The organism is Nostoc sp. DSM 114167, from assembly GCF_052692655.1.
This window is the reverse complement of the sequence record NZ_CP195116.1, coordinates 1667056-1782398: the sequence shown is the minus strand read 5'-3', so window position 1 is coordinate 1782398 and position 115343 is coordinate 1667056. Positions and strand designations below refer to the sequence as shown.

Here is a 115343-nt window from a genome sequence, read left to right as displayed (position 1 = left end):
TCTGGGATAACCAGTGCCACTGCTTTTGCTGCACCAGTAGAAGTAGGTACTATGTTTATCGCTGCGGCCCTTGCCCGTCGCAAATCCCGGTGAGAAGCGTCTAGCAAGCGCTGATCGCCTGTATAGCTGTGGGTGGTGGTCATCGTACCTTTGATGATGCCGAACTTATCGTTCAACACCTTGGCGATTGGTGCCAAGCAGTTGGTAGTACAGCTAGCGTTACTGATAATGTGGTGTTTGTTGTGGTCATAGTCATGATGATTCACACCAACCACAAAAGTACCATCCTCGTTTTTACCAGGAGCGGTAATCAGAACTTTCTTGGCTCCAGCATTTACGTGCTTGAGCGCTCCTTCTTTGCTAGTAAATACCCCGGTTGCTTCGATAATTAGGTCAATTCCCCAATCTTTCCAGGGCAAGTTTTCTGGGTTGCGATCGGATACGCATTTGATGGTCTTACCGTTGACGATGATAGAGTTATCGTCAGCACTAATCTCAGCATCTTTGATCTTGCCTAGCATTGAGTCATACTTTAGCAGGTGAGCATTGGTTCTAGGGTCTGAAGTGTCATTAATAGCGACAAGATCGATCCGACTATTCTCTCTACCCACCCAGCAACGCGCAAAGTTACGTCCAATCCGCCCGAAACCGTTGATTGCAACTCTAATCACAGTGTCTTGCCCTCTGTATTTATGCTTATTATGTTGATATCGTTGACCCCAATCATATCGCAAAGGGGGGGGGCACTTTTAACCATAAAGTGTTAGATCAATAAAAAAACACATAATTTATTCAGATTTGTAAGAGTAGAGATTGTTGTTAATGATATATGATCTGACCGATTCTGGGACTAAATAACGAATTGACTGGCGTTCGCGGCAAAATTCGCGAATTAGACTTGACGAAACTCCGACTATTGGTATATTCAAGAGTTGCCAGTGAATGAGCAAAGACTTCTTTTTGAGTTGTTGCTCCACTTGCTTGCAGATTAATTTGCTTTGAGTTATAGTCTCACCACCTAGCTGTCGGGGTGCGATTAACCAATCACACATTTGTGCTAATTCGTGTCCCCGGTACCAACTGGGTAAGCTTTGGAAAGTATCCAAGCCCACAATCCAGTACCAATGAGTATTGGAGTAACAAGCAGATAAGTCAATCAGGGTGTTAATGGCATAAGAAGTGCCAGAGCGATTAGTCTCCACTAGTGAGACAGTAAATGCTGGGTTATCTTTGATGGCTAATTGCAGCATTTGCACGCGATGCTCAAACAATGCTGCTTCTTTGTGAGGAGGGTTTAAGGATGGCACCCAAATTACTTTTTCAAGGGATACTTGATGCAAAGCTGTCTCGGCTACGAGCAGGTGTCCCCAATGAATTGGATCGAATGTGCCACCAAAAATTGCTAGTTGCTGCATCCAGATAAGCCTGGGTTATATGCAATTGAAAAATAGTTTCATTACCAATGTACTATTGTACTCAATTCACGCCTAAACTTGATGCAATTTCAAATTAGTTTCACTAAACAATGTATTATGTAGCCAATTCCAGTAAGGTAGCCAAAAATATGTATTTGACATTACAAGAATTTCTTTCCCGATGCAGCCAAAATTTTCAGAATAATCTTAAGAACAGTTCAGAAATAGCAAAAACCTCCAACCAAGGTAAAATCATTCTCAACCAGGAAAGCCAGAGCAGAAACATCATTTGGGCATCAAACATGAACATGATACAGGAGTAGTTACGGTAAAAATCAAATTCCTGTTATGATACGCGTGTCATTTGTGATTATGGTGTGGTGTGGTGTAAAAGGAGCAATAAATGACTAATTCTGTAGATTTTAGTGGTAGACCATTTCATTTCATTGGTATCGGTGGCATAGGTATGTCTGCTCTGGCATACGTTCTTGCAAAGCGTCAATTTCCAGTATCAGGTTCGGATCTTCGTCCTAACCACATTACGCACAAGTTGGAATCTATCGGTGCTCATATTTTTAGTAAACAAGAGGCAAGCAATCTCGAATTCTTTCATCCTCAGGTATTAGCTAATCCAGTAGTATTAAATTCACCAGAAGAATTACTTACTGCTACTAAGTCAAAATTGCCTCAAGTCATTTGTTCAACAGCAATTAACACTAATAATTTAGAATACAAAGCAGCGCTGGAATTAGGTTGTCCAGTTTTTCATCGTTCAGATGTCCTAGCAGCTTTAATTGCGGATTACTACAGTATTGCAGTGGCAGGAACACACGGCAAAACTACAACTAGTAGTATGATTGGCTATATGCTTCTGGAAGCAGGCCTAGATCCAACAATTTTAGTCGGTGGCGAAGTCAATGCATGGTCCGGTAATGCTCGATTGGGACACAGCCAATATTTGGTAGCCGAAGCAGATGAATCGGATGGTTCTTTAGTAAAACACGCTCCCGAAATTGGTATCATCACCAATATTGAACTCGATCATCCTGACCACTACGATACATTAGAAGAAGTTATTGACACCTTCCAGACATTTGCTAAGGGTTGTAAAACTTTAATAGGTAGCATTGACTGTGCGACAGTGCGCGATCGCTTGCAACCCACAATTACCTACAGCTTACACTCAGATACCGACGCTGATTACACCGTCACCAATATTGATTATCGTGCTGATGGTACCACGGCTTTGGTTTGGGAAAAAGGCAAAGCTTTGGGCGTGTTGACATTGAGGTTGCTCAGTCGGCATAATCTCAGCAATGCTTTAGCCGCAGTGGCTGTTGGTCGCGCTTTGGGTTTAGAATTTGGAGCAATTGCCAAAGGTATCGCCACCTTTGAAGGAGCAAGACGACGCTTTGAGTTTCGAGGTGAAGTCAATGGCATTACCTTCATTGATGACTATGCTCATCATCCTAGCGAAATTCGCGTTACTCTCGCCGCAGCACGTTTACAGGCAAGACCAGGGCAAAGAGTGGTTGCCATCTTTCAACCCCATCGCTATAGTCGTACACTGACCTTTTTAGATGAATTTGCCGAGTCATTTACCCACGCTGATTTGGTGGTGTTGACTGATATTTACAGTGCAGGCGAACCTAATTTAGGGCAAATTAGTGGTGAACGTCTAACGGCGGAAATTGCTAAACAGCATTCTCCTGTAGTTTATCAACCAACTTTACCCGCAGTGTGTGAGTACTTACTACAAACACTACGCCCAGGAGACTTGGCACTGTTTTTAGGGGCTGGAAACTTGAACCAGGTGATTCCTGAAATAATTACGACACTTTGTGAGCCGGCTAAAGCCACATCTTAAGTCGAGACTTTGCGAAGTTTTATTTCTGAGCAAAGCGCTCCTCTGGCAACGGTTCATTTGTGAATTTTGTTACCGTATATTTACGGTAAATTAATGTAAAAATTTTACCAAAATAAAGTAAAGATGACCATTTCCCAGGCAGCTGGAAACGTCTGCACAGTTTCTGCTTTGAATACAAAGAAACCCCAAATAACAAATTCGGTGGAGAGTGAAGTAATCTACTTACCCAATACTGATTGTGCGATCAAGTCCCAGGCTTCTTTGTCAGCGTTTACTTCCTATAGAGTTGGAGGAGCCGCTGATTTATACGTTGCCCCCCGAAACTTAGAAGCACTGCAAGCAAGTCTTAAATACGCTAAAGAACGCGATCTAAAGGTGACAACACTGGGAGCAGGTTCTAACTTGCTGGTGAGTGATGGTGGTATATCAGGCTTAGTCATTGCTACTCGTCATCTCCGCTTCAGCAACTTTGACCCTCAAACCGGTCAATTAACCGTTGCTGCCGGAGAATCAATTCCTAGTTTGGCATGGGCCGCAGCAGAGTTAGGGTGGCAAGGATTGGAGTGGGCTGTTGGTATCCCTGGAACAGCCGGAGGTGCAGTGGTAATGAATGCAGGGGCACATAATAGCTGTATCGCAGATATGTTAGTTAGTGCCGAGGTACTTTCACCCGATGGTACGCTGGAAACCCTTACCCCGGAACAATTAGGTTATGGCTACCGAACTTCATTATTGCAAGGTGGCGATCGCATAGTCACCCAAGCCACCTTACAACTCGCGCCAGGTGCAGACCCAGCAAAAGTTGTGGCAATTACCAAAGAACACAAAAAGCATAGGTTAAGCACTCAACCATACAACTTCCCCAGTTGTGGCAGTGTGTTTCGCAATCCCAAACCTTACAGTGCTGGCTGGTTAATTGAACAAACTGGTCTCAAAGGCTACCAAATTGGTGGCGCACAAGTAGCACTACTACATGCTAATTTTATCGTTAATCGTGGTGGAGCAAAAGCTAGTGATATCTTTTGTCTCATTCGTCACATCCAACATCAAGTACAAGAACGTTGGTCTATTAATTTAGAGCCAGAAGTTAAAATGCTCGGAGAGTTTCAAGGTGCTTGTGGATAAAAAATGGGGAATGGGGAATGGGGAATGGGGAATTGGAAGATGAGGGAGAAGAATTAATAACCAATGTCCTACTCCCTACTCCCTATTCCATACTCCCCACTCAATGACGCATTAATTATTGGTAAAAAAAGAGTCAAATTACTTACCGCATCTATAATTGAATTTGATTTGTTATTCAACGCATACGCGTACAAATAATTATGACAGGAAAAGGACAGGGATTCGGCTTTGGCTTAGGAAAAATGAAAGAATTAGCCGAAGCTTTTAAGAAAGCGCAGCAAGTTCAAGAAGGCGCAAAGCGACTCCAAGAAGAATTGGAGCAAATGGAGATTCAAGGAGAATCTGGCGGTGGTCTTGTAAGGGTGATTGTCAGTGGGAACCAAGAACCCAAGCGGGTAGAAATTTCTCCAGATGCTTTAGCAGAAGGTGCAGAAGTACTTTCCGATCTTGTAACAGTAGCAATGAAAGAAGCCTACAACAAGTCCACAGCAACAATGCGAGAACGCATGGAAGAATTAACCAGTGGGTTGGAGTTACCTGGATTTTAATCATTGGTCATTAGTCATTAGTCATTGGACAAAGGACAAATGACTATTGACTATTGACAAATTATATCTATGCCTTACAAGTTGCTGTTTGTCTGCTTAGGTAACATCTGCCGATCGCCATCGGCAGAAAATATCATGAATCATCTAATTGAGCAGGCTGGCTTGAGCGAACATATCCTCTGTGACTCTGCTGGTACATCTAGCTATCACGTTGGTAGTCCACCTGACAGACGCATGAGTGCGGCGGCTGCTACTAAGTTGGGAATTAAACTGCGTGGTCGAGCACGCCAGTTTGAAAAGTCAGACTTTCAAGACTTTGATTTGATTTTGGCTATGGATCGAGAAAATTATGAGAACATCCTCACTCTCGATCGAACTAAGCAATATCAGCATAAAGTGCGTTTGATGTGCGAGTTTTGCTCTCGACACACTCTAAAGGAAGTTCCAGATCCCTATTATGGTGGTCAAGAGGGATTTAATCAGGTTATTGATTTACTGATCGATGCTTGTGAAGGTCTGCTGACAAAAGTTAAAAGGGAAGAGTTATGAGTTAGGAGTTTTATTCCTTGCTCCTGTACAGACGCGATTAATCGCGTCTCTTCTCCTAACTTTTATTCTACTAAACCATGCTTCATCGCATAACGCACTAATTCCGCGCGGTTGCTGGTTGAGGTTTTTCTTAATAAACTGCTAACGTACTTTTCCACAGTTCGAGGACTCAGGTGTAGCTGATGACCCATTTCGGCATTAGAAAGCCCATGAGTCAATAACTCTAAGACTTCCTGTTCTCTGTGAGTTAGGGATGAGTGCAGATGGGATTTCTGAATTTGAGTGGACAGAGAATTATGGGCATCTCCCGCTTTTGTCAAACCGGAAATGCCCAAACTATCTTTATGAGAAAAACGATATTCTGATTGGATAATTTGCGATCGCTCCAAAAGATTGCGGATTGCTGCTGCTAACTCTTCCAGTTCAAAAGGCTTGGGTAAATATAAATCGCACCCTGACTGGTAGCCTAGAATTCTTTCTTGGGTCTTAATGCGTGCCGTTAATAAAATTACAGGCAATAAACGAAACACTGGTTGTTGACGCACCCGGCGCACCAGTTCATAGCCATTCATCCGTGGCATAACAATATCCGTGACAATCAAATCAGGATGATACTCATCCACCATAAACAAAGCCTCTTGACCGTCATTAGCCACGATCACTGAGTAGCCAGACAGTTCAAGATAGTCGCTAACAGACAGACGAGTGCCCAAATCATCATCCACTACAAGGATCGTCAAGGGCATGGATAATACACCCCTAGCATTTTTTTACTCAGAAATTTGCTTTTATGTACTCCGTTAATGAACACAGACAATAATAGTGTTCTTATGTTTCATACTATGACAGGATTATCAGCTAATGACTGCTCTCAGGGTTTATTTATAAAGAAAATCTTAAATCATTAGGAAGGTTAACCAAGTGTAACCACCTTAGACTCCCTGTGCTAAGGAGGCATAGAGAGCTTTGTAATTTGTAACAACTCATCATCATTAGTGTCATACCAATTCTTTGTCAGGACTTATGCAAAAAGAAAGTGAAAATCTTGATTTTCTGTACGGAGTTTTTCCTAGAGAAGCGGCTTACCACAAGGTATTGCCTTTACTTGATGTGTAAGTCCTATTTGTGAAACTGCACAAAATCTGGCTTGGTGAGACAAGTTGCTCAAGCAACTTGTTTTATGAAATCTTAGAGGTAATCGGTATCAGCTAACTTAAAATTGTCAGAAAACCTTAATTGTGAACTTAGAAAAGCTAAATTAGTGATATACAGTTCACCATTTATAGCGGTTCTAAGATACACCGTATAATTCACAAGCCAATCCAAATAATTTTTTAGGTACATTTAAAGCACACAAAATTATCAATGAGCGACAAGAACGAAGGTTACAAAGTTATTTGCGACAACCGTCAAGCCCGTTATTTGTATGAAATTCTAGAAACTTACGAAGCTGGAATTGAGTTGACAGGAACAGAGGTGAAGTCGATTCGTGCGGGTAAAGTCAATCTCCAAGATGGCTATGCTTTGCTTCGCAATGGCGAAGCATGGTTGATCAATGTGCATATCTCGCCTTACAACGCTAGTGGACAATATTTTAATCATGAACCACGGCGTACACGTAAACTTCTATTGCATCGTCAAGAACTCCGTAAGCTAATTGGCAAAGTTGAACAGCAAGGTTTAACTTTAATCCCCTTGAAAATGTATCTCAAACGAGGCTGGTTAAAAGTCAGTATAGCTCTTGGCAAAGGTAAAAAGCTCCACGATAAACGAGAAGACCTGAAACGACGCCAAGACCAACGTGACATTCAACGGGCAATGAAAAGTTATTGAGGATTCAGTGTTGCTAAACTACCACAAAGAGTGAGAAACGTATTGCTGTAAAAGCTATGTCGTATGTCTACAGCGTGAGTTATGAAAATGTTTAGTTTATAGCCACAGATTGATTTTGTTAAAGTTGAGAATCGATACAGTGGTGAGTGACTTCGGATAGCATCAGGAACTTTTACAACTTATGAAAAGTAATTTCATTACCGCTGTTAGCGCTGGCATTCTCACCTTGAGTATGGGAGTTTTACCTTTAACTCTATCTGCACAAGCTCAAACAACTAATGACACTGGAACCACTACTGCTCCAACAACGACTACTAACAACCGCAACGATTTTGATTGGGGTTGGTTAGGATTGCTTGGTTTATTCGGTCTAGGCGGGTTGGCTGGTAAAAAGAACGATCGCGAATCTGTAGCTTATCGCGACCCTAATGCTCCAAGTGCCACTACCTACAGAGACTAGACAATTCAAAATTTATTTATGCAAAATTCAAAAGTTGTCAGTTGTTCGGTAAGAAAACAACTGACGACTTATTTATATTAGTTTGTTGCTGGATCTGAGTTAGTTGTATTTGTCTGGTTTTGAGCTAAAGGTGTCCAGTAGCTGGCAATTAAGGCAACGATCAGCCACCAGAGGGTATTGACTTCAGGACGATACCAGACAGTATCTACGGTGCCGTGAGCTAGCATACCCAACAAAGTAGCGATCGCTCCGATTAACCAAAATCCTTCTACACTTCTGATTTGTCGCAATCGTTGCACTTGTAAAAATGCGGTATTAAATGTGACAATTAGTAGCCAGAGAAAGCAGGCTAAACCAACAAAGCCAGTTTCTACAGTCACTTCAAACAATATCGAATAGGCGCTCAAAGCAGTGTAACGAGGGCGTTGGTAAAGGGGATAAACTTTATTAAAAGAGTTGTGACCAGGCCCAATACCGAAAATCGGGCGATCGCGAATCATTTCAAAAACAGCATCCCACACATTTCGGCGAAAATTATTACTGCTATCCTTACGGTCGGCAAAAATACTAAACACTCGCAGTCGCACTGGCTCTACAAATATCACTGCTAGCACCAATACGCCGATCAAACCTCCTAAAATAATCGGTATTGACCAAGTACGCCAAAAACGAGGCATTTCCACACTTTTCCAATAAACTAGCAATGTCATCACAGCTAAAACTGCCACCACTAGTCCAATCCAACCGCCACGACTAAAAGTCAGAATCAGGCAGGAACTATTGACAATTAGCATCGTTAATGCAAGAGCTTTTTTAGGCCAGCTTTGCCATGCAAAAATTGCCACTAAGCTAAAAATTACTGCTGGTAAGAGGTATCCAGCCAATAAGTTGGGATTGCCTAAATAACTGTAGACTCTTGTAGTCTTAGACATAGGAGATTCTGGATCGACCCAAGTCGCCAATGCTGTGGCTCCAAAAAACCATTGCCGCAACCCGTATACACTAACAATTAACGATACGTGCAGATAAAGGATGATAATCCAAGAACGGAGGCGAGGCGACCTTAATACCCTGGCACAAAGGACAAATAGTAGCAAATACAAGGTCAAGGTTCCCAAGTCGTTAAGTGCCGCCTTTTTCACTGGTGATAATGCTGTTGCGACTGCGGCAACTCCCCAATAGAGCAATACCAGTAAGTGAATGGGAGTGACTGACGAGACATTTGCTGGTGTTACTTCATCAGATATAGTCAACAACAGCCAAAATCCGACACAAGCCACCAGCAAAAAGCCTACCAATGTACTCGAAGCAAAAGGTGCCAGAGCATATATTAAGCTGAGTAAAGCCGCTGCGATCGCATCTCCCCATTGAAGCAAGACGCTAGTTTGCCGCCAAGAACTTAGCAATCCCACCAGAGAGCGGTGTACATAACTGGTAGCAAGATATTCTTTGAGCGGTAAAGTTGATAGAGTAAATCGTTGCCAGACTAAATTCATAAAAAACATTGCGATCGATTAGCCTGCCGACGCAGAACTTGGAATCGATCATAATGCCTATAGCTATAAAAAGGTAATAACAGAAATTGCCCATCGCGTGATGGCGCTCTTATTCCTAGCCATCAGCCAATAGGAAGTTAAGAATAGTTACTTCATATACTTAGTACAGCTTGATGTAAAATAGTGGCTAATTGAGGGTTGAAATTTAAAGGCATAGATAAGCGCAGAAGCACACAGAGAATTAATCAAATCTAGATAGAAAATACGTCTTTCCCAATCTCCATTACCCCTTATCCCCTTCTTGGGACCCCACCTTCCCCAATCCCCACAATTAGACATCGCTAATTGCTTGCGAGGAAGTCGCTAGTTGCAGTGGCAAAGAAAGCACATAACGATATCCTGATTCTGGTGAACCTTGAATCAAAATATGTCCACCATGTAATTCTGCCAGTTGACAGCTTAGTAATAGACCTAAGCTTTCACGAGAAAGACTTCCATGTGATTTAGCTAAATTTATACCTGAACTAGTAGCCAAGAAATTTGAGTGAGAATCACTCAAGTTTTTGGAATTTTCCACTGCTACTGATGAAGTATCTAGTTGTTCTTGTCTTTCTGTATGAGTATTGTAAGTTGCGACCTCACCTGTAAGCTCCAGCAGCGACAAAGAATTGAGACGGAAGTAAGGATCGACCTCTGTTATGCCATCCCCTAACCAGGGATGAGAAACCCAAATAGTAATGTTGAGCGTATCTTCTTTATAAGAAACATGAATGCGAACAATGCTACCTGTAGCCGAAAGTTGAATCACACTGAAAACCAGATGATAAAGCATTTGCCGCACCTTGTCTTTATCTAAAGGCCAAATGCGATTGCGTCCCGGTTCTATAGACAGGCGAATATCTTGCTCGCGGCGATTAGCTACTTCTTCTAGGGTATTGATAGCTTGTTGGCATAGCATTTCAATATCCACGGGAGCTAGATTTAGTACAGTTGAGTTTTCATCCATCGCTCCTAGTTCGGTAATTTCGTTTACTAGGGAAAGTAAGTACCGACCACTGTGTTGGATAATTTCTAAATATTCTCTCTGCTTAGTCGTCAAAGGCCCATAAATCTCACGTCCTAAAACACTAGCCATACCGAGTACAGATGTTAAGGGCGTGCGTAATTCCTGAGTTAGCTGACTCAAAAGTTCTAGCTTCAGTTGCTTAGTAGAAACAGAGTCGTTATCTTGAGTGGATGCAGTGATTTTAATCTCAGTGTTACGTTCCTCATTCAGTGAAAATATCGGAACGTTCTTGGCAGGGGTTGATTCGAGTTTGCCTTGCAGGAGTCTATTACGTTCAAATTCACTCATGCTCCAACGAGCGATGATTTGTAAAAACTCAATGTCTTGGGGTGTAAAATTGCGCGGGACTAAATCCATCACCGCCAATGCACCTAAACAATGTCCCTCAGCATCAATCAGTGGCGCTCCTAAGTAAGCACGAATACCATAATCTTGCACCAACTTACTGCTAACAAGTATTGGGTCGGTAAGTTTATGCATATCATTTATTTTAATGTATTGGAAAGTCTCTACTACTTGAGTACAAAATGATTCCCGGCGTGGTAGTTGGCGGCTTTGTGCTAAATGATTCATTAATCCCAGCCTAGATAAGCCCACCGCCGACTTGAACCAGTGGCGTTCTTGATCCACAAATCCCAATATGGAAATTGGCGCTTCCAAAAAGCGGGCAGCAGTCTGTGTGGCTTCTTCAAAAACCGGAATCGTTTCTGGTTGCCGCAAACCTAAATCGGACAAAGCTTTGAGGCGTTGCTGTTCTCTTGATTCATGAGAATCCCAACCATCCTTTAGGGCAAATAATTTGTTTTCAGGCTCTATCATTGCCACTGCTACCTTAATAATTTCTCTATCGTGTAATTGATCCAAGTCCTATTTCTAGGTTATCAATTGCTATTTTTAAGCATTCCCTAATTTTGCCTCTGACAAACAAATTTAGGGCAAAAATTTTTTCTCCCTTGCACTAAGCCAAGATGTGGTGTCTGCTAGTTACTAGTTACTGGTGCTGAATGTTCTTTATTTAGCACTGATGTAGTCTTTATTGCTTGGGATTTTGCAATCAGACTGCGTTAGATTTGAATTCAGCCAGGGTAAGCTAATGCTAAGGATACAATACAAAGGGGCTATCATTCTTTATGTATATAAGGGAAAATTTTGACTTGAACATTCAAAGTAGATTTACTTAATAAAATAGATGTTAGTGTAATTAAATATAGACATTTTACTGATAACAACTAGCACCCAGAGATGATAATCCTAGTGCAAGATGACCTAAATAGGCCAACCATATCTCTACGGATTAGCAAACTACCAAATTATTGAAAAGCCCAGTTTATGAACTTTTTGAATTTTGAGAGAAGTTGGAGTGCCGGCTTTAGAGAAGTCTGATGGCGACTTTGGGCACTCAAATTAAGAGGGCGTGATTTTGAAAACCATAATCGACGACTAAATAATTGCTCTAAGCCTTTATCTAATAGATTAAATCTATGACAATTTCATGTCGAAAATTGTACAAGGTTTTCTATTTTTTCCATGTGAGGAAACATTTTTTGAGGACGACTGGTAATGAATAAAATGACTATTAGAGTTCCTTTTGTAGACCTAAGTTTACAACATGAACCAATTCAAACGCAATTGCAAGATGCAATCCAATCTGTATTGGAACGGGGAGATTTTATTTTAGGGCAAGCACTCTCAGATTTTGAAGCAGCATTTGCAGCAGTATCTGGTACGGCTTATGGAGTTGGTGTAGCATCAGGAACAGATGCGATCGCTTTGGGATTACAAGCGTGTAATATTGGTGCTGGCGATGAAGTAATTTTACCCGCAAATACTTTTGTCGCCACCTTAATTGGGGTGCTACGTGCTGGCGCCAAGCCAATTTTGGTAGATTGCGATCGCCAAACTGCTTTAATTGATTTAAGAGAAGCCGCAAAGGCAATTACGCCTCAGACTAAAGCAATCATCCCCGTGCATCTCTATGGTCAGATGGTATCACCACGCGATCTAGTGAACTTTGCCGATACCTACAAACTCCTAATTTTTGAAGATGCCGCCCAAGCACATCTCGCCCAAAGAGACGGATATTACGCTGGTTCAGTAGGAATAGCAGCAGCTTTTAGTTTCTATCCCAGCAAAAATTTGGGAGCATTTGGGGATGGAGGAATCCTGCTGACACGAGATTCAGATGTAGCCCAGAAGATGGTGCGCTTGCGCAATTATGGTGCATCGCAAAAGTATTTTCATACTGAACCAGGTACGAATAGCCGCTTGGATACTTTGCAAGCAGCAATTTTGCACAAAAAACTTCCATATTTGCCGCAGTGGAATCGCGAGCGCTTGACTATTGCCAAACAGTATGATATTGAACTAGCACCCTTAGCAACTGCTGGAATTATCCCCATAGAAAATCAAAGCGATACAGGACACGTTTATCATCTTTATGTGATTAAAGTAGATGATTCTTGCCCAATAGAACGCCACCAACTCCAGGAAAAACTCACTGCGGCGGGAATTCAAACTGGTATTCACTACCCAATTCCTTGTCATCTCCAGCCAGCATTTACTAACTTAGGCTATCAACCAGGAGATTTTCCCCAAGCAGAGAAGTTGTCAAAGCAAATATTATCATTGCCGATGTATCCTGGTTTAAGTAGTAGCCAAGTTAAAGAAGTTGTAGCAGCGATCGCCAATGCAGTCTCAACAAGTTATCAGGTAGATAATCTATCTACTGCTGACCTGGGCAGCGTGGTAGCCTGAAGTTAATTCATACTTAATTTGTCATTTGTCCTTTGTCATTTATCCTTTGCAAATGACCAATGACCAATGACCAATGACCAATGACCAATGACCAATGACCAATGACCAATGACCAATGACTAATACCTAAAATCATGGCACTCCAGCAACAGGTTAAAAATATAAACGCATCAGGCTTGTTAAATCTAGCTATTTTAGGCGTTTTGCTGCTGCTTTATGCTCCAATATTGCTACACTGGTTGGATGGTTGGCTGCACAAAAATATCAGTACAGAACACGAATATTTCAGCCACGGGATTATTGGTCTACCATTTGCGGCTTATCTGGGCTGGATGAACCGGAAAAAGTGGAGACGTTTGCCAGATACTATCAATCCTTTGGGCGCTGTTTTATTGTTATTAGGGGCAGCTTTTTATCTTAGCGGTGTTACAGAGTGGGTTAACCTTTCCTTGCCCGTTATATTAATCGGATTATGCTTGTGGTTTAAGGGAATAGCAGGTTTGCAATTACAAGGATTTCCTCTACTACTAGTATTTTTAGCCACCCCAACAGCATTACCCTATCTCATTGCTCCCTATACCATGCCTCTGCAAAGCTTCATCGCTGGCACAGCAGGCTTCATACTGAATCAATTTGGGATGGAAGTAACCGTAGATGAGATCAATCTTTACGTGGGAGGACGGATTGTAGAAGTTGCTCCCTATTGTGCAGGGCTGAAAATGTTGTTTACGACTCTCTACGTGGGCTTAATGCTGCTTTATTGGACAGATGCTTTGTCTTCACGGCGGACAACTATATCGTTTTTATCTCTTGCTGCGATCGTTAGTATTACTGCCAATATCATTCGTAATACTTTACTGACTTTCTTTCACGGCACGGGTCAAGAAGCCGCTTTTAAATGGCTGCATGAGGGTTGGGGTGGCGATCTCTACTCTGCTTGTATGCTGGTGTCACTAGTGCCCTTACTGAATTGGATTAATAACTATTTTTCAGCATCTCTAGAAACTGAGCAAGAAGCAGAAAGTTAGCACCATTAGGCATTGGGCACAAGAGGCAGAGAGGAAGAGGGGAAAAATTTACTGCAACTTCTCCCCTCTTCTCCACTTTCCACTCCCTTAATTTTTGATCGCTTATACGTAAGTCCTAAATATTACTGAACTCACAATGTGATTTTATAAAGTAAGATTTTGCCTAAGTATTGCAAATTTTACTGATGATTTCCTTCTCTAAATTTTTCAAGGAAAACCAATTGACTCAGGTAGCAGCACTTTTGTTATTGCTACTGCTGCTAGCAATGGCGGGGGTTCCCGGATATCTGACAGGACACTGGCAATGGAAACAACCGCCCCCTGTTCCTACCCTCCACGAATTAAAACAGATTCGCAAGACTGGGTTAACCCTTCCTGGTTGGCAAACCATTGAACAAGCAGAACAGCAAATTGGCGAACATAATTGGTCTTTGCAAGTAATTAAAAAAGAAGGTTCCGAATCCCAAGCAATCCTGCTTTTGTTGCCGCAAAATGGGCCTATGGATCAACCAGAGGTAGAGTGGACAGATGTTAATGGCTGGGGAAGGTCACGCTGGGGAAAGTGGGATGTAGCTCAATCTCGTTCTGCCAAATTTACTGTGAAACCATCTGGAAAATTGGCTTCTAATGTCGAAACTAAAGTAGAAGCTAGGTTCTTTCGCGCCTCCACACCACAGCAAACCTTCGCTGTTTTGCAATGGTATGCGATGCCAGACGGTGGAAATCCATCACCTTTTCACTGGTTCTTGGCAGATCAACTGGCACAGTGGCGCAAGCAACGTACTCCTTGGGTTGGCGTGAGCATTCTGATTCCAATGGAACCTTTGGGGCAGGTAGAAACATCTTGGCCTTTAGCCCAGTCTATTGGGGAAACGGTACAAGCTGCATTAATGGCAGGCCCTTTGTAGAGTTTGTTATAGATGCACTTGTGCAGAGATTCTTCAAAAGTATCTCTATAAATTATGTTCAGGTTGAAATTCACCTAAAATGATGTTAATAACATGAAATTAGAAATTAAATTTAGCAAAGTTATTCTCTTTCTCTTGGTAAATACTTGTAGATAAAAGAGACATTGAAGGCATTTTTAGAGTAAAATAACCCCTCGGCGCTACTAATTTCTAATATAAATATTTTCTGCACCGATGTTCATAGATCCCAGTTATTATATGCGTGGATTCAGCGCCTTGTGTTTTGTCAGTCTTCAAGTAGGAGTTTTCTTAACAACACCTATCCAACTTGTTGTTGCCCAACCTTTTCCATCTCAAGGACAATCACCAAGCCTATTCCCTTCGCCTTTGCCAAGTACTGAAGTTATACCTCAAGGTACGAATGAAGAAATTTCTCCGCAACTCAGTCGCTACCTCTTGGGACCAGGAGATGCAATTGGTGTTGTGCTTCAGCGTCCTCCTGGCCCATACCGTTTAGGCATAGGGGATGGAATTAGCGTTTCGGTTCAGCGCTTTCCAGATTTAAGCTTTCAAGCTTTAATTAACCCAGAAGGTAATATTGCGGTGCCGTTATTGGGAACAGTTTCTTTACAAGGTTTAACTTTGGAAGAAGCTCAAGAAAAAATTCGCTTGGGTTTAAATCGTTATGTCGTCGATCCAATCATAGTTTTAGCCTTAGTAACGCAGCGTCCAGACCTTAGTTTTCAAGCTGTAATTAGTGCAGAAGGCAACATCATCGTGCCACAAGTGGGAACGGTGTCATTAAAAGGTTTAACTTTGGAAGAAGCTCAAGAAAAAATTCGCCTGGGCTTGAGTCGCTTTTTCCCAGATCCAATCGTGGTAGTATCCTTAGCAGGAACGCGACCAGTTCAAGTTACCATTAGCGGGGAAATATTTCGACCAGGAATTTATCCAATTAATTCACCAACACCCCGTGTTGCTGATGCTTTGCTAGTATCTGGTGGTTCAACGTTGAATGCAGACCTGCGACAGGTGCAAGTACGCCGAAAGCTAATCGATGGTTCTGTGATTTCACAAACGATTGACTTATACGCAGCACTGCAAAATGGCGGTTCAATCCCGAATTTACGCTTACAAGACGGAGATGCGATACTCGTGCCCCGTCGTGAAGTTGGTAATGAGGATGGTTATGACCGCAATTTAGTAGCACGTTCATCCTTAGCCACACCACAGATTAGAGTCCGAGTTTTAAACTACGCTGCGGGTGGTCTTTCCATTCAAGCACTGCCCAACGGCAGTACATTTGTAGATGCTTTGGGAGGTGTAAATCTAGACACTGCTAATTTGAGAGATATTGCTCTGGTTCGCTTTGATTCAGAACGAGGCAAAGCTGTTACTCAAAAACTTGATGCTAAAAAAGCTCTCGGCGGTGATGCGTCGCAAAATGTAGCACTTCAAGATAACGATGTTATTGTTGTTGGTCGGAACCTCATTGGTAGAATTACTAATTTCTTGACCACCATTACCCAACCTTTCTTCAATGTTCAATCCTTTCTCCGGTTTTTTGACAACATCGGAGGTGGATCGAGATAGTAACATAAAAAAAGGATACAACCTAGAAATAGTTTGGCGTGTAGGAAGCCACATGTCTAACTGATATTTGAATTTATTAATGGAAAAATATTAAAGATATCAACCGATATATACAGTAGGAAGTTGATAGCATACTTGTATCAAAGCCACTATCTTTAGTTTGGTGCTTCCTAAATTTTGAATTTTGAATATTTAAATTTTGAATTGGAGCGAAGCGACCATGACCCCACCAATTGTTAAACGCTATCTGATTGCTTTTGATAAATATAAGTGGATTGGACTAGCTAGTTTTGGTTTAGTTGTCGCCGGATCGACTGTGGTAGCTATGCAACCAGAGCCACCTACTAGCTATATAGCATCTGGGGCACTTACTTATAGTGGACCACCAGTTTCTTTCTCTGCAACTGGTAATGAAATCCAACAGCAAGGGAAGGAACTAAATGAGGAAGTTTTACTATCAAACCAGATAATTGCAGGTGTGGCGGAGAAAGTTGGTGTCAAACCGAAACAACTCGGTGCAAGTCTTGCTCTTGCTCTACCTAAAAAAAATGCTAAGAGTGGAGAATTAGAGTCTTCTACCTTTGAACTTAAATATGTAGATAGTGACGCCAAACGAGCCATACAGGTAGTGACGGAATTGATGCAAGCAATGATTAAGTTGAGTAGTGACATCAATACTGGGCGCTTACAAGCAATTATTCAAAAGATTAACGATCGCACACCACAAGCTAAACGGGAATTGCAAATTGCTGAAAAGAAGCTGGAACAATACGATCGCGTCGAGCGAACTGCAATATTAGCAGCAGAGAATGGCAGCTTGTTAAGCGCCATTACTGCCAGCCAAAATCTACAACGACAACTTCAATTAACTATTTCTGGGGTTGATGGTCAAGCTCGCAGTTTACAAAATAAGTTAGGCTTAACAGTCGGACAAGCTTATGTTTCTTCTGCTTTGAGTGCCGATCCAATTATTGGTAACTTACGAGCGCAAATTTATCAAAGTGAATCGCAAATCGCTGTACTCAGAAAAGATTTGCGGCCGGAACATCCAACGATGGTGCAGTTAATGCGTCAGAAACAAGCTGCTGAGGAATTACTACAACAACGTGCTGCTGAGGTTTTAGGTGGTGGTGGAACTGCGGCTCCGCTTCAGGGTAGCGTTGCAGGTATTCGGACTCAAAGCAGTTTAGATCCAACACGCCAGCAATTGGCAAACCAAATGGTGTCTTTACAAACCCAACGGGAGACACTGCAACAACAACTAGCTCAAGAAATCCAACTAGAAGCGCGACTCCGGCGAGAGTATGCTCTGATACCTAATAAGCAATTAGAGCGATCGCGTTTAGAACAGGAGGTTGGACTCAAAAAAGGCATCTATGACCAAATGCAGGCGAAGCTAACCGATGCCAAAACCGCAGAGGCAGAAACTACTAGCAGCCTTAGTATTGCCAGACGCCCGGCAGTTACTGTCGATCCTAAACCTCCGAAGAGTGTGCCTATTACCCTTGCTGTGGGTGGTTTCTTAGGTGTATTGATTGGTGGCGGGGTGATATTTTTGTTAGGAGCGCTGGAAGGGACTTTCAAAACCAGAGAGGATATTCGCGAGAGCCTCAAGCAACGAGAAGTGGCACTGTTGGGAGAATTGCCTTTAATGCCAGTTGATGATTTGGAGCCAGATGCAGTACCGGTAGTATTTTCCCAAGATTCTCCTTATTTAGAATTTTATGAGAAATTCCGTAGTAATATGCGCCGGATTGGTGGTAAAAACTTAAAGGTAGTATTGATTACTAGCACCAGTAGCCTAGAGGGGAAAACGGCAAGTGCTTATAATTTGGGTGTTGCTTCCGCCCGTGCTGGTAAAAGAACTCTAATTATTGAAACAGATTTGCGATCGCCTTCTCGTTGTACATCCTTGAAAGTAATCCCTGACCCTGAAGCTACTATTGAACCCCTGCGTTATTACGCTAATTTGAGTGAATGTATTCGTTTAGTTCCTGATGTTGAAAATTTATACATTCTTCCCAGCCCTGGCCCAGTACGGCAATCCGCTGCTATTCTTGAATCCAGCGAAATGCGGCGGCTGATCGAAGATGTCCGCGAACGATTTGATTTAGTTATTTTAGATACTAGCCCACTCAGCACATCCAATGACCCATTGTTAATTCAACCCTACAGCGATGGGATCGTATTGGTGGCGCGACCAAACTATACGCAAGAGAATATGCTAGGTGAAGCTATCGATCAATTGGTTGAATCTGAACTGGGGTTATTGGGAGCAATTATTAATGGTGCTGATATCATCGTTTCTGTACCTGAAGAAGTTGCAAAATCATCAACATTTACATCTCAAGTAGAACAGTCAGAAGAAGTTTCAGCGAGTGCCAACAAAAACTAATAGTTTTCAAATGTATAAATTTTAACGCAGAGTATGGCATTGGCATTCGCTTTAGCGTCTCAGAAAGAGAAGCGTTTCGTTGAGAAGATTAGGACAGAGAATTGAGAGGTAGCAATTTTTGTGCTACGAGTTTCAGAAAATGCTGTATTCAGTCGCGCCGAAACAAGCCAAATAAGGGAGCAAGAATTACCCCAAAGACAAAACCACCGATGTGCGCCCAATATGCGACTCCACCAGTTTCCACGCTCATGTTAGCGGCTGTTTGCAGGGTAGCAAGACCGGAAATTACATTTTGCACGATGAAAAGTCCAATTATTACTAGTGCTGGAACTCTGATTGTGGTGATGAAAAACCCCAAAAATATTAAAGTCATGACTTGAGCGTGGGGAAAGCGGATAATGTACGCACCTAAAATCCCAGAAATTGCACCACTTGCCCCCAAAGAAGGAATCTCAGAATTCATCCCAATAAACCATTGGCACAAGGCAGCTAAAGCACCACACGCCAAATAAAAAATCAGATATTTGGCATGACCCAATCGATCTTCAATATTGTTGCCAAAAACCCAGAGAAACACCATATTTGAGATTAAGTGCCACCAACCACCATGTAAAAATTGCGACGTAAATAACGTTATCCACTCTCCATTCAAATTAGTAGTTAACTCTTGAGGTACTACTGCATACTCACTTAAAAACTGACTCAATTGTGCATGTGACAGGCTCACCTCGTGAATAAAAACTAAAACATTCATGCCAATTAACCCATAGGTGAAATACGGGGTAATTCGCGTCGGATTTTCATCGTAGAGGGGAAACACAGATGTTTTTCCTAAATTATTGACTAACTGCAATATAGCTTGTCAGGCTAGCAGTTGCGAAGGTTAAACAATTTCACCTATTCAATCAATCAGCATAATTGAGGCTAAAAACGATACTATAGGAATCCGCTTTGATTCGGAGAAATTATTTGCGTAGGGAGGGAATAGGGAAGAATTAATGAATGTGTACTAAGTTTTTTTCACGCAATCAAATACGAGTCCTATATTAAAAATTACTTGTACCAAGATTCTTCCTGAGATTTATCGCTAAATAAACCCAACAGTGGGCCAAGAATTGCCCCAAAGATAAACCCGCCTGCATGGGCCCAGTAGGCAATACCACCGCTTTCCATACCGATGTTGGTACGTGCTTCCAGGCTGGTAAATCCGTAGAAGGCTTGTTCGAGAAACCAGAATCCTAAAAAGAAATATGCGGGGACACGGAAAGTTGGGAAGAAAAACCCTAAAGGTACAACGCCAAGGACTTCGGCGTTGGGAAAGCGAAGAATATATGCACCCATAACACCTGCGATCGCACCACTTGCACCCAAAGAAGGAATGCTAGAATCTTGAGCGAAGAACCACTGGGTCAAGGATGCCAAAACACCGCAAGATAAATAAAACAGTAAATATTTGGCATGACCTAACTTATCTTCAACGTTGTTGCCAAAAATCCAGAGAAACAACATATTCCCAGCTAAGTGCAAGAAACCACCGTGCAAAAATTGGGAAGTAATCAAAGTCGCCCACTCTGGAACTGGTTGATGTACAGAGATACCCGCAAAACTTAAAGTCAGTTCTCGTGGAACTACAGCCGCAAGATGTAAAAATCCATTTAATGCTTGTGGAGGAAGATTTGCTTCATAAAGAAAAGCGAGGACATTGGCAGCAATCAGCCCATAAGTTACATAAGGCGTGATTTTTGTCGGATTATTATCTCTAATGGGAACCACGAGCGTTTTTTCCTGATTTTAAGACAGCAATTCTACAATACGGATTTTTGTAAGTAGTTTCTTCTACCTCGTGGATAGATATCAGTTTAATATTTGAGATTTCTTATAGGACTTACCTCAATTCTAGGGTCTTCCAGACTGCAAAAGTATTTGAGGATAGTATCGTCGTAACTTAGTTTTTTCGGCAGGTATTGATTCACTCTAGAGATTTTGTGAGAAGCTGACCATCTAAAACCAGGCTAAGTTGCCCATTGGCAAGAATGCTAGTTCCTTGGATATAAGCAGCAACTGGGATTGCTTCCCCCAGAGGATGGATTGCAGAGGATTGCTTGCCGATGATGCAATCTACTTCTACAGCACATCGTTTGTCTAAGTAACGAAATACTAATAAAGGCTTATCCTGCTTGAAAGCATTTAGTGTATCTGTGCTGTAGGTAGTAACTGAAGTGGGAAGGTGGTTAAGACAAGTCAGCACATCAGTCAATAAGTAGATAGGGACGAGCATTTCTGTTGTCAGATGCTCGTCAGCATAACCAAGGAAGCCACTGGTGCCAGAAGACTGCAATAATAACATACGTCCCGCTTGAGTTTGGATAATTTGTTCGGACTGGGATAGACAAATTTGCTCTACGGAATCGGCAATAAATGCATATACTCTGGAGTTAGCTTGACAGACAATCAGTTGAGCAATTTTTTGCTCTAGGGGAATTTGCAGCGAGAAGGCTGTACCATGTCCAGCTTTAGACTTCAATACTATTCTTCCTTGAATAGCTGTTAATTGCTTGCAAACTTCGGTTAATTCTGCTCCTAACTCTAAGGCAGCCCGATCGCACAAAACAGATGAAACCTCTGGTTCAAGTACCAACTCAGTCACTTGTAAAATATCCCCTGGTTTTGTCAGGGCGAATCCTTGGGCTAAAGCCTGTTGATAAATTTGAGATAAGTTAAGTCCTGCGCCATCATCACAGCCATCAATAATTAATTGATTTCCCTGCTGGTAAATTTGAATTTCAATAATTCCGTTGCTATTTTTACCTAGCTGTTGGCGTGTTTGGGAAGATTCTATACTTTGCTCTAGTAAATAGCAACTTATATGCAACAGGAGGACACGGAGGCGATCGCTAAATGCGCGATCGACTTGGATATCGCTAATTTGTAAATGTAATCTAGCAGACTTATCTTGTAGAGCTTGTAACTGTGACCAAAGCCGATGCAACGGTTCTAAGGCTACTTTTAAAGAAATGTTTGTAACTTTTTTGACTAAATCGGCAGAACGATTAAGTAAATTTTCCTGCTGTATGAGTTCTTGTTTGAGTTGATGGCGATCGTTATTCAGGGAATGAACAGTTGATGTCACCTGAGACGCTTGGGCTAAAACAGATTGCAGAGTACTGTACAATTGCTGAGAGCGAGAAGCAGCTAGAGGAGAAAGAGTATCTGAAATTGCTGCTAAACGTCCTGACCATTCCTGTAAATTGTCCAACAGGCGTTGTAATCGCTTCAGTTGTCGTAGCAACTGCCCGATGGTATGTTGCTGTTGTTCTTCGTGACAAGCTTGCCGATCGTAGTTAGTTAGTAATGTTGCAATCAGCGCGTTTAGTTGTTCGAGATGTTGAATATTGATGGGTGTAGCGGCTGGAATACTGGTTGCAATAATGGTGGGAATGAATTCTTGCAAAGAGAGTGGATGGCGATCGCTCGAAGATTTAACTAAGGATGCTTCAGATATTTCAGCAGGCAGGAAAAAATCTCCCAACCAAGCCTGAAAATCTTCTTCCCCATACTCCTCCAAGTTTGCTAGTTCCCTTACCTTAACGGGAAGCTGCTCAGTATCTAAGTCACAAACGCCACTAACGGATTGTGTAATTTGGCTTATTAGTTCCTTGTCTTTAACCATAACTTGCTCTGGTAGAGATGCAGAAGATTCCACCTCGGCCAAGGAATCGCCAAACTGGATAACTGATTGATGTTCCTGCGATCGCTCTAACGATGTATCAAGGTGTGTATCCTGGGAATCCCTAAACTCTGCTTGCAGACGAGCAACAATGGCAGACATCCGCTCCAGAATTTCTACTTCCTCAATTTTCGAGGCTGTTAAAAATGCCATCAATAGCATTTGTAAGCAATCTAATCCTTCCGACAACAGAGAGGCAATTGTGCCGTCAATAGTTGCTCGATACTGATACAAAAGCTGAAAAATCTCTTCTAGGGCAGCCGCAACTATAGCAATCGTATCTAACTCGGCTGCGATAGCAATCGAATGTAGAGAGCCAGCAGCTTCCATGAGAGCCAAAGCTGTACCGGGGTTACTGTCTTTTGTATAGTTAGGCAACTCCTGCTCCAAGAACAGTAACAAATCGATCGCTTCTTCTAGAAAGCGATCGTCGTTCTGCGGTTGGGGGACAAAATCGGTACTCATCGAAACTCCTGGTTTGTGACAATTCTATAGACTTCTTGCAGAAGTCGGGAAAAGGGGAAGGGGGAAAGGGGAAAGCGGCTCAGAAAAACCCTTTTCCCTTTAACCTTTTCCCTTTCCCCATCTTGCAAAAGTTACTTTTGCAAGAGGTCTATTGATTTGAGGGTAGAAGCAGCAATCTGGGCGATCGCTCTAAATTGCTCTTGGATTTGCGCGATTGACTCTAGCCCCGCACTGATTTGGCGATCGCAGGGATCGATAGCAGAAGCAACGTCTTTTGTTGCTACCTGGAGTTCTTGGAACCATTCCTCTATATTTACAGTGCTTTCGCGGGCTTGACGGGCGAGAATTTCCACCTGTTCGGCAGCAGCTAACAAACTTAGTTCCTGGTCGTTAGCTTTTGTTGCTTCAATAGCTGTATTCAAAGACAAAACTTGAATTTTGCTACTTAAGCCTTCCACAAGGCCGACAAAGCCAGAAGCTTGCTGGCAAAATTCACCAAGGTATTGCAGCTGTTTATTTGTAAAAGCAACAGTATCTTGAATAGATATTAAATGCTCGCGCTCTTGCTCGGCGATTCTTACTCCTTGTTGTACGGCCTGGCTCACCTGCTGCAATGGTACTAATAACTGTGAGCGATCGAAAGATTCAGCCTTTTCGGGAGGCGGTGACAGTTGTTGAGCAGGTGGTACTATTTCAGCCGAGTGCAAGTTAATTGTCAACATCATTCCTACTTGTTGCAGCAAACTGCGCTCTGCTTCTTGCCATTTTCGGGGTGCAAGGCAATGCTGAATCACTAACAAACCCCAAGGCTGTTGTTTGACAATCAAGGGTAAGCACAGACTCGCTTGCACCTGAAAGCGTTGCCAAAATTGCTGTTGGCGCGGGGTTAGTTCTAATACTTCAGTTGGGTCACTAACATCGGGTTGAGTAACAAACAAATTTATCGGTAGGGATTGGTTGAGCAAGGATGTCCAAATCGGTTGTATAGCTTCAGCGATCGCTCGAGTGCGATTATCTTCCTCAAAACGATAAATCAGGACGCGATCGGCACTGAGAACATCTCGCAAGGCGGTGACTGTAGCTTCCAAAAGTGCGGTTTGGCCTTTTGCCTGCTGCATTTGCCGAGCAATTGCCGCCAGTTGTTCTCGTTGGGACTGAAAAGCCCTTTGCACATAGTCATCATTGTTACTGGGCGAATCCTGAGTCAAAGCTTGGATAAAAGCTTCGATTTGACTGACCTTGTGCTGCAATTGAGCGACCTTTGGCCCCTTAGCAGATTGAAAGACTGCTTTGAGTACAGCCACATTAGCCAAAATTTCTTCTATCTGGATTTGATTGTCAGGCTGGGTTTCAAAATTAGGGTCTAAAGTTGCGATCGTCACACAAAACTCCTTGGCAGCATCAAGTCAAATAAAAAAGCAGGGGAGCAGGGAGCAAGGGAGCAGGGGGAAAAATCACGCCACTTGTGGGTGTTAGCGGAGCGGAACGAAGTTTGGTTTGTACTTTTATGCCCCCTCCCTCTTATCAGTGGGTTTGCCATTGCAATGTCTGGGCGATGGCTTTGGTGTCTAAAATCCAGCGATCGCCTGGCAGAATACCTCGAACAAAATTTTGCAGTTTGTTTGGAGAAAAGTCGGTTGGTACCGATTGTGCTTGCTGTAAATCCTGCCACTCTACATCGTAGACATGAGCTACCAAAAACCCGATTATCTGATTTTGCAGCTCGATAACCAGAACCATTGGCTTTTCTGGTCGTGAGTGCCGCTTTAAAAGCGGCGCATAACCAAGCAAATGTTCTAAGTCAACCACCCGCAACATCTGTCCTTGCCAATTATAGAAACCTAAAATCCAACTTGGTAAGGCCGGGGCTGGGGAAATTTCTTGGCTAGCGAGATGAATAATGTCCTGTAATGAGTGGAATGGTAGCAATCCACTTCCTCGATCGCCCAAGGAAAAACAAAGAAATCTTTGCCGTTGTTCGCCTGATGTCAGCCCAGGAGTTAAGGTTGGGGTTGTTCCGGGCAACCCCAACTTATCAGCCAATATCTGGCTCATGCCTAGAAGAAGTACTTTGAGTGGTTCCTCGTTTGGTGCTACAGACAAAACAGCCATGTGGCTCACACAGCTTAACTCCGCCACTTGCCGATAAGACCACGGCACCGGACGCACAACTTCCAAAGGAATATCGATTAAAGCAGGAGGCTTGTCTACAGAAATGCCACAAATTTCCCCAGTCCGCGTTTGAGTCAGGAGTAGGAAGCGCCCTGAAGTGTCAACCGCAGAAACTTGATGCGCCTGTTGGGTTTGTAATTGCGGAATTAACTTTTGGCGCAAGTCCACAATCGTGATTGTTTGCGCTCCCAAATCGACCATCCCGATACCACTTTCAACCGTACTGCTAATAGGAGGACAAGCAATCACCTTGAGAACCGCACCAACTGGCAGGGCAAATAAATAGTCTGCGATCGCAAAAACAACGACTCGTAATGAGTCGGTTTCGCTCACAGCGCCAGATAATCGCTTAAACGGAAAGGGAGTGTTGAGCATAAATATTCATGAAGAAGGGGAAGGGGGAAAGGGTAAGGGGTAAAGGTTTGATTATTTTAATGACTGATTTATAGATTGAATTTGATTAGATAGCATACGGCTCAACTCTATAGCTTGATTAGAAAGTTGTGTATAAGTTGATTGGTCTAGATAGCCCACTTCTAACGCTACTCTTAAAAGACTGCGAACTTCACCAGCAGACCCTTTAGCAATATTTAGAAAGTTTAAGTATTCTTTGCGAGAATATCGTTCAAATCCTTCTGCAATATTTGTAGGTATTGATACGGATGCACGTCTTAACTGATCTCTTAAACCAAAGTCTTTACTCAGTTCACCTTTCTTAGTTATTAAGTATATTTGCTTAACTAAGTCAATACCTTTTTGCCATACTTTTAAATCCTCAAAAGTTTCAATTTTTTTCCTTTCCATTCCTTTCTCCTTTCCCCTTTACCCATTAACCAGTTCGCCGATGGTGGCTAGGAAGTTCTGTTCGGAATAGGGTTTGGTCAGATAAGCTTTCGCCCCTAGAGCTAAAGCTAATTGGCGGTGTTTCTGGCCGCTACGAGTAGTCAGCATCACTACAGGAATTCCGGACAAACGCTCGTCTTGGCGATGGTGTTCTAAAAACTCAAATCCATTCATCCGTGGCATTTCAATGTCACAAATCACTAGATTGACATTACCGTGTTGAAGCATTTGCGCGATTCCCTCTCGACCATCGCCTGCTTGCAACACTTGATAATCGGCTTTCTGGAGCGTCTGCACCAAACTTTGCCTTTGGACAACCGAATCTTCCACCACTAACACTGTTAGTCGGTTGGGTTGAGCAACGGCTGTATTAAGTTCTATTGGCTGTTGTTGCGGTTGTGCGATCGTTAGCTCGGATTGCTGCCCCTCTAGAGTAAGAACAGGCTCAGGCGCAGGCAAGAGTTTAGTTGTCAGACTTGATGCCTGGGAAGTCGGCATTATGTCTGTCTCCCAGGTTTGACGAACTAACTCCAACGGGTCAATCGTTAGGGTGAGACTACCATTTCCCAACACGCTGTAGCCTTGGATGTAACTAGGTAAAGTCAGGACTCTGCCGAGGGATTTAATTACTAATTCCTGCTCGACTAAAATCTGATCGACTTGCAAACACAGGTATTGCTGCTCTGTTTGCAACAGTAGCAGAGGTTCGACGGTGTTGCGTTGTTTGACTGGAAAAGGACTGAGGGTTAAATTGTGGTCTTGGGTGAATAAAGGATATTTGTAATCCAGCAAATTGGCAAGCGGGCGGATGGGAACTAGTTGCTGATTTTGCCCTTCTCCCCACTGCCAGAATTTTTGCATACCTTGACCGTGTAAAGATTGCTGGACTTGAATCTGGTCTGGCTGCGGTAATAAAACTTGGCTAATTCCTTCAGACAGCAAGGCATAAGTAATACCTTGAGATTGACAAACGAGCAAGCGTGCCGTTGTTAAGCTCAGGGGCAATTGCAGGGTGAAGGTGGTTCCCTGACCTGAAAGCGATCGCACCACAATCGAACCTTGTAAAGCTTGCAATTGCGTGCGGACGACATCTAAGCCGATACCGCGACCAGATAACTCACCAACCTGGTTAGCGGTAGAAAAGCCCGGTTCAAATAATAACTCTGCCAGTTGGTCTTCGGAGGCGTAGGCGGCTTGTTCCGGTGTTAATAGGTGTTTTTCTATACCTCGCTGACGAATGGATTCCCAGTTAAAGCCTCGACCATCATCCCGTACCTCAATAGTAGTGCGGTTGCCTTGATGATAGGCTTGAATTGTAATTGTTCCGGTTTCTGGTTTGCCCTGCTGTCTACGGGTTTCTACTGATTCAATGCCGTGATCGAAGGCATTGCGAATCATATGCAGCAAGGGATCGTACAGCTGCTCGGAAATGGCTTTATCCACCAGTACTTTCGTACCGCCAAGCTTGAGTTCAACAGGCTTATGATAAGTTGCTACCATCTGTTGCAAGAGGCGGGGAAAGCGATTCAACACTGTTCCCAGTGGCACCATTCTGGCTTGCAGCAAATCTTCCTGCGCTCCTGAGAGCAATTGCTTGCGCTTGCCGAGACTGAAGCGAGATTGCTGAACTAAAGTATTAAAAGTCTCAATCCGTTCTCCTAATTGCACCATGTCTTCTGTGAGATTTTGCAGGAGAATGTGCAACTCGCTATAGCTATCCATTTCTAAGGCATCAAAATTAGATTGTGCCTGGGTAGTTGGGGAAGCAGGGACAATTGAGCAGCGTGGGTATCGCTGCTTGGCGCGTTCGGGCAGCAGTTGTCGATCCGACCAAGTAGAAACTTTACTAAGTTGTTGTTGACAGTGCAAAAAGTGTAGTAGAGTCTCTTGAGCAGCTTTGTGAATGTGATTAGATTGGAGGTTTTGTTGGTTTTCGTTGATGAGCAATTCCCCAATCGTATGGCTGAGGCGATCGAGTTGTTCGATCGCAACTCGGATACTGGGAAGTGATGCCGATGACTGAGCCTGGAGGCTTGGCGTTGGTGGTGGAGAAGCTGGCCGTTCTGATTCTGAGTAGCGGCTGGATGTCTCTTGGTCTCCTATCCAGATTGACTGTAAAATCCGATCTATGGCAGAGGGGGCTACTACTGAATCCTGAGAAATTGGTTCCAGTACCTCCGGCGATTTCGCTACGGAATTATCAGTCCGCTTCGGGAAAAACGACCAAATTGATTCTGCTTCGCTGGCACTGAGGAGAGGAGATGGCTGATTCTCAGTTGTAGTCGTTGGTGTGGGTGGGGCAGCAATGGAAACTGGTTGGTTTTGCGGTTCTGAAATAGGAGTAGTTATTCCTGCCCATTCTCGCAATTGTGGAAATATCTCTCCGCCTTGAATGCGATCGCCTGCGAGTACTGTTGCTTGAGCCGCTTTAAAATTTTCTAAAGCCACCTGAGCGATTTGCAGTACTTTGTCTGGATGCGCTTTAAGCGCGTTTAGGGTCGCTTGGGCAATTTCTCCCAATCCAGATAAGCTATAAGATGCTGCTAGTTCGGCAAAAAATTCTGCTTGAGAGTTGAGTGTTGTTTGAATTTGTTGCGGATCTTGGCTTTGGATGTCAGCTTCTAGCTGTTGCAAATCCTGGGGTACACTCCCGGAAAAGATTGACTCTACCACATCAAAGCCAAGTTCTTCCGAACTAGGAAGCGGAGCTTCACGACCAAAAAAGTCGCCTAGTTTATGTTGGAGTTGAGCGAAGATTGAGGCAGTTTTATCGAGTATTTCTGCCTCATTGTAGGATAAGCCCATCAAGGTTGCACTCAATGGAGTTCGCAGGCATTCATAAGCATCTAGAAGCAAAGCACCCAATTCTGGATCGATTTCCAGTTCTTGAGGGTATAACGCCTGGAATACATCTTCCAAATGATGGGCAATTGTCTTAATCGTTTCGTGTCCAACACTGGCAGCACTCCCTTTGAGAGTATGGGCGCTTCGCATCAAGGCGTGAACTTTTTCTGTGGTTTTTTCATCAAGTAAACCGATGAGACTCTGTTCGATGGTTTGCAACAACTCTGCCGCTTCAGCCAGAAAAGCCTGCTCTAACTGCGCTTGATTACTGAGATCGAGGTTCATAACAGTTTTGCGAGATTAGTAGTCTGCCAACCCAAAATTGTTAGGTGAGGGCTGGGAAAAGGGGAAAGGTTAAAGGTTAAAGGAGTAAACATCTTTTCCCTTTCCCCCTTGCCCTTTACCCCACCAAGTTTCCTTGGCGAACTATTAGTCAACTTTGAACTGGCTAACGCTGGTTTCCAGTTGTTGTGAAGTCATCCGTAGTTCCTCAAAAGACTCGGAAATGTGAATGGCACTTTGCGAAGTCTTGCGGGCGATCGCCGATACATCCATCATCGCTTCTGTCAACATCTGAGATTGCTGACTTTGAGTGGAAACTGCTTGAGTAATTCCTTGCACCAGTCCGCCAATTTCGTTGGTAGCTGCCACGATCGCAATTAGGGAATGACGAGTCTCATCAATCAAGTTCGAGCCTTGGACGACTTGGGTAATCCCTACTTCCATTGCTTCGGTAACTTCGTTGGTTCCACTTTGAATTTCTTGCACGAGTCGCTCAATTTCTGTGGTGGCACTCGCTGACTGATAAGCCAGGGAACGAACTTCATCTGCAACCACCGCAAAGCCTTTACCGTACTCTCCGGCGCGGGTAGCCTCAATCGCCGCATTCAGAGCCAGCAAATTAGTTTGAGTAGCAAAGTTTTCAATCAAACTCACTACTTTCGAGATTTTCTGAGAAGCTTCACCGAGGCGTTTAATCTTCTTCGCTGTTTCGGAGACGGTTTCCCGAATCTCCAAAATGCCATCTACGGTTCTTTCCATCAGCGAATCGCCAGCTTGGACGGTTCTATTAGCTTCTTGCACCGCCTGTCCTACTCTTTGGGCATCAACAGCAACTACCTGGGTGGAAGCTACCATCATTTGTAATTGTTCCAAAGCGCGTTCGAGCCGTTGTGCCTGCTGTTGAGCTTGGTCAGATAGTTGTACTACTGAGGTAGTGTTATTGCTGGAATTTTCACTCACCTTGCTGGCAGCAATCTGCACTTGTCGCACTAAATCTCGCAAACTTTGGATCGTAGTGTTGTAACCATCAGCGATCGTCCCAATTTCATCTTCAGATAAGGGAGCGCGAACGGTGAGATCGCCTCTGAAGGATGGTTCCAAAGCCATGAGAACGCGTACTGCTCCTTGTTGCAGTTTTTCCCGTGCAGTGCGTTCGCGCTCTGCTGCTTCTGCTAGTTGCTGCTCTTGAGTACGCACCTGTTTTAAGTATTCTGCCAGATTCAGGGCAATACCAATCTGTACGCTGGCTTGGTTGAGAACATCTTCCTCTGATTGCTCCCACTGGCGCGGGGTGCTATTTTGATAAACTCCCATCAGCCCCCAGAGCCGATCTTCTTGAAAAATCGGCGCAATCATGTAGGCTTTAGTTCCCCAGGTTTCTAACAATTGAATGTGGCATTCGTCATGACCGACACTATATATATTGTCAACCCGCAAGCTTTCTTTGCGGGCATAACGCCCGCCTTTGTTGTATTGGAGAAAGGTATCTCTAACTCTGGCTAGGCTAGTTCCCACAAGCTTAGGCCAATCCCCGGTTACAGACTCAACTACAAATTCTCCAGACCAATCAGGCTCAAAACGGTAAACCCCAACTCGATCTACTTTCAGCAGTTGACGAAGTTCGTGGGTGGCAAACTGGACAAATTCCAGAACATCACCATGAGTTTGAGCCATCTCTGTTAACCGACTTGGCAGGCGATAGGAAAATCGGGCGTTTGCTACTTCCCGTTCTGCCAGTTTTGTCAGTTCCTCATTCTTGTTTAAGGTTTGTTGTAAGTATTGCGATTGCTGGACGGCAACCCCAAACTGCGTACCGATTTTCGCTACCAAGTTAATTTCATTATCTTGCCAATGCCGCGGTCCGTCATTCTGATATGCTCCTAACAAACCCCAGAGCTTGTTTCCAGCAATAATCGGGGTGATAATATAAGCTCTAATCTGGAATTGCTCTAGAATTTTTATGTGGCACTGGGCATGACCAGAAGTATAAATGTCATCGATCGTAAACGTCTCGTTGTGGCGATAGCGTCCACCTTGGGTTTGTTGTAGGTGTTCGTCTTCCCATATAGTCCTGATATCGGGGCCAACCAAAGCCACCCATTCACGACTTACGGATTCGGAAATAAATTCCCCACCCCAATCTGGATTGAAGCGATACACCGCCAGCCGATCGCATTCCAGGTGCGATCGCAATTCTGGTAAGGCATTGCGGAAAATCGTATCTAGCTCTTGAACTTGGCGGATTTTTTCTGCCAGCCTTGTTAAGGCTCGTTCGCCTTCTGCGGTTCGTGCTAACTCTGCATTCTTCTTCTTGAGCTGTTCGATATACTCAACTTGTTGCAAGCCTATACCCATTTGCACGGCTAGTTTTTTCAACAGTTGCACATCTTTGGGCTTCCAGTGTCGGGGGCCAGTATTTTGGTATGCTCCTAAAAAGCCCCAGAGTTTGCTGCCAGTAAAGATAGGCGCGATTGTGTAAGCTTTGGCCTGGATTTTTTCTAATATCTCTAGGTAGCACTGAACGTGACCGATAGCGTAAATATCATTGACCACAAAGGTTTCATGATTGCGATAGCGTCCGCCTTGAGTTTCTTGCAAGTGATCGTCCATCCAAATCGTTTTGATTTCAGAACCAGCTAAAGATAACCATTGATCTTTTACGGATTCGGCAACAAACTCTACACTCCAGTCGGGATGAAAACGAAATACTGCTAGGCGATCGCACTGTAGTTGTTTGCGTAAACTTGGCAGCAAATTCCGAAAAATTGTATCTGTATCCTGTGCCTGACGGATTTTTTCTACCATCCCTGTCAGCACTTGTTCTTCTTCTGCTGTTCTGGCCAACTCTGCATTCTTGGTTTTCAGTTGTTCGATATACTCGGCTTGCTGCACGCTTAAACCCAACTGAATGCCCAATTTGCTCAGTAATCGCACCTCGTCAGAATTCCACTGTCGCGGCCCGCTATTCTGATAGGCTCCTAACCAACCCCAAAGTTTGTTTCCAGTAAAAATCGGGGCGATGGTGTAAGCTTTAACCTGATACTGCTCCAGTAGGTCAATGTAGCACTGGGTATGACCAGAAGTGTAAATGTCATTGACGGCAAGGGTTTCATTGTTGCGATAGCGCCCGCCTTGGGTTTGCTGTAGGTATTCATCTTGCCAGATGGTCTTGACATCGGAGCCAATTAGAGGTATCCAATCACTTCCTACAGATTCGGCAATAAATTCACCACTCCAGTCAGAGTTGAAGCGATATATTGCCAGGCGATCGCATTTGAACAACTGCCGCAATTCTGCCAAGGTGGTGCGGTAGAGCGTTTCTAGCTGTTGGGACTGACGCATTCTCTCCGCCATCCGCGCGATCGCGTTTTCTACTTCAGCTACTTGGGTCATTTCTAGATTTTTTAGCCGTAGCTGTTCGATATATTCAGCTTGCTGAAGAGCAATGCTCAAGGATTCGCCGATCTGCAACAAAGCACCAGTCTCTTCTTCAGTCCATTTGCGAACATCAGAATTTTGATAGGCTGCTAACAAACCCCAAAGCTTACCAGCGCGGAAAATGGGAACAATGATGTACGCTTTGGCTTGGAATTTTTCTAATGCTTCTACATAGCAAGGTGAAAAACCAGCAGCATAAATATCATTGATTTTGCGGAAGCGCCTTTCTTTGGCGTAGATTCCACCCTGCGTTTCCTTAAGATATGTATCGGGATCGAGTTTCCCAGGGGAGCCATACTCCTTCACATGGCAACGCTCTGAAGTTACCATGCCTGTTTTTAAAATGCTTTCTTGTTCCTGAATATCCAACAGGGACGACCAACCAGCAGCCACAGATTCAGCGATAACTTCTCCACTCCAGTCTGGATAAAATTGATAAACGATCGCGCGATCGCATTTTAAAAATCGCCGCAATTCTTGGGTGGTAGTGCGGAAAAGGGTACGAAGTTCCGTTGCTTGTCCAATCTTTTCAATGATGCCGAAAACAGTACGTTCTCGTTCGACAAGTTTGGCTGACTCTTCAGAGCGTTGATAAAGTTGTTGCTGATATTGCAACTGTTGAATAGCAATGCTAGACAAAGATGCCACCTGCACCATCAGTCGCACTTCACTATCTCTCCACTGACGAGAGTGGGAATTTTGATAAGCAGCAAGCAAGCCCCACAATTGTTCGCCCTGGAAGATGGCAACAATAATGTATGCTTTGGCTTGATAGCTTTCTAAAATTTTGATATAGCAGTCAGAAAAACCAGCACTGTAGATATCATTAGTGACTCGATAAATCTGTCCGCGATGGAAAGTTTTGCCTTGGGTGTGCTGAATGTAGCTATCGTGCGATCGCCCTGTTGTCCCAACTAATCCCCCTTCGTCTGCAAAGTTCCTCACACTGCAATAGTTAACGTTTTTGACAATTGTCGGGTTGTTTCGCTGTTCTTGTAACAAAGAAACCCACTCAGATCCAACAGATTCAGCCACAAATTCCCCACTCCAATCTGGCTGGAAACGATAGATGGCCACGCGATCGCATTTTAATGACTGTCGCACTTCTTGGGTGGCAATGCGAAAGATGGTATCCACATCTTTGGACTGGAGAATTTTACTTGCTACATCGGTAAGGATTTGGTCTTTTTCTACTTCTTGTTGCAATGTAGCTTGAATCGCGGCAACTTGCAGTTGTGCTTCTAATTCCTGCGCGAGTAATTTTAGTGACTTAATTTCCGCATTCTGCCACTGGCGAGGTGCAGCGCATTGCTGCACTACCAATAAACCCCAAACCCCATCTTTCGCTAAGATTGGCAAGCTCAAACAAGCTCTGACCTGAAACCGATCTACAAGCTGCTTTTGGTAAGGAGACAAGCTTGCAGTATGAGTATCCGCGATCGCTACTAATTTGTCTTGTTGATAAAGTTTGGTAGAACCTAACCCAAAAGTAACGGCGGGCAGTTTTTCCTTCAGCATTGGCGTAAAGCCATCCCTCATCGCCTCCGCAGCAACTATCCCCAGCGTCGGATTCGTAAACTCATACACCACCACGCGATCGGCTTGCAGGGCGTTTTGTACCTCCATGACAGCAGTAGCAAGCAAGGTATCTAGATCGGAAAATTGGCGGATTTTGCTGGCGATCGCCTGTAATTGCTCTACCTCGAATCCATCTCCTCCGTTTCCTCCGTTTTGATATGGCAACACACTTACCAGTTCTTTTAACTTGCGGATTCTGTCTCGCAATGGCCCTGTTTCCACCCAATCAGCTTGATCCAGTTCAGTCCGCAATTCTTCTAGAGTGGAGGTGATTTGCTGTTTTGCTCTTAGATCGTCGGTATGCCCGTTATCGGTGTCCTTATAACCGTTGCCGGAATTTGAGTGTGGTTGGCTGGGTGTATGCATTACCATAATCTTTCTTGCTATGAAGGTTGTCGGAGTTAAAAAGTAGAATGCAGAGTAGACTTCTTGCAGGAGTCGGGAAAAGGGATAAGAAAGAGGGAAAAGGTTAAAGGGAAAAGGAATGAACAAGTCGCCCACGTTAGCGTAGAGGCCCGAAGTGCGGGGCGAGGTTTTTACCTTTTCCCCTTCCCCTTTCCCCCTTCCCCCAAGAGTGCAAAACTATTTTTGCAAGAGGTCTAGTGTTAAATAGGCTGAAGGGCTTGAATCACAATATGGGTGTCAATTAACATCAAAGGGCTACCTTGAGAATCCACAAAGTAACCCTGTAAGAACGAGCCTAGTCGAGCAGGTAACATCGATGTCGAAATCGCTAACCGCTCTTGGGGGTCATAAACTTCAATGGTATTGACTTGCTCCACCAACAGCCCGACGGTTTGATTCTGGACTTGAACGAGCATCGCCATGCCAGAGTTACGCACACTTTCTCGCCGACACCAATGTGTTGCTCCCAACAAACCTGCTAAATCAAGAATCCAGATAGCTTCTCCCCGCCAATTCATAATGCCTAACAAGAATTCTGCTACCTGGGGTACTGGCAAAATCTCGGTCAGCGCAACCTGAATTACTCCCCGCAAATCAGCTAGTGGGAGTAAACCATTCACCTTTCCATTCAAGGGAAATCTTAAAAACCTCTGGTTGTTTCCTTGGGAAGAGTTTTCAAGTCGAAATTGGCTATTAATGGGTAGCTCTTTAAAGCGATCGTTGCCCTGTACCATTGCCTCAGTTTCCTTTAGCGAATAAATTTACTAACAGTCTGGAGCAAGGTATTTTCATCTACAGGTTTGACTAAATAGGCATCGGCTCCACTCATAGTCCCCCAAGTTCTATCAACATCTGTGTTTTTAGTTGAGCAAATCACTACTGGGATTGCTTTTGTTGTCGGATCGGCTTTCAACTTGCGGCAGAACTCAAATCCACTTTGGCCTGGCAAAATCAAATCCAGTAGAATCAAGTCAGGTTTTTGTTGTTTCAAACGCAGTTGAGCCTCTTCACCACTGCGAACTTCATAAACTGAATATCCTCCTTGCTCGAGGTAACGCGTCATCTTTTCGGATTCTGTGAGGCTATCTTCAACTAAAAGAACTTTTTTCATTTTTATTCCTAACTATTTAATTCAGAATTTGAAAATAAGGCAGAGGGTAGGAGGCAGGAGACTTTTTTTGTCTCGCGCCCAGACGCTCCAGGCATAGAGAAAGAGATTGAAATTCGGATTTATCTAACCTAAACGCTTAAATACTTGTGCAGCATATTAAGTACTTTGTCTGCCTCTACGGGTTTACCCAAAAAGTCAGTCGCGCCTACTAATTTTGTTCGCATCCGATCTACTATTCCATCTTTCCCCGTTAAGATGACGACTGGCACATCTTTAAGACTTGGAGTTTTACGGATTTGAGAACAAATTTCATAGCCATTCACTTTTGGCATCAAAAGATCCAAAAAAATGAAGTCGGGCTTGCTTTTAATTAGCTTTAAAACTGCCGTCAAAGAGTCTTGAATGCCAACAAAGCGATAATTTTGATGGGTGAGAATTTCCTCCAAACTGCGACAGATCGTCGGACTATCATCCACACAGGCTACTAAAGGTCTTGAGACATCAATAATTGCTTTGTTAGCTGCTGGGGGAGCAACTTGTATAACAGTGTTCTCTTCTATCTTCCGGGAAGAATTGGGATGATTAACTGCACTAGACGGACTGACAATTTGTTTGCTAGTCGCTGGGAGAGCAACTTGTATAACAGTGTTCTCTTCTGTCTTCTGGGAAGAATTGGGATGATTAACTGTACTAGACGTGACAATTTGTTTGCTAGTAGCTGGGGGCGCAACTTGTATAACAGTGTTTTCTTCACTCTTGGGTGAAGAATTGGGATTATTAACTGCACTGGAGGGGTTGCCAGTTTCTTGAATTGCAACCTTTCTGGGGCTTGGAGTGGGTGAAAAAGCGATCGCTCCTGCTTTTACTAATGGCATCAAAAACCGGGTCAAAGCTAAGACATCCCGATTGGTTTTTTGCCCTAGACCTCGTAAAGTTTTTGTGCCATCAACTAGAGAAATAATCTGTTTAGCGGATGCTTGTCCTTGGAGTAGTTCAAGTTTGTCAATGACAGGATATAAATTAGACGAGTAACTTGCCAATCCTGCATCTCGCCATTCTTGCCAGGCTTGTGTAGCTTGTTTTAAGACTTCCTCTGTTGGTAGTACAGCTAGGAGAAACCCAGGAACTGCACCAACAACGGTAGTAGGTGACAGCTGCCCTGCTGGATTGTTGCCATTTCTTTTGGCTTCAACGTACTGGATTATATCAAACAGGACTTCAGCTATTAAGCTTGTAATCAGGCTAACAAGTTGTTGTTGTTCGATTAATTTTTGTTCTCGCAATTTACTCAGAATGCAATACTCGCGATAACTTTCTTGGGGAGAGACAAGCCCCTCCAACTTTGCCACATCCAGATTAGGACAGTATTGCGACAAGTGCCGTCGCCATCGCTCATCGGCATTAGAACCGCCACCCTGCCAAATTAATCGTCCTAAACGAAAATATAGCGTCCAAGTCGGCCCGCCCCTTGCTTCAAGATTCAGCCTACCTGTGAATAATTTAGTTTGAAGTTGCTCGATCAATTGATTCACAATGGATCGCACCTCCTTATATATCTTGAGTTTTGCATTTAGATTAGAATTTCTCAAACAATCAAGCTTACTAACCTCATCGTGCGATCGCCAATAGCACAGTTCAAAACTTTAATTGAGCTACCCCAGCTTGTTATATCCCTTTCCAATCCGGACATTTTGAAAGTTCAAAGCCGGAACCTCTAACAAAGATTTAAGCGCTTTTTTTAATTAGAAAAAAGTTATCTATATTACTTTTGCAATGTTACATATACTGAGACAATTGCTTGTCAATACAGACCTTAAAAAGATGGAAATGTTGAATATTACAAAGCATAGACCAGCTTTAATGCTTATCGATTGCGTACTATGCTGACTTCAGGCAAAAGCCACAAGCGATCGCAAGAGCAGCTAGTCTGCAATTACAAAAAATGAGCTTGAATCCAGTTTGTCAAGAAATTGCTTGTTGCCGAATAAAGTATTGGCGATCGCGTTGTTCTAGTATCCCTTGCTTGATTAAGGAGCGCAGGATATCTATCGTTTGCACCCTGGTTAAGCCGATCGCCTCTTCAATTTCTGTTAGAGTAGCTCCTTGGGCTTGCTGAATATATTGCTGCACTTTAGATTTAGTATCTGCATTCGATGTAGGCACTTTTCTAGTCATGGTATTGACGGAAGGACGAAAACCAGTAGCTTTAATTCCAGAACGGGAAATTGACCATTTTGGAACCGTTGGCACTAATTTCTCTGTTTTAGCAGGAGGCGGGGCAACTACTTGTTTGTGAGTGCTATCGCCCCAAACATTTTTATGTAAAATTGCCCGGAAATTTTGCAAATCTTGGAATAATGCCTGAGCCTTTGCTGCCCGCTGTTGGCGGTATTGTTGTTGGCGTTGGCAGACATCTGTTTTTATTTGCAATATTTCTAATTGGCGCTCTACAATCTCTTGCTGAAATTGCTGCTGTTGTAACTTTCTATTGTTGTGAAGGCTGGTAACAAAATTGCTCAATTCTTGATGAAGCAAATCTGCTTGCAGCTGCAATTCTTGTTGAGTTAACTGTTTCCACTGGTTAATTTTTTGACGGCGTTCAGCAGTTATTTGCAATCGCTCTTGTCGCTCTTGTTCCCATAAATTCTTGAGAGCCATCAGCTGAAATCTCCTATTTTGTTAACTAGAAAAATTAAATGGGAGCCATAAATTAAGACTCCCTTTTTCTAATGTGATATTAAGCAGCAGATGGAACAGCAGCCTGAGATGTTAAACCAACAGCTTCTGCATATCTTAAGTAAGTTTCAACTGAAGCAATTACAATGCGAGCTTCGACTGCTAGTAATTCAATACCAACTAAAGAAACACGTACCCAAGCATCAACTACAATTCCTTTGTCTAAAATGCGGTCAATAACTTCAGCCAGACTTGAAGATGAGTTAACTTTTTCAACAGCCATTTTCTTTCCCTCTCACAACTCTAATTATTTATTTCATCTTGCTCTGATTGAGCAATAGGTAAAACTTACACAATGTGTTTTATTCTTCCTGAGTTTAGTGTTCCCAAAAATCGGAGATAAATATAATAAAATAAAAAAATACTAAAAAGTTAACAATATTTTTTAGAAAAAAATTCAAGAAAAAATCAGCCCGTCTTTATTTTTTCTGGGAAAGTTATAATTATTATTTTTTATGAATTTATATGAGAGTATTTTTTAGAAAATGATAGGGTGGCAGAGGTTCGCTGAGTGCCAATTGCCAGTGCGAGCATTGTACTTGCCAGAGGGAAAACTGCTGTGTACTGAGCGTTGAATCGTTGCGCTGTGCCAAAAAGTGGATTTGCCGCACATCTTGCTGTCGAGTTTCACAGATAACATTCGTATATGTTTTGAGAATTAGCTGGTGCAAGAGTTCCCACTGTTGGCATTGTTGTGCTTGAAATGCTTGCTGTGTTTGGTAGCGTTGTTTTTTCGCTAATAAATAGGCTTTTCCCCTAGCATCAATAGTGTCAGAGTCGTCAAGCAAACAACTGGGTGTCAATTTTAAAGTGTACTCAACTTTGTCTCTTAGCTGAGTTAGGGTTTCTAGATATTGCTCTTGGTGCTGTTCTAGATGATTCAGCAGTTTTTCTTGCGAGGTAAAACCGCTGCCAAAGCGTAAGGGAAGAAGGGGAGTTTGTTGAAAAAGTTCTCGAATCACGCGATCGTGGGTTAATACAGATTGAAGTAAACGCTCATCGGTTGCTTGTAATGCTTCCAGCGAGATTTCCGGCTCTACGATCGCGGCTAAACCAGAAGAGTAAACGAGTTCGGTATTCCTTTCCATCCCTAAAGGTAGGATAAGCGGTGATGCGATCGGTACTAGAAGAGCATAGGCGTATATTGACATAAATTTTCGATGGGTTAGGGGTGTTCAGATCCCCGACTTCTTAAAGAAGTCGGGGATCTATAAGCCTTCAATGCGATGAATCACTATTCAGATTGATGCTGATTAGCAAGCATCTGATATGTAACTTGAAAATCATCATTTGTAATCTGAATCAAGCTGGAGTCGCTCAATCCTTGTGCGCGGTATCGACGAATTGCGCTTAAAGCAGCTTGATTGCTCAACAAAGCTAAGTCTGCGCCATTCCAACCCTCGGTAACTGTCGCCCATGTTTCTAAATCGACATCAACTAAGGGACGATCTAGATTGTGAACTTGTAAAATCGCTAATCGGCTGGCTCGATCTGGTAGATCGATTTTGATTTGTAAGTCTAGTCTTCCGGCTCTGAGCAAGGCAGGATCGAGGGTTTCTGGACGATTGGTTGCTCCTACTAAAAGGACTTTCGGGCATTCATGCAACCCATCCAATTCGGTGAGCAGTTGACCGACAACGCGATCGCTAACTCCAGAATCACCACTGAATTTGCCCCGTGCTGGTGCCAGAGTATCAATTTCATCTACAAACACAACGCAAGGTGCTGCTTGCCGAGCTTTACCAAAGAGTTCTCTAACTGCTTGTTCTGCGGCTCCTACCCATCGGCTGAGTAATTCCGGGCCATTCACAGCAATAAAGTTGGCTCTAGCTTGGGAAGCGATCGCTTTTGCCAGTAATGTTTTTCCGGTTCCCGGCGGTCCCCACAACAGAATCCCACGGGGAGGCTTGGCTCTGGTTTGCTCGTATAGTTCGGGATAGAGGAGTGCGCCCTCTACAGATTCTTGAAGTTTTTGTTTCACATCATCCAAACCACCAATGTCATCCCAACTGACATTCGGTGCTTCCACTGCTACAGACCTGAGAACTGAGGGTTTTATCTCCTTAATTGCTTCGAGAAAATCCTGCTGCATAACAGTCATGTTCTCAGGAATGGCACTGTTGAGCGAAGGGACTTGACGACGCAGGGCAATGTAGGCTGCTTTTTGACAAAGTGCTTTGATATCCGCACCGACAAAACCGACAGCTAAATCGGCGATCGCTCCTAAATCAACCGCAGTCTCCAAGGGCATGGCACTTGTTAAAATTGTGAGAATTTCCAATCGTCCATTGCGATCGGGAACGCGAAAATGAACTTCGCGATCGAAACGTCCCGGACGACGCAGCGCCGGATCGAGGTAATCGGGACGATTTGTTGCTGCTAGTACGAGTACGCCCTCGGTTTTGGCAAACCCATCCATTAACCCAAGCAACTGCGCCACTAGTCTTTTTTCAACTTCTCCTTCTACTTGGCTGCGATCTGGGGCGAGGCTGTCAATTTCATCAATAAATATCAGACAGGGAGCAGAACGAGTTGCTTTCTCAAAAATGCTTCGCAAACGAGCTTCTGCTTCCCCGTAATACTTGCTCATCACCTCTGGGCCATTGATGGCAATGTAGTTTAACTCTAACTCTTCTGCCAAAACGCGGGCTGTTAAAGTTTTTCCGGTTCCGGGGGGGCCAACTAGCAAAACTCCACGCGGAGGCTCTAACCCTAATTTCGCTAATAAATCTGGACGTTTCAGTGGGATTTCAACTAACTCTCTGATTTCTTTAAGAACATCACCTAAGCCGCCGACATCTTGCCAAGAAGTTTTTGAGTTTGTCCGAGGTGATGGGGGGGTGACTTCAGCATCATCCATTGGTGTCGCTGCATCGCTGGAATTGGATTGGACTCGGCTGGAACTAGTTTTTCTCGGAATATTGCCTTGTCGGGGAATACTACTGAGATTATGAGAGCGAATTTGAATAGAAGTTTTTAACTCGCCTTTCTCTGCTTTTTCTTCTAAAGCTTTGGCAATTTCTAGTAGTTGTTCAAATCCTTTAAATATGTCGTCCATTGATTTTACTTAAATAAAAGATAGAGAAAAATTTAATTTCAATAGGCTTCTTGCACGAATGTTGGAAAACAAGAATTTTTTATCTCACGCAGAGACGCAGAGGCGCAGAGAGTTCGAGAGAAATTAGCTGTTTAGTAGTCATAATCTGATTGGTGCAAGAGGTCTTTTGATTTTCAATTTTTATTGCTGTTTAGTTGGAACTGAATAATCGCAGACGAGCAAAGTTAAAGGGGGCAGTAAAGTTGTTGTAGCGAATTCGCAAACGTTCTTCAAATTGGCGATCGAGTGCTTCAACCTGTTCGCTAAATTGTGATTCTGCTTCCCAAGGAATTAGGTAGGCTGCGTTGTAAATCATTGTGTCCATTTGGGGATTATTTTCCACTACATCGATCGCAATGGAGTTGAGCGTGCCTTGAAATAAATTGATGATGCCTTGTTTGCGATCGCTCATTCCCTGTTCGATGGCTTGTCCTATTTGAATCACCTGCTCTATATTCAGAGGTTGACCCGCTAGCTTATCCCTTTCGGTTTTGATATCTGGATTTTCTGCTAATAATCCCTTAATTTCTGCCTCGGTATCCCAAAAAACTTTAACGCTAACTTCTCGGCGACCGGATAATTTTGCTAGCAACTGGGTCAATTCTTCTTGATGAGGACGAATTAATTGTTGTGAAAACGTTTCCCAACTTGCAACCAAAAGTCCAAATTGCACGGGCAGTAAATTGCGTTGGCGTAGCCCGTCGTAGACATCGCCTGCTTGCATGATTTCCTCAAGGACTTTTTCATGACTTAGCAGGTTACGACGGCTTGCTAAATAACGCTCTTGCTGTGCTTCCGAGTAGATTACTGCAAAACCATCCAAAATTTTAATTTGTACGGGTTGACGATCTAACCCTTCTAAATTTAAATCTTGCGGAGCAGGTAAGGTTAAAATTCCGTAAATGTAAAAGCCATAACTCATAAGAATGTATTACCAATAAGAATGTAGATAAAAAAGTTACAAAGGTTTAGAAGTGAGTACTAATCTTAACTTGGCATGAACTAAGTTTAATTGAGCTAGTCCTAAGTCCAAGTCACCTTCAACTACCACACCTGTATTTAATAGGCGATCGAGGAGTTCTAGAATAGAAGGTTGACTAGAGGTTTCGCCAGGGTAATATCCTCCAGATTGGGGAAGTAAAGTTCCTATTTCACCCAAGTTAATATTTAGCTCGGCTGGGTCAATATCAAATATCTCGCAAAGCTGAACAACCTGCTGTTCAAGCTTTTGCAGGCTTTCGGCAGCCCGATCTAACTCAGAGTCGTTGAGAGTGCCAGCATCCATGCGCCGAATCACCTGAGCTTCCATGAGTTGGCGTATCAGTTCCACAACCGTCAGTAATAACGGTGCTAAACCGGAATCGGAACCTTTTGATTTGCTAATCGCCTGCATTCTGATGATTAATAGGATTGAGTGCTTTGAGCGATCGCAGTTCTGTTTCTAGACTGGCAACACGCTCTTGAAGTTGTTGATTAGTTGTTAATAAGGAACGAGCTTGACTATTAAGATAGGGGTCGCTCTCCCACCAGTTAATTCCAATCTCTTTGGCTTTATCAACAGAAGAAATCAACAAACGAATTCGGATGTTGAGCAGTTCTGTGGAGCCGACGGAAACAGAAATATCTCCTGCGATCACAATGCCTTTATCTAAAACCCGTTCGAGAATATCTGCCAAGGTAGAACCTTGAGTTGCTGTAATAACTCCCCGGTTAGTATGAGTACTCATTTGTTTATTAAATGGCCTGAATCAAAAGCCACTTGTGATATGTTCGGCAGTTCAGTATTACCCTGCATTTGCAATAATACTCCTTGCTCTTTGAGAGACTTGAGTGCAGCTACAATTTGACTGCGATCGATCCCTAATTCTGCTGCCAAATCAGAGAAACGCTTTCCTGGAGACTTGCACAGGTAGTTATAGACTTCATGCTCGTAAGGTACTCGTTGTTCCAATACAATCTGATTTTGACTGTCTGATATTATCTCTTCTGCTGACTGAGATTGAGTATTTGTACCACGATACAATTCACGCAAAACCTCTTCCAGTAGCCGAGTTGCTTCCATACGAGGTTGATTTGTGCGAGAAAGCAGGATATCAGCACAAATATCTTGGAAGTTAGGCTCTTCAAAGTTTACAGAAATTTCGTGTTCGTGGCAGATTCTAGCAATCATCAGACAGGAACGTAAGCCGCCGCCTTGTCCAGAGCTAGAGCGACTCCAAAACATCCGCACTAAGCGCACGATTTTGTCTGCTTTCTCGGAATCTATGCCTGTTTTCTGAATTACAATCTCCTGCTGAGTTAGTTCATCAGGTGGAGGCATATCGATGGTAATAACACGATCCATCAAAGCATCCTGAGTTGCATGGACTCCACAATACTCTTGAGGATTTGATGTTAAGATTGCGCGAAACTGGGGATGAACCCGGATATACTCGGCTCGATGCTGGTTTGTTGGCAATACTAATAGCCTTTCCTCAAGTACGGAAAGTAAAACGTTATTTACCTCCGGGTGCGATCGATTAAATTCGTCGTAAACCAGCGTAAATCCTTCTTTACAAGCTAGGGTTAATCGTGCGTCAACCCAGTGTTGCCGCAGTTCATCCTCAACTTTAACAACGCTGTGGATGAAGTTATCAACAACCTTTTTGCGGGTGTAACCTAATTGATTGCCAATCAAGTCTGAGGTTTTAAACTCATCATCTCCAAATAAGAGGATGATAGGCTGATTGAGCAAATCAGCTAGATGCATTGCTAGAGTAGTTTTTCCGACTCCGGCCGGGCCACGTAAATGTACTGAAAAACCTGACTGTAGATAGCGCAAAGCACGTTGAGCGACGCGTTGAACAGCAGGGGTATTGACAAATCGCTGGGGAGATGCATTTAATACTGTTGTCAAGCTCTAAGTACCTCCTCAATAGTAATTTTATGTAAAAGTAATTTTTTGCACATCGGATATATAAAATACGGATGTCAATAAGCTTTAACTGGATTCAAATCCAAAGGATTTTGGCATCAACATAAGACTAGTAATGTTTAGTATTTATGTCATCAGCATGATTACGGTCTTGTGAGACAGCTTTAATAAAACCACACAAGTGTAAAGTGATATGGTTCTGCGCTTTTTACTATTACCGATTACCGGCCCATTAATGGGGGTAACGTGGCTTGGGGAAAAAATTTTAGAACAAGCAAGTACTGAAATTGATGATAAAGAAAATCTCAGCAAGCAGCTTCTAGCACTTCAACTTGCTTTTGATATGGGAGAAATTCCTGAAGAAGAGTTTGAAATTCAGGAAGAAGCCCTTTTATTAGCGATTCTGGAAGCAGAAAAGCAAGAACGCGATCGCACACAAGAGTGATGCAGGAGGACGACACTTTGCTCAAGTCGGAAAACCCGCCCACGCAAGTGTCTCCAGAGGAGGAACTACACCCCCGAAGGCGAGGCTTTTTTCATCGAATTTAATCCGTGATGTGTGGATGAGAGAAAATATAAGTATTGCGATTCCGAATATAATCAGCCATGACTGAAACCAAACCCACTCGTACCGCACGCAGGGGACGAATATTCCCTGAAATTCAGTGGAATGAAGAACAAAAAGCACGATATGAAGCCGAACGCGAGGCTTTTTACCAACGTTGTAAACCTATTTTTGAGCGAGTAAAATCAGAATTAATTGAAACTCACTACAACTGCTTTGTTGCAGTTGAACCAGATAGCGGAGAATATTTTGTTGATAAAGATTTAGAAGTAGTTTCATTACGATGCCGCGAACAGCATCCAGGCAAAATCCACTATACTTTTCGGATTAATGAGTCTGGGGCTTGCGGCACGATATGACGATTTCCGTTTCAAGTATCACCAATAGAACCATTTACACTAATGATGACTTTAAAAGATATTCGAGCAAGCATTGTAGATTAACTTACACTATTACTCCTTTTCTTCATTACCTACTTCTACAGACAAATTCTCCAATTCTGCTTCCAACTGCTCAATAGTTGGTAAATTTGTTTGTAACTCTTTGGGCAGTGATTTAGTAAGTTTAGTTTGCCATTCAGCAATACCAATTGGTTTATTGACATCACGCAGCGCATATTCAGCAATAATATTATCCTTACTTGCACACAAAATTAAACCAATTGAAGGACTATCTAGAGGAGATTTAAGTAAATCATCTACAGCCGAAAGATAAAAATTGATTTTTCCTGCGTACTCAGGTTTGAATTTACCTGTTTTTAGTTCAATTACTACAAAACAATGTAATTTTACATGATAAAAAAGCAGGTCTATATAAAAATCTTCATTTCCAACTTTTAAATTATATTGCTGTCCAACAAAGGCAAATCCTATACCTAATTCTAAAAGGAATTGGGTAATATGTTTAACAAGCTCTTTTTCTATTTCTCGTTCTTGTGCTGCTTCTCCTAAAGTTAAAAAATCAAAAATGTAAGGGTCTTTTAAAGTCTCTCTAGCAATGTCTGATTGAGGAGAGGGTAATATAGCATCAAAGTTATTGACAGCTTTTCCCTGACGCTCAAAAAGTCTATTGTCAATTTGTAGAGTTAAAATATTGCGACTCCAACCATTTTCTAAGGTTTTTTGTACATACCATAGCTTTGCTGAAGTATCTTTGATAGTATCCAAAATACGGACATTATGCCCCCAAGGAATTAGTGCAACAAGCTGTTGCACAATTTGTTCATCTGGGTAAGCTTCCGCGAAAGCCCGCATATACTTCAGGTTACGTGCTGAGAATCCTTTCATCTCCGGGAAGGCTTCTTTTAAATCCCTGGCAAGACGCTCAATAACTTTTGTTCCCCATCCCTGTTGTTGTTGTCGAAGAAGAATATCTCGTCCAATTTGCCAATAAAGCAATATCAATTCGCGGTTAATAGATAATGCCGCTCGTACCTGGGCGTTGCGTATGCGTTCTTTTAGCCCCCGCAAGAAATTGTCATAATTGTCCATTTCGGTTAATTCTTTCCCAGCTTACTGATAAATTACTGCCCCAACAGTGTACTTTCTACTTATTTATAATCTAACTTATCAAATTGTAAACATTTGAATTATATTGCACTTCCCTGTTTTGTAACAGAACATTAAACTCACATAACTATGACAAGGCTCGAATTAAAAAATCATCAAGTTTGGCAAGATTTAACTGAAATATTACAAAGTTTAGATGCTACTCTTATTGTTCAAGAACATCTTGATCGGTGTGATTATAAAGTGTGTGGCTATTGGGATGAACAAGATGAATATTATGAGAAAATTACGTTACCTCGTACCCTAGAAGCCGAATTAGTTAGCAGTTCAATAGGCGTTACTCACAAGGAACGTTTTTTACAACTAAAGTTTTTGCTCATAGCTGATGCTGTTGATCGTGTGAAAACTGCAAGTAGCAATGCTCAAAAAGTTGGTGAATTAGTTTTTGTTTATGATGAAAATCTAGAATTTATTGATGAGAATTGGCTTTTAGATGTCGATTCTCCATTCCTTGTGAAGCGATATGGCTAATTTTAGACAATTGAGTAGAAGTAAGAAATAACTAAGCAACGAATTTTCGTGCCTAGCGCAAAGCTGAATATATAAGGGTTTGAGATAAGCTTTATTGCTCACTTTGGGGTATCGCAACGATTGATGAAAAATTCCACCATTTGCTGTGAAATGCTTGATAAATGGTTTTTCTATCTGCTAACTTTGACAGCGCAATCAAGGTAGTCAGCATTGGTGGCTGAAATCCTTATCAATAAAGCTTTTGACTTTAGAAAAAATTATTTTCTTAATCTGTTTCTTAACTTCTACCCTTTTGATAAGCAAATTCTGATTATTATTCTTTAAGTATTGGTTTTTAATTTTGTTAAAAGCTTAACCAGCCCAAGGGTCACTGGCAACTTGTCCATCAGGCAAGACTGTATTACCACAACAGGACAGCAAAGTATCTATATTAATTCCTTTGATATTTGCGTCTATAAGATTTGCATAGGATAAATCAGTTTCTCCTATACAAGCTAATTCCAAATTAGCGTTTCTCAAGTTAGCATTGTACAAATTAGCCATTCTCAATTCTGCATTTCTCAAACTAGCCCCCTCTAAATTCGCTCCCATCAAACTTGCTTCGCTCAAATTAGACCCATCTAAGTTAGTTTGTCTTAAACTGGCATAGTCAAGGTTTGCCCCACTCAAGGAAGCTTTTACCAAAATTGCTCCATCCAAGTTAGCTTCAGACAACCAGGTATCTTTTAAATTAGCCCTGCTCAGGTTTGCCTGACTCAAATTGATTTTCTCTAAATGTGAGCCAAATATTTCAATATTACTTAAATCAACCCCATTAAAATCTCTCTCTCCAACAGCATATCGCTGCAATAACTCGTGAGCATTCATGATTTTCCTATTAAAATGGGTTATTTACAGGCTAATACAAACTGAATGCTCTATTCTAACCGCTTTTACCCCAATATCGCTTAACCCAAAAATTCCGACATCACACAAGGCGATCGCTGCATTAATGTTTTGTATTAGTATCGAAACAGGATAAACCGAACTACTCACAAGATAACGCTGGAAAGCCACGCCCTTCTAGCCAACTATAATTATTAACTAAATTTTTAATAGCTTGCCGAATTGAGTCAGAGTTAAAATTACGTACTACAATATCTGGCAAGATAGCTACTTGTTTATCTATCCAATCAAGATTATTAATCTGGTTGTAGAGGTAATTTTCACTCCAGATATTAAGAGTAATCCGTGAACCATCAGGATAGCATATTATTGCATTACAGAAGTCTTCATCTAAATTCTGCTTTTCCGTAGCATCATATTCATCAAGCTCAACCCATATATCAAATTCCTTAATTGAAGCACTCATTTTATTTTTAAGTATCATTACAAAATCTGATTTAAGCCCCGACCACCTAAGGAAGTTGTGAAGAATAGGCAGCTGAAATCTTAATACTTAGTATTCTAATGTTATGGTGTTGAATTTTGGTGTATTGTCCTCTAAGTCAGTATTTGCTTGCTGGTGAGTCTTATCTTCTTCAGCAATGATTTGACTGTTTAAAATAGCAAGACGCTGCTGAATCTGATGTCGGCGTGCTTCGAGTTTCTGTAGTTCCTGCTCTAAACGCTCTTTTTCCAACATCATTTTGTAAGCATTTAAGTAAACTCTTGCTTGTGAACGTTGAGGAGGCATTGAGCTAAGTTTGGCTTGAATTTGTCCGCGATTTGGAGTGCGATGCATAATAAATTTCTCTTTGGGTATGAAAGTATTTAGTCTAATTAGCACTTAAAATAAACAGCGGGCTGCTGCTTGAATGCGTTCTAAAGGCTGAACTGAGCGAGGAAGCACTGGTAAGCGAACCATTGTCAAACCTGGAAAATCGCAATTAACGATCGCTGTAGAAGTAAAGCGGTTTAGAACAAGGTAATTCTGGCTTACACCTATTTCTTGCAGAGATTTGAATAGGCGTTGTTGTTCGGCAAGTACGCTAGCCTGGTTAAGTGTAACGCCAATGAACTCTGCTTGTTGTGGGTCTTTTAGCACTTTTTGGGCTTTGACTACGCGCTGTCGCAAAGTTCGTAAACGCCCCATAAACTCTGTACGACCAAGGACATTCTGATACTTGATCCAGAGTTTGAAAATCCAAGCTAGCCAGTCTGCTAGTGCAGTTGGCATTTCTAGAAAACGCAGAAGATGTCCTGTAGGAGCTGTGTCTAAAATAATTAAGTCTTCTTCTTGTTGCTCTAGCAATTCCATTACTGTTAACAGGGAAAGCATTTCATCAATCCCCGGTAAAGCTTGCTCGACAATTTTGCGCCAAGCAACAGGAGAGTATGCCATTTCAATAGCTTCGCTTGTTTGGGTTTCGCCACTCATCATTTCGGCCAGTTCCCACAGGTAATCGGCTCTGAATTGCTCCAGAAGGCGATCGCTATCTACTTCCTGACCTCGAAGATTAGCAGTTATTTGATATGGTTCGTGCCCTAAACTCAGACCAAAGGCATCGCCCAAGGAGTGCGCTGGATCGATAGAAACCATGCGAATTTTGCGATCGCGATGTCGTTGAGCCATCGCCCAACCAATCGCAGCTGCTACTGTAGTCTTGCCTACTCCACCTTTACCGCCAATTAGTAACAGGCGGCGACCTTGGGTGAGAAAATCTCCAAAGCTAGGAGGAATTGTTTCAGGCCATTGAACTGGGAGTAGATTGATAGGAAATAGCGGTTCAAGCTCAGGAATATGGATTTGGTCGATCAGATGGCTGAGGGCTAGAATCCCTAAAGGCTCCTCATCTTGCTGTGGCACAATAAAAATCGGCTTTCCGTTAGCAAGATCCGTATACTGACCGATCAGCGGTTGTTGTTCTTGGTAACGATCTGGGTCAGTGGCACTGCTAAGAACTTGGTTGACAAACAATCCTCCGCAAGGCATCTGCATGGTTTGTAAGGCTTCTAGGAATCGTTTTGACTCCAACCAACTCATTGGTTCGGCGATCGCAACTAACAAACAAGCTGTATGGGTAGGATCTTGAAGGAGACGGCGACCTTGCGACAGTTCAGCTTTTAGGGTATGCAAAAAATCGTCAGCGCGATCGGGTGTGTAACTCCCAGCAAAGGTCTTGCTAATATACCGATGCTTTTCTTGAAACAGTTCCAGAGAGTGGAGGAAAGTGTCTAAAAAATCCATCAAGCCAAACAAGTTGAGAGTATGACCGCTAGGAGCCATATCCACTATGACTCGATCTACCTGCTGTTCGTTGAAAAGGCGTTGGATCTCTAACAAACCCATCAATTCGTCCAGTCCAGGCCAATTTAAATCCCAAACTGGAAGCAAGTCTTCTCCTTCAACAAAACTACCGCGCTCTACTAAAAGTTCTAAAACCTGACCATAACGTTCTTTAAAATCTTGTAGCAGACGTTTTGCATCCAACGCCCTTACCAGTAGATTGGGTAGTTCCGCTATGGGACGAGGAATGTCATCAACGCTAACTTGTAAGACATCTCCAAGAGAGTGAGCCGGATCGGTTGAGATTAAAAGAATTTGCTCGTTGACAAATTGCTGCGCCCAACGATATGCAAAGGTGCAGGAGATTGTTGTTTTTCCGACTCCACCTTTGCCGCTAAACATAGCAAGGTGTAGATGATCAAAAAGTTCCATCTCGTTTGTCATTTCCGGCGTTTTAGGATAAAGTTACTACAATTTTTTAAATTTGACTTAAGTAATTTCGCTGAATAAAGCTGGTTTTACCCCACCCTAACCCTCCCCTTGTAAAGGGAACTAGATTTTCCGGTTTCCCCCCTTTGCAAGGGGGGATTAAGGGGGGTAATTCGACTTGCGATCCTATAGGGTGGCGACAGGGAAAGCTTCACAAGAGAATGTGTAATTAATTTTGTTGAGTTACTTACAAAGATTAGCCGAGGAACTATAACTGAGGGAAAGATTTAGCCAGGGGTGTCCAAAGGTAAGGAGATAAGATGGTTAACAGTTCTGAAAGCGATATAAATATTGGATGTCATATCCAAGGTATTTCTGAATACAACTTTTTTTATGACAGTCAGTCTGAGGACATTCATCGTCGTCCACTCAAAATAGACTCTCCTTACTTAGGACTAAAAACTTTTGAAATTAAAGATAAAGACAAATTTTTTGGTCGGGGAAAGTGGATTGCTGAGATTAGCGATCGCCTAAAAAAAGATAATACACTCTTGCTTTTAGGAGCAGTATACAGTGGGAAATCATCATTAATTTTGGCAGGTTTAATTCCTGATTTAGGATATCATAAAAATTCATTATTTAATATAACTTTTCAACCAAATGAAAATCCTTTTAAATCTCTTTATAAGTGTCTTGCTTTTACTTATGGTAAAAAATCACAAATAGCAGATATTGCAGGAGAAATCAAAGAAAATACCTTAATTCAAATTGTCACAATACTCAAACAAGATTATGAGTGCGTTCTAATTTTTATTGACCGATTTGAAGAACTGTTTACGAAGACTCAAAAGCCAGAACGCGACAAATTTGTTGCTAGTCTCTTTCAATTGCTCCAGCAGCAGGATAGCTCTGTCAAAATTGTTTTAACAATGCGCTCTGATTTTTTGGATAGATTTAGCGAGTATCCGCAACTTGCGAAGATCCACGATCGCTATAGTTGTATACTCACTAGAATGAGCGATGAAGAATTAAAGTTAGCGATCGCTGAACCTGCTGCGAGACATGGCGTGACTTTTGAACAAGGACTAATCGAGCAAATTATTGATGATTTTCACCAACAAGGTGATTCTTTACCACTGCTGCAATACACTCTAGATGCACTGTGGAAAAGCGAAAATATTCAAAACTTGGTTCTGAAAACAAAGACTTATCAAGAACTAAAAGAGCAAATATTTGTTTATTTCAACGAACAAGCTAATCAATTTATTAATCCTACTGTTGAATGGCACGATCGCCATTTGAAAGAAAAGGAACAAGAGATTCAAAAGTTAAACCTTGCATTGACTGAATTAAAACTGCGCGAACAATCCGCCAGGGTTTTAAATTTACTTCCTGTTCAACCGTTAGAGGGCTTGGTGCTGGCAATTCAAACAATGGGTGAGAATTTAGAGAAATACCCAAATCAGCTTCTAGCTTCTGTTTTGGGAAGCTTAAAGGAAGCAACAAACACGCCCACAGAAGTAAATAGCTTGCGCGGACACGATCAAGAGGTTAATTGTCTAGCTTTTAGTCCTGATGGCAAGTTTATTGCCAGTGGCAGTAGCGATTCTACGGTATGCTTGTGGAATATCATCGGCAATCCTACTGCTGAATTTTTGTTGGGGCACGAGCAAGAGGTTAATTGTCTAGCCTTTAGTCCTGATGGCAAGTTTATTGTCAGTGGCAGTATTGACGGAATTTTATGTTTATGGGATCTACAAGGTAATTTCATTACTCAACTGTGGCAGGGACATGAGGAAGGAGTTATTGCCGTCGCTTTTAGCTCAAATGGCGATTCTATTGTCGGTGTTGGTTTTGACGGAACAGTGTGTTTGTGGGATTTACAAGGTAACGCCATTACTCAACCTTGGCGCGGACACAAGGAAGGAGTTATTTCTGTTACCTTTAGTCCAAATAGCGATTCCATTATCAGCGTTGGTTTTGACGGAACGGTGTGTTTATGGGATTTACAAGGTAACACCATCGCTCAACCCTGGCACAAACATGAGGCAAAAATTATTTGCGTCGCCTTTAGCCCCGATAGCAAGTTTATTGTCAGTGGTAGTAGTGATTCTACAGTGCGGTTGTGGGACATCCAAGGCAATCTCATCGGGCAACCTTGGCGCGGACATGAAGGACGTGTAAATTCTGTAGCCTTTAGCCCTGATGGTAAGTTTATTATTAGTGGTAGCAGCGATCGCACAATCCGCTTGTGGGATATTGACGGCAACTCCATCACTCAACCTTGGCGCGGACATGAAGAACAGGTTAATTCCCTAGCCTTTAGCCCCGATGGCAAGCTGATTATCAGTGGTGGCGATAAAACTGTACGTTTGTGGGAGCTAGATCAAATATTACAAGAACGGGTTATCGGGCGATCGCAGCGCAAATATGAAAATTGGGTCAATTCTGTTGCCTTTAGTCCTGATGGTAACTGGATTGTCAGTGCCAGCAATGATTCGACAGTGCGCTTGTGGGATATTGACGGCAATTCTATTGGTCAACCTTGGCGCGGACATGAAAAAGAAGTGAATTCTGTCGCCTTTAGCCCAGATGGTAAGTTGATTGTCAGTGCCAGTAATGATTCTACAGTGCGCTTGTGGGATATTCAAGGCAATCCTATCGGTCAACCTTGGCGCGGACATGAAAAAGAAGTGAATTCTGTCGCCTTTAGCCCAGATGGTAAGTTGATTGTCAGTGCCAGTAATGATTCTACAGTGCGCTTGTGGGATATTCAAGGCAATCCTATCGGTCAACCTTGGCGCGGACATGAAAAAGAAGTGAATTCTGTTGCCTTTAGTCCTGATGGTAAGTTGATTGTCAGTGCCAGCAATGATTCTACAGTGCGCTTGTGGGATATTCAAGGCAATCCTATCGGTCAACCTTGGCGCGGACATGAAAAAGAAGTGAATTCTGTCGCCTTTAGTCCTGATGGTAAGTTGATTGTCAGTGCCAGCAATGATTCTACAGTGCGCTTGTGGGATATGGAGGGCAAACCTATTGGTCAACCTTGGCGCGGGCATGAAAAAGAAGTGAATTCTGTTGCCTTTAGTCCTGATGGTAAGTTGATTGTCAGTGCCAGCAATGATTCTACAGTGCGCTTGTGGGATATTCAAGGCAATCCTATCGGTCAACCTTGGCGCGGGCATGATTATTGGGTAAATTCCGCAGCTTTTAGCCCTGATGGTAAATTGATTGCTAGTGGTAGTCTTGATGGAACAGTGCGCTTGTGGCGTTGTGGGTGGCAAGAGTGGTTGCAAGTTTGCTGCAACAGGTTAAATTATCATCCAGTCTTTCAAAATCCTGAAAATGGTAGCGATGTAGAAATTGCCCATCAAACTTGTCAAAAATATGTATGGAATCCACAATGCCCTAAACAGTTGAACAACCAAGGTGAGCAAAAAGAGAAAGCGTTTTCAGCAGCTTTGGAGGACTTTAAGCAAGCAGTTCAACTTAATTTCACATCGCACTGGAAACATCGCTTTGCTTGGCAATCATTACCCACAGAGAACCAATAACTCGACCTACTAGCATGGCAAGCTTAAAATATTGGGTTTCAAAAACTCACTTTTTTCTTGTTACTATCGCAAACGTCACGGCACACTCAAAACAATTACCGTCAGCCACCTACTATCGGTTATTAGACCTTTTGCAAAAGTGCTTTTTGCACTCTTGGGGAAAAGGTTTTGGTTAAAGGGGAAAGGGACAATACAGAACCTTTTCCCCTTCCCCCTTCCCCTTATCCCCTTCTTGGGACCCCACCTTCCCCTTTTCCCGACAAATGCCAAGAAGTTTATTGAATGTGGAGTTTGGTTTGAACCGTCCCAATCTGATATTTACATTTGAGTTCATTACACAATCTTAACTAGTTTATACTGATAAGTTTTACTAATAATTAATATTATTAAATATTATTACGATTTTTGTCCTATATTAATATTTGCAGCCGTCCTTGCAGATATCTATATATTTGTTTAGCGGCGAATTCTATTCATCGGAATAATTAAACCCATGAGTCAAATAGTCTGGATAGCAAGACACGCTAACCGCCTCGACTTCGTAAACCCCGATTGGTTTCTTACCGCCGAACGACGCTACGATCCGCCCTTGTCTAATGATGGTATGGTGCAGGCACAGCAGTTAGCTAAACGATTGAAAAAAGAAAATATTGGCCATATTTTCGCTTCTCCTTTTCTGCGAACCGTACAAACGGCAAATGCAGTTGCAGAAATGCTCGACTTGCCGATTAAACTCGAAACAGGCTTGAGTGAATGGCTAAATCCAGTTTGGATGACAGAAGAACCCAAAAGACTCTCAACTCCAGCATTAGCAGAGTTATTCCCCAGAATTGACAGCAGCTACACCTCGCGCATCGCTGCCAATTATCCTGAAACTCACGAAAAAGTGCGAGAACGTTCTGGACAAACTGCTAGATGTTTAGCTACTGAGTTCTACCCAGAACATATCCTGCTAGTAGCACATGGTGCATCTGTGTTGGGGGGAGCAATGGGGCTAGTGGGGGAAATTGCTAAGACAGAAGTTAAAGCTTCTTTATGTTCGCTAGTAAAAGTGGTACGCCAAGACCCAGAATGGTTATTAGAACTAACGGGAGATACTTCCCATTTAACCCACATAGAAGAAGTTATTCGATTTGCTTAAACCTCTGATAGAGATTTGTGTTCATAACTTCTGGTAGGTTGAGTATGTCTTACAAAAAAAGTAATTTAATTCACCAATAAATTCTATGACTTTGTTACTAGCAGGAGACATCGGCGGTACGAAAACTATTCTGCAATTGGTTGAAAAATCAGACTCACCAGCTTTACATACTATTTATCAGGAAAGTTACCACAGTGCCGATTTTCCTGATTTAGTACCGATAGTGCAGGAGTTTTTGGTCAAAGCTAATACACCTACACCAGAAAAGGCTTGTTTTGCGATCGCCGGTCCCATTGTCAAAAATACTGCCAAACTCACCAATTTAGCTTGGTTCCTAGATACCGAACGTCTACAAGAGGAATTGGGTATCCCGCATATTTCTTTGATTAATGACTTCGCCGCCGTTGGCTATGGCATTTCAGGTTTACAAAAAGAAGACTTGCACACGTTACAAGTTGGCAAACCTCAACCCGAAACCCCCATTGGAATTATTGGTGCTGGTACTGGCTTAGGGCAAGGATTTTTAATTAAGCAGGGGAACCACTATCAAGTTTTTTCTTCAGAAGGTGGACACGCTGACTTTGCTCCTCGGAACGAGATCGAGTTTCAACTGTTGAAATACCTGCTAGGTAAACATGATATCCAGCGCGTTTCTGTGGAACGCGTGGTTTCTGGAATGGGAATTGTGGCAATTTACCAATTTCTGCGCGATCGCAAATTTGCCACAGAATCACCAGATATTGCCCAAATCGTTAGAACTTGGGAACAAGAAGCCGGACAAGAAGAGAAAAGTGTCGATCCTGGTGCTGTTATTGGTACAGCTGCACTAGAAAAACGCGATCGCCTCTCGGAACAAACTTTGCAATTATTTGTAGAAGCTTACGGTGCAGAAGCCGGTAATCTCGCCCTGAAACTCCTACCTTACGGTGGCTTATACATCGCTGGTGGAATTGCGCCCAAAATTCTGCCCTTAATTCAAAATAACGGTTTCTTATTAAATTTCACCCAAAAAGGTAGAATGCGCCGCCTCCTCGAAGAGATACCCGTGTATATTATCCTCAACTCGCAAGTCGGCCTAATTGGTGCTGCTTTATGTGCTGCTAGGTTATAACAGCTGGCATCATCAGTGAGATCGGCATCTCAAAGGGCAAAAAATATGACAGTTAAAAGTCTGTTACCACTAATAGCCGCCACCATTGTTTGTGGTGGCTCTGTTCTTGTGGAAGCGCGTCAACCCAAATCTCCGGTAGCTGTTGTCAAACCAAAAGTTTCTCAACCCGTGCAGCCACAATGGAAGTTATTCACCGCTCCAGATGGACGTTTTACGATTTTGATGCCGGGAAGCCCCAGCAGAAACACCGAATCCCAAAAAACTTACATGGGGGAAATTAACCTAGAAATATTTGTTGCTCAACCATCAAAACAGCAAGTAGCATACATAGTTGCTTACAATGATTTCCCTTATAGTTACGGTCAAATGGCCGATCCTCAAGTTGTTCTTAATAATGCACGGGATATGGCTTTAAAGACTACGAAAAGTAATTTAATTAGTCAACGAAACATTCGTAGTTACAATAATCATCCCGGCAAAGAAATTCAGTACATCAATTCTGGAGGGAAAATTACTATAAGTAGAATGTATGTTGCCGAAGGAAGACTATATCAAGTAATGGCAATCACTACAAAAAAACAGCAAAAGACATTAGCTAAAACCATTACTGGGTATTTAAATTCTTTCAATGTAGTTTTAAAAAAGTGAATTGAAGAAGAATACAGAATACAGAATTCAGAATTCAGCAATCTTTCAGTGGGGATTCAGACCCGCAACTGTTTTGTCGCACCACCAAATTTTCAATTTGGTAGGGGTGTAAAAACGCTGATTATTCATCCGCCAGTCATACAGAATACCCAACTGAATTATGACGACTGACTCCTGAATTCTGTTCGATAACTAATAACTTCTACTATATTAGCCTTGTAATTAATTGCAGGCCTAATATATAGCAGGAGGCAGTTAAAGCTTTGCTGTCAGCTTAGTGTTGGAAAATTAAACTTGTACAATCGTTGTTAAAGTTCCTCTTTCGCAATATTATGAGCGAATTACAGACCCAACTAGCAACCGATACCTGGATAGCAGTAACTTGGGATGAATATATCCAAATAATTGAAAATCCTGCCTACGAAAAAGCCAAGGGCTATTATCACAATGGACAGATGAGGATTGAAATCTACGCAATCGTGAATAACCATGCCAGCGACCATGCAATTATTCTCTTTGCTGTTAACTTGTTTGCCAGCATCAAAGGCATTGCTTTAAATGGCAAGGATAACTGTACATATCGGAAAACAGGATTTAAGGAAGCTCAACCTGATGTGTCTTACTATATTGGTGAAAATGCTGATGTCATTCCCTACGGCACTTCTATCATCAACCTAGATATTTATCCACCACCAGATTTAGTTATTGAAGTGGCTAATACCTCACTTGCTGACGATCGAGGTGAAAAACGACTTTTATACGAAGATTTAGGAGTGAAAGAATACTGGATTTTAAATGTCCAAAATGTCCAAGTTATGGCTTTTGCTATTGAAAACCAAGGTAGTAGGCGGATTACAGAATCTCAGGTATTATCAGGATTAGCTATTTCTTTATTAAACGATGCATTAGAGCAAACTCGTCAAATAAATCAAAGTCAAGTTGGTGCTTGGTTGTTAACCCAATTTCAGCAATAATTACAAACTGCTTTGCGGTAGAGAATGGGGAGTAGGGAAAAAGCAAAGGATACCGAGCAACTAAAGCGCGATCGCACTACAGCAATCCTATCTGATTTGTGAGAATTGCCCGCCGTAGATTCCCAGTTTCTCAAAAAAGTCGGGAATCTTGTTTCTCACGAATAGTTCCAGATTGCATGAATATGCTGTGGCTAAAGTCACCCTTTCAGGTGAAGACATACAGAAATACGAATGCCTAGTATGAAGTAAGATTAAGCAACTGTGAAGCTGATTATGCGTCTAGTTGTTAGTTAACTTATAAAAATTTAATCCTAAAGCTTTAACAACTCCGTACTCTCCACTTCTGCTCTAACTAAAAAATATTTTTATACAGCAAGATTTACAGGCTTCTATAAATATGGCTACGCACATAGAAATTCCAGTTATTGGCAAAGTTAAGCATCCATCGCGCTGGCTGATTGGGCTGATAGCGGGGAGTGCTTTGGTTGTGGGTACTATAACAACTTACACCTTGGTAAACCAAGGGACAAACAAAGAAGATATTGCTCAACTAACTGTGCCAGTTGCAGCCCAAAACGTGACGTTGCGGATTACAGCTAGTGGCAAAGTCGTGCCAGTTCAGAGCGTAAATATTAGTCCGAAGAATCCCGGAGTGCTGTCGCAATTATACGTGGAACAAGGCGATCGCATTCAACAAGGGCAAATTCTCGCCCGCATGGATAGTGCCAGTATTGAGGCTCAAAGGAGTCAATACCGTGCTAACTTAGCCCAAAGTCAAGCACAGCTAGCCCAAGCCCTTGCTGGTAGTCGTCCTCAAGAAATCGCTCAAGCAAGGGCCCGATTAGCACAAGCTCAAGCTCAATTAGCCGCAGCTAAGGCTGGTAATCGTCCCCAAGAAATTGCTCAATCTCAATCCCAAGTAGATGCGGCTCAAGCAAGGGTGAATTACACCAGCGAACAGGTAAAGCGTTACCAATATCTATATAAAGAAGGAGCAGAGAAAAAACAATTACTCGATCAAGCCATCAGCGACGACAAAAGTGCTAGAGCCAATTTAGAAGAAGCGAAAAAACGATTTTCCTTAGTCCAAAGTGGCACTCGCAGTGAAGAAATCGACCAACGGCAAGCTGCTGTTAATGAAGCACGGGCAGCATTGGTACTGTTAGAAGATGGAACCCGTTCTGAAGAAATTGTCCAGCGTCAAGCCGCTGTTGCATCTGCTGAGGCTCAATTAAAGGGCGTACAAGTGCAGTTGGAAGATACTATTATTCGCGCTCCTCTGTCGGGAATTGTTACCCAAAAGTATGCTGAACCAGGTGCATTTGTTACACCCACAACTTCTGCATCTACTAGTGCATCGGCAACTTCTAGTTCAATTGTCGCCGTAGCAAGGGGTTTAGAAATATTAGCTCAAGTTCCCGAAGCCGATCTTGGCAGAATGAAACAGGGACAGCAGGTAGAAATTGTCGCTGATGCCTATCCCGATCGAGTTTTTAAAGGTCATGTGCGCCTGATTGCTCCCGAAGCAGTGGTGGAACAAGGTGTGACATCCTTTCAGGTGCGGGTTGCTATCGATACTGGCATAGATAAACTGCGTTCTGGCTTAAATGTGGACCTGACTTTTTTAGGCGATCGCGTTAATAATGCCTTGGTATTACCAACGGTGTCAATTGTCACCGAAAAAGGTAAAACTGGCGTACTCGTACCAGATGCAAAAAATAAACCCCAGTTCCGCGAAGTTACAGTTGGGGCACAAATTCAAGACCAAACTCAGATTTTAGAGGGAGTTAAAGCAGGCGATCGCATTTTTGTTAACCCACCCAAAGATTACAAAATTGAGAAGGCTAAAGAACAGAATAATTCGTAATTATATAAGATATGAATTTCCTTGAAAGCATGAATATGGCGGGGAAAACTCTGCTATCGAATAAGCTGCGTAGTGCCCTCACCATGCTGGGTATAGTTATTGGCAATGCCTCGGTGATTGCCATGATTGGCATTGGCGAAGGTGGGCAGAAGTATGTGAATAAACAGCTGGAGTCACTAGGGCCAAATGTGCTATTTGTACTGCCAGGTAATCGAGAAACTCAGCGAATCTCCTTTGAAGTGCCAAAAACTCTGGTGTTGCAAGATGCGGATGCGATCGCTTCTCAAGTACCAACAGTAGTAGGAGTTGCACCAGAGTTAAACAGAAGACAGGTAATTACATACCGCAACAGAAATACCGATGTCAACATCATTGGTACAACTCCTAGTTTTCTATCTGTGCGGGATTTTGAAACTGATAAAGGCAGGTTTTTTTCTGAGGTAGACATCAAGCGAAATAACCAAGTGGTAGTGCTGGGTGGAGATTTGGCAGAAAAACTATTTGGTAATAGTAACCCTGTAGGACAGCAATTACGAGTTGGAAATACCAGCTTTCAAGTGATTGGGACGTTAACAGCGAAAGGTTCCAGTGTGGGAGCAGATTATGATGATGCTGCCTTAATACCAATCACCACATCAGCAAACCGACTTGTGGGCAAGAATTCTCCTTATGGTATTGCCTTAGATTACCTCGTTGCTGCCGCTCGTGATTCCGATAGCGTGGATGCAGCAGAATTTCAAATTACTAATTTGCTGCGTCTAAGACACAAAATTAATGGTGAAGATGACTTTACTCTTCGCACCCAGAAAGATGCTTTGCAAACTGTCGGTCAAATTACAGGTGCATTGACAATTATGCTAGCTGCGATCGCCGGCATATCCTTGTTTGTCGGCGGCATTGGCATTATGAATATTATGCTAGTCTCCGTCACCGAACGCACCCAAGAAATCGGATTGCGAAAAGCGATCGGCGCAACTGAGCAAGATATTTTGCTACAGTTCATCATTGAAGCAGTGATTGTTTCCGCAGCTGGCGGCTTAGTTGGGACTGCGGTTGGCATTAGTGGCATCCTATTAGTGGCAGCCTTGACTCCTTTAGAAGCGAGTCTTTCTCCTATAGCGATTACTATGGCAGTTGGTGTCTCTGGGGGTATTGGTTTATTCTTTGGCGTTGTTCCTGCACGTCGTGCTGCTAAACTCGACCCGATTGTGGCTTTGAGAAGTGCGTAGATCAACGATTGCAAAGACACGATAAATCGCCGTCAAGACAAAACGACTAATCATTGTAGAGACGGCGATTCATCGCCTCTCTTGCGTTAACCGAATAGTATTGATATGAGTTTTATTGTTGAGCGATCGATAAAGGCATCGATGCGCGATCGCTACAATCCATTGAAGTAATTTTGCTGAAAAACGGGAAGACTATGGTTAATCCCAAATGGGGAAATTTCTATAAAAATCTCGAACAGCAAAATGCTCAAAAAATCTTTACTTAACTGTTTAATTTTGCCTGTTTCTCTAGTGCCCTGGCTCTGTGTGGGAACGCTTTTTGATTCTCAAGCCAATGCTTTACCAGGGCAAAGTACAGAAGAGGTAGGCACTTGGATTAAAGCACATCCGACACTCCGCCCCAGAAGAGGGGAGCAATTATTTGTGCAAAAGACTGATACTGCTGCCCAACGATTCACTTTTCAAGCGTCGGTATTGCCTCCTGGTAGGGTGGAGTTTTCCAAAGACCGGGGCACAATTCGGACTGAGCGCATTACTATGTATGATGCTATTAACGGCATGACATTTGCGCGTCTCCAAGAATCCTTGCGGGTAATTTATGGCTTGGAGATTTATCAAGACTACGATCGCGCCCAAGTCGTGTATCAATATCCTAACCAGAAGGTAGTTAATTCCGCGCGTCTAGCCAAAACTCCGATTCGGGAAGCCTTAAAGGGAGAATTACGAGTAGGCGATCGCTATGTATACTGGGTGGAAGTTGCCCAACCCAAGAATGGCAAAGCTTTTACCGGTCAAATGACTGTTTTGCTCAAAACTGACTTAGACAAGTTAGAAAATGAACTGCAAATTCGTTAATAGGCATCTATCTGAGTGCTGAGTGTTGAATGTTGAGTTAGGAGTGCTGAGTTAGGAGTGAGGAATTATTTTCCTTGTCCCCTTGTCCCCTTGTCCCCTTGTCCCCTTGTCCCTCATCTCTTCCCCAACTCCATAGTCGCTAAGGTTTGCCATATACCCGAAAAGATACTTTCAGCTGCTAAGGAAATTCGTAGTAAATCTTCTTTGAGTAGTGGTGGCCAATCAACCCCGGCTTTACGCCCTGCGCCAAATAGCTGTTGCGCCTTAATACTTAACTGATAAAGGGCTAAAGCCAGTTCTCGGTCTACGCTCTTTGCATCTTTGAGGGCTTCAAACACCACTTTCAATGCCAACAAAATCGAAGTGATCTGACCGGGTACCGGCGGTTTGCCCTGTTTCATACGCGTTAACAGCGCATCTGGGTTTTCCTCGGTTGTGATTGTCTGATCTATGAGGAGTTTCCTAGCTGTTTCGTAATTCATGTAGTCAGTTTAGCGTACATTTTGCTTCAGCAGTAATACTTAATTAAAAAGTAATCAAACGGCTTTCTAGTTATTTATAGCAATCTCTGATGATTTGTGAAATGATAGGCGTGGGGAAAACGATCGGGAATTAGCCATGCTCTAGGTTAACCAGATAGACTGAATATAATATCTTTGAAAAATACATCTAACTAGGAATCAAAAGTAAAATGATCTCACCGAATTTACTAGAAATTGAGCGCTCTATCCTTGCCTTGTCTGTGGAAGAACAACTTTGGTTGTTAGAAAGTATTGTTCGTAAAATTCGAGAAAATGAGTATGTAAAAGATAATTTTACTGATACTGAAAATTTAGATGAACAACTGCAATTAACCGCTATTGAGCCAAATACTCAAACCCAAATTACTGCTATCAATGATGAATTTGCAATTTCGGAAATTCTTTAATATATAGGAATAGAAATAATGAAATTATCAGACTTAAAAAGTTAAATATACAATTTATCGGTGAGCGATCGCAAAAAAATTGCTGAGTGCGATCGCCTGTTTAATACCAAACAATTCACACTGAAGTCTTGCCGACCCTAATTATGCAAGTAAAATGCGAACATCTTATCAGTTCTCTGGCTTACTACAATAGATGAAAAAAGAAAAACCTTGGTTTATATTTTCCGAAAAGTTAATACTGTTCATCAATTCCAGTTTGCTAAATCTTTTGGTTTTTAAACTATAGGGCATTGGAGAAACAGCTAATTTTTTTTTAATAATAAAACCAGCTTTTTGAATTTTTGCAATCAATTCATCAGGTGTATATTCAATCTTATGTTCAGGATGTACAAATCCTCTACGTACCAAAAGCTTTGTCAGCTGACGATTTGGCGTATCTAAACAAAATGATCCACCTGGTTTGATAACTCTAAATACTTCTTGAATTACTTTTTCGGCTTCTTCTTCTGTTACATGCTCAATGCTTTGTCCTGACCATACAAGGTCAACGGTATGTTCTGAAAAATTAGATAAATCTGCCATTGAGCGATAGATATAATTAATTTTTGTGAGATTATCTGGAGTTATGAATTGCTGGGGATGTTCCTCAGATTGCGGATTATAAATTCTTTCCTCCTGTGGGAGATCAACAATATCCAACTGTTGCGGATGGTACGGATAACCCATTACCATGAGCGCACCTTCTGGCGAACCAGGGCAAGAACCTCCTAAATCGAGAATATACTCAGCCTGTGGCAATATTTCCTGTACGAGTTTGACCCTTGCTAAGTGATGTGCCTCTATGCCTGTTCGAGAAAAAAGTTTTTGTTCAATGCCAATTGGTAACATTAAATAAGAGAGAATAACCTGAATTTTGGAAAAATTACCTTTGTCAAGATTATCTTTGTAAAATAAAAGTTCTTCTTCTGAAAGTGGAGAAAGTAAAAAGTATGCATATACTAAATAAATAAATTCTTCATTATTTGGTGAGCGCCAATTAGATAAGTAGAATAATCCGATAAAAACAGCAAACCAAAATATACGAATTATATCTTCAGGATAATATCTGACATACCTAAAAACTTTAGAAAATAAAACACCATATTTAACTATCATTTGATTTTGAAGTTTAGTCATAGTAACCACCTATATATAGCAATCCTAAATGAGCTGTGAAAAATTTTAATTAATATTAAGATAGGCTTTACCCATCAAAAACTGGATTTAGTGGGAAAATCATATCTTAGGTGTATTTTAAAAATTAAATAGAAGTCCTCTAATTCTCAACTGTACTAAGAATATTAGTATATTTTATGCCAATTATCACGCATACTATGACTGCGATCGCCTAGTTTTGGCGGGTTAGCGATCGCAAAATTAGATTATTCTGCATACAGTTAGTTGGAAACTTTAAATAATAATTAATATTTTGTTACAAATTTGGTTTGTTTGACTGTACATAGTTATTAAGCAACAAGTACCATAGATAACTCCGATGTAATCTTGATAGATTGAATTTTGTTTCATATATCTTTACGTTTTCACCAAATTCTGGTAATGCAATAGGGGAAATACGCTCTAATGATGTTGCTGATTATCAGTCAATAGGGACAATCTCGCAAAAGCAAATTTTAACGGTGCTTATTACATTGTTTAAAGTTATGTAGCCTTTTGATTACGGCCTATCAACCACTGCGGTAGACTATGCGTTGATTATGATTCTTTCGCAGAGAAGAACACTCGAAAGGAGCCGTTTTTTCAATGTCTCATACCGTAAAAATCTACGATACCTGCATTGGCTGCACCCAATGCGTCCGCGCTTGCCCTACTGATGTACTTGAGATGGTTCCTTGGGATGGCTGTAAAGCTGCTCAAATTGCCTCTTCACCCCGTACAGAAGACTGCGTGGGCTGTAAGCGTTGCGAAACTGCTTGTCCCACCGACTTTTTGAGCATCCGGGTTTACCTGGGCGCTGAAACAACTCGCAGTATGGGTCTAGCTTACTAAAAAGCTGAGTGCCGAGCGGAGTGCTGAGTGCTGAGTGCTAAGTGCTGAGATAAAAAGAAGTAAATCACAAATACAATTTTTTGATTCTTCACTCGGAACTCGGAACTCGGAACTCAGCACTCTTCATGAAATCGCAATTTTAGATTGGGGATATAATCTCTGGGTATCTAAATCCTAGAAGTTGTATTTGTACCGTCAGGTCAAAAGCTGACGGAGAATCTGCTGTAAAAAAACCTAAAATCCATAACAATACCTAGTAGTCTGCCAACCTAAAAATGTTAGGTGGAGGTTGGGTAAAGGTTAAAGGGAAAAGCGTAAAGGATAAAAAACCTTTCCCCTTTCCCCCTTACCCTTTACCCCGCTTGCGTTGCCAAGGCGTACTACTAGTGGTAGAGGGAGTATTTTACTCCCTTTTTCTTTGCAAAACGTCCACTTTATGGTACCTACTATACTGGATTTAATCATCCTGAAAAAAAGTGGTGTGAAGAATGTGCGGAATTGTTGGATATATAGGCACTCAAGCGGCGACAGACATTTTACTAGCTGGACTGGAGAAACTAGAGTACAGAGGCTACGATTCGGCTGGAATCGCCACTGTTTGGGAAGGTGAGGTAAATTGTGTGCGGGCAAAAGGTAAACTCCATAACCTGCGTTCTAAATTGGAACAAATAGAAACCCCTGCCCAAATTGGTATTGGTCATACACGCTGGGCAACTCATGGCAAACCAGAAGAGTATAATGCCCATCCCCATTTGGATACGGCAAAACGAGTGGCGGTGGTGCAAAATGGCATTATCGAAAACTACCGCGAGTTACGCGAGGAACTCAAAGCCAAAGGACACGAATTTCGTTCTGAAACCGATACCGAAGTCATTCCCCATCTGATAGCCGAATTCTTAAAGAATCTTCCCCCCTCATCTCCCTTCCTTGAGGCAGTTCGCCAAGCCGTTAACCACTTGCGCGGGGCGTTTGCACTTGCAGTTATTTCTGCTGATTTCCCCGATGAATTGATTGTTGTTCGCCAACAAGCACCTTTAGTAATTGGTTTTGGTCAAGGGGAGTTATTTTGTGCCTCTGATACACCTGCGATCGTTGCTTACACCCGTGCAGTGCTACCTCTGGAAAATGGCGAAATTGCCCGCCTCACACCTTTGGGCGTTGAGATTTACAATTTTGCTGGCGACAGGCTGAAAAAACAACCCCGGCTGCTCAACTTCAATCCTGCAATGGTAGAAAAGCAGGGATTCAAACACTTCATGCTCAAAGAAATTCATGAGCAACCAGGAGTAGTAAGAGCTAGTTTAGACGCATACTTCAATCCAGCCGAATCTACCGAATCCCCAATCAATCTTGGTTTATCTGAAGATTTATATACCGATTTAGAACAAATTCAGATCGTCGCCTGTGGTACCAGTTGGCACGCAGCATTAATCGGAAAATATTTACTCGAACAACTAGCAGGAATTTCAACTCAAGTACATTATGCTTCTGAGTATCGCTATGCACCATCACCCGTGACGGCTAACACCTTAATCGTTGGCGTTACCCAATCAGGTGAAACAGCCGATACCCTAGCAGCTTTGACGATGGAAAAAGAACGTCGCCAAGGGAAAGAATCCAAATATCAAGCGCGACTACTGGGTATTACTAATCGCCCCGAAAGTAGCCTTGGTCATCTGGTACCGCATATTATTAGTACCCTAGCAGGAATTGAAATTGGGGTAGCAGCGACGAAAACTTTTACCGCTCAACTGATGGCATTTTATGCTTTAGCATTGGATTTAGCAGCTCGTCGTCAGACAGTTTCAAAAGATACACTAGATCAAATTATTAATGGGTTGCGACAGATTCCCAAAGAAATTGAGGCGACTTTGGCAAATCAGGAAAGTTTAACCGAACAGCTAGCCCACGAATTTGCCGAAACTAAAGATTTTATTTTTGTGGGTAGAGGAATTAACTTTCCCATTGCTTTAGAAGGGGCGTTGAAATTAAAAGAAATCAGCTATATTCACGCAGAAGGGTATCCAGCTGGAGAGATGAAACATGGCCCGATCGCACTTTTAGATGCGAAAGTACCAGTAGTTGCGATCGCAATTCCTGGTAGTGTTTACGAAAAGGTTATTTCTAATGCCCAAGAAGCCAAAGCCAGAGATTCTCGGTTAATTGGTGTTACCCCCGTCAACGATGGCGAAGCTGCGGAAATCTTTAACGATTTACTCCCTGTCTCTCATGTAGATGAATTGCTTTCTCCGATTCTGACAGTAGTTCCACTGCAATTATTGGCTTATCATATTGCCGCCCGTCGCGGTTTAGATGTCGATCAGCCAAGGAATCTTGCTAAAAGTGTCACTGTAGAGTAGTATTTTTTGTGGAGGAATAATTCGTGTACAACAATAAAAAAGTCGTATAATAAATAAAAAAGTTATACAATATATAAAAAAGTTGTACAACATATCCTGTGGGTGTATATGATAAGCATCTACAGGAGTTTTTATGGCTAGAAGCAAGCAAGATTGGACGCAAGCCAAGTTTGAGCGTTACTTAAAGGAAGGCCGTGGTCAGGGTAGTGGGAAAGGCTATCAACCTTGGATAAAGATTCAGGATTTTCCTTCAAAGGGTCGTGTTTCCAGACCCCCAGGTTGGAAAACAAACCGAGAACATCATCTGCTTTCTGATAACGAGAAGCGGCTGTTTTATGTCTTCGAGTGGTCAGATACGATTGTAGATATAAGAGAGCAGTTTCCTTTAATTGACCTTGACTTAGCAATGAGTATTGCAGAGGAAATAGGTATTAACTATCCCAAAGATCCGCAAAGCAATACTCCCCGTGTTTTAACAACGGATTTTATGCTTTCTGTCAAGCAAGACAAAACGATAATTCAGAAAGCACGAACATTTAAGTTAACTAAAGATTTGGGAAGTAAGTCTGTAGCTGAAAAATTTGAGTTGGAAAAGCGTTATTATGCTGCCAAAGGTATTGATTGGGGAATAATTACGGAGAAAGAAGTCCCTAAGCAATTAGCGGAAAATGTTGAGTGGGTTCATACTGCTTATAAACTAGAAGAAAATGCAGATATAAATCTTGAAGAACTACGTGACATTGCCAACATTTTAAAATCCAGACTTCAAGAAAGTGATGCAAACATTAATCGAATAACAACAGATTTAGATAAAAATATGAATATAGAGTCTGGTACATCTCTGTATCTTTTTAGGCATCTTATTGCTAAGAAAGAAATCATTATGGATATGTTAGCCACAAAAATATCTAGTTGTCCTTCTTCTGGAGCAATTAAAAAAATTATTCTTTAGACAATAATATATAGTGCATTAACTTATATGAGTAATGATTTATTTGTCAATGATCTGATTGAATGGATTGATGAATTAGGTAATACCTTTATAGAACGAGTTCTCTGGATTGATGAAGGCTATATTATAGCCTTTGTTTTTAATATAAATACTAAAACAGGATTTCCAGAACCTAAAAAAGTTTCGGAGATTGTAGAAGCTATTTCTAATGGTAGCGCATTGAAAATTAAATCAGATCCGTGGGCAAGAATAGTAACAGAGGAAGATTTGTCTGAGAAAGAAAAAGAACTTAGAGATAGAGCTTGGGAAATAATTTCATTTATTGTTATTCAAGAACCCTCGATATATTATCGGGATTATAGAGGTGCTTTAGTTCAGCAGACTATTGAAAAATATAATACAGGTAGAAGTAAAGGTAAATTAGTAGAAATAAGTGTTTATAAATATTTAAGAAGATTTTGGCAAAGAGGTAAAAATAAAAATTCTCTTTTGCCTGATTATGTAAATTCTGGCGGTAAAGGAAAGCCTAAAGCATCTGGAGAAAAAAAGAGAGGAAGACCAAGAAAATATGTACACGATCAAAAAATTGGTATTGGAATAAATGTCACTGAGGAAGATAAAAAAATATTTAGATTTGCAATCGCTAAGTTTTACAATAACTCTAAAGAAAATTTTTTAACAACCGCCTATGATTTAATGATTAAAGAATATTACTCAGAAGACTTTTATTACGATGAAAATGGAGCCAAAAAAAGTATTTTGATTCCTCCAGACAAACGACCTACATTTACTCAATTTAAATACTGGTATGAAGTAGAACAATCGGATACTAGAAAGACTATCATATCTCGTAAGGGTTCGATAAAATACGCTTTAGAACATCGAGCCATTACGGGAACTTCCCAAATGGAAACTATTGGGCCTGGATCTAGATATCAGATTGATGCCACAATTGCTGATGTATATTTAATATCAATGTACAATCGGAACTGGATTATTGGTAGACCTGTTATCTATGTGATTATTGATGTTTTTAGCCGTATGATAACGGGAGTTTATGTTGGATTAGAAGGGCCATCTTGGGCAGGGGCAATGATGGCTTTAGCCAATTCAGCCACAGATAAAGTAAAATTTTGCCAAGAATATGGTATAGAGATTTCTGGAGATGAGTGGCCATGCAGACATATTCCTGATACCATTTTGGGCGACCGTGGCGAATTAGTAGGAATGAAGGTAGAAACATTAATCCCTAATTTAGATGTTCGCATTGAAAATGCTGCTCCTTATCGAGCAGATTGGAAAGGATTAGTTGAAAGACAATTTCGGACTATTCATGGGTATGTAAAACCATTTGTTCCCGGTTATATAGATACTGACTTTAGACAGAGAGGAGGCCATGATTATCGTCTCGATGGTAGGCTTAACATAGATGAATTTACTAAAATAGTTATCTTTCTGATTCTCCAGCACAACAATCATGATTATTTAACTAAATATGCTAGAGATGAAATGATGATCACTGATGATGTTAATCCTATACCTAGAGAGTTATGGCAATGGGGGATTGCCAATCGTTCTGGTAGACTGAGAACTTTCCCAGAAGATATTGTCAAGCTGAATTTAATGCCAGCTGAAAAAGCAACAATTACCGCTCGTGGTATTAAATTTAAGGGAATGTATTATACTTGCGAGAAAGCAAGGAAAGAATTCTGGTTTGAAAAATCTAGAAGTAGTTTACTTTCCAAATCCGAAAAATCATTGGATATATCATATGATATCCGACAATCAAAGTACATTTATTTGCGTTCTCCAAATGGTAGAGACTTTGAGAAGTGCTTTCTTTTAGAGTCTGAACAAAGATATTTAGATAAAAATTTATATGATATTGAATATTTATTTGCATACGAAGAATTGCAAAGGCAAAAACACCAAGGTAAACGGCTACAAGAAAAAGTCGATTTGATAGCAAATATAGAAAGTATAGTTAGCAAGGCTAAAGAAGATACTGAAGCGGTTTTAGACGATAATACAAGTAATAGACAAAAGGTTGCAGGAATTCGAGAAAATAGAGCCTTTGAAAAAGATATACGACGTAAAATTGAAGGTTTTGAACTTGCAAAAGAAGAAATTACTAATAGTACCGAGGCTACGAATAATAAAGTAAACACTCAATGTGAAGATTCAGAGTCATCCAAATTATTGAAGCCTGACCATATGGATTTACTAAGGCGAAAAAGACAGGAGCGAAAACGTGGAGAAGATTGAGGGCGAACTTGTTATGATTCCTAATGGGAAATCAGCGATTGTTGCCAGATATATAGACCAAAAACTTCTAGAATACAACACCAATCCATTGATTCAGGCACTACCTCCTATCCTTTCATCGGAAGAATTTATAGATAAAGTAACGAGAACACCAGACTTTGATGAGCAAGAGAGGCAGCTAGAAGCGCATTATAGATTTCATTGCATTGAGAGGCTATCTCGATATTTTGATCCTCAAAATAAAACTGTTGAATTACAGAAGGTCATTTCTGTACTCATTATGACGGGCTATTTAGCTCGGAATATTCTGAAACCTGAATATGCGAGTCGCTCTAGGCAAATTTATAATGCAATAAAAGATGGAGGAGGTAAAAACTTAGAAAACTATGTTAATCTTCCTACATCTGCTTCCGGTTTAACCCTAATTGGCCCATCAGGGATGGGTAAGTCTACGAATTTTAAAAATATTCTTAATCTTTACCCTCAAATAATTCTTCATCCTGAGTATAGTGTTTACCAAATAGTTTGGTTGATGGTTGACTGCCCTCATGCTGGTTCTTTGAAGGGTCTGTGTACTGATATTTTTCTTGGTGTTGACAAACTATTAGGTACTAATTATTTTAAAAAATTTGGTTCATCGCGCAACTCAGAAGATTACATGCTTGCTCAAGTTGCCCAAATTGCCCATACCCATCATTTAGGCGCTCTAGTTATAGATGAGATGCAAAATCTTGTTACAGCAAGAAGAAGTAGCTCAGATATGTTGAACTTTTTAGTAAAAATGGACAATACTGTAGGAATTCCAGTAATCCGAGTGGGAACAAATGAGGCTTTTCCTATTCTTCAAGGAAATTTTAGAAATGCTAGGAGAGGAACAGGAGAAGGAAGTGTAATTTGGAATAGAATGGTAAACGATAATGAATGGTATTTCTTCATGGAAGGAATGTGGGAATACCAGTGGACAAAAATGTATGTTTCTTTCTCTGATGAAATAAACGAAGTTTTTTATGACGAAAGTCAGGGAATTATTGATATTGCTGTCAAACTTTACAAAATGGTTCAATGGAGAGCTATCTCAATAGGTGGGAAAGAAATTATTACTATTGATATAATTCGTCAAGCAGCTAAAGACGGACTATATTTAGTCAAGCCAATGCTTGATGCTATTAGGTCAGGTGATAAAGAGTGGATGATTAAGTATAAAGATATTGCTCCTCTCGATACTACAGAATATCAAAATAAATGTTTATCTGAGCTTGATTCTAAAGATTTGCAAGAGATTCGGAGATTAGCCAGAAAGCAACAGACTCATCAGAAAGTATCACCGAAGCTAAATTATGTAATTCTTGAGCTTTTGAAGTTGGAAGTAGAACCTGCTAAAGCAAAAGAATGTGCTGAACAAGTAATAGTTTCTAGTGATGAAGATGCAGACATTACATTGTTAACAAAGAAAGCATATACTCTTGCTTTGCAAGGAGGACAAGTAAATGAGAGTCTTGTTAAGGCAAATACAAGCAAGGCTAAATTAAAACCAAAGTACCAAGCAAATGACATTCGACGAATTGTTGAAAATGCCAAGAAGGAGAAAAAATTTGCATACGATGATTTGAAATTAGCTGGTATAATCAAAAATCCAGTCGAAGATTTTATAAATATTTAGCTTCTTGATGCTTAGTTTTTTCCCAACTCTGTATCCTGATGAGCTTTTGTATAGTACTTTAGCTCGATACCATATTCGGAGTGGTAATAACAGTTTCAAACAAACTGACTTAGAGGTATTCGGTTATAGTTCTCAACAAGTATCCAAAGTTACTTTAACTAATAACTTAAATTATTTAGTTAAAAATTTACCTTTACGTTCTCAGCAGACAGTTGATAATTTACTGCAAAATCATACTTTATATCCTTTTTACGGAACTTTTTTAATACCACAGGAAGCTTGGTTATTGAAAGACTCAATGAGTAGAAAACTTAGTGGGTCTATTTTAGAGGTTGCTAAAGTGGCTACTGGTTCTAGTGGTGAGTCAAAAAAATTTTTAAAATTTTGTCGTGAATGTTTAGAACAAGATACACATCAATATGGTGAGCCTTACTGGCATAGAACACATCAAGTACCTGGCATATTAGTTTGTCCAACTCATGGTGTCCTTCTGTGCGATAGTTCTGTCGCAGTTGAATCGAAAGGTATACATTATTATGCTGCGAGCTTAGATAATTGTTTAGTAGTGACTGATATAAAAATTTTGGCAAATCAAACTTTAAGAACACTTTTCACAGTGACAAATGATATTAACTTGCTGATTCATAGTAATTTTGCCTTTAAAGGCTTGGCTTGGCTTCGCGCTCAGTACCAACGTTACTTAGTGGATAAAGGGCTATTGCAAATTTTCCCTGCTGGGAAGTTTAAATTTGACGAATATGGTTTTTCAAAGCTTATATTTGATTTTTATGGTCAAGAATCTTTAGAAGCTCTCAATCCAAAGTTAACCCAACATCAAGGTAAATATTTCTCCCATTGCTTGCTTGGATGTGACTTAAATCCAGCAATTGACCGGATCACCCATATCTTGATGATAAAATATTTAGCAAATTCTATAGAAGTATTTTTTCTGTAGGAAAGTTCACATATATTTTTTAAGTTTATTAATATAAAACAATAAAAAGTTACTAAAAATTATCATCTTTGCTTGTCGTTTTAAAGTAATCTCACATTAATCACTAAGGTAGCCTAAGTAATAATTTAGTTGCCTCAAATATCGTGTATCTGCTTAAAGATAGGGTGGGAAAGATGATTATTGATTGCAGCTTACCTACGCAGATTTCTCCAGAGTTACCTTTAAACCTAATAAAGCAAAGAAAGCTTTTAACATCTCAGTTACCATACATAGATTTAATTTTTACCCTGATTGGTGAGACAGTACCTCTCGACCACGGCTATGAGCTATTTTCTGCGATCGCTCATTTTGAACCTGAACTTCATAAATTAGATACAGTTGGAATTCATACCATTGCAGGTATTCCCAAAGAAGGTGTAATTCAGCTAACTAAAAATTCTAGGCTTCGGATTCGGCTACCAGTGGAGCAAGTGCGTTTGGTTTATCCGTTAGCAGGTAAGCCTCTGAGAATTGGCAAGCATACAATTCGCTTGGGGATTCCTGAAATTTATTTGCTTGAGCCTGCTGAAAAACTGGGATCGCGTATAGTGATTATCCAGGGTTATCAAGAACCAGAGTCATTTTTAGCAGCAGCACAGCGTCAGTTAGAACAACTGGGTATCCAGGCAAAAGCCTTTATTACTAAAAATGCTGATGGTAGCCCAAAACGTAGAAGTATCAAAATCAAGCGCTTTACGGTTGTGGGTTTTGGGTTAGAAATCATTAATCTCAGCAATGAAGATTCGCTAACATTGCTCAGACATGGCATTGGGGGAAAGCGCAAGATGGGTTGTGGCGTTTTTTTACCAGTGAAGAGAAAGGGAAACGCAAGTTAAAGCTAATTTTAGCTACTACTCAATGTAAGTATAAGAGCGTTTAGCTTCAATGCATCTAAATAAGTTTTTGAATATTTCCCAGAAATAAATAAGATGTCTGTAGTGGCTAGTGTTGTCAACCCCAAAATTCAGTTAAATTTGGGCGACCCAAGCATAACTTGGATACATCGTGCTGGTATAGCAGGACTTTGGATGACGCTCAGGCAACTAGAAAAACTATACCCAATACCTGCAAAACGACCTGGTAATTTAACTTGGTTCCTGAGTCCTCGCAGTATCAGCCTTGAATGGCAAGGGCAGGATTTCATAGTTTTAGACTGGTTGCTAAAGCAATCTTTTCAGATTAATGAAGAGGGTCTAATTTCGTTGATAGGCTTAAATACGCATTCCATCAATATTGAAACCCAAATTAATATTCACCTGGGAATCACGGCAACATTCCTTCAACATAATCAGGTTGTTAAATTTAAAGGGAAAAAATCTAAGTCATTAAAAGTTGATGGTGTTGATGGCATAGAAATAGATGTTGAATATAAGAAAGCAGTTTCCTATGCCCATCAACATTTTGCTAAACAACTATGCGATGAACAAGGTCAATTCTTACAGCAGTCAATTGGCGTAGTGGGTTGGCTGTATCCGGGATCTGTAGTTCGTCATGTCGCTTTTACAAAAGAAACTAAGTTTGAAGAGAAACCACAACTGGCTTTTGCTCTTTTATATGCTCCTGTTGCTTGCCACTACTTTGTATTGCGATCGCATACTCAACCGCAACACCCACAGTATGCCTTAGTTATACCTAAAGTGGCTAACTTAGAAATCTATGCCCAGCAATACTGGAGTTTGGAAAACTTGGATTACAAATATTTCCATATATCTAGCTTAGGAGATGCTGCATTAAGATTCCTGACTTATAAAACAACTGCTATACCCAATCAAGTAAAACGATGCCAAGTAATATTATTTGGAACGGTAGTTTGGTCAAAGCAGCAAAAAACTCGCACGGAAATAGCAGTGGTAGAAGCGACTGAAATAATCGATATCTATAAGCTTAGTTGCATCTCTTTTCCAGAGTACAGAGTTATTAGTTATCAAAATAAAAACTTTATTATTAGCAATGCGATTAAAGCAATAATTGCTGATAATTTAGTAAAAGGTTTTTCCTGGTGGAATGATTTATATATAAAAATTTTAAATTCAAATTTATTAAAAGCAATTCTTTATGAAGATAGAGGAATATACAAAATGATTCAACACTCTAAATGGGATGTAGAAGCTCAAAAGCTATTTATTCAAGCTTGTCATGAAGCCTTGAAAAAGATATATGCTAAGATTTATGACCGAACCAAAGAAGGTCAATATGCTCAAATTGAACGAGAAAATATACGTATTTTATCGCAATTAGGAAGATGCACGAATGTTGAAAACTTCCGCAAATTTATTGCAGAGTTCTGGGGAAGAGCAGGACAGCTTTCAATTTTAGAAGAACATTGGGAAGAATTACTGCCCTTGACATCGGGAATCATGGATTGGAAGGTTGCCAGAGATTTAACTTTTATTGCTATTGCTAGCTATCCGAAAAGCAAGAATATAAATATAAAAATATCAGAAAAAGCTGAGTTGGACAATGAATAAATATGTATTTTTAAACTGATTTCATTAATCCTTTAGCTAACTTTAAAATGTTTCATTTATTCGGCAATATTTTGACAAATCACGGAACCGCAGCTAATAATCGTGGGGAAAATGAAGGGAACATAACTACCTTACAAAAATTAATTTGGAAAGGTGAAGTTCATACTATCATTTCATCTGAAGCAATTCGTTGGGCATTACGGTACTACTGGCAAAATGTTGGCTATCCGGTGAATCGACGTTGGGATGAGAATGCTCAACCAGTAGCGAATCATGTTTGGCAAGACCCCAACTTTGATGCTCTTCGCTTCATTGATGATGATATTTTGGGATTTATGCAGGCAGAAGCAGCAAAAGTCGAAGCGTCAGATGAGGCTGAAGATGAAGTAGAGGAAACATCTCAAGATGATCATAAAAAAAGTTCTAAAGGTAAGGACAAGCAAACTTCTCCACGTAAAGGCAAGCAAAAGCCTAAAGGGAAAATAACTGCTAGACGAGGTGTATTAGAAGTTACTCGTGCGGTCTCAATGATACCCTTTACGGGAGACATTACCTTTAATGCTGTTAGTGGAGTCAAAGGACGAAATTCTCTTTATGCCACAGAGATTCATGCTACTCGTTATCAATATGGTTTTGCATTAACACCCGATAGTCTTAAAGATAAATCTCGCATCCATGCTGTTCTAGATGGTTTGGTTTCGATTGGTGAAGTGGCGGGAAATCATGCCCGCTTTTTGTATGATTTCTCCCCTGAAAGTATTGTACTGCGGTGGACACATGATTTTTCACCTCGTTTTCTATATTGCTTTGAGCAAGACGAACTGGGAAATATGTCAGTATCAAACTTAGTGCGACAGGTAGAAGTAGGAGATATTGATCCCAAAGAATTATGGATTGGAGGCTTAATTTCTCAAGGTTTAGAAGATTTGGGAGCAAATGTGTTTCCTGGAGTGAAATCCGCAGTCAATGCGCTAAAACAGGTCATTGCTGAAGATTTGCAGTTGTTATCAGGGAGGGACTAAGTGACGACAATTGCTTTGAAAGTTGAAGTACCTATTGCTTGTTTTCGTCACTCCCGTGCTAGAGAATATGCTGAAACGTATCCAGTCCCTCCACCTTCTACAGTGTACGGGATGTTGCTTTCTCTAATTGGTGAGACAGATCGTTATAAGCATTGTGGCACTCAATTAGCGATCGCACTCTTGTCTAAACCAGAGAAATCTATTGTAATTCGGACTTTTCGCAGGTTTAAAACGAAAGATATCCACGACCCTAAGAATGTTAAACCTGATTATCAAGAGTTGCTAACGAACGTTGAGTTTGTAGTTTGGGTGAAAACAGACAAAGCAAAGCCTACTTTACCAGAACGTTTGCAGCAGGCATTTGCGAACCCAGCTTCTATTAATCGATTTGGTGGACTGTGTTTAGGTGAAAGTCGGGATCTAGTCAATACTGTTACCCTTTTACCTGAGAACTATGATGGTGAGGCGCTGTGGTGGTTAGTTATAGATGAAGATGGTTCGCTAACTCTACCCTACTGGGTTGACCATGTTGGGTCTAAGAAAACGCGCTGGCAGTGTTATGAGCTTCAAGAGTCCCAGGTATGGCAACCACCGGATTTATCGTGGACTACAATTCAAACTAGTTGAAAAATGAGGATATTTAGATTTTGGCAAGGATATCTGCTTGTTGCGCCAACGCAAAGAGATAAAAAATCGGTATTCTTTACTAAATCAGCAATCTAGCGCTTTCACCATGATTTTAGGATGCTTGCAGTTCCTCAGAAAGTTCCAATAATAAGCCTTCTGAGCGTTGTTAAGTTAACCTAGCCCATTAAATTTTGCAAATTTAGTGCCTCCTAATGACAGGTGCTTGTAAGATTATCTACAAGACCTGATGGATTAACGTGTTTAGCCATCGCCATTCTTTAACATTAGATGTCGTAAGACGTTGAGCAGTTCTAAATTTATCTGCGCCAAATCCAGTGAGAGCAATTCTTTAACATTAGATGTCGTAAGACGTTGAGCAGCAATTAAGCGCTTGTCCAAATTGCTCATAAAGCTCATTCTTTAACATTAGATGTCGTAAGACGTTGAGCAGTTGATAACCAGTGCCAAGATTCTCAACGCGATCGCTATTCTTTAACATTAGATGTCGTAAGACGTTGAGCAGAAACTACTTCTGACTTCTTCTGCTTTGGTTTCAAAGTTCTTTAACATTAGATGTCGTAAGACGTTGAGCAGAATGCTCACTACTGATGATAGCTGCTGCGTCTTTGGGTTCTTTAACATTAGATGTCGTAAGACGTTGAGCAGCAATTAATAGGGGAGTTCCGCAAACCAAACGCAGGAGTTCTTTAACATTAGATGTCGTAAGACGTTGAGCAGATAATTAACATCCTCCCCTTATACTCCCGCCTCGCTGTTCTTTAACATTAGATGTCGTAAGACGTTAAGCAGTCGCATATTTCTCATATCAAGGTTGGTTTAAAGTCCGTTCTTTAACATTAGATGTCGCAAGACGTTGAACAGAATTATACTGCTCTTTATCATAGGTTATACTTCAACTACTCTCTTCACTGGAAATTTTTGCACGGATTTGTTCCCATTGCTCAATCTGCTTCTGTAATTGCAATTTGCGATCGCCATCAACTGCACCAAGACCAGTAAACAAACCCTGACCATTCAACTGATCGCGGTAAATAGCAATCAATTCGGTCAGTGCTTTTTTACAGCTTCCATCTCCTCTTCAGTGAGGGAATTTGTATCTAAGCAAATCAGTCGTCTGCCAATTCTCTCCACAAGCTCTGACCTGCTTAGATCCAAATTGGAGGCGATCGCATCTAATCCTTCAATACCACTGGGAGTAAGGGCTAGATTGACCCTTTTCTTAACCTCGTCGTACATCTCTGGTACGTCTTTTTGTCCTTTCTGCCCTTTCTTTCCCATTAGTACCAAGCTATTACACACCTCCTAAATCATAGTCAACAGCAAGGACTACAGGTAGATTCTATAAATTGCTCAAAGATATTTAGTTATTGTGTAATACCTGAGTCACTGATAAAATAGGCGTTGTACAATACCTAAATCCTTGATTATAGAGGATAAAAATCCTCATAATTTTGTTTGCTATGGAAAATTGGTGCGGATAGCAATAGCCACAAACTTGAAACACTCTGGAATTTACAAAAATATCTTTTCCGGTTTCAACATGAGAAAGAATCTATGCTTGGCTTTTTTCCAGCCCCTTATCCAGATGAAATTTTATACAGTATCTTGGCTCGTTACCACATTAGAAGTGGTAACACCAGTCCAAAAATAACTCTAAGGGAGCTATTTAATTCTCAAGGTGTAATAGCTACTGTTGACTTACCTTCCAACCTGAATTCGTTGATTGAAAATCTCCAATTTATCTCGAATTATCAAGTAGAAGATTTGATATATAAATATACCCTCTATCCTTTCTACAGTGTTTTTCTGCCACCGAAAAGAGCTAGTCAGGTGATGGAGTCAATGAAGGCAGATTTCGGAGGAGATATTCATACCAGAACTGGGATTATGGCGAGTTCGTTGAAGGTACAGAGGTATCTGCGATTTTGCCCAAAATGTTTGGAAGAAGATTTACAAAGCTATGGGGAGTCCTACTGGCATAGGCTACACCAAACACCAGGGGTTCTGGTTTGTCCAGTTCATAGCGTGACTTTGCAAGATAGCACAATTCCCATGCAAGGTTTTAACAGGCATGAATACTATGCTGCAAGCCAAGAAAACTGTCCTGTTGTACCGATACAACAGACTTACAGTCAAGAAACTTTAAAGAAATTGCGACTGCTGGCTCAAGATATTTCATGGTTGATAAATAATAATCTTTTCTCTAGAGAACTAGAGTGGTTCCAAAGAAAATATATAGCTTTATTGATTGAAAAGGATTTTGCAACTGCAAGCAGGCGAGTAAACCAGAAGAGATTACTAGATAATTTCTTGTTCTTTTATGGTGCTGAAGTGCTTGAGGCTGTTAACTCAATAGTGAATTACGAAAATGAGCAAAACTGGCTATTCAGTATTGTCAGGAAGCATAGAAAGTCATTCCATTCCATTAGACACCTACTCCTAATTAGATTTCTGACGAATTCTATCGAGGAATTTTTCAACACGGATTACGAGTATAAACCTTTTGGTGAAGGGCCTTGGCTGTGTCTAAATGCTGCGGTAGACCATTACCTCAAGCCAGTAATAACTAATCTTGTTGTCACTCACTGTTTGGATAATAAAAAACCGTTAGGTACTTTTTCTTGTTCCTGTGGCATGGTTTATTGTAGAACTGGCCCTGATAAAACTGATGAAGACAAGCTACGAATTGGCAAAGTCTTCACTTACGGTCAATTTTGGGAGCAGAAGCTAAAACAACTGGTAGAAATTCAAAGATTAGGTCTACGAGAGACAGCAAGACGGCTCAATGTCGATCCCAGAACGGTAAACCGTTATACTGCCATACTTAAGCTAAAAACTTTTTGGAAATCTTCACAGGAAAATCGGCTAGTAGACTTACAGGAAGTTTTAGACTCAAATCTAAATTTAGCCAGCGATCGCAAAATAAAATACAGGGAAGCTTGGAAAGCTTTACAAAAGCAGTACCCAGAGGCATCGAAAACTACTCTCAGGGCATTAGCTAAGGCAACCTATATTTGGCTATACAGAAACGATAAAGAGTGGCTCAACAAAAATTCGCCTTCTTTAAAAGTGCCTGTCCCTTGCATCGGTAAAGTTGATTGGGCAGAAAGAGACAAGCAAGTTCTCGAAAAGGTAAAAAATGCTGTGCGATCGCTTCTGAGTGCAGAAAAACCTGCGAGAATAACTATTGGCAAGATAGGCAAAGCTATTGGCTTACTGGCACTACTCGAAAAACATTTGTCAGAAATGCCAGTGACTAAGGTTTATTTAGAATCAGTGACAGAAACTGTAGAGGATTTTCAGATTAGGCGTATTAAGTGGGCAATTCAACGGCTTGATGATTGCGGAGAAGAAATTCAGCCTTGGAAGGTGATTAGACTGGCTGCGCTACGAGAAAATTGCTCACAGAGAGTAAAAGCAGCTTTAGAAAGTGAGCTTTATAAGCAACCTGATTAAGTTAATAACACTTTCTTGATGATAGTTCTGTTGAGCAAAAGTTCCAAAGAAAAAAGAGACGTGAATTTAACACGTCTCTAGGTAATGGGAAGAATGCTGAGTTCTAAGCTACATCTGCAACCAGTAAGCCGTTGACAGCAACAATCAAAAGCAGTGCCGAATCAGAAGTGTCACAGCAGTGTCTTTTATCGCTATTACAGGGTTGTGTTACCCATTTGCCTTCAAGATTGTGGTAAAAAGTTCCCAGAAGTTGGGAACCGTTCCAAACTCGATACAGTTCTCCCAAATCATCCGGTACTGAGTCAATTTCAATTTCTGGTGCTGCTACGTCAGCTAAGTAGTCAACATATTCTTCAAACTCTTCTTGATCCGAGGCTTGGTTGTCAAATTCATCTTGTACAATCATCTGAGTAACCTCATTGATGGGGTTTAACAAAAGGCGATCGCAATCTTTGGACGGAGGGCGATCGCCTTTTTGATTTTATAAAATATATTAGCTACTATAGTAGCTAAAAAACAAGATAATATTGAAAACTTTAATTAGTCACTTCTACAGTGCTAAGGAAGTCGCTTAGAGAAATATTTAATGCAGCACAAATAGCCTCTAATACTTTAATAGAGACACTTTCAGACTCACCATACTCTAGTTTTTTGATGTTCTGATGCGAGCATTCCCCTCCTCTAGCTGCAATTTCATCAGCTAGTTTTTGTCGCGATTTTTTCCCGCGCAATCGTTTTAGAAGCTCACCTCTGTCGTTATTCCAAGCGACGAATACAACATCTGCAACATAAATATACATTTTCGTTTCTTTTTGACCCTTATCACTCATATAATAGCTACAGTAGTAAACAAACAGCAAAATTTTGGGCTACTACAGTTTACAAACTATGAGGAGATAAGATGAAAGCGATCACCTAATGCACTACAATCTAGTCAAACTCAAGAATGCTCGTTTTTTGGACGGGTTATAAAATTAGAGAAAAATAATTAACTAATACCGTAGCATTACCATATTTTCATCAAGACCTTGACAGAAAAATTCTAGTCTTTGATTTTTCTCTACATCTCTAAGGTTGATGGGACTGACTATAAATGGAAATAATGCGGGTGTTTGGCTAATTACACCTAAAGCTTGGGAATTAGAATTACTTGCTATTAAAACTGCTTCTATGAGCCATGCTACCAGCCTCCTGTTATCGATTAATTGTACTGATGCTGGTTGATATACACCCTTTTCACTAGTATCTAGCAAGACTCCCCAATCGACAAAACAGCGCAGTAGACGTTGAGTTGCGCGTGATACTGTTTCTCTTTCACCTAACTGTTCTTTGATGCGTCTTTGCACCGAAGCTGCTGCAAATAAACCTTGTAATCTTAGTAAACGCCCAACATTTTCTGCAACAGTCCCGAAAAATGGGTAAACAGCCATAGCCATACCCCAATGGATAACTATGTGTTGATTAGATGGGCTGATTCTTAAAAGTTCCAAAGCTTCATTTCGCAGAGGTTCTAGGTTTGTTGGCACTCCGACCCAGATTTTCAGCAGTATCGAAATGGTTTTTCTGCGGCCACTAGATTTACTTTCACTACCAACTGAAACCTTATCTTGCAAAAATTCATTCAGTGCTGTTTGAATTTCTGAGCGTGTAGAACCAGCTAAAAGAAGATTGGCTGTAAGTTCCAACCAATTTAATTGAATGCGCTGACTAAAACCAACTTCTACCCGCCTGCTCATTTGGATCAAACTGAAACGCTAATAAATGGTACTACTAACTCTTCAACAGAAATACCACCATGAGCAACAATTTGTTTCCCTTCTTGAATAAATGCTTGGCGATCGGGTGCTAGAAGCGGTAAGTATTTTTCTGGTAATCCTAAAGGTTGCCACTCAATTGCATTGGGGAATTCACTTTTAACTTTTGCTCTCAAAATAGAATCTGAGTATATTCTCACTCTTTCTCCACGTAAATCAGCGATCGCACCTTCTCTAGGCTGCCCGATACCAGTTGCCTCAATGTTACCGTGATCAGATGTCAGAAAAATTTTAAATTTTTGCGCCAGTAGAAGGTCTAAGAAATTTGCCATCCAACCAAGTTCTGCCCATTGGCGTACTTGGTTGTGCATCCCGGCAGTACCAAGTTGCATTCCGTGCATGATTTTATCGACTTTATCCACCACCAAACCTACTACCCGTAATTTGGGGGATAGTTTCTGTTCTACCAACGAAACACTATCTGCTTCACCCAGACCTTTAGCATAGGCAACTTCAGCCTGGTTTAAGCCTTGAGCAGGATCAGTCCAAAAATTTTTCCAGAGAGATTCTTCTTTAGCTGTGGTTTCTAGGCTACTGGGAAAAAGATTTGGAGGTTTCCCTGCAAATATTGCTTGCCTAGAAACGGAAGTGATTGTAGGTAGCCATGCAAATACTGTTTCGTCGCGGAAACTTAACTGAGGACGTTGTGCTAGCAGCACATCTTTCAGCACTAACCACTGGTCTAAAGCTAAACCATCTAATACTACTAAGGCTACTTTATTGGTTTTCGATGCTTCTAAATACCGTGCTAGAAAACGCGGAATTTGGTGTAACATCACGGGAGGACTTGGTGGTTGATTGTAAAGTGTTCCATAACGCGAACTTACCCAGCGAAAAAAGCCAGCGTCTACCTTTCCTTGCAGGGTGAGAAACTGTCCATGAAAGTCTGATATCTTGTCTTGGTGCCACAAAACTATCAATTTTGCCCAAGCTTCACTAAACTTTAGCCAATCTTGGTGTTTAGCATCACTGGGAGGAATGGATGAATCTAAAGATTCTAATAAACCTTGTAAGCGTCTGTGTTGGTCAACTTTTGGGTCGAAACACAAACCTACTTTTATCCAAGGATTTGACTCCAAGTTTGTGGTAGTTATTTTTAATTCATCAGCGTTAATTGGTTGAAGATAGCCTTCTAAGAAAAGATGGTTGATGTAAACGCGAATATCTTGATTCTCGAAGGGCAATTTAGTTGAAGTGGTATAAGTACCAGTTGCTTCCGAAACTTGGCTTGACTTTACTAAGTGCTGACGAACGAATTCTGGCCAAGCTTGCTGCAAAAAGGCAAAGAAGGCTTGGCGATCGCAAATGATTGTTTCTAGGGGTAAAGTGGAAAATAGTTGGCGATCGCGCAGAGTTTGAATGAAGCGATCGCATAAAATCTCTGGTAATCTTTGTCCCCGATAGTGCCAGCGTAAAAGAATTAGCAGTAAATCCGATGTTTGCTGTATTAAGTCGGGATCAATGTTGTAAACATACCGCAGAATAAATTCCTTAGTGGCATTTTCACCTAATTGTTCTGGCTTATGTTGTGCCTGTGCTTGATATAGTGCATCAAAATTGCTGCGGTCTAGAGAATTAACTACGCTGTAGCTAAGATTGGGAAATAAACTTCCTATACTGAAAGCAAGCTGTCGTCTTGCTTGTATTAAATCATAGGGGAGCAAGCGTAACTCTTGTGTATCCTTGTTGACGACAATTACTAAATCTAACGCTGCACCTTGTTGTTGCTGGGGACGATATTGAGATTCGTAGATGTAACGGAAAGCGATCGCATCCTCAAAGTGGACTATCTCAAAACCTCTTGCTTGTATTCTTTGCAACATCTCTGCTTCTGTCAGCAAGCCGTCTGGATCTGCAACTAACGTCAGAGTTGCCACCTGTGGTGTAAATTCTTTTAAAATTTGGTTACGCCAGTTCACAAATAATTCTCCACCCGCATTAGCAATAAAGGTATTAATTCTGGTGTTACCTCAGATTTTTGCTGCATGGCTTCACGCCAAGTTTGTTCTTCTTGCGTCAGCTGCGTCAAGCGATAATCTCTCACTTGAGGTAGCCCAATACGTTCTATCGCACGTCGTCTTGCTGCAAAAGCGTACATATTTTTTTCACGTTCTTTCTCAAGTTGTTGGTGATGTTTCCGTAGCAGTTCTTCATAAATGCCTTTACCTTGAACTAATGCTGTTTCCCAAACTATGCCAAATGCTTTTGTTGCTTCTTCTCCACAGAGGTGTTTTGGAATCTCCACTTCCTCTGTTAATAATTGTTCCCAAATATAACGGGCTGTAGGTAAGAAAACTCGCCCATCATCATTAAGAAATATAGGCATCATCCTTTGCTGATTCCAATCTTCGGTATAAATAGCTATTCGCCACAGTGACCAAAACCCTTGGACATCTGCTGGTAAACTTGGGATGGAAAGATAAGGGATGGGTTGCCCTTCGGCGAAACAAGTTTTCGCCATCATGACCATGCCTCGAATTCGAGAATCTTCTAAGGTTAAGTGCTGGGCATTGGCTGCGGCTGTTGCTTCTGTTACATTAAACACAGCGTTTTTTAACTGTTCACCTGTGGGTAAAGTTAAATTCCAAGTGTCACCTTTTTTTTCAGCTATGCCACCATGCGATCGCAAATAATTGATGGTCATCCGTTCAACCCAGTGGGGAATGGGATGATCTATCAGTTGTTGTGCGGCGGTAGGATCTAGTTCCTCGCTTGTTTGGTAGATTGCTGTACTTTCTTTGGCTACTACAAGCTGTTGTTGTACTCGACTTACCACTTCTTGGACTTTGGTATCTAAAATTTCTGGGTTGATCAGGGTTTCGATATACAAGTCGTCAAATATCTGTCCGGCTTGTGCTGAATCCAGCACATCACCAGTTTTGTCTACACCAAATTCATTAAGAATGACTGCCAGCTTTTCTTCTAGTACCTCACGGACGCGGTATTCTACTGTGTCTTCAAACACAAAGTTCAAAGCGCGGACGGAGAAAGTTTGTCCAATCCGGTCTACCCTACCAATGCGCTGTTCTAATCGCATGGGGTTCCAGGGGATATCGTAATTAACGACTACGTGGCAGAACTGTAAGTTTAATCCTTCTCCACCGGCATCAGTGGAAATTAAAATGCGAACATCTTTGGCAAAGGCTTCTTGAACTTGTTTGCGTTCCTCCATACCCATTGAACCGTTGAGACAAACTACAGAAATACCGCGCTGAGTTAAAAATTCTCGCAGCATTTTTTGGGTAGGGACAAATTCAGTAAAAATCAGAACTTTGATGTCAGGGTCGCTTTCTTCCTGCTGCAAGCGATAAATCCAGTCTAGTAACTCTTCCGCTTTGGGGTCTGCACCTGCGGCTTCTGTCAGTTTGGCAGCTTCTAGTAATAATTCCACCTCAGCTTTTTCGTTTTTAAATGCTTTGAGTCGGGTTGTCAGTAGTGAATCAACTTGTTCCTGTCCGTCCATTTCTGACCATTCCTCTGCGGCAAACATGGGGAAGAGGGTTAATTGTTCTTCTGGTTCGCGCAGGACTTCTAACCGCCTTTCTAAAGTGGTGCGGATGGCATGGGTGGAAGATGTTACTAACCGTTGCATCAAAATCATTAAAAAGCCAACATAACTTTTTTTCTGTTTTAGTGCTTGGTTGTAACCTTCACGGACATAATCTGTAACTGCTTCGTAAAGTTGGCGATGCTGGTGATGTTTCCCTGACCAAGAAACTGGTACAAGCTGAGTTTGTCTCGGTTGAAATAACGGTTCTCCTTGGGCGTTGATGGCACGGCGTTTTTCAGTCCGAATAACGTAAGGTTGTATACGTTCCCGTGTAATGCTGGAAATGTCGGGGAAGGCGACAGGATCTAATAGAGAAATGATGCGGTAAAAAGCATCGGTTTTACCTTGATGCGGTGTGGCAGAAAGCAGTAACAAGTAAGGTGCGGCTTCCGATAGTCCTTGACCAAGTTTGTAACGGGCAACTTGGTCGGTACTGCCGCCTAAACGATGGGCTTCATCTACAATGACTAAATCCCAAGCTGCGGCGATTAAATCTTCAAAGCGATCGCGGTTATATTCTGCTAGTTGTTCTTTTGTCCAACCACGGCGTTTATCCATTGGTTTTACTGAGTCCATTGGACAAACTACTTGGTTAAAAAGATTCCACGGATTTTGGTTTTCTGGGTTGCTATACAGACGCTGCAAAGTTTTGATATCTTCGGGAAGGATAAGCTGAAATTCTTCGTTAAAATGCAGCCGCATTTCGCTTACCCACTGGCTGACTAAACCTTTAGGGGCAACTATCAGGATACGTCGCACCATTCCCCGCAGTTTGAGTTCCCGCATAATTAACCCAGCTTCTATGGTTTTGCCAAGTCCAACTTCATCAGCTAGGAGGTAGCGGACGCTATTACCAGAAACTGCTTTTGATAATGCTTTGATTTGATGCGGTAAGGGAATAACAGCAGATTCAATTGGTGCAAGGAGTACATCTTGAGTCAGTGCATCTGCAATGCGGGCAGATGTGGCAATGTAAGCAATACCTGCTGGAGTGGTTATTCCTGCAACGGATAGGGGTTTTAGTGTATCTGCACGAACGCGAACTACAGTTTCTTGGTTGGGTAGCCAGATGCGATGGAAGGTATTCCCCCAAAGGGTTTGGGTTTCAATAACTTTGCATAATTGGCGATGTTCTTTACTCCACAACCATTCACTAAAATTCATTGTTTTATTAGATACTGATAAAATTAAATTACCTCAATTGGCAGTGGCATTTTTATCGCTGTTTCGTGGTCTACTAAAGTAACGTGTTTTATATCAAAAAGCTGTAATCTACCTAGTAGTTTATCCTTTAAACGAGTTTTTATAGGGCTTAATTCATCTCTGATTTTGATATCGCTATTGATTTTTAAAATAATTACTATTTTTATTTTTTTAGGTTTGATTGGGAATGTTTGACAAGAAACTGGTAAATCAGAACAAATTTGCTGACCTTGAAGTGAAGCAAACCAAACCGATGACAAAAGCATTAATGTATCGGTTACTTTATTTATTAATTTATCTAAAAGGTGCTGTGGTAGTCTTTCTGATGGAGATAGCCCAGAATAGTCTTTTACTTCCAGCAAACATAGTGTATCTTTGGAAGCATCCCACCAACCAAAATCTATTTCTGATAAGTTTTTACCATTTAATATTTGATAACTAGGACAGTCCTGGAAACGGAAACTTTCACCATCTGGTAATGTAATCCTCAAACCACTTTCTTCATAAATTGGCATATTTATGCTTCTAAATCTAGTCTTACATCTGCTTCATATAAACCTATAGATGCGTCAATGATGGGATTATCAGGCATTCCTTCTTTCAAATCATTAAATTTAATGCTAATATCTTCTGTTCTTTCTAAGCAACATAATTCGATACTTTCTTGGTGTCTACGTGCTAATATTTCAAACTGTTTGATAACAAAGTAACTGTGAGTAGCTAAATAAATCTGTACTCCTACTTGACTCAGAGAGAAAAGCATATCGCACAAAGCAACTATGGCACGAGGATGTAAATTAGTCTCTGGCTCGTCGATAAATAAAATCGTACCTTTGTTGATTGTTCTATTACGTATTAATGTAGTTAATATACTAATTTTTTTGATACCCTCAGCTACCTGAGACATATCATATTTTTCACGGCCTCGTTTAAAAACAAATCTTTTTCTTTCTAAAGCAAGGTTTCCTCGAAATAAAGTTTCTAAGGATTCAAGAACATCTTCTAAAGGTTTATCTAATTTTTTAGCAGAAGTAGGTAATCTCAAAGCTTGTATCAAATCTTGATAAGTTTGGTCAAAACCAAAGATTTTTAATTGTTCATTAACTGCTGCTATGGCATCAAAAGCAGTCAGAATTTCTTTAGTAGGTAAATATAAAGCATTCAAATCTAGTTTTTTATAAGCTTGATCAGTGCATTTTGTAATAGTATCTTTTGTTTCCTTACCAAAAGAGAAACTATATTCATCAGTTCTTAAGATTGTTTCAACGTTGAGACGGTTACTACTTTTTTTAACTATTTCACCTAGCTTACGCTTGGCTGGTTGATAGACCCAAAACATTTTCTCAGACAATATTTCTTTCCAGCTTTTATTGTCTGATTCTGAGCGTTTAGTGTATTCTTCAACACTCTTAGCAGTAGAATAAAGAACTTTTAAAATATATGTCTTACCTGTATCATTTTCACCAATGATAATGTTAATTTTTTTATGGTCTCGCCATTCTAGCCTTGAAAAAAGACCAAAATCTTCTAGAAGTAAATATTCAAACATTATCTTCACCAGTCCTAGTTAAAGATTGGTCATACCACATCAATAGTTTAGGGTCTTCTTGCAGAATATTTTCAGGAATTTTTCTTGCTACCTCAATGATTGTGGGATACTCACGTTCTTGCCAAGCTTTTCTGAAACCAGTACGAATCGCTTCTAAGCGAACCTCCTTTATTTTTCTATGATTAGAGTGTCTGTATTCTTCAAATTCTTTAAGAAGGCTTTTTTCTCTTACTTTCTCTAAATCTCCAGCTTTATTAGGATCAGGAACATACCATCTGCCTTTTGCTTCTTCTATCAGAATAGGATTTGTTGTTTCTAATCCTGCTTCTGAAGATGCACTAGGCTCTATTTGCTGAATTATTTCACGATAAGTAGAAGATTGTTTGAGCCATGAAACAATTTGCATCGGTATCAGCTTTTCACCTTTATACTCTAAAAAATTCTGCTCTAATAAATCACGTAGTTCTGGTTTCTTTTCATACTTAATCCAGCCTCCTTTAGTTTCCTTCATGAATTTAGGAGTCAGTTCTTGAGAGGTTTGAGGTTTTTTAGTTAGTTGTTGCTTAAGCCAAAGAATAGCACTTGATTCATCTGTAACGAAAAGTTCTAACTGAAGAACTTCTTTTACTGTTAAACGTTTTCTCTCGTACTCAGCAGCTTGTTCTGGCAGAAAGTACATTTCGTCACGTTTTACAAATTTTTGTTCTAATCCTAGATAAAATGCAGAAGCTGATAATGGTACAGTTTCCTGCCTTTCTATATGAAAGGCAACCATACGGTCGAACAACAGATAATTTAGCCTTTCTACAATAACTTCTGAATGTCCATTTTTAGCAATAAATACAGGAAGTTGACGCAGATGATTGCGTATAAATTCCCAAGCAGTTTCTTCAGTACCAATTTTTAATTGAAAATTTTGTTCTAGTTGTTTACTAGGTTTGTAAGCAGTAATTATAAGGTCTTGCTTAACTGCGGTGCTGGTAATTTGCCGATAAGAACCCTGCTGTTTATCTAATGTCCTTACATCAGCCACGACAAAACCAGATGCTAGCATTGCTTCTTGAATGGCGTTCCAAACAGCATTACGTGAGTTATGAAACACTACTGTCATCCAGCGTCCTGGTTTGAGAACACGATGATATTCAGCAAAACAGGACTGCATTAATTTTTGATAATCTGTTAATCCTTTTCCCTTAGCTTTATCTACTATAGCTTCCGGTTCCGCGTTAGTATATACACGATGCCATGATTCTACTAAGAAATTAAGGTCAGCATAATAAATATTTTCACCAAACGGAGGGTCAGTGAAAATATAATCTATTGAGTTATCAGGAAGACCTTGTTGAGCAGCCGTACCAGTTGTAATTACAGCTTGGTCAAGATTTGTACGAAAAGATTCAAATGCTTTTGTTAATCGTTGAAGTTTTCCATCAAACTGATACCAAGGACTAACTTCTGTAGAAATGGATGGAATATAGTAAACCCCGTTCAAATCTAAACCGACTTGTGAACCGCCTATCTTTCCGTACTGAATTGGCTTGTAACGATTTAGCAAAGACATACCACGAACGCCCTGCTCTATAAAAAACAGTAAGATGTTGCGTATTCGTCTATCGTTTTCAGCAGTAGCTTTCGACCATAAAGTTCCTAAAGCTTGAGCAGCACGGGCAAGAAACAAATGGTGAACCCGTGTAAAACCTTTAGGAGCTAAACGCGAACCATGATACATTTGCTTAATTGGAAAATTCTCGGTAGGTATTGTTTTTGGTAGCGGAAGTTGTTCTATTAACTTTAAAATTTCCCAATCTTGTTGATCAAGTTCTTTTTCATACTTAGCTTTTTTAATACTGTAGTTAATAAATACTGGTGTCAACTTAATTCTTTGATGAGGTTGATTAGTAGCAGGATCTAAAAAAGTTTCCATCAACCTTTGCAAGTTATCTTTGGTCAATTGTGCAGAACAATTAGGACAAGGGAATGTATCTCTAACTCGCTTGGTTTCTTTGTCTAATGCTTCTTCTAAGAAAATAATTTCTTCACCACATTCAGGACAAGCGAAAATTTCACTCCACACTGTGTAATTAATTTGACCTTTTGTTCTGCCATCTGTGTGCAGAGTTTCGTACATCCACCCGATTTCTTGCTTTAGCTCATCTAAAATACGTTGAGCTTCACGTTTAAAAGCATTGACATTAAAAGGCAAATTATAATTAGCAGCAATAAACGTAGCCGCTACACCTAAATCATTCAATACAACTTTTCGCGCACCCCATTCTGGCTGAGGTAAATCAGCAGCTTTACGTTCTGACTCGACAGTATATCTAAAATCTGGATCTGGTTTAGCACACATTTGAGCAGCTACACCTGTCATTCCCGAACCGGCAAAGCCGTCAAGAACGACATCTCCTGGTTCGGTATAGTGGAGAATGTAGCGAGCAATTGCTTTATGCGGAACCTTAGTGTGGTAGCTATGGGCTGTATAAAGACCATCAGTTTTACCTTCACTCACATCTGCTGTAAAAGGCTCCCTCTGATAATCATCTGTGTCTGAGTTGTATTGTTTGCCGAATTGCTCAATTAATTCAGCTATCCAAGGATTTGGACAAGCAGTGTAGTAAGGTGGATCTGACATTGCCAGAATATCTTCATCTTCACCACGAGGAAATCCCTCAATATTGCGAAAGTTAGGGTCTTTTAACTTTTGTCGCAGCTTTTCTAAAAAATAATCTCGCCTTGCCTGTTCACTTTCAAAAGATATGCCAAGACACTCTACTGAGTTTGCTGGCCCAGTAGTGATTTGCTCAAATAAGTTGGGAATGTAGGGGTTGTCAGTCATTCGTATATCCTACTCTACAACAATCCTTACCTTCCCTGAATCTTTTCCCTTTGTTAGCTGGTTTAAATAATCTTCAAAACGCTTTCTCATTTCCTGGATGTTACAAGGCGAACCACCAGCAAGCAAGGCTTTTTGCAAATCCTGCGTCTTCACTACAATCTTCTGCAATCCTGACAGTACTTCCTGAACAGCACTAATAAATTCGTTGGTGACAGGACTAGGTAAAGTCCGCAACGCTAAAAAATCATCTACTAACTTCCTTCGTTCTGGTTTCAGCAAATTCAAATTTTCTCGCGTTGTCGGGTCTTCCAAATTCGCCAGTAGTGTCTGCGTCCAATTAGCCAAAATTTGCTCTAACTCAGTTTCAATCTCTGCTAACTCGCTGCTAGCAGGTATCTCTATTGCCTCAGTTGCTGGTTTAAACTGACAGTGAGGACAAATTGCCGTGGCTTGCAATTCCTGCTCAGTCAATACTGCACAAGTTTTCAAACTTGCCAAATTATCTTGCCACTCCCGGAACTGACTAGCTGGCATTAAATCTATTGTCGTCAATTTCTGTAAACTTTGCGATCGCACATCCTGAAGCAATTGGGTTTTGAGCCTGCCTTCATTTACACCTAGTCGCGCAGTAGTATGCAATGCCATGTAATTTTGGATGTAATTCTGCTTCAGGTCTGTTAGTTTTTGCAAGGTTTGCTGGCGAAAACTAACCGCAGAACGCTTGTGGAAATTTAAGATATCTGTCAGAATTTCTCCTTGCACCTGTCGCATTTTAGCTAACCAAGGATGTTCACTCGGTAAAACTGCCTCGGCTGTTGTCAGGTAAGAAGCAATTGCTCCCAGATTAGTGAGTAAATCTTGCAGTGCAGTAATTTCTGCCAGGGTTTGCAAACCACTACGGTGTGTAGTAATTTCTTGCTCTTGATAGCGGAAATTTTTCAGCTTACCTGGAGTAGTAAAAGATTGCAGTGACTCCAGAAAAGTTTTAGTTCGGTCTAAATTAGAGCGATATTCATCCTGTAATACATCAGTTAAAAGATTTCTTCCCCAGAAAATTAAACCAGTTTGTAGTTTCTGCCGTGCCAATACAAGTTCATTAACTGTTTTACTAACAGCTTTCTGCAATTCTTGAACTGGTTCATCTTTACCCTGAGTTATCAACTGAGCCATTCCTGGTGTCAGTCCTAACAGTTCAAATAATGCTCTCAGTGCAGATAAATTCCAATCTTTCGGTTGTTCAAGGTGCTTAAAGTTAGTTAATTCCTCAACAGAAGTAGTTACCAAAGCATCCAAATTATTAGCATCAAACTTATTCCCTGGAACTGCTAATACTATATCCCCGTTGTAGACTAATCCCGCCAACAAAACCACAACCCACTGAGGTTCTAGGCGATATTGACCAGGAGCCATATACTCCACACCCAACACATCCTGAATAATTTCTACACGATTGAGAACTTGACCAGAACCCTTTTGCTGTAGAAAAGACAAAATATATTTGGCATATTTGGAGCTATGAACATCAAGCTTGTCGCCATCGAGTAATTCTAAAGCATCAAGAACTGCGATCGCTTGCTGGGTTTTGCTGCTACCCTTAATAAAACGCAATGCGTCCTGTGCAGCTTGGTTTCTGTTCGCGCTGGTAATCAGCACATTAAAAGTAGGATATTCTGGTGCTTGATCAGTAAAATGACCAGCCAAACAGCCAGAACTAATTGTGTTGAGAATATCGCGCACATTAGCACGCGCACCACTCGCTGCTTTCACACCCTTCATCCATTCCAAAAAGGGTTTAGTTTTCCCTTGGTAAGTAACTTCAAAGGCTGTTGTCATGCGTTCTTGCAGCCAATTAACCAAATTACGTAGAAAGCCTTTTGCCTTATCTTCATAACTTCTCTTAGCTTGTCCCGATGAAGTTGAAGCTAAGTCTAATGCAGCAGCGTACTTGTTCAAATTCTGCCGAAAGGTATCATCAGGCTTTGCTAATTCAAAGAAAACCTCATCAGCATTTTTTTCTTTTCTATAAGCTGGCGGGTCAAAAGGTGGAATAAAGTACAGATAAAAATCTCTTGATGGAGCTGCGGTAGAACGTTCATTTGGCGCACCAAAAAACAAATAGCCTTGACGAGTAGCTTTTTTGATCGTCCACTCTAACTCATGTAACCAAATGCGATAACCAGTAACATAAGTTTGGTCTGTGCATTCCAGCACCTGTTGGAGTGCTAAAAAATAATATTTGTCTAACTGTGAACTATCCAGACTCTCAGATCGCTTCTCAATCAAAGCATCATAATCATCTGTTTTCTTTAAATCAATATAATATTGACGATTATTAGTGTTAGAAGAAATAAACTGGCCACTAACCGTTTTATAAATTTCCCGCAATACCGTTTCAATTTGGGAGAGCAAATCATCCGCAGGCTCACCCCCTAACTCTGCTACTACTGGGTCATAGAGACATAAACTATCTCTTAACTCATCTGGTGTTGCACCCAAAGGTGAGTAAATATCTCCTACAGTTAAACGATGTACTGATAGCGCGGCGATAATTTGCAATGCTATTGGTTTATAAATAGGACGAGTCAAAGCTTGCTGAATGCGTCCTTCTAGCACCTGGGAACAATCAATCACTGCGCGAATATCGGGAACTGCGCGGAAGGAAGGGTTTTCTTTGAGGGTATCCCAGTAGCTATCGTAAGCAATTAAACCTGGTGCATCTTGCGGCATATTTTGGTTGACCAATTTCCGCATCGTCACAGACAGAGTTTTCAGCACCTCCCGCTTTTCAGCAACAGTAATTCGCTCAAATGTATCAATATAATCTGGGTGGATGGGAAACAGCCTGACAAATTCATCCATCCGCTCGTTCATATTGCCGTAGAACTTTGCGAAAGGAGTTAAATGCTCTCGAATCTTTGTTAGTTGGTCTGCGGTTTTCTTTAACAGACGTTCTGAAACTACATATTTAATATCTCTACGAGCAATTAATATTTGCTCAAAACGGTCTTTGACTCGACGAATTGCATCCGCTTCAAATGCAAACCGAGGATTATCAAACAAAGTTTCTTGCAAACCTGCAATAATTCGGAACCTCAAATCTTTGCAAACTTCGCCTAATTCTCTTAAAAATCCCAGATCAAGAATTAAGGCTTGGTCTTTGCGACTGCGTAAATAGTCTAAGAACTCATCTATCACAAACAGCAAACCTTGGTCAGGAAACTGTTCGTGAAAAAGCGCCATCATATCTTCAAATACACCCTTATGATTAGGGATTGTATCCCTTGGTGGAAACTGAAATCCAATTCCCCAAGTTAAGAGTGCTTCTTCTAGCTGGGAACAGACAACTTCTCGCAAATCCATTGTTGTCGAACCCAGTTCTATGCGAATCACCTTGAACTTACCAGCAATGGGACGCGCACTCTCAGCAACTTGAGGATTTTGCAGATAGCTAGAAAGTTCTTGATATTCAGCGATCGCACTTATCACTGACATTAAATGCGACTTCCCAGTACCGTAGTTTCCTACAACTAGAATGCCTTTATTATCAGCAGGCTGCTCAAATTGTAAATTTGGAAAAACTACAGATGCCAAACGCTCTGCCATTTCCTGAGAAATTACATAGGTAGAAACCAGTCGCTGTGCCTCAGCTAATTCACTAGCATCCTGTAATTGAATTACAGTCTCAATAGGCTCAAATTGGATTAACTCACCGTATTTCATAGCACCATTTTTGCTTTAGTTATTAGCTTTGGTCGGCTTCACTCTGTTCGAGGTTAACAATTAAAAAATCCTTTACAGGATAACGACGGTACTCAGGATGTCCTAATTCAGCATAAATTAAGTTATTGTTCTCAACAATACCGTCCCATCTAGCCACAATGGTACGATTGCGGGCTAATTTCTGGACACACTGTAATGGGTCAAGGTTGAGAGAAGTATCAAACAGAATCTCCAAGTGTTCTAAAAAAATTACCCTATTATCAGGATTCCCAATTATTTTTCTTAATAACTCTTCTGCTTTTAAAGAACGCTGCCGTTGTGTCAACTCTAGTAACTCTCGACTTAATTCTAAGTTGACATTTATGTATCTATTATTACCGAATTCGGCAATTTTTTCAAAGTTGATTTCTTGAGTGCGATCGCTTTGCCTGCCGCAAGCATCACATGGAACTATAATCAGCCGATAGTACAGTTCTGCGGCTTGGGGAAAGTAGCTGCTAATTTTTGTGGATATTAATTCATATTCAGCAATATTTGGTTGTTCAGGCTGTGTGTTCACCTCAGACGATAACTTTGCGGATGAAGAAGAATTTTCATTTGTTTCCCTGTCTTCCTGATCCTGAGTTTCTGTGTCTGCCATTTGAAGGGGAGTTGACTCTGCTGCGTCATCTGTTGCTTGATAATGTTCGTCGCAAATTTCCTGATATGCACAAAAGCCGCAATTAGTGTGGGAAGAATTAGCCAAGAAATTTCCATCCAAAATCTGTTGAACTAAAATTTCTGCCTCTTGACCAGTGTTTTGCAATTCCTCAATGCTAAATGAGTGCAAATAATCATGCCGCAGGTAAGCTATATGGGCATTAGTGCTTCCTGTTGCTTGTGCATAAGCCCAAAGCTGAAATCGGTGATGTTGTGGGTCTATTTCTTGGTCAGTTTTGAAATCTAGAACCCAGTCTTCTCCTAATAAATCAACAATACCGTTAAAGGTCAAGCGCCCAATATTCAAATTTACAGGCAACTCCCACTGCCCTTTTTGAAACAAAGCAAAATCTGCCACCTGATCGAATCGCTGTGCTAGCTGCAAAGCCTCATCAACATATTCTTTTGCCAAACTAACGTCAAATCCTGCTAATGTTTCTAAGTCGCGGATATCCCGTTCCAAAGCCAAGTGTGCCAAAGTTCCGACTCGCCTTGCCCTTCCAACGCCTGAGCCAATTCCTGGATGACCTTGTATAAACCGAAAAGCAAACCGTTTGGGACATAGGGCATACTCACTTAAAGCAGTGACAGGTAATTCAAATAAACCTGCTCCGACAGAATTGATTAGTAAACTATGAGGTTCTGGTGGTAAAGGTGGTTCTGGTGGTAAAGGTGGTTGTGCTAATTCTGAATTAAAGGGAATAGTATTTAGAGAAATTCCCGCAGCAGTTAAACCAAGTTCTAGCTTATTTAAACTACCTCTAGATTCGTGGGTTGCAGTCAGAATTAGTTGATCTCGCGCACGGGTTAAAGCTACATACAGTAACCGCAAAGCCTCTGCTTCTTCCCTCTGTTTCCGCAAATGCTCCAAACAAACGTAAAGCACAGGCTTTTGAGTTTCACCTTGCTCATCCTCTAGCTTCAAAGCAACACCGTATGCAGGGTCAAAGTAAACTGTTTCGCTAGGATGGGATTGGGAACGAGCTAAATCAGGAATAACTACTACTGACCACTCCAAGCCTTTAGCAGCATGGATACTCATTAAAGCCACTGCATCATTAGCTGATAAAGGTAAACGGGGTATTTTTATTTCTGCTGCTGCTAACCGCTTAAGACGACGGACTGCGGCAAACACATCACTACTGCCATGTTCTAACTGTTGTAATAATTCTACAAAACCTCGCCAGTCAGCTTCTCGCCGTGCTGCACCAGGTAAGTTAGTAATGACAGCAGTATAACCAGTTAGATAATTTGCTATTTGTAGAAGGCGAGTTGGGGCTTCTAAATTGCGATCGCGCAACAATTGACCTAATACTTGTAATGGTCGCTGCAATTCAGGAATATCAGATGATTTTAGTTTCTGCCACCAGTTAGTTTTCGATTCTTCGTCTTTTTCTGTGATCTTATTTTGCTTTTGGCTTTGAATGAAAGTAAACAGAACTCTATCACTAACTGCAAAAAACGGACTACGCAGCACTGCCACTAAAGCTAAATCGTCACTGGGATCAGCCAAAAAACGCAACAATGCCCAACCATCTTTAGCTTCTCTTGTGGCCAGTAAATTACCACCGCCAGCCAAAGCGACAGGAATTCCCACACTTTCCAAAGCTTCACCGTAAACTTCCAACGGTTCCCATGTGCGAGACAATATTGCAACATCTCCAGGCAGCATTGGACGCAGCATCTGAGTTTTTTTATCGTAAACCGGAGTTTGGTCATCTAGCATTTGTTTGAGTAGTTCCGCTATATGACAAGCTTCCACTCTTAAACGCTGAGGTTTATTGATGTCTGACTCGGCTTGTACTGTATAAACTTGTACTGGTGGGTAAGAATTAGGGCAGTCTGCGCGATGAGCATCTAAATTTTGGTGTATATTACCTAGCAATGGAGCAAATATATTGTTAATATCATCCACCAGTAGTTTGTGAGTGCGGAAGCTAGTGGTTAAAATCTCTTCATTTCCACCACAACTGGTAATGCGATCGCGCCAACTATGAAATACTTCAACATCAGCACGGCGAAAGCCATAAATTGATTGTTTAGCATCCCCGACTATAGTCAGTAAAGTATTTTGCGTGAGTAATTGTAATATCTCCGACTGAACAGGGTTAGTATCTTGAAATTCATCGACTAAGAAAGCCTGCCATCGTTGAGCATAATAAAACTGTACTTGCTCATCTTGTAAAGCTCGCAGTGCGCCAACTTCTAAATCTGCAAAGTCCAAAACACGAGAACGGTGTTTCTCTTGATTAATATGTTTTTGTACTAAACTAAACGCTTTTTGCAGTGCTGGTAGCATAGTCTTTAACTGCTCATCAGCCACACCAAATTCTAGAGTTACTAAACCATCTTTAAGAGCTTTCTTGACTAATTCTCGTACTTCATCGATAGTTTTCTTAACAATTTCTAAGGCTCCCTCTGTCCAATTTTTTTTGCTGCCAACATTAATTTTTAGTCCAGCTATTACTGATAGTGATTCTGTAATATTTTCTCCCGACTCTACAGTATCTATTGCTTGTAAAGCTGGTTGACGGCTTTCCACTTCCAAGCGATCACTTGCTTGTCCCACATAAGTTTGTAAAGTGATGCGTGCTTGTTTCCAAGTTGGATGCTGCAACAACTCACGAAGAGCTTTTTCTTGTAACTCCTCTGCCAACTGCTGCCATTTTTCAGTACCCTGTGCTAGAGCTTTCTCAGCAGCAATTGGGTCTTTCAGCAATGTCTGCAAAGTTTGGGACATCAAAGAATAAGGAATTTTTTCGTAAAGCTCTACAGGTAAAGAATCCAATGCTTCATCTAACCACTGGCTAACCCAAAGAATTCCCTCTAGTTTATCTAAAACTGTAAAATCAGGTGGCACATCCGCAGCTTGGGGATGTTCCCGACAGATTCGCATTGCTAAAGCGTGGATAGTACTAATTTGAGCCGCCTCAAGTTCTGCCAATAAGTCAGAACGTTCTGGTAATTCCTGACTAACCAAAAGACGAATGCGCGATCGCAACTCCGCAGCCGCTTTTTCTGTATATGTAACTGCAACAATCTCTAAAGGTGAAAACTCACGCACCCGCAGATGATACAAGTAGCGTTCCGCAAGCATATAGGTTTTACCAGTTCCCGCGCCTGCTATGACTGCAACATTACCATTGGCATAGGCTGCTCTTTGTTGTTGTTCAGTCAAACTCATAGGTTAATTCCTTTGCGGCTTTGGCGAGAACCCTTACGACAAACTAAGTCGTAAGGACAATACTGACAGGCATTTTGATCGACATCCGGTTCAACTGCGTAATATCCTGTGTGCAAGAAAGTTTTGATTTTTTGAGCGATCGCTTCTAATGTTTCTTGGCTTGGTTGTTTCTTAGGAAGCTTTTTGCCCTTGGTTACAGAATAATAATAAGCTTCATGTACTGTTTCTCCAGGAAACAAAGTTGTACTAGCAAAGTGAATATATAAAGGTAGTTGAATATCTACATTAGCGTTACCAGATTCATCTTTAATACCTTTTGGCACTTGAGAACTGGTTTTGTAATCTAATAAAACTAACCCTTGGGGAGTGCGGTCTATTCTATCAATTACACCTTTAATATTTAAGCCATGCCATTCTCCACTAAACTCTTTCTCTACATGGAAAAACTCTGCCTCTGATTGACGAAAATCAGGTTGCACACAAGCACGCTCCAAAACTTTGAAATGTTCTATTCTTCGAGCTTCCCAGGCTGACAAGACAGATAACTGTAAGTCTTGTTCTGCTTGCACAAAAGCAGATTGTAAATTCTCTATAATTCTGGTTAAATCTGAAGTATTTAATAAAGCTAGTTCCAAACTACGGTGATACAGAGAACCTCTTAATCCTGAACTTAATTCTTCTTCAGCTTCTTCCAACTCTGCCAATTTTAAAACTTTATTAGCAAACCATTTAAAGGGACATTGACCCAAAGCAGTTAGTTGAGATGCACTAAATACTCGTCTATCCAGGTCTAATGGCAGACCAATTACTCCATCGTACTCATCATAAGGGTCTGCTCCTTCTCTTCGTTTTTCCACATTCCAAGCATGAACTGCCTGTGGTAAAACATCATCGTCTGGTAAAGTCTCACGTCGAAGATAAATTTGTCGTGCCTCTTCCAAACTAGCAATCGGTAAAGGTAGCGGTTGCACAACTTCCAGTTTTAATCGTGACAGGTAAGGACTTGGTAAAGTGACTTCTTTACCAACCATCTGCGGGTAAGAAAAAGTCAAGCTTAAGGTAGGAGTTTGTAGTAAAGCGTAGAATGAAATTACCTCTCTTCGCGCTGCTTGTGCCGCATCCTCAAACTCAAAACCCTGTTGGCGCAGTAGCTTACGTTCAAAGAAATCCAATACTGGGTCATCTTGTACTGGTGCTGGTAAAATGCCTTCAACTGCACCCAAAACAAAAACGTGCTGAAATTTGGCTCCAAATAACAAATAATGACACAGGTGTATGTAATTCCACTCCCCCTCTACCGGGTTGGGCAGGCACAGTTATCAGTGCTAAACTGCCTATCACATCCGCAGCGAATTCTCCTAAACTGATGACTTCCTCTTCTGGTTTCGACAAGTCCACCAGCACTTCTTGAAATTCATAATAAGCAACAATCTCCCTAGCCCAACGTCCTGCACCTTGGCGCAAGTTAAATTTATTCAATACATCTTGCATCCGTTCTACCCAATTAGCGCGACTATCTTCGTGCGGCGAATCAAGCAGGGACAGGTTAACGCCCAAATTTTGCCATGCCAAAAGGTCAGATGGATGCTGTTTACGGGCTTCTTGCCAAACTGGAGCAGATATAGCAGAACACAAAGGATGCCTCAGCAATCTGGCAGTTGACTCAAAGGGAAATTTTTCTTGGATAACCTCCAATAGCAACTGTACCCAAGCTCCTAACCTAGTGGCGTTCAAGGGTACTCCATACAGAGCGCGTACTGGTAATTTGTACTCGTAAGCTACATCTAAAACTGTTGGCCCATAAAGTGTATCATCCCTAGCTACAAGCACAATTTCATTTGCTGGCGTTCCTTGGCTGAGAAGATTTTTGACCTGGGCTAACGCGCCACGTACCTCTGATTCCAAATGTGGATAAATGTAGGCTTTCACTTCAGGAGGCACTATTGTTCTGTTAAGGAAACAATCTTGCAGTTCCGCTCCAAATGAAGGATTAGTTTCTGCTAATATTTGTACTTCCCAACCCTTCTGCTGTAAACATTCCACAGCTTTTTGTGTATCTACAAAGTGGCTAGACTCTGGGCAAGGCAATACCATCACACTGCCATCATCTGCGATCGCATTTAAAAAATTAAGTTGGTCAATGCACGGATGAAAGTAACCATAAATCAGAACTGGTTGACGTTTGGTAATAACATTACTAGCCTGCCAGAGAGCTTCAGCAGGATCGATCATGTCCCTTTCTCTCAGCAAACTTACGTATGTTTGAGTTAAAAGAGCTAGTTGTTGAGTACGATTACTACTAGCAGCAGCCAGTGATTCTAGATTAATTCCCGCACGCAATATAGCTTTTACAGCAGAGGACAGAGCGCGTGTAGTTCCTTCAACATCAAATGTTTGGATAACTGTACTTACTGATGTCCGCAGCAAGCGTAATGCGATTAGTATTGGTGCAACTCGAATACCTGCTTCTACCAGACTTGGCCTTGCCAGAGTTTCTAAGCTTTGGTGTGGTACTTTTAATGCTCGTGCTGCAAATGAAGTTGGGGTAATTACCTTAAGAGAGGGATACTTAGCTAACTGGTGGATTAAGTAGTTATCAGGTAGGTTGAAGTAAACAAGTCGCTTCATTTAATTGTGGTTGCCAATTTTTGAGGTTTAGTTTTGGCTTCTCTATGATAAAAGTCCATCTTCCTTGAGTTATAACCTCAGTACTCATAACTGTCTATACATCTCATACTGAATTCTGAAGATAGATTTTGACTTTACCGATTTTAAAAAATAATGCGACAAATACATTGGGTAGAGGCACAAAGCTTTGTTTGCGTCCCTATAATTGATGTGTTACAAAGATTTTTTGAAGTGGTATAACCTATACAAGACTAGTACCGCAAGGCGGAAGTCAAAAATCAAAAGTCAAAAGTCAAAAGTATTATGAAATAAGCTCTTTAGGGCTTTTCAATGGTCTGCTTATTTACGCCGTGCTGTACTAGTGGGTATAGTCATAAGTTTCAGCCAACTTTTAATGCGATAGCATTAGTTAGTACGCATAAATATACCCTGTACCACCCCCGCCAAGGGTATTTATTATAGATATAAACATTGGGGGCTAAAACTCGCGTTGGCGCAGCCCACCGTAGGTATCGCGTTTGTGGAACTAAAAATTTCCTATTATCAGGTTTCTTCTTGCTGCTAAAAGGTTGTGGTATATAGCTTTGAAAAATTTTCCAACTTTTTTATTTACAAATCACACTTAGGCTACTATAAATTTTCCAACTTTATTATTCCTCCACACCTGACATTTTTCCGCAGTAAAACCTTTCAGGAGAAGTAATTTGGCCATGCGATCGCTCCATGCTACCAGCTCTAGCTAAAGTGAAATAGAGTGCGATCGCATCCATCGCAAACTCAACCTATTAATTCAGTTTTGCACTTGGGATGCGTAGGCGCAGCCCGCCGTAGGCATCGCCACTAAATCTTGGAGCAAGTATTCCCAAATCCTTACAGGGAAGTTGTTTGCAAAATTGTACAACTTTTTTATTTGTTTTTTGATGGTAGAATGATGAAATTGTACAACTTTATTTTTTCAAAACTTCTCAGTAGCTAACGATATAATAGTGCTTGTAGCCGCGCAAATTGTACAACTTTTTTAGTTGTTTACAATTCGTATTCAAGTTTTTTGCTGACAATTAAGGCTTATGTAGAGAGTGCGCTTAAATTGTTCAATCGAATTATTTGGTAGGCAACGATAGGTTCAAGCTCCGAGAGTAAGAAATTGTTGAACCGAATTATTTCTCTACACAAGGCAAATTGTTGGACGCAGGCGATCGCATCTGCAAATGTAGTGGGTAGATAAGTTGAACTTGTCATGGAAGGAGCTATAGGAAAAGGCAGAAGGCACAAGGTACAAGGGAAAAGATTGACCAGTCAGCGTTTCAGTATTTGGCGAGAGTCAAGAGTCGCCTTGGCGACTGCTATAAATTGAACGAATTTTACTTCTGTGTAAATGCCCATACGCCATTCCAATTGGCTGGAGTACCTTCTAGCAGCAATTCTTGGACTCGTTCTAGATAGAGTTTGGCAGTCTTATCGAGAGAGTTCACTGCAAGTACCTGTTCAAAACAGGCTTTGGCGTCAGTAAAGTTGCCCCGACAGTAGTGTTGAAGTCCCCGCTCAAAGGTTTGCAAGGTGTCAAGTTTTAGTTTTCGGATTGCTTCTGTTTCGGCATCGAGCACTTCGTAAACCGCGATCGGTTCAGTTCTACCCTTAACGATCGCTCGATCCAAAAAGCGAATTTTGTACTGCTCTGGGTTGCTCAATCGCTCCAAGACCTCTTCAGAAATTAGTAATGAAACACCATAGAACTTTGTCAATCCTTCCAAACGAGCAGTCAGATTCACATTATCAGAGAACGCATCCCCTTGAATCCGGTTGTGTTCCCCTATCATGCCCACCATCATGTGTCCAACGTGGATACCCATGCCCACATCAATTGGCAAGTAGCCTTGAGATTCTCGTTTCCGGTTGTATTTCTCTACCCGTTTGAATTTATCAACCCCTGCGGCAACGGCATCATCCACACCATTAGGAAAGACTGCCATCATGCCATCACCCAAGAACTTCACTACAAAGCCATCATGGGCGCGAATTTCTGGAGAAACCCGTCGCAGGTAAGCATTGACAAAATCGAAATTCTCTTTGGGAGTCATCTTCTCGGATAGGGTTGTAAAGGAGCGAATATCCGAGAACATGACCGCCATCTCTTTGCTGACGTGATCGCCCAGTTCGATGTCTGTTACCCCATGCTTGTTGAGAAACTTGAGATATTCGGGGGGAAAGAACCGGGCAAAGGAATTCTTCTGAGTTTCCAATCTCTCGAAGGATTCCTGGAGTTGAAACGCCATGCGGTTAAACGAATCAGCCAGCTTCTCAATCTCGATGATGCCGTTGACTTCAACGTGTTGCTCGAGATTTCCACTGGCAATCTCTTGAGACGCTGTGTTAAGTTTGAAAATTTGGTGGCTGATCCAACGAGACGTAAGAAGACCGATCGCAGTTGCCGCCGCAGATGTCAGTACGCACAGCAGAATGGTGGTACGAGTATTGGCATTAATCCGTGCCATGAAATCATTTTCAGGAACAACCACCACCGCTAGCCAGTTAATACCTCGACCATCCTGAATTGGCATGACCTGAACGTAGTGCCACACACCGTTAATTTGAAACTTTAGGTGTTGACTGGTCTTAATGGCCTCAAACAGGCCGAAATGCTGGCGTAAATATCGGGCAGTAGCAGTCACTGTGGCATTTTGACTATCAGCGGCTGGCATTCGCTCAATTTGGCGATCGTCTCTTTCGCCACCTTTAACCTTGAATGGCTCCGGAATGGTTGAACTGACGACCAAATGTCCCGACGGCTCCATGATAAAGCTCTGTCCGTGGGGACTAATGTAAAGCTGTTTCAGGAAGTTTGTGATTCGCATCAAGGTGATGTTAACGCTCAAAACCCCCAGCAGCTTGCCGTTCGAGTCGTAGACAGGACGGACTGGAGAAATCCCCAAAGACGTATTCTCACGGGAAAAGAATGGATAAACTGGACTCCACGTAGGTTTACGAGCTTGCACGGCGGCTCTATACCAGGGGCGGAAGGTGGTATCGTACTTCGCCGATTTCAACCGCTTTTGTCGATCGCCGCGATCGTCCAGCAAGTAGATTTCGCGCATCGGCTCAGTAGCTTTGGTGCGAATTTTGAGTTGAATTGTGCCATCCTCTCGATGTTCCACACCAACAAACTCGCCCTGTTCGTTCCCAAAAGACAGATAGCTCTCTAAGTCACCCTGTCGCACTACCTGCCAGAAATAGCGTTGCAATCCTTCAAAGTCATCAAGCTTTAAATTGCCACTTTGGATACCCGCATCGGTGAGTTTCAGAACATTATAAGATTTATTCAAATAGTCCAAAACGTGTTGCTTAATGCGGGCACTAATTTCACCATTCAACTGAATTGCCAGGTCATCAATCGCCTGCTGTCCATTGCGGAAAGAGAACCACCCCACCAAGCCAGTTGACGCAATAATGGGAATAATAAATGGAACAATCAGAACAGTTCGCAGACGAAACTTTTTTGAGCGACTTGCTTTTTTAATAGTTGCGTAAGTCTTGTATAGAAAAAGCAGTTTGTAGTTTATCGATTTCATCTTGTCTATCTGATGATTTTATCTGTGCGGTGGAATTACTATTAGCTATATGCTGAGAAATTTTTACTAATTCACTCAGCTTTTGAACTATGGGCTTACTAAAATACAAACCAAAAACAATGGCAATTATAGGACAAATTATTAAGCATATTAATATTAATAACGTAGAAAAGCAACATTAACATGGCAATTTCCTTAAAGGTAGTTATAGAGAAGAATTCAGAATGGGCTACGCCCCACTGCGCTGACAGGAGTCAGAACTCAGAATTTTTGAATAAAAGTCCATAATCCTCACAATTCTCAGCCCCCAATTCAATTTTTGATTAATCGCTCAAATTCAAAAAAATTGATTAACACTTCTAAAGATGTTTGTTCATTTGTGGGGGTAGTTGCTTCAATTTCTTGTATGGTTTCTAGATTTAGATATTGAAAAACTGTTTGGGTTAACGTGGGGATTGCATCTGCTGGTAAAGAAGCTAACTCACGGGAGAGCCGATTTAGGCGAGATTTAGCAAAATTAACTTGAAATTTTGCACGTTTGAGTAAACGTTGTCTAATATTTTCGTACAGTTCTGGATTATTTGTAGCCAAAGTTCCCACGTTCTGATTTTTAATGATAAGAATAATGTCTGGATTTTCTTCTAAAAAGAGTAGGCTACCCTCCTGGTTATAAGATGCTATTCCTTCGATTCCTAAAGAACCAATATCCGCTAGAGCAATGATGCAAGCTACTGGTGAAATATTCTGATTATAAAGAGAGGGTTGATAAATGGCTTGCTCTGTTGTATCGTAATCACAAATTGTAGCGGCGATCGCTTCTTGAATGATTTCCAAATCTGTATCTGTGAAAAGAGCCGCACTTTTTGGATAAGATGCTGATATTTGTTGATTTAAAACTCGTATATAATTCAATAGAATTTCTATAGTTGCATTTTCACTGACACCTGCTTCTCGTCGTCTGGATGTGTGCGGTTGATGAGGTATAAAGATTTGTACTAAGTCATGAGCGATCGCACAAACATCCAGTAACAATTCCATCCTCTTAATTGTCTCTACATCAGCTGACAAATAAGGACGAATGACTTGAAAAATTAATTGAGCGCGTTGCTGTACAGCCATCAAATGATCTTTTGTATGGTAGTACAATTGCTTTTCGGTAATTTCACGCTCAAACTCTGCTAGAACAAATTTATTTACCTTAGCAACACTTTCAGTAAAATCACTACTGATATATGGTATATTTTCTGTGGATGTTTGCTGGGAAAGCCAGTTTTGTTGGTTTTGTGAATTCATCTCTATTAGAAATCTATTAGAAATCGAACATCTGAAACACCTTGTAAAAGTAAGATTAGATGCTGCTTACTTCAAGCTGGAATATTTGAGTCTAATTTTATAGAACAGATAAATTTATAACGGCGAATAAAATAATTGCCCAAAAACAAGGCAATTATTTTATTCGATCCCTAAGCATCGATCGCAACTCGGTCTCTAGGGTGAGCAATACAAGCGAGAATATAGCCTTCCTCCTGTTCGCTTTCATCGAGAGCATCAGGTTCTCCTAAATACTTCACCTCTCCTTGAAGCTTCCGCGTTTTACAACTACCGCAGACTCCACTGCGACAACTACTGTCGATCGCCACTCCTTCTTGTTCGGCTAACTCTAGAATCGGCTCTTCTCCAGTGCAGATAATTTCTTTGCCAGACTTAGAAAACACTAGAGTAAAAGAGCCTGTTGTTTTAACTGGAGGAGTAACTGGGGTAGAAATTACTGGTTTTGGTACTATTGTTGTCACTTTGGTAACTTGCTCAGTGACTACTTGAGGCGGAACTGATGGCTGGGGTTTTGACTTTTTCGCCCCGCCAAAACTTTCTTCATAGTAGTTTTGCATGGGGAATCCGATTTGCTCTAGCATAGTCTTTACCCCTTGCATAAAAGGACTCGGCCCGCAGACATATACTGTGCGCTGCCAAAAATCAGGAGCGATCGCATACAGCATTTGTTCGTTGAGTCTGCCCATAAAGCCATACCATGCTTGACCTGCTTCGGGTCTGGTAATGGCGATCGCTAAACGAAACTTAGGTTGGCGGCTAGATATTAACTCTAGTTCCTGGCGATAAATAATATCACGAGGACTGCGGGCACAATGGAAAAAGACAATATCGCCATCAGCAGCGGTGTCCATCATCCATCGTGACATAGACATCATCGGTGTAATACCACTCCCAGCAGAAATAAACAATAGTTTTTCACTGGGGTTGGCAAAACAAGTGAATTTTCCCAAAGGGCCGCTGACTTTGATTTCACTACCAACTCTGAGGTTGTCATGCAACCAATTGGAAACTAAACCAGGCGGTACATCCAAAACATCTGGTGGTGCAGGAACACGCTTGACTGTAATTTCTAAAGTGTGGGGTCGTGAAGGAGTTGAAGAGATTGAGTAAGAGCGTTTGACTGGTTTATCGTTGATTTCCAGGTTCAGCGTCATAAACTGACCGGGTTGGTAGGTAAATAATATTGGTGGGTCAGCAGCAAACCGGAACGTCTTCACATCATCAGTTTCGTCAATTATTGCTACACAACGAACCATTAAATCACCTTTTGTCCATCTACTGATTTGTTCTGGCGGCACAAGTGCGATCGGCATATACTCACTAGGCGAACGAGTCGGCTGACTTACTTGCTGACTAACTTGGGAAATGGGGATGGTGTATGTCGCCTGTGGAAGAGTTGGTGTTTGGCTTTGGACTTCCCGAACTGGTGCGACCTCTGCCTTATCTGTTGCCGATCCGGTTGCTTCAACAGTGAGGATAAATTCGCCAATCCGAATAATGTCATCCTTTTTCAGGAGATATTTTTGGTTTAGACCCGCCGCTTGGTCATTAATGCGGGAGCCAGTCAGGCTAGCCATATCGCAGAAGTAATATTCGCCCTCTTCATAGCGGATACTACTGTGAACTCGGCTAACTTCAACACTGGGCAGAACTACACCACAATTGCGGGAGCGACCTATAAAACATTCGCCATTAATCATAACTTCTGGCGATATGTCTAACTCTTGTTTCTCTGTGGGTATTTTTGAGTTTAACAGTTTGATTTTGAGCATACCAACCTTCCTAAGTTTCAATTATTAGCTATGGAGCATTGGGTATCAATACGGTTCGGATAAGCATTTTGAACTAAGAGGTTTGGGGAAAAGGTTAAAGGGAAAAGGGAAAAGGAATAAATTTAATCTTTCCCCTTTCCCCCTTACCCCTTTCCCTTTCCCCATTCTTATACCCAATCCCCTTTTCACTTCTGACTTTCTTTAACTTGTGCAGTTAACCTTTGCAGACGACCAATCATGTTTAGCAACAAACTCCTCGACACTTCCGAATCATTGCGTAATAGTGTCTCAAAATCCTTCGCCTCTATGACCAAAACTCGATTGATTTCAGCCTTGGCAACTACATTTGCCGATCGCGCTTGCCTAGTCAAAACTCCCATTTCACCAATAGTTTCGCCTGACCGAATTGTGTTGACGACAACCTCAATATCTCCTTGCAGAACCGTTACATCAACTTCACCATCGATCAACAACAGCAGTTCATCAGATGGTTCTCCAGCCTTACAGATAATTTCTCTTTGACGGTAAACTCGAATCTCAGCCTTGCGAGCCAGTTCGAGCGTCGCTTCCGGCTTCACCGTTCGCAAAAGACTGGTTTCAAACATCAATAACAGCTTATCCAGGGTGCTGAAAGTTTCTTTTGCTACTGCTGAGTCTACTGGCGATTGCTTTTTCCAACTCACAGTTATAGCTGGTTCCTCTGCTGGGCTAAACCGAATCACATCTCCTGGCTGGAGACGCACGGTATCATTTTGTATGCGTTTATCATTAATACGTAAACCATAGGCACTTTTGAGCGCTGTTAATCTCACTTCTTGCTCGTCAAGATGAAATATCGCGTGGTGCTGAGATACTCTGGCACTGGGCAAGATAATATCATTTGCTAAACTACGTCCCACTTGCACCGCTGATTGCTGAAAGACAAGCTGTTGTATTTTTCCCTCCACCTTCACTTCAGCCATGAGAGTTTGCAACAAAGCAGCAGCCTGTCCTTCATCTAGACCCAAAATATTTTCTGCTGTCTCCTGCACTAGCCAATCTCCGGGTTTTGTGGAGTTGAGTAACTGGCGTGCTTGTTCGCGGCCTTGCTGTGGGTCGAGTTGCTCTAGGGCGTAAAGTGCAGCTGCTTGGATGAGTGGCTCTAGTTCTTGCAAAAGTTCTTTAAGAATATCGATCGCAAAGGGTTGATGATTGGCTCTTATCACCTTTGGTATTGGTTGTCCAGCAACAAATATTTGTGTCGGTGCTTCGTCATCAACTATCTGTGCTGGAGTCTCAAAGGTTGCTGCTAATTCTAAATCATCGGGTTGCAGAAGTGCGATCGCTTCCTCAGCAATTCTTTCTTGCCAGCGCCAAGTATTATTAGCTTCATTCAGAATATTTGGCAATACATTTTCTGCAAGTATGCCAATGGCACTAGCTATTTTCACAGCTTCCGGCGCATCTTGCAAAACTTCGAGAATACTCAATAATTGCTTGGTGATAATTAGTTGTTTATTTTCAATAGCGACTAATCGCAGCAACACAAACACGGGTGCTTGATGACTTGGAAAATTACTTAAAGCTTTGTAGCGGACAGTTAGCTCCTTTAACTGTGTAAGTAGTATCTCTGCTTTGCGGAGAATAGCACTGTTTTCATCAACCATTTGGGATAAAATTTGTGCTTCTTCCTCTGCGGTAATGCCATACTCTTGTTTCAGGCTTTGAATTTGCTTGTCTCGGCGCTGGAGTGCTTGACGCAAGGGAACTCCCATCTCGATCAAATCTAACAATTGTAGTTCTAAAGCTTGCCGATAGCTTTCAATTCTTAACTGATTTTCCCGACTTCTGCGTTTAGTTGGATCTAATAAAGATGGGTTTTCTACTCCCAATTCTGTCAATATATTGAAGTGTTCTTCATCCTTAAGTCCTAATTCCAAACGGATTTGTTTGAGTTCGTCTAAGCTATTTGCCGGCTCTACATTTCCTTGTTCTAATTCTTCGCGCAGCAATCCTTTGTAAACCTGAAAGCTAGATTCTTTACTAAAACTAGGCAGTACTTTAGCAAGAACATACACCTCATCTGGTTTCAGGTCTGCCATTGACCGACCCTCTAAGAATTTAGAGAAATCAACTGTTAATTTAGCCAACTGACGACGCAGACTTTCTGCAAGACTTTCCCGCGAATAAGTTTCAGCACTACGGCTGAGTGTTCTGTACAGCCATAATGTACTGACGAGAATGACTAAAGCGTTAAATCCTAGCTCTATGAAATTTGGTAGTTGTTTGAGTATGGGACGGCCAGCAAATAAGAAATAACAATTGAAAACTACAAAGGTAGAAATTGCAAAAATATTGTGTTGTACCTGTTGTTTACTGAGAGGTTTATTAATCCGTTGACAATAAGCTTTGTATTCTTTTTCTACCCTCGACAATAAGAAGTAACTGGCTGTGACAAAAGCCCCAATAGTAAAAGGAACTGCAACTAATTTCGGAATCGGAATCGGCTTACCAAAAATATAAAATCCTGGATTTAAAAGAGTTACTAATTGATTGTCTTCATGACTCCAAATTCCAGAATAGTAGTAATCAAGAGTGCCAGAATACAAAAAATAGTAAAGATAAAAACCGATGACTAGTCCCACATAGCCGTATTGAACTATTCTCCGACCTGGCTTGTTAAAAATTTCCCAGTAAGACCGTTCTGCATCAATGTCCATACAAGGAGATTGGCAGCTAACACAGGCGCTTTTTTCGTTACCATCTTTATCTGATGTCCGGCACATAGACTGAGTAACAATCTGTTTTTGACCTTGGTGAGCCTCACTTCCTAACAATCCCCTTGGCCCGTTATAGACCATCTGCACGGGGCCCATAGGACAAAAATATTGACACCAAGTTTTACCAGCAAACAGATAATTTACCAATATTGCTGATAGAATTGTCAGAATAATAAAAGATCCTAAAAACAGGCGATCGGCATTAATAAATAAAATTCTCAAGCAAAGACCAATGCAAAGAAACCCAAATTGGAAGTATAAATGATTGCGACCAAGCCAAGAATCTTTTGCTATTTTAGCTAGTTCATAGCGCACTGCTCCCGTGCGAGGATTAGTGATTTTGCGTTGACGTTGCTTACCTAACGCTCTCGGAATTTGTGATAGAAAAGATAACGGACAAATCCGCCGCCATGTTTCATGTCCTAAAACAAAGATAATCAATACTCCACAAGGAACTACAATTCCCCAAAAGACTTTGGCTCCTAATGCAAAAGGTTTGACATCAACACACTTGCCTTGGACTGTGACAACCTCTTGGCATTTCAGCGGGTCTAAGAGATTCGGATTGAGACGGAAAATACTCCACTCAGTAGTAGGCTGCGTGAGATATGGCGAAATTGGGTCGTAAAATAACGATAAAATGAGAAAAATCCAGCCAATAACGAGCAGCCATCTAACAAAATGCATTTGTTTTTCCGCAACTCGATGAAACATGGTGGCAATCCTGATTATTCTGTATGGTTATGGAAGTTGACTGGAGTTGTAGAACTCCAAGAATTCTGATTTATTGGCTAGATTATACCAGTAGTAAGATATGGGTCACTCCATCAGTGAGAAGTTAAGGTAATTGCACAAATGTTCGTGAAGGTGCAGGAAAAGCGGACAAATCCAGCCTGGAGACTGGCTTTCGCAGATATTTAACCACGCCTAAATCTTGATTCTCTCTTTCTGCGAAGTACTTAATCGGGTCATCCGCTTTGCCTTTATTATTAGTCCTGACAAAGAAAGAAAAAACGGCGTTGCAGAGAAAGCGGGATGATTTTGCCAGTTTTGTGGGATGGGCCGAAAAGCCCGTCCCTTGTATTTCAGGGCGCTCGTGTCGCCCACCCTAGAAGAATCATCCCTTGATTCAGCAACGCCGAAAAGAGATCAGCAGTTCATTCAATGCAGCCATATCAATTAAAAATGCATCATGTCCGTGGGTTGAATTCAGCCACGCCAGTTGAGCATTAGGGATTAAATTTGCCAATTCTTGTTGTTCTACTGGAGGATAGAGGATGTCAGAATCAATTGCAACAACTAAAGTTGGTTGCTGGATGCTTTGCAGAATAGATTCATAATCTGACAAATCAGGACTGGTGCGATCGCGTGCAATATCGTGGCGATCCATTGCATGGGTGAGAGTGATGTAAGTGTTGGCATCAAATCGTTCTGTTAGCTTTTGACCCTGATGCTGTAAGTAACTGGTTATAGTAAACTGCTCAGATGCATCATACTCGCGTCCAAAGCGGTTTGTAAAACTATTCCAAGAACGGTAAGTAGACATTGCCATCATCCGCGCTACTGCTAGTCCTTGGTTTGGCGGCGCATCCGGGGTGTAGTTCCCTCCTCGCCAATTTGGATCGGCATAAATTGCCTGTCTTTGGGCTTCACTTAATCCAATACACCAAGCTGAATGTCTGCCAGAAACAGCAATGGGTGCGATCGCTTTCACCTTTTCTGGATATAACAACGCCCACTCCAGTGCTTGCATTCCACCGAGCGAACCACCAATTACTAACCGCAGAGATTGAACACCCAGGTATTCTAATAGTGCAACTTGCAGGCAAACCATATCTCGGATTGTAATTTTAGGGAAGGATACGCCATAATAGTTTCCCGTTATGGGGTTGATAGTGGTTGGCCCAGTTGTACCGTAACAACTTCCCAAAATGTTGCTGCATACAATAAAGTCGCGTTCTGGATTGAAGGCTTTCTCTGAACCAAATAAAGGTTCCCACCAATCATCAGCATCAGCGGAACCAGTTAAGGCATGACAAATCAGTACCCCATTATCGCCTTGAGCATTTAACTGTCCCCAAGTGCGATAAGCAACCTGAACCCCAATTAATGTTTCGCCGCCTTCTAGTTGAAATGGCATTGTCAGTTGGTAAAACTGGGTTTGCGGTGAGATGAAGTCTGAGTAAATCATAGGGTGGGGAGTTAGAAGTTAGGAGTTAGGAGTTAGGAGTGGAGGAGAAGAATTAATAACCAATGCCCAATGCCCAATGCCCAATGCCCAATTAAAAACTAAATCCTAACTTGCTGGAATGCTTGCTCAAAATCTTCTTTGATGTCGTCGATATGTTCAATTCCCACTGATACTCGCACCAAATCGGCTGTCACACCTGCTGAAAGCTGTTCGTGATTACTTAGCTGTTGATGGGTTGTAGAAGCGGGATGAATAACAAGGGTTTTCGCATCACCAACATTTGCTAAATGACTCGCCAATTTTACATGATTAATAAAAGCTTTACCCGCTTCTAGTCCACCTTTGATGCCAAAATTTAAAACTCCCCCAAAGCCATGCCGAAGATATTTTTTTGCTCGTTCATGATGTGGGTGATTGGGAAGTCCGGGATAATTAACCCAAGATACTTGCTCTTGTTGCTCTAACCACCGAGCCAATTCTAGGGCATTGCTCACATGACGATCTACACGTAGAGAGAGAGTTTCTAATCCTTGCAGTAACAGAAAGGCGTTAAATGGACTCAAGGACGGGCCAAAATCTCGTAACCCCTCGACTCTAGCGCGAATAATAAAGGCAATGTTACCAAATGTTCCACTAGGGCCAAACACTTCTTGGAAATTTAGCCCATGATAGCCTGGTGCTGGCTCAGTAAATAGAGGAAATTTGCCGTTACCCCAATCAAATTTACCCGAATCGACAATTACACCACCAATGGAAGTACCATGTCCGCCAATCCATTTAGTTGCGGATTCTACTACGATATCTGCACCATGTTCAATCGGTCGAACTAGATACCCACCAGCACCGAAGGTATTATCCACAATTAAAGGAATGCCGTTTTCGTGGGCAATGTGAGCTAAAGCGGCAAAGTCGGGAATATTGAATTGAGGATTGCCAATGGTTTCAACGTATAGGGCTTTGGTGCGATCGTCGATCGCTTGACGAAAACTTTCTGGGTCATCTCCCTCAACAAACTTGACTTGAATACCTAAACGTGGTAAAGAAACTTTAAACTGATTATATGTTCCTCCATACAAAAAACTAGTGGAAACGATATTATCCCCAGCCTGAGCAATTGTACTGATTGCCAAGAATTGCGCCGCTTGCCCACTAGCGGTTGCTAATGCTGCTACACCCCCTTCTAAAGCAGCAATCCGCTTTTCAAATACATCTGTCGTCGGGTTCATGATGCGGGTGTAAATGTTACCAAATTCCTGAAGAGCAAATAACCGCGCTCCGTGGTCGGTGTCGTCAAAAACGTAGGAAGTCGTTTGGTAAATCGGTACAGCACGAGCATTAGTTCCAGGAGCCGGCTCTTGTCCAGCATGAACTTGCAAGGTTTCAAAACGATATTGTTCTGACATAAGCAGTTATTTGAGTTTCCAATTATACAAACAAGCAAGAATAATTGAGCCTTGTTTGGGAGAAAT

At 41.4% G+C, this 115343-nt stretch carries 86 protein-coding genes and 1 CRISPR repeat array (1 of these 87 running past the window's edge); of the genes, 34 read left to right on the top strand and 52 right to left on the bottom strand.

All coding sequences use genetic code 11. The features are described from left to right. Both NSTC731_RS07495 and nadD read right to left on the bottom strand, forming a co-directional pair. Positions 1–671, bottom strand: the 5' portion of a protein-coding gene (locus tag NSTC731_RS07495; protein ID WP_322681363.1) for a type I glyceraldehyde-3-phosphate dehydrogenase. The gene continues 343 nt to the left of window position 1, outside the view; 671 of the gene's 1014 nt are visible here — the first part of the coding sequence; the start codon lies at positions 669–671; the stop codon falls past the left edge of the window. Between the two features lie 117 nt (positions 672–788). After that, complete coding sequence (gene nadD, locus NSTC731_RS07490) at positions 789–1415, bottom strand: nicotinate (nicotinamide) nucleotide adenylyltransferase (protein ID WP_445630266.1); 627 nt, start codon at positions 1413–1415, stop codon at positions 789–791. A gap of 403 nt (positions 1416–1818) precedes the next feature. Between nadD and murC the strand changes: the two genes are divergently transcribed. From murC to NSTC731_RS07470, 4 genes are all read left to right on the top strand, one after another. Next, positions 1819–3282, top strand: a complete 1464-nt coding sequence (gene murC, locus NSTC731_RS07485) for a UDP-N-acetylmuramate--L-alanine ligase (RefSeq protein ID WP_445630265.1) — start codon at positions 1819–1821, stop codon at positions 3280–3282. A 123-nt stretch (positions 3283–3405) separates the two neighbouring features. After that, entirely contained in the window at positions 3406–4407 is a 1002-nt protein-coding gene (gene murB, locus NSTC731_RS07480) for a UDP-N-acetylmuramate dehydrogenase (protein ID WP_445630264.1), read from the top strand. A 200-nt stretch (positions 4408–4607) separates the two neighbouring features. Then, entirely contained in the window at positions 4608–4955 is a 348-nt protein-coding gene (locus tag NSTC731_RS07475) for a YbaB/EbfC family nucleoid-associated protein (protein ID WP_322673862.1), read from the top strand. A 69-nt stretch (positions 4956–5024) separates the two neighbouring features. Continuing rightward, positions 5025–5504 (top strand): low molecular weight protein-tyrosine-phosphatase, encoded by a 480-nt coding sequence (locus tag NSTC731_RS07470; RefSeq protein WP_445630263.1) that lies wholly within the window; start codon positions 5025–5027, stop codon positions 5502–5504. A 62-nt stretch (positions 5505–5566) separates the two neighbouring features. On the opposite strand, the gene NSTC731_RS07465 is transcribed toward NSTC731_RS07470, so the two are convergent. After that, positions 5567–6250 (bottom strand): response regulator transcription factor, encoded by a 684-nt coding sequence (locus NSTC731_RS07465; RefSeq protein WP_445630262.1) that lies wholly within the window; start codon positions 6248–6250, stop codon positions 5567–5569. 619 nt (positions 6251–6869) lie between these two features. Between NSTC731_RS07465 and smpB the strand changes: the two genes are divergently transcribed. After that, positions 6870–7337, top strand: coding sequence for an SsrA-binding protein SmpB (gene smpB, locus NSTC731_RS07460; RefSeq protein ID WP_094349892.1), 468 nt, complete (start codon positions 6870–6872; stop codon positions 7335–7337). Between the two features lie 181 nt (positions 7338–7518). Beyond that, positions 7519–7797, top strand: coding sequence for a WGxxGxxG family protein (locus tag NSTC731_RS07455; protein WP_445630261.1), 279 nt, complete (start codon positions 7519–7521; stop codon positions 7795–7797). Positions 7798–7874: 77 nt separating this feature from the next. Here the strand turns inward: NSTC731_RS07455 and NSTC731_RS07450 are convergent, their stop codons facing one another. After that, entirely contained in the window at positions 7875–9293 is a 1419-nt protein-coding gene (locus tag NSTC731_RS07450) for an IctB family putative bicarbonate transporter (protein WP_445630260.1), read from the bottom strand. A 331-nt stretch (positions 9294–9624) separates the two neighbouring features. Further along, positions 9625–11178, bottom strand: coding sequence for a GAF domain-containing sensor histidine kinase (locus NSTC731_RS07445; protein ID WP_445632039.1), 1554 nt, complete (start codon positions 11176–11178; stop codon positions 9625–9627). A 741-nt stretch (positions 11179–11919) separates the two neighbouring features. On the opposite strand from NSTC731_RS07445, the gene NSTC731_RS07440 reads away from it, so the two are divergent. From NSTC731_RS07440 to NSTC731_RS07420, 5 genes are all read left to right on the top strand, one after another. Further along, positions 11920–13113, top strand: a complete 1194-nt coding sequence (locus tag NSTC731_RS07440; RefSeq protein ID WP_445630259.1) for a DegT/DnrJ/EryC1/StrS family aminotransferase — start codon at positions 11920–11922, stop codon at positions 13111–13113. Positions 13114–13247: 134 nt separating this feature from the next. Then, on the top strand, positions 13248–14141 hold the full coding sequence (crtB, locus tag NSTC731_RS07435; RefSeq protein ID WP_445630258.1) for a cyanoexosortase B: 894 nt from the start codon (positions 13248–13250) through the stop codon (positions 14139–14141). 185 nt (positions 14142–14326) lie between these two features. Then, a complete protein-coding gene (locus NSTC731_RS07430; RefSeq protein ID WP_445630257.1) occupies positions 14327–15049 on the top strand; it encodes a cyanoexosortase B system-associated protein in 723 nt (240 codons plus the stop codon). A 234-nt stretch (positions 15050–15283) separates the two neighbouring features. Further along, entirely contained in the window at positions 15284–16642 is a 1359-nt protein-coding gene (locus NSTC731_RS07425) for a polysaccharide biosynthesis/export family protein (RefSeq protein ID WP_445630256.1), read from the top strand. A gap of 220 nt (positions 16643–16862) precedes the next feature. Beyond that, a complete protein-coding gene (locus NSTC731_RS07420; RefSeq protein WP_445630255.1) occupies positions 16863–19037 on the top strand; it encodes a GumC family protein in 2175 nt (724 codons plus the stop codon). A 148-nt stretch (positions 19038–19185) separates the two neighbouring features. Here the strand turns inward: NSTC731_RS07420 and NSTC731_RS07415 are convergent, their stop codons facing one another. From NSTC731_RS07415 to gvpN, 19 genes are all read right to left on the bottom strand, one after another. Beyond that, positions 19186–19857: a rhomboid family intramembrane serine protease gene (locus NSTC731_RS07415; RefSeq protein ID WP_322707346.1), complete on the bottom strand. Its 672-nt coding sequence runs from the start codon at positions 19855–19857 to the stop codon at positions 19186–19188. 233 nt (positions 19858–20090) lie between these two features. After that, positions 20091–20810, bottom strand: coding sequence for a rhomboid family intramembrane serine protease (locus NSTC731_RS07410; RefSeq protein ID WP_445630254.1), 720 nt, complete (start codon positions 20808–20810; stop codon positions 20091–20093). A 196-nt stretch (positions 20811–21006) separates the two neighbouring features. Continuing rightward, on the bottom strand, positions 21007–23229 hold the full coding sequence (locus NSTC731_RS07405) for a hypothetical protein (protein ID WP_445630253.1): 2223 nt from the start codon (positions 23227–23229) through the stop codon (positions 21007–21009). A 131-nt stretch (positions 23230–23360) separates the two neighbouring features. Then, a complete protein-coding gene (locus NSTC731_RS07400; RefSeq protein ID WP_445630252.1) occupies positions 23361–24611 on the bottom strand; it encodes a GAF domain-containing protein in 1251 nt (416 codons plus the stop codon). 142 nt (positions 24612–24753) lie between these two features. Next, on the bottom strand, positions 24754–25776 hold the full coding sequence (locus tag NSTC731_RS07395; RefSeq protein ID WP_445630251.1) for a chemotaxis protein CheW: 1023 nt from the start codon (positions 25774–25776) through the stop codon (positions 24754–24756). A 51-nt stretch (positions 25777–25827) separates the two neighbouring features. After that, complete coding sequence (locus NSTC731_RS07390) at positions 25828–26205, bottom strand: four helix bundle protein (RefSeq protein ID WP_445630250.1); 378 nt, start codon at positions 26203–26205, stop codon at positions 25828–25830. Between the two features lie 18 nt (positions 26206–26223). Continuing rightward, positions 26224–29373 (bottom strand): hybrid sensor histidine kinase/response regulator, encoded by a 3150-nt coding sequence (locus NSTC731_RS07385; protein ID WP_445630249.1) that lies wholly within the window; start codon positions 29371–29373, stop codon positions 26224–26226. Positions 29374–29517: 144 nt separating this feature from the next. Then, the gene (locus NSTC731_RS07380; protein WP_445630248.1) at positions 29518–34752 is read right to left on the bottom strand and encodes a GAF domain-containing protein; all 5235 of its coding nucleotides are present in this window, start codon (positions 34750–34752) and stop codon (positions 29518–29520) included. A gap of 239 nt (positions 34753–34991) precedes the next feature. Beyond that, positions 34992–35525: a chemotaxis protein CheW gene (locus tag NSTC731_RS07375; protein WP_445630247.1), complete on the bottom strand. Its 534-nt coding sequence runs from the start codon at positions 35523–35525 to the stop codon at positions 34992–34994. A 14-nt stretch (positions 35526–35539) separates the two neighbouring features. Then, positions 35540–35902, bottom strand: coding sequence for a response regulator transcription factor (locus NSTC731_RS07370; RefSeq protein WP_445630246.1), 363 nt, complete (start codon positions 35900–35902; stop codon positions 35540–35542). A 128-nt stretch (positions 35903–36030) separates the two neighbouring features. Further along, on the bottom strand, positions 36031–37434 hold the full coding sequence (locus NSTC731_RS07365) for a response regulator (protein WP_445630245.1): 1404 nt from the start codon (positions 37432–37434) through the stop codon (positions 36031–36033). A gap of 430 nt (positions 37435–37864) precedes the next feature. Further along, positions 37865–38560 carry a gas vesicle protein GvpC gene (locus NSTC731_RS07360; RefSeq protein WP_445630244.1) on the bottom strand — a complete coding sequence of 232 codons (696 nt, stop codon included), beginning with the start codon at positions 38558–38560 and terminating at the stop codon, positions 37865–37867. Between the two features lie 79 nt (positions 38561–38639). After that, complete coding sequence (gene gvpA / locus NSTC731_RS07355) at positions 38640–38861, bottom strand: gas vesicle structural protein GvpA (protein WP_086756007.1); 222 nt, start codon at positions 38859–38861, stop codon at positions 38640–38642. A 238-nt stretch (positions 38862–39099) separates the two neighbouring features. Then, positions 39100–39789 (bottom strand): GvpL/GvpF family gas vesicle protein, encoded by a 690-nt coding sequence (locus NSTC731_RS07350; protein ID WP_445630243.1) that lies wholly within the window; start codon positions 39787–39789, stop codon positions 39100–39102. A gap of 83 nt (positions 39790–39872) precedes the next feature. Beyond that, entirely contained in the window at positions 39873–41696 is a 1824-nt protein-coding gene (locus tag NSTC731_RS07345) for an AAA family ATPase (RefSeq protein ID WP_445630242.1), read from the bottom strand. 190 nt (positions 41697–41886) lie between these two features. Beyond that, the gene (gene gvpF / locus NSTC731_RS07340) at positions 41887–42657 is read right to left on the bottom strand and encodes a gas vesicle protein GvpF (protein WP_445630241.1); all 771 of its coding nucleotides are present in this window, start codon (positions 42655–42657) and stop codon (positions 41887–41889) included. Between the two features lie 36 nt (positions 42658–42693). After that, entirely contained in the window at positions 42694–43128 is a 435-nt protein-coding gene (locus NSTC731_RS07335; protein WP_445630240.1) for a gas vesicle protein K, read from the bottom strand. Further along, the gene (locus NSTC731_RS07330; RefSeq protein ID WP_445630239.1) at positions 43115–43462 is read right to left on the bottom strand and encodes a gas vesicle protein; all 348 of its coding nucleotides are present in this window, start codon (positions 43460–43462) and stop codon (positions 43115–43117) included. The genes NSTC731_RS07335 and NSTC731_RS07330 overlap by 14 nt, the downstream gene beginning before the upstream one ends. After that, a complete protein-coding gene (gene gvpN, locus NSTC731_RS07325) occupies positions 43459–44631 on the bottom strand; it encodes a gas vesicle protein GvpN (protein WP_445630238.1) in 1173 nt (390 codons plus the stop codon). Before gvpN ends, NSTC731_RS07330 begins: the two co-directional genes overlap by 4 nt. Positions 44632–44842: 211 nt before the next feature. On the opposite strand from gvpN, the gene NSTC731_RS07320 reads away from it, so the two are divergent. Beyond that, positions 44843–45094: a gas vesicle protein GvpG gene (locus tag NSTC731_RS07320; RefSeq protein ID WP_099068605.1), complete on the top strand. Its 252-nt coding sequence runs from the start codon at positions 44843–44845 to the stop codon at positions 45092–45094. 161 nt (positions 45095–45255) lie between these two features. Beyond that, complete coding sequence (locus NSTC731_RS07315; RefSeq protein ID WP_445630237.1) at positions 45256–45573, top strand: hypothetical protein; 318 nt, start codon at positions 45256–45258, stop codon at positions 45571–45573. A gap of 93 nt (positions 45574–45666) precedes the next feature. On the opposite strand, the gene NSTC731_RS07310 is transcribed toward NSTC731_RS07315, so the two are convergent. Continuing rightward, positions 45667–46704, bottom strand: a complete 1038-nt coding sequence (locus NSTC731_RS07310) for a PDDEXK nuclease domain-containing protein (protein WP_445630236.1) — start codon at positions 46702–46704, stop codon at positions 45667–45669. A gap of 147 nt (positions 46705–46851) precedes the next feature. Here NSTC731_RS07310 and NSTC731_RS07305 point away from each other — a divergent pair, with 147 nt between their 5' ends. Beyond that, positions 46852–47253, top strand: a complete 402-nt coding sequence (locus NSTC731_RS07305; RefSeq protein WP_445630235.1) for a hypothetical protein — start codon at positions 46852–46854, stop codon at positions 47251–47253. Between the two features lie 351 nt (positions 47254–47604). Here NSTC731_RS07305 and NSTC731_RS07300 read toward each other — a convergent pair whose 3' ends face one another. The 4 genes from NSTC731_RS07300 to NSTC731_RS07285 all read right to left on the bottom strand — a co-directional run bounded on the left by NSTC731_RS07300 (position 47605) and on the right by NSTC731_RS07285 (position 50893). After that, entirely contained in the window at positions 47605–48120 is a 516-nt protein-coding gene (locus tag NSTC731_RS07300; protein WP_322690744.1) for a pentapeptide repeat-containing protein, read from the bottom strand. Between the two features lie 160 nt (positions 48121–48280). Next, positions 48281–48604: a hypothetical protein gene (locus NSTC731_RS07295; RefSeq protein WP_445630234.1), complete on the bottom strand. Its 324-nt coding sequence runs from the start codon at positions 48602–48604 to the stop codon at positions 48281–48283. Between the two features lie 87 nt (positions 48605–48691). Beyond that, positions 48692–48976 carry a hypothetical protein gene (locus NSTC731_RS07290; RefSeq protein ID WP_445630233.1) on the bottom strand — a complete coding sequence of 95 codons (285 nt, stop codon included), beginning with the start codon at positions 48974–48976 and terminating at the stop codon, positions 48692–48694. Between the two features lie 45 nt (positions 48977–49021). Further along, the gene (locus NSTC731_RS07285; RefSeq protein ID WP_445630232.1) at positions 49022–50893 is read right to left on the bottom strand and encodes an ArsA family ATPase; all 1872 of its coding nucleotides are present in this window, start codon (positions 50891–50893) and stop codon (positions 49022–49024) included. Between the two features lie 317 nt (positions 50894–51210). Between NSTC731_RS07285 and NSTC731_RS07280 the strand changes: the two genes are divergently transcribed. The 8 genes from NSTC731_RS07280 (at position 51211) to NSTC731_RS07245 (ending at position 62272) form a co-directional block, all read left to right on the top strand. Continuing rightward, a complete protein-coding gene (locus tag NSTC731_RS07280) occupies positions 51211–54447 on the top strand; it encodes a WD40 repeat domain-containing protein (RefSeq protein WP_445630231.1) in 3237 nt (1078 codons plus the stop codon). 493 nt (positions 54448–54940) lie between these two features. After that, positions 54941–55588 carry a histidine phosphatase family protein gene (locus NSTC731_RS07275; RefSeq protein ID WP_445630230.1) on the top strand — a complete coding sequence of 216 codons (648 nt, stop codon included), beginning with the start codon at positions 54941–54943 and terminating at the stop codon, positions 55586–55588. Positions 55589–55673: 85 nt separating this feature from the next. Then, on the top strand, positions 55674–56699 hold the full coding sequence (locus NSTC731_RS07270; protein WP_445630229.1) for a glucokinase: 1026 nt from the start codon (positions 55674–55676) through the stop codon (positions 56697–56699). A 45-nt stretch (positions 56700–56744) separates the two neighbouring features. Further along, the gene (locus NSTC731_RS07265) at positions 56745–57347 is read left to right on the top strand and encodes a hypothetical protein (protein ID WP_445630228.1); all 603 of its coding nucleotides are present in this window, start codon (positions 56745–56747) and stop codon (positions 57345–57347) included. 332 nt (positions 57348–57679) lie between these two features. After that, a complete protein-coding gene (locus NSTC731_RS07260) occupies positions 57680–58321 on the top strand; it encodes a Uma2 family endonuclease (protein ID WP_445630227.1) in 642 nt (213 codons plus the stop codon). 397 nt (positions 58322–58718) lie between these two features. Next, positions 58719–60188 carry an efflux RND transporter periplasmic adaptor subunit gene (locus NSTC731_RS07255; protein WP_445630226.1) on the top strand — a complete coding sequence of 490 codons (1470 nt, stop codon included), beginning with the start codon at positions 58719–58721 and terminating at the stop codon, positions 60186–60188. A gap of 11 nt (positions 60189–60199) precedes the next feature. Continuing rightward, the gene (locus NSTC731_RS07250) at positions 60200–61417 is read left to right on the top strand and encodes an ABC transporter permease (protein WP_445630225.1); all 1218 of its coding nucleotides are present in this window, start codon (positions 60200–60202) and stop codon (positions 61415–61417) included. Positions 61418–61660: 243 nt separating this feature from the next. Then, positions 61661–62272 carry a hypothetical protein gene (locus NSTC731_RS07245; protein ID WP_445630224.1) on the top strand — a complete coding sequence of 204 codons (612 nt, stop codon included), beginning with the start codon at positions 61661–61663 and terminating at the stop codon, positions 62270–62272. Between the two features lie 113 nt (positions 62273–62385). Here NSTC731_RS07245 and NSTC731_RS07240 read toward each other — a convergent pair whose 3' ends face one another. Then, positions 62386–62754, bottom strand: a complete 369-nt coding sequence (locus NSTC731_RS07240) for a Dethiobiotin synthetase (RefSeq protein ID WP_322713264.1) — start codon at positions 62752–62754, stop codon at positions 62386–62388. 209 nt (positions 62755–62963) lie between these two features. On the opposite strand from NSTC731_RS07240, the gene NSTC731_RS07235 reads away from it, so the two are divergent. Beyond that, positions 62964–63200 (top strand): hypothetical protein, encoded by a 237-nt coding sequence (locus NSTC731_RS07235; RefSeq protein ID WP_445630223.1) that lies wholly within the window; start codon positions 62964–62966, stop codon positions 63198–63200. Positions 63201–63368: 168 nt separating this feature from the next. Here the strand turns inward: NSTC731_RS07235 and NSTC731_RS07230 are convergent, their stop codons facing one another. After that, positions 63369–64376 carry a methyltransferase domain-containing protein gene (locus tag NSTC731_RS07230; RefSeq protein WP_445630222.1) on the bottom strand — a complete coding sequence of 336 codons (1008 nt, stop codon included), beginning with the start codon at positions 64374–64376 and terminating at the stop codon, positions 63369–63371. 624 nt (positions 64377–65000) lie between these two features. Here NSTC731_RS07230 and psaC point away from each other — a divergent pair. The 10 genes from psaC to cas5 all read left to right on the top strand — a co-directional run bounded on the left by psaC (position 65001) and on the right by cas5 (position 77594). Then, complete coding sequence (gene psaC / locus NSTC731_RS07225; RefSeq protein ID WP_012411495.1) at positions 65001–65246, top strand: photosystem I iron-sulfur center protein PsaC; 246 nt, start codon at positions 65001–65003, stop codon at positions 65244–65246. Between the two features lie 488 nt (positions 65247–65734). Continuing rightward, positions 65735–67606, top strand: coding sequence for a glutamine--fructose-6-phosphate transaminase (isomerizing) (gene glmS, locus NSTC731_RS07220; protein ID WP_445630221.1), 1872 nt, complete (start codon positions 65735–65737; stop codon positions 67604–67606). 133 nt (positions 67607–67739) lie between these two features. Continuing rightward, complete coding sequence (locus NSTC731_RS07215; RefSeq protein WP_445630220.1) at positions 67740–68558, top strand: TnsA endonuclease C-terminal domain-containing protein; 819 nt, start codon at positions 67740–67742, stop codon at positions 68556–68558. Positions 68559–68585: 27 nt separating this feature from the next. Continuing rightward, positions 68586–70823, top strand: a complete 2238-nt coding sequence (locus NSTC731_RS07210; RefSeq protein ID WP_445630219.1) for a Mu transposase C-terminal domain-containing protein — start codon at positions 68586–68588, stop codon at positions 70821–70823. Further along, positions 70810–72483, top strand: a complete 1674-nt coding sequence (locus NSTC731_RS07205) for an ATP-binding protein (RefSeq protein ID WP_445630218.1) — start codon at positions 70810–70812, stop codon at positions 72481–72483. The genes NSTC731_RS07210 and NSTC731_RS07205 overlap by 14 nt, the downstream gene beginning before the upstream one ends. A 7-nt stretch (positions 72484–72490) precedes the next feature. Next, positions 72491–73438 carry a TniQ family protein gene (locus NSTC731_RS07200; protein ID WP_445630217.1) on the top strand — a complete coding sequence of 316 codons (948 nt, stop codon included), beginning with the start codon at positions 72491–72493 and terminating at the stop codon, positions 73436–73438. A 173-nt stretch (positions 73439–73611) separates the two neighbouring features. Then, entirely contained in the window at positions 73612–74313 is a 702-nt protein-coding gene (gene cas6 / locus NSTC731_RS07195; protein WP_445630216.1) for a type I-MYXAN CRISPR-associated protein Cas6/Cmx6, read from the top strand. Between the two features lie 93 nt (positions 74314–74406). Further along, positions 74407–75945, top strand: coding sequence for a type I-MYXAN CRISPR-associated Cas8a1/Cmx1 (gene cas8a1, locus NSTC731_RS07190; protein ID WP_445630215.1), 1539 nt, complete (start codon positions 74407–74409; stop codon positions 75943–75945). 47 nt (positions 75946–75992) lie between these two features. Next, positions 75993–76967, top strand: a complete 975-nt coding sequence (locus NSTC731_RS07185; RefSeq protein WP_445630214.1) for a DevR family CRISPR-associated autoregulator — start codon at positions 75993–75995, stop codon at positions 76965–76967. Further along, complete coding sequence (gene cas5, locus NSTC731_RS07180; RefSeq protein WP_445630213.1) at positions 76968–77594, top strand: type I-MYXAN CRISPR-associated protein Cas5/Cmx5/DevS; 627 nt, start codon at positions 76968–76970, stop codon at positions 77592–77594. A gap of 273 nt (positions 77595–77867) precedes the next feature. Further along, a CRISPR array of direct repeats spans positions 77868–78476; the repeat unit is 36 nt; unit sequence ATTCTTTAACATTAGATGTCGTAAGACGTTGAGCAG. 31 nt (positions 78477–78507) lie between these two features. Here the strand turns inward: cas5 and NSTC731_RS07175 are convergent. Then, complete coding sequence (locus tag NSTC731_RS07175; protein WP_445630212.1) at positions 78508–78657, bottom strand: hypothetical protein; 150 nt, start codon at positions 78655–78657, stop codon at positions 78508–78510. A gap of 5 nt (positions 78658–78662) precedes the next feature. Continuing rightward, positions 78663–78893 (bottom strand): hypothetical protein, encoded by a 231-nt coding sequence (locus NSTC731_RS07170; RefSeq protein WP_445630211.1) that lies wholly within the window; start codon positions 78891–78893, stop codon positions 78663–78665. 276 nt (positions 78894–79169) lie between these two features. Here NSTC731_RS07170 and NSTC731_RS07165 point away from each other — a divergent pair, with 276 nt between their 5' ends. Further along, on the top strand, positions 79170–81071 hold the full coding sequence (locus NSTC731_RS07165; protein ID WP_445630210.1) for a TnsD family transposase: 1902 nt from the start codon (positions 79170–79172) through the stop codon (positions 81069–81071). A gap of 103 nt (positions 81072–81174) precedes the next feature. Here NSTC731_RS07165 and NSTC731_RS07160 read toward each other — a convergent pair whose 3' ends face one another. The 19 genes from NSTC731_RS07160 to NSTC731_RS07070 form a co-directional block, all read right to left on the bottom strand. Beyond that, entirely contained in the window at positions 81175–81477 is a 303-nt protein-coding gene (locus NSTC731_RS07160) for a hypothetical protein (protein WP_445630209.1), read from the bottom strand. A gap of 130 nt (positions 81478–81607) precedes the next feature. Further along, complete coding sequence (locus NSTC731_RS07155) at positions 81608–81901, bottom strand: helix-turn-helix domain-containing protein (protein ID WP_445630208.1); 294 nt, start codon at positions 81899–81901, stop codon at positions 81608–81610. A gap of 162 nt (positions 81902–82063) precedes the next feature. Further along, on the bottom strand, positions 82064–82807 hold the full coding sequence (locus NSTC731_RS07150) for a hypothetical protein (protein ID WP_445630207.1): 744 nt from the start codon (positions 82805–82807) through the stop codon (positions 82064–82066). 5 nt (positions 82808–82812) lie between these two features. Then, entirely contained in the window at positions 82813–84804 is a 1992-nt protein-coding gene (gene pglZ / locus NSTC731_RS07145; protein WP_445630206.1) for a BREX-3 system phosphatase PglZ, read from the bottom strand. Next, positions 84801–87599, bottom strand: coding sequence for a DEAD/DEAH box helicase (locus tag NSTC731_RS07140; RefSeq protein ID WP_445630205.1), 2799 nt, complete (start codon positions 87597–87599; stop codon positions 84801–84803). The genes pglZ and NSTC731_RS07140 overlap by 4 nt, the downstream gene beginning before the upstream one ends. A 23-nt stretch (positions 87600–87622) precedes the next feature. After that, entirely contained in the window at positions 87623–88153 is a 531-nt protein-coding gene (locus tag NSTC731_RS07135) for a hypothetical protein (protein WP_445630204.1), read from the bottom strand. 2 nt (positions 88154–88155) lie between these two features. Continuing rightward, positions 88156–89187, bottom strand: coding sequence for an AAA family ATPase (locus tag NSTC731_RS07130; RefSeq protein ID WP_445630203.1), 1032 nt, complete (start codon positions 89185–89187; stop codon positions 88156–88158). Then, positions 89180–92023, bottom strand: coding sequence for a DNA methyltransferase (locus NSTC731_RS07125; protein ID WP_445630202.1), 2844 nt, complete (start codon positions 92021–92023; stop codon positions 89180–89182). Before NSTC731_RS07125 ends, NSTC731_RS07130 begins: the two co-directional genes overlap by 8 nt. Before the next feature lie 9 nt (positions 92024–92032). Continuing rightward, positions 92033–95743, bottom strand: a complete 3711-nt coding sequence (locus NSTC731_RS07120) for a DUF6079 family protein (protein WP_445630201.1) — start codon at positions 95741–95743, stop codon at positions 92033–92035. A 22-nt stretch (positions 95744–95765) separates the two neighbouring features. Beyond that, positions 95766–99626, bottom strand: a complete 3861-nt coding sequence (gene brxF, locus NSTC731_RS07115) for a BREX-3 system P-loop-containing protein BrxF (protein WP_445630200.1) — start codon at positions 99624–99626, stop codon at positions 95766–95768. Next, positions 99623–100849 (bottom strand): PD-(D/E)XK nuclease family protein, encoded by a 1227-nt coding sequence (locus tag NSTC731_RS07110; protein WP_445630199.1) that lies wholly within the window; start codon positions 100847–100849, stop codon positions 99623–99625. Before NSTC731_RS07110 ends, brxF begins: the two co-directional genes overlap by 4 nt. Next, positions 100836–102254 (bottom strand): hypothetical protein, encoded by a 1419-nt coding sequence (locus tag NSTC731_RS07105; protein WP_445630198.1) that lies wholly within the window; start codon positions 102252–102254, stop codon positions 100836–100838. Before NSTC731_RS07105 ends, NSTC731_RS07110 begins: the two co-directional genes overlap by 14 nt. 1065 nt (positions 102255–103319) lie before the next feature. Next, positions 103320–103493 (bottom strand): hypothetical protein, encoded by a 174-nt coding sequence (locus NSTC731_RS07100; RefSeq protein ID WP_445630197.1) that lies wholly within the window; start codon positions 103491–103493, stop codon positions 103320–103322. 122 nt (positions 103494–103615) lie between these two features. Further along, positions 103616–105820 (bottom strand): adenylate/guanylate cyclase domain-containing protein, encoded by a 2205-nt coding sequence (locus tag NSTC731_RS07095; protein ID WP_445630196.1) that lies wholly within the window; start codon positions 105818–105820, stop codon positions 103616–103618. Between the two features lie 312 nt (positions 105821–106132). Next, entirely contained in the window at positions 106133–107113 is a 981-nt protein-coding gene (locus NSTC731_RS07090; RefSeq protein ID WP_445630195.1) for a hypothetical protein, read from the bottom strand. A 170-nt stretch (positions 107114–107283) separates the two neighbouring features. Further along, positions 107284–108924 carry an FAD-binding oxidoreductase gene (locus NSTC731_RS07085; protein ID WP_445630194.1) on the bottom strand — a complete coding sequence of 547 codons (1641 nt, stop codon included), beginning with the start codon at positions 108922–108924 and terminating at the stop codon, positions 107284–107286. A 185-nt stretch (positions 108925–109109) separates the two neighbouring features. Beyond that, positions 109110–112370 carry a cyclic nucleotide-binding domain-containing protein gene (locus tag NSTC731_RS07080; protein WP_445630193.1) on the bottom strand — a complete coding sequence of 1087 codons (3261 nt, stop codon included), beginning with the start codon at positions 112368–112370 and terminating at the stop codon, positions 109110–109112. Positions 112371–112812: 442 nt separating this feature from the next. Beyond that, a complete protein-coding gene (gene metX, locus NSTC731_RS07075; RefSeq protein WP_445630192.1) occupies positions 112813–113874 on the bottom strand; it encodes a homoserine O-acetyltransferase MetX in 1062 nt (353 codons plus the stop codon). Positions 113875–113972: 98 nt separating this feature from the next. Continuing rightward, positions 113973–115277 (bottom strand): O-acetylhomoserine aminocarboxypropyltransferase/cysteine synthase family protein, encoded by a 1305-nt coding sequence (locus NSTC731_RS07070; RefSeq protein WP_445630191.1) that lies wholly within the window; start codon positions 115275–115277, stop codon positions 113973–113975. Positions 115278–115343 lie beyond the last annotated feature (66 nt).

Coding starts and splice junctions, on each gene's coding strand:
- NSTC731_RS07360 (WP_445630244.1), bottom strand. CDS start 38,560: ATGGCTCTCAAGAATTTATGGGAACAAGAGCGACAAGAGCGATTGCAA.
- NSTC731_RS07280 (WP_445630231.1), top strand. CDS start 51,211: ATGGTTAACAGTTCTGAAAGCGATATAAATATTGGATGTCATATCCAA.
- NSTC731_RS07440 (WP_445630259.1), top strand. CDS start 11,920: ATGAATAAAATGACTATTAGAGTTCCTTTTGTAGACCTAAGTTTACAA.
- NSTC731_RS07255 (WP_445630226.1), top strand. CDS start 58,719: ATGGCTACGCACATAGAAATTCCAGTTATTGGCAAAGTTAAGCATCCA.
- NSTC731_RS07100 (WP_445630197.1), bottom strand. CDS start 103,493: ATGACAAGTTCAACTTATCTACCCACTACATTTGCAGATGCGATCGCC.
- NSTC731_RS07345 (WP_445630242.1), bottom strand. CDS start 41,696: ATGGACGACATATTTAAAGGATTTGAACAACTACTAGAAATTGCCAAA.
- NSTC731_RS07095 (WP_445630196.1), bottom strand. CDS start 105,820: ATGAAATCGATAAACTACAAACTGCTTTTTCTATACAAGACTTACGCA.
- NSTC731_RS07155 (WP_445630208.1), bottom strand. CDS start 81,901: ATGAGTGATAAGGGTCAAAAAGAAACGAAAATGTATATTTATGTTGCA.
- NSTC731_RS07380 (WP_445630248.1), bottom strand. CDS start 34,752: ATGCATACACCCAGCCAACCACACTCAAATTCCGGCAACGGTTATAAG.
- NSTC731_RS07430 (WP_445630257.1), top strand. CDS start 14,327: ATGATTTCCTTCTCTAAATTTTTCAAGGAAAACCAATTGACTCAGGTA.
- NSTC731_RS07465 (WP_445630262.1), bottom strand. CDS start 6,250: ATGCCCTTGACGATCCTTGTAGTGGATGATGATTTGGGCACTCGTCTG.
- NSTC731_RS07320 (WP_099068605.1), top strand. CDS start 44,843: ATGGTTCTGCGCTTTTTACTATTACCGATTACCGGCCCATTAATGGGG.
- NSTC731_RS07295 (WP_445630234.1), bottom strand. CDS start 48,604: ATGAGTGCTTCAATTAAGGAATTTGATATATGGGTTGAGCTTGATGAA.
- NSTC731_RS07210 (WP_445630219.1), top strand. CDS start 68,586: ATGAGTAATGATTTATTTGTCAATGATCTGATTGAATGGATTGATGAA.
- NSTC731_RS07350 (WP_445630243.1), bottom strand. CDS start 39,789: ATGTCAATATACGCCTATGCTCTTCTAGTACCGATCGCATCACCGCTT.
- NSTC731_RS07270 (WP_445630229.1), top strand. CDS start 55,674: ATGACTTTGTTACTAGCAGGAGACATCGGCGGTACGAAAACTATTCTG.
- NSTC731_RS07275 (WP_445630230.1), top strand. CDS start 54,941: ATGAGTCAAATAGTCTGGATAGCAAGACACGCTAACCGCCTCGACTTC.
- NSTC731_RS07285 (WP_445630232.1), bottom strand. CDS start 50,893: ATGGAACTTTTTGATCATCTACACCTTGCTATGTTTAGCGGCAAAGGT.
- NSTC731_RS07200 (WP_445630217.1), top strand. CDS start 72,491: ATGCTTAGTTTTTTCCCAACTCTGTATCCTGATGAGCTTTTGTATAGT.
- NSTC731_RS07260 (WP_445630227.1), top strand. CDS start 57,680: ATGAGCGAATTACAGACCCAACTAGCAACCGATACCTGGATAGCAGTA.
- NSTC731_RS07105 (WP_445630198.1), bottom strand. CDS start 102,254: ATGAAGCGACTTGTTTACTTCAACCTACCTGATAACTACTTAATCCAC.
- NSTC731_RS07450 (WP_445630260.1), bottom strand. CDS start 9,293: ATGAATTTAGTCTGGCAACGATTTACTCTATCAACTTTACCGCTCAAA.
- smpB (WP_094349892.1), top strand. CDS start 6,870: ATGAGCGACAAGAACGAAGGTTACAAAGTTATTTGCGACAACCGTCAA.
- NSTC731_RS07230 (WP_445630222.1), bottom strand. CDS start 64,376: ATGACTAAACTTCAAAATCAAATGATAGTTAAATATGGTGTTTTATTT.
- NSTC731_RS07120 (WP_445630201.1), bottom strand. CDS start 95,743: ATGAAATACGGTGAGTTAATCCAATTTGAGCCTATTGAGACTGTAATT.
- NSTC731_RS07140 (WP_445630205.1), bottom strand. CDS start 87,599: ATGAATTTTAGTGAATGGTTGTGGAGTAAAGAACATCGCCAATTATGC.
- cas8a1 (WP_445630215.1), top strand. CDS start 74,407: ATGTCTGTAGTGGCTAGTGTTGTCAACCCCAAAATTCAGTTAAATTTG.
- psaC (WP_012411495.1), top strand. CDS start 65,001: ATGTCTCATACCGTAAAAATCTACGATACCTGCATTGGCTGCACCCAA.
- brxF (WP_445630200.1), bottom strand. CDS start 99,626: ATGAGTTTGACTGAACAACAACAAAGAGCAGCCTATGCCAATGGTAAT.
- NSTC731_RS07085 (WP_445630194.1), bottom strand. CDS start 108,924: ATGCTCAAAATCAAACTGTTAAACTCAAAAATACCCACAGAGAAACAA.
- NSTC731_RS07445 (WP_445632039.1), bottom strand. CDS start 11,178: ATGATAGAGCCTGAAAACAAATTATTTGCCCTAAAGGATGGTTGGGAT.
- NSTC731_RS07310 (WP_445630236.1), bottom strand. CDS start 46,704: ATGGACAATTATGACAATTTCTTGCGGGGGCTAAAAGAACGCATACGC.
- NSTC731_RS07395 (WP_445630251.1), bottom strand. CDS start 25,776: ATGCTCAACACTCCCTTTCCGTTTAAGCGATTATCTGGCGCTGTGAGC.
- NSTC731_RS07150 (WP_445630207.1), bottom strand. CDS start 82,807: ATGAGCAGGCGGGTAGAAGTTGGTTTTAGTCAGCGCATTCAATTAAAT.
- NSTC731_RS07335 (WP_445630240.1), bottom strand. CDS start 43,128: ATGCAGGCGATTAGCAAATCAAAAGGTTCCGATTCCGGTTTAGCACCG.
- NSTC731_RS07315 (WP_445630237.1), top strand. CDS start 45,256: ATGACTGAAACCAAACCCACTCGTACCGCACGCAGGGGACGAATATTC.
- crtB (WP_445630258.1), top strand. CDS start 13,248: ATGGCACTCCAGCAACAGGTTAAAAATATAAACGCATCAGGCTTGTTA.
- NSTC731_RS07215 (WP_445630220.1), top strand. CDS start 67,740: ATGGCTAGAAGCAAGCAAGATTGGACGCAAGCCAAGTTTGAGCGTTAC.
- NSTC731_RS07470 (WP_445630263.1), top strand. CDS start 5,025: ATGCCTTACAAGTTGCTGTTTGTCTGCTTAGGTAACATCTGCCGATCG.
- NSTC731_RS07455 (WP_445630261.1), top strand. CDS start 7,519: ATGAAAAGTAATTTCATTACCGCTGTTAGCGCTGGCATTCTCACCTTG.
- NSTC731_RS07405 (WP_445630253.1), bottom strand. CDS start 23,229: ATGAGTACCGATTTTGTCCCCCAACCGCAGAACGACGATCGCTTTCTA.
- NSTC731_RS07185 (WP_445630214.1), top strand. CDS start 75,993: ATGTTTCATTTATTCGGCAATATTTTGACAAATCACGGAACCGCAGCT.
- glmS (WP_445630221.1), top strand. CDS start 65,735: ATGTGCGGAATTGTTGGATATATAGGCACTCAAGCGGCGACAGACATT.
- NSTC731_RS07425 (WP_445630256.1), top strand. CDS start 15,284: ATGTTCATAGATCCCAGTTATTATATGCGTGGATTCAGCGCCTTGTGT.
- NSTC731_RS07125 (WP_445630202.1), bottom strand. CDS start 92,023: ATGACTGACAACCCCTACATTCCCAACTTATTTGAGCAAATCACTACT.
- gvpA (WP_086756007.1), bottom strand. CDS start 38,861: ATGGCTGTTGAAAAAGTTAACTCATCTTCAAGTCTGGCTGAAGTTATT.
- NSTC731_RS07240 (WP_322713264.1), bottom strand. CDS start 62,754: ATGAATTACGAAACAGCTAGGAAACTCCTCATAGATCAGACAATCACA.
- NSTC731_RS07330 (WP_445630239.1), bottom strand. CDS start 43,462: ATGAGTACTCATACTAACCGGGGAGTTATTACAGCAACTCAAGGTTCT.
- NSTC731_RS07390 (WP_445630250.1), bottom strand. CDS start 26,205: ATGGAAAGGAAAAAAATTGAAACTTTTGAGGATTTAAAAGTATGGCAA.
- NSTC731_RS07165 (WP_445630210.1), top strand. CDS start 79,170: ATGCTTGGCTTTTTTCCAGCCCCTTATCCAGATGAAATTTTATACAGT.
- NSTC731_RS07170 (WP_445630211.1), bottom strand. CDS start 78,893: ATGGGAAAGAAAGGGCAGAAAGGACAAAAAGACGTACCAGAGATGTAC.
- NSTC731_RS07090 (WP_445630195.1), bottom strand. CDS start 107,113: ATGAATTCACAAAACCAACAAAACTGGCTTTCCCAGCAAACATCCACA.
- metX (WP_445630192.1), bottom strand. CDS start 113,874: ATGATTTACTCAGACTTCATCTCACCGCAAACCCAGTTTTACCAACTG.
- NSTC731_RS07245 (WP_445630224.1), top strand. CDS start 61,661: ATGCTCAAAAAATCTTTACTTAACTGTTTAATTTTGCCTGTTTCTCTA.
- NSTC731_RS07160 (WP_445630209.1), bottom strand. CDS start 81,477: ATGATTGTACAAGATGAATTTGACAACCAAGCCTCGGATCAAGAAGAG.
- NSTC731_RS07070 (WP_445630191.1), bottom strand. CDS start 115,277: ATGTCAGAACAATATCGTTTTGAAACCTTGCAAGTTCATGCTGGACAA.
- nadD (WP_445630266.1), bottom strand. CDS start 1,415: ATGCAGCAACTAGCAATTTTTGGTGGCACATTCGATCCAATTCATTGG.
- NSTC731_RS07080 (WP_445630193.1), bottom strand. CDS start 112,370: ATGCATTTTGTTAGATGGCTGCTCGTTATTGGCTGGATTTTTCTCATT.
- NSTC731_RS07135 (WP_445630204.1), bottom strand. CDS start 88,153: ATGCCAATTTATGAAGAAAGTGGTTTGAGGATTACATTACCAGATGGT.
- NSTC731_RS07305 (WP_445630235.1), top strand. CDS start 46,852: ATGACAAGGCTCGAATTAAAAAATCATCAAGTTTGGCAAGATTTAACT.
- NSTC731_RS07375 (WP_445630247.1), bottom strand. CDS start 35,525: ATGGTACAGGGCAACGATCGCTTTAAAGAGCTACCCATTAATAGCCAA.
- NSTC731_RS07420 (WP_445630255.1), top strand. CDS start 16,863: ATGACCCCACCAATTGTTAAACGCTATCTGATTGCTTTTGATAAATAT.
- NSTC731_RS07250 (WP_445630225.1), top strand. CDS start 60,200: ATGAATTTCCTTGAAAGCATGAATATGGCGGGGAAAACTCTGCTATCG.
- NSTC731_RS07475 (WP_322673862.1), top strand. CDS start 4,608: ATGACAGGAAAAGGACAGGGATTCGGCTTTGGCTTAGGAAAAATGAAA.
- NSTC731_RS07130 (WP_445630203.1), bottom strand. CDS start 89,187: ATGTTTGAATATTTACTTCTAGAAGATTTTGGTCTTTTTTCAAGGCTA.
- NSTC731_RS07370 (WP_445630246.1), bottom strand. CDS start 35,902: ATGAAAAAAGTTCTTTTAGTTGAAGATAGCCTCACAGAATCCGAAAAG.
- NSTC731_RS07235 (WP_445630223.1), top strand. CDS start 62,964: ATGATCTCACCGAATTTACTAGAAATTGAGCGCTCTATCCTTGCCTTG.
- cas6 (WP_445630216.1), top strand. CDS start 73,612: ATGATTATTGATTGCAGCTTACCTACGCAGATTTCTCCAGAGTTACCT.
- gvpF (WP_445630241.1), bottom strand. CDS start 42,657: ATGAGTTATGGCTTTTACATTTACGGAATTTTAACCTTACCTGCTCCG.
- NSTC731_RS07300 (WP_322690744.1), bottom strand. CDS start 48,120: ATGAATGCTCACGAGTTATTGCAGCGATATGCTGTTGGAGAGAGAGAT.
- NSTC731_RS07265 (WP_445630228.1), top strand. CDS start 56,745: ATGACAGTTAAAAGTCTGTTACCACTAATAGCCGCCACCATTGTTTGT.
- murC (WP_445630265.1), top strand. CDS start 1,819: ATGACTAATTCTGTAGATTTTAGTGGTAGACCATTTCATTTCATTGGT.
- NSTC731_RS07290 (WP_445630233.1), bottom strand. CDS start 48,976: ATGCATCGCACTCCAAATCGCGGACAAATTCAAGCCAAACTTAGCTCA.
- murB (WP_445630264.1), top strand. CDS start 3,406: ATGACCATTTCCCAGGCAGCTGGAAACGTCTGCACAGTTTCTGCTTTG.
- NSTC731_RS07385 (WP_445630249.1), bottom strand. CDS start 29,373: ATGAACCTCGATCTCAGTAATCAAGCGCAGTTAGAGCAGGCTTTTCTG.